Annotated in this window: 112 protein-coding genes, 1 tRNA gene and 2 riboswitches (2 of these 115 only partly in view); of the genes, 57 read left to right on the forward strand and 56 right to left on the reverse strand. The window is 63.4% G+C overall.

Going from position 1 to position 110,607, the window contains the following annotated elements; translation table 11 throughout:
• A protein-coding gene (hisC, locus tag ACFHWW_RS12210) for a histidinol-phosphate transaminase (protein WP_275597127.1) crosses the window boundary here: on the reverse strand, positions 1–224 show its beginning. 832 nt of this gene lie to the left of the window's left edge; only the first 224 of its 1,056 coding nucleotides appear in the window; its start codon is at positions 222–224; its stop codon lies off the left edge, out of view.
• A 4-nt stretch (positions 225–228) separates the two neighbouring features.
• Complete coding sequence (locus ACFHWW_RS12215; protein WP_275597128.1) at positions 229–1,143, reverse strand: polyprenyl synthetase family protein; 915 nt, start codon at positions 1,141–1,143, stop codon at positions 229–231.
• Between the two features lie 191 nt (positions 1,144–1,334).
• Between ACFHWW_RS12215 and mtgA the strand changes: the two genes are divergently transcribed.
• The 3 genes from mtgA to rpmF all read left to right on the forward strand — a co-directional run bounded on the left by mtgA (position 1,335) and on the right by rpmF (position 3,149).
• The gene (gene mtgA / locus ACFHWW_RS12220; RefSeq protein ID WP_375341885.1) at positions 1,335–2,081 is read left to right on the forward strand and encodes a monofunctional biosynthetic peptidoglycan transglycosylase; all 747 of its coding nucleotides are present in this window, start codon (positions 1,335–1,337) and stop codon (positions 2,079–2,081) included.
• A 72-nt stretch (positions 2,082–2,153) separates the two neighbouring features.
• The gene (locus ACFHWW_RS12225; protein WP_127711437.1) at positions 2,154–2,801 is read left to right on the forward strand and encodes a glutathione S-transferase family protein; all 648 of its coding nucleotides are present in this window, start codon (positions 2,154–2,156) and stop codon (positions 2,799–2,801) included.
• Between the two features lie 162 nt (positions 2,802–2,963).
• Positions 2,964–3,149 (forward strand): 50S ribosomal protein L32, encoded by a 186-nt coding sequence (rpmF, locus tag ACFHWW_RS12230; protein ID WP_003535764.1) that lies wholly within the window; start codon positions 2,964–2,966, stop codon positions 3,147–3,149.
• A 177-nt stretch (positions 3,150–3,326) separates the two neighbouring features.
• Here rpmF and phaR read toward each other — a convergent pair whose 3' ends face one another.
• Positions 3,327–3,905 carry a polyhydroxyalkanoate synthesis repressor PhaR gene (gene phaR / locus ACFHWW_RS12235; protein ID WP_003535770.1) on the reverse strand — a complete coding sequence of 193 codons (579 nt, stop codon included), beginning with the start codon at positions 3,903–3,905 and terminating at the stop codon, positions 3,327–3,329.
• Between the two features lie 222 nt (positions 3,906–4,127).
• Here phaR and ACFHWW_RS12240 point away from each other — a divergent pair, with 222 nt between their 5' ends.
• The 7 genes from ACFHWW_RS12240 to ACFHWW_RS12270 all read left to right on the forward strand — a co-directional run bounded on the left by ACFHWW_RS12240 (position 4,128) and on the right by ACFHWW_RS12270 (position 13,318).
• The gene (locus ACFHWW_RS12240) at positions 4,128–5,309 is read left to right on the forward strand and encodes an acetyl-CoA C-acetyltransferase (RefSeq protein WP_018097421.1); all 1,182 of its coding nucleotides are present in this window, start codon (positions 4,128–4,130) and stop codon (positions 5,307–5,309) included.
• A 117-nt stretch (positions 5,310–5,426) separates the two neighbouring features.
• Entirely contained in the window at positions 5,427–6,152 is a 726-nt protein-coding gene (locus tag ACFHWW_RS12245; RefSeq protein ID WP_018097420.1) for a beta-ketoacyl-ACP reductase, read from the forward strand.
• Between the two features lie 742 nt (positions 6,153–6,894).
• Positions 6,895–9,900, forward strand: a complete 3,006-nt coding sequence (locus ACFHWW_RS12250; RefSeq protein WP_379938630.1) for a helicase-related protein — start codon at positions 6,895–6,897, stop codon at positions 9,898–9,900.
• A gap of 9 nt (positions 9,901–9,909) precedes the next feature.
• Complete coding sequence (locus ACFHWW_RS12255) at positions 9,910–10,323, forward strand: RNA-binding S4 domain-containing protein (protein ID WP_379938417.1); 414 nt, start codon at positions 9,910–9,912, stop codon at positions 10,321–10,323.
• Positions 10,324–10,707: 384 nt separating this feature from the next.
• The gene (gene fdxA, locus ACFHWW_RS12260) at positions 10,708–11,046 is read left to right on the forward strand and encodes a ferredoxin FdxA (RefSeq protein WP_003535779.1); all 339 of its coding nucleotides are present in this window, start codon (positions 10,708–10,710) and stop codon (positions 11,044–11,046) included.
• Positions 11,047–11,455: 409 nt separating this feature from the next.
• Positions 11,456–12,025, forward strand: a complete 570-nt coding sequence (locus tag ACFHWW_RS12265) for a CarD family transcriptional regulator (protein WP_003535785.1) — start codon at positions 11,456–11,458, stop codon at positions 12,023–12,025.
• 426 nt (positions 12,026–12,451) lie between these two features.
• Positions 12,452–13,318, forward strand: a complete 867-nt coding sequence (locus ACFHWW_RS12270; protein ID WP_379938421.1) for an RNA polymerase factor sigma-32 — start codon at positions 12,452–12,454, stop codon at positions 13,316–13,318.
• Positions 13,319–13,508: 190 nt separating this feature from the next.
• On the opposite strand, the gene ACFHWW_RS12275 is transcribed toward ACFHWW_RS12270, so the two are convergent.
• The 4 genes from ACFHWW_RS12275 to thiB form a co-directional block, all read right to left on the reverse strand.
• On the reverse strand, positions 13,509–15,002 hold the full coding sequence (locus ACFHWW_RS12275; RefSeq protein WP_275597131.1) for a M48 family metalloprotease: 1,494 nt from the start codon (positions 15,000–15,002) through the stop codon (positions 13,509–13,511).
• Between the two features lie 339 nt (positions 15,003–15,341).
• A complete protein-coding gene (gene thiQ, locus ACFHWW_RS12280) occupies positions 15,342–16,058 on the reverse strand; it encodes a thiamine ABC transporter ATP-binding protein (protein ID WP_100672687.1) in 717 nt (238 codons plus the stop codon).
• The gene (gene thiP, locus ACFHWW_RS12285) at positions 16,055–17,686 is read right to left on the reverse strand and encodes a thiamine/thiamine pyrophosphate ABC transporter permease ThiP (protein WP_338283707.1); all 1,632 of its coding nucleotides are present in this window, start codon (positions 17,684–17,686) and stop codon (positions 16,055–16,057) included. Before thiP ends, thiQ begins: the two co-directional genes overlap by 4 nt.
• A 7-nt stretch (positions 17,687–17,693) precedes the next feature.
• A complete protein-coding gene (gene thiB / locus ACFHWW_RS12290) occupies positions 17,694–18,722 on the reverse strand; it encodes a thiamine ABC transporter substrate binding subunit (protein WP_379938424.1) in 1,029 nt (342 codons plus the stop codon).
• A 48-nt stretch (positions 18,723–18,770) separates the two neighbouring features.
• Positions 18,771–18,885, reverse strand: a riboswitch (TPP riboswitch).
• A 133-nt stretch (positions 18,886–19,018) separates the two neighbouring features.
• Here thiB and ACFHWW_RS12295 point away from each other — a divergent pair.
• The 3 genes from ACFHWW_RS12295 to ACFHWW_RS12305 all read left to right on the forward strand — a co-directional run bounded on the left by ACFHWW_RS12295 (position 19,019) and on the right by ACFHWW_RS12305 (position 22,063).
• Positions 19,019–19,504, forward strand: coding sequence for a GNAT family N-acetyltransferase (locus ACFHWW_RS12295; protein ID WP_379938426.1), 486 nt, complete (start codon positions 19,019–19,021; stop codon positions 19,502–19,504).
• A gap of 77 nt (positions 19,505–19,581) precedes the next feature.
• On the forward strand, positions 19,582–20,232 hold the full coding sequence (locus ACFHWW_RS12300) for a thiamine diphosphokinase (RefSeq protein WP_324762521.1): 651 nt from the start codon (positions 19,582–19,584) through the stop codon (positions 20,230–20,232).
• A gap of 4 nt (positions 20,233–20,236) precedes the next feature.
• Entirely contained in the window at positions 20,237–22,063 is a 1,827-nt protein-coding gene (locus ACFHWW_RS12305; protein WP_379938428.1) for an ABC-F family ATP-binding cassette domain-containing protein, read from the forward strand.
• A 48-nt stretch (positions 22,064–22,111) separates the two neighbouring features.
• Here ACFHWW_RS12305 and ACFHWW_RS12310 read toward each other — a convergent pair whose 3' ends face one another.
• The 3 genes from ACFHWW_RS12310 to rplS form a co-directional block, all read right to left on the reverse strand.
• Positions 22,112–22,933, reverse strand: coding sequence for an amino acid ABC transporter permease (locus ACFHWW_RS12310; RefSeq protein WP_379938430.1), 822 nt, complete (start codon positions 22,931–22,933; stop codon positions 22,112–22,114).
• A 67-nt stretch (positions 22,934–23,000) separates the two neighbouring features.
• Positions 23,001–23,810 carry a basic amino acid ABC transporter substrate-binding protein gene (locus tag ACFHWW_RS12315; protein WP_379938432.1) on the reverse strand — a complete coding sequence of 270 codons (810 nt, stop codon included), beginning with the start codon at positions 23,808–23,810 and terminating at the stop codon, positions 23,001–23,003.
• Between the two features lie 126 nt (positions 23,811–23,936).
• Complete coding sequence (rplS, locus tag ACFHWW_RS12320; protein ID WP_003529750.1) at positions 23,937–24,470, reverse strand: 50S ribosomal protein L19; 534 nt, start codon at positions 24,468–24,470, stop codon at positions 23,937–23,939.
• Positions 24,471–24,756: 286 nt separating this feature from the next.
• On the opposite strand from rplS, the gene ACFHWW_RS12325 reads away from it, so the two are divergent.
• Entirely contained in the window at positions 24,757–25,503 is a 747-nt protein-coding gene (locus ACFHWW_RS12325; protein WP_379938435.1) for a sulfite exporter TauE/SafE family protein, read from the forward strand.
• Here the strand turns inward: ACFHWW_RS12325 and trmD are convergent.
• The 5 genes from trmD to ffh all read right to left on the reverse strand — a co-directional run bounded on the left by trmD (position 25,485) and on the right by ffh (position 29,202).
• Positions 25,485–26,189 (reverse strand): tRNA (guanosine(37)-N1)-methyltransferase TrmD, encoded by a 705-nt coding sequence (trmD, locus tag ACFHWW_RS12330; protein ID WP_018097409.1) that lies wholly within the window; start codon positions 26,187–26,189, stop codon positions 25,485–25,487. The genes ACFHWW_RS12325 and trmD overlap by 19 nt on opposite strands.
• A 10-nt stretch (positions 26,190–26,199) precedes the next feature.
• On the reverse strand, positions 26,200–26,763 hold the full coding sequence (gene rimM, locus ACFHWW_RS12335; RefSeq protein ID WP_018097408.1) for a ribosome maturation factor RimM: 564 nt from the start codon (positions 26,761–26,763) through the stop codon (positions 26,200–26,202).
• 136 nt (positions 26,764–26,899) lie between these two features.
• Positions 26,900–27,274: a 30S ribosomal protein S16 gene (gene rpsP / locus ACFHWW_RS12340; RefSeq protein WP_018097407.1), complete on the reverse strand. Its 375-nt coding sequence runs from the start codon at positions 27,272–27,274 to the stop codon at positions 26,900–26,902.
• A 38-nt stretch (positions 27,275–27,312) separates the two neighbouring features.
• The gene (locus tag ACFHWW_RS12345) at positions 27,313–27,648 is read right to left on the reverse strand and encodes a chorismate mutase (protein WP_003529740.1); all 336 of its coding nucleotides are present in this window, start codon (positions 27,646–27,648) and stop codon (positions 27,313–27,315) included.
• Positions 27,649–27,660: 12 nt separating this feature from the next.
• On the reverse strand, positions 27,661–29,202 hold the full coding sequence (gene ffh / locus ACFHWW_RS12350) for a signal recognition particle protein (RefSeq protein WP_018097406.1): 1,542 nt from the start codon (positions 29,200–29,202) through the stop codon (positions 27,661–27,663).
• Between the two features lie 406 nt (positions 29,203–29,608).
• On the opposite strand from ffh, the gene ACFHWW_RS12355 reads away from it, so the two are divergent.
• The 6 genes from ACFHWW_RS12355 to ACFHWW_RS12380 all read left to right on the forward strand — a co-directional run bounded on the left by ACFHWW_RS12355 (position 29,609) and on the right by ACFHWW_RS12380 (position 35,876).
• Complete coding sequence (locus ACFHWW_RS12355; RefSeq protein ID WP_379938438.1) at positions 29,609–30,625, forward strand: MBL fold metallo-hydrolase; 1,017 nt, start codon at positions 29,609–29,611, stop codon at positions 30,623–30,625.
• 93 nt (positions 30,626–30,718) lie between these two features.
• Positions 30,719–31,624 (forward strand): diaminopimelate epimerase, encoded by a 906-nt coding sequence (dapF, locus tag ACFHWW_RS12360; protein WP_379938440.1) that lies wholly within the window; start codon positions 30,719–30,721, stop codon positions 31,622–31,624.
• A complete protein-coding gene (gene mtaB / locus ACFHWW_RS12365) occupies positions 31,621–32,895 on the forward strand; it encodes a tRNA (N(6)-L-threonylcarbamoyladenosine(37)-C(2))-methylthiotransferase MtaB (RefSeq protein ID WP_379938442.1) in 1,275 nt (424 codons plus the stop codon). The genes dapF and mtaB overlap by 4 nt, the downstream gene beginning before the upstream one ends.
• Positions 32,896–32,909: 14 nt before the next feature.
• A complete protein-coding gene (ftsY, locus tag ACFHWW_RS12370; protein WP_379938444.1) occupies positions 32,910–34,562 on the forward strand; it encodes a signal recognition particle-docking protein FtsY in 1,653 nt (550 codons plus the stop codon).
• 94 nt (positions 34,563–34,656) lie between these two features.
• On the forward strand, positions 34,657–35,289 hold the full coding sequence (locus tag ACFHWW_RS12375; protein WP_010970512.1) for a septation protein A: 633 nt from the start codon (positions 34,657–34,659) through the stop codon (positions 35,287–35,289).
• Positions 35,286–35,876: a DUF2585 domain-containing protein gene (locus ACFHWW_RS12380; protein ID WP_275597154.1), complete on the forward strand. Its 591-nt coding sequence runs from the start codon at positions 35,286–35,288 to the stop codon at positions 35,874–35,876. Before ACFHWW_RS12375 ends, ACFHWW_RS12380 begins: the two co-directional genes overlap by 4 nt.
• Positions 35,877–35,981: 105 nt before the next feature.
• Here the strand turns inward: ACFHWW_RS12380 and ACFHWW_RS12385 are convergent, their stop codons facing one another.
• Genes ACFHWW_RS12385 through ccmA form a run of 5 tightly spaced genes read right to left on the reverse strand, consistent with a single transcriptional unit; the run spans position 35,982 to position 38,869 of the window.
• Positions 35,982–36,590, reverse strand: a complete 609-nt coding sequence (locus ACFHWW_RS12385) for a DsbE family thiol:disulfide interchange protein (protein WP_324762509.1) — start codon at positions 36,588–36,590, stop codon at positions 35,982–35,984.
• On the reverse strand, positions 36,587–36,763 hold the full coding sequence (ccmD, locus tag ACFHWW_RS12390; protein ID WP_018097399.1) for a heme exporter protein CcmD: 177 nt from the start codon (positions 36,761–36,763) through the stop codon (positions 36,587–36,589). The genes ACFHWW_RS12385 and ccmD overlap by 4 nt, the downstream gene beginning before the upstream one ends.
• Entirely contained in the window at positions 36,760–37,530 is a 771-nt protein-coding gene (locus ACFHWW_RS12395; protein ID WP_379938447.1) for a heme ABC transporter permease, read from the reverse strand. Before ACFHWW_RS12395 ends, ccmD begins: the two co-directional genes overlap by 4 nt.
• Positions 37,531–37,589: 59 nt before the next feature.
• On the reverse strand, positions 37,590–38,249 hold the full coding sequence (gene ccmB, locus ACFHWW_RS12400) for a heme exporter protein CcmB (RefSeq protein ID WP_338283715.1): 660 nt from the start codon (positions 38,247–38,249) through the stop codon (positions 37,590–37,592).
• On the reverse strand, positions 38,246–38,869 hold the full coding sequence (gene ccmA, locus ACFHWW_RS12405; protein WP_338283716.1) for a heme ABC exporter ATP-binding protein CcmA: 624 nt from the start codon (positions 38,867–38,869) through the stop codon (positions 38,246–38,248). Before ccmA ends, ccmB begins: the two co-directional genes overlap by 4 nt.
• Before the next feature lie 270 nt (positions 38,870–39,139).
• Between ccmA and acnA the strand changes: the two genes are divergently transcribed.
• The 6 genes from acnA (at position 39,140) to ACFHWW_RS12435 (ending at position 45,179) form a co-directional block, all read left to right on the forward strand.
• On the forward strand, positions 39,140–41,830 hold the full coding sequence (gene acnA, locus ACFHWW_RS12410) for an aconitate hydratase AcnA (protein ID WP_379938449.1): 2,691 nt from the start codon (positions 39,140–39,142) through the stop codon (positions 41,828–41,830).
• Positions 41,831–42,069: 239 nt separating this feature from the next.
• Complete coding sequence (locus ACFHWW_RS12415; protein WP_379938451.1) at positions 42,070–42,903, forward strand: DUF1223 domain-containing protein; 834 nt, start codon at positions 42,070–42,072, stop codon at positions 42,901–42,903.
• A gap of 326 nt (positions 42,904–43,229) precedes the next feature.
• Positions 43,230–43,640, forward strand: coding sequence for a DUF2794 domain-containing protein (locus ACFHWW_RS12420; RefSeq protein WP_018097393.1), 411 nt, complete (start codon positions 43,230–43,232; stop codon positions 43,638–43,640).
• A gap of 206 nt (positions 43,641–43,846) precedes the next feature.
• The gene (locus tag ACFHWW_RS12425; RefSeq protein WP_100672707.1) at positions 43,847–44,161 is read left to right on the forward strand and encodes a helix-turn-helix transcriptional regulator; all 315 of its coding nucleotides are present in this window, start codon (positions 43,847–43,849) and stop codon (positions 44,159–44,161) included.
• A complete protein-coding gene (locus tag ACFHWW_RS12430; protein WP_379938455.1) occupies positions 44,158–44,517 on the forward strand; it encodes an SRPBCC domain-containing protein in 360 nt (119 codons plus the stop codon). The genes ACFHWW_RS12425 and ACFHWW_RS12430 overlap by 4 nt, the downstream gene beginning before the upstream one ends.
• Positions 44,518–44,561: 44 nt before the next feature.
• Complete coding sequence (locus ACFHWW_RS12435) at positions 44,562–45,179, forward strand: ATP-dependent Clp protease proteolytic subunit (RefSeq protein WP_338283719.1); 618 nt, start codon at positions 44,562–44,564, stop codon at positions 45,177–45,179.
• Positions 45,180–45,196: 17 nt separating this feature from the next.
• Here ACFHWW_RS12435 and ACFHWW_RS12440 read toward each other — a convergent pair whose 3' ends face one another.
• The 4 genes from ACFHWW_RS12440 to ACFHWW_RS12455 form a co-directional block, all read right to left on the reverse strand.
• Complete coding sequence (locus tag ACFHWW_RS12440; protein WP_379938457.1) at positions 45,197–45,754, reverse strand: GNAT family N-acetyltransferase; 558 nt, start codon at positions 45,752–45,754, stop codon at positions 45,197–45,199.
• A 125-nt stretch (positions 45,755–45,879) separates the two neighbouring features.
• On the reverse strand, positions 45,880–46,617 hold the full coding sequence (locus tag ACFHWW_RS12445; RefSeq protein ID WP_100672711.1) for a Bax inhibitor-1/YccA family protein: 738 nt from the start codon (positions 46,615–46,617) through the stop codon (positions 45,880–45,882).
• Positions 46,618–46,863: 246 nt separating this feature from the next.
• Entirely contained in the window at positions 46,864–49,455 is a 2,592-nt protein-coding gene (locus tag ACFHWW_RS12450) for an ABC transporter permease (RefSeq protein ID WP_100672712.1), read from the reverse strand.
• Entirely contained in the window at positions 49,452–50,171 is a 720-nt protein-coding gene (locus tag ACFHWW_RS12455) for an ABC transporter ATP-binding protein (protein ID WP_018097386.1), read from the reverse strand. The genes ACFHWW_RS12450 and ACFHWW_RS12455 overlap by 4 nt, the downstream gene beginning before the upstream one ends.
• A 70-nt stretch (positions 50,172–50,241) precedes the next feature.
• On the opposite strand from ACFHWW_RS12455, the gene ACFHWW_RS12460 reads away from it, so the two are divergent.
• The 9 genes from ACFHWW_RS12460 to ACFHWW_RS12500 all read left to right on the forward strand — a co-directional run bounded on the left by ACFHWW_RS12460 (position 50,242) and on the right by ACFHWW_RS12500 (position 57,892).
• Positions 50,242–50,883, forward strand: a complete 642-nt coding sequence (locus ACFHWW_RS12460) for an arylesterase (protein WP_379938460.1) — start codon at positions 50,242–50,244, stop codon at positions 50,881–50,883.
• A gap of 114 nt (positions 50,884–50,997) precedes the next feature.
• Positions 50,998–51,585, forward strand: a complete 588-nt coding sequence (gene thpR / locus ACFHWW_RS12465; protein WP_018097384.1) for an RNA 2',3'-cyclic phosphodiesterase — start codon at positions 50,998–51,000, stop codon at positions 51,583–51,585.
• A 127-nt stretch (positions 51,586–51,712) separates the two neighbouring features.
• Positions 51,713–52,030, forward strand: coding sequence for a 4a-hydroxytetrahydrobiopterin dehydratase (locus tag ACFHWW_RS12470; RefSeq protein WP_028010554.1), 318 nt, complete (start codon positions 51,713–51,715; stop codon positions 52,028–52,030).
• A gap of 128 nt (positions 52,031–52,158) precedes the next feature.
• Positions 52,159–52,536: a YkvA family protein gene (locus ACFHWW_RS12475; RefSeq protein ID WP_100672715.1), complete on the forward strand. Its 378-nt coding sequence runs from the start codon at positions 52,159–52,161 to the stop codon at positions 52,534–52,536.
• A 329-nt stretch (positions 52,537–52,865) separates the two neighbouring features.
• Positions 52,866–53,369: an invasion associated locus B family protein gene (locus ACFHWW_RS12480; protein ID WP_100672716.1), complete on the forward strand. Its 504-nt coding sequence runs from the start codon at positions 52,866–52,868 to the stop codon at positions 53,367–53,369.
• Positions 53,370–53,627: 258 nt separating this feature from the next.
• A complete protein-coding gene (gene rlmN, locus ACFHWW_RS12485) occupies positions 53,628–54,863 on the forward strand; it encodes a 23S rRNA (adenine(2503)-C(2))-methyltransferase RlmN (RefSeq protein ID WP_379938463.1) in 1,236 nt (411 codons plus the stop codon).
• Positions 54,864–55,067: 204 nt separating this feature from the next.
• Complete coding sequence (locus ACFHWW_RS12490) at positions 55,068–56,021, forward strand: ABC transporter substrate-binding protein (RefSeq protein WP_018097379.1); 954 nt, start codon at positions 55,068–55,070, stop codon at positions 56,019–56,021.
• A 201-nt stretch (positions 56,022–56,222) separates the two neighbouring features.
• The gene (locus ACFHWW_RS12495) at positions 56,223–57,101 is read left to right on the forward strand and encodes an ABC transporter permease (RefSeq protein ID WP_100672717.1); all 879 of its coding nucleotides are present in this window, start codon (positions 56,223–56,225) and stop codon (positions 57,099–57,101) included.
• The gene (locus tag ACFHWW_RS12500) at positions 57,098–57,892 is read left to right on the forward strand and encodes an ABC transporter ATP-binding protein (RefSeq protein ID WP_100672718.1); all 795 of its coding nucleotides are present in this window, start codon (positions 57,098–57,100) and stop codon (positions 57,890–57,892) included. The genes ACFHWW_RS12495 and ACFHWW_RS12500 overlap by 4 nt, the downstream gene beginning before the upstream one ends.
• 226 nt (positions 57,893–58,118) lie before the next feature.
• Here ACFHWW_RS12500 and ACFHWW_RS12505 read toward each other — a convergent pair whose 3' ends face one another.
• Positions 58,119–58,760 carry a LysE family translocator gene (locus ACFHWW_RS12505; protein ID WP_379938466.1) on the reverse strand — a complete coding sequence of 214 codons (642 nt, stop codon included), beginning with the start codon at positions 58,758–58,760 and terminating at the stop codon, positions 58,119–58,121.
• Positions 58,761–59,010: 250 nt separating this feature from the next.
• Here ACFHWW_RS12505 and ACFHWW_RS12510 point away from each other — a divergent pair, with 250 nt between their 5' ends.
• Positions 59,011–60,228 carry an argininosuccinate synthase gene (locus ACFHWW_RS12510; RefSeq protein WP_379938468.1) on the forward strand — a complete coding sequence of 406 codons (1,218 nt, stop codon included), beginning with the start codon at positions 59,011–59,013 and terminating at the stop codon, positions 60,226–60,228.
• A gap of 63 nt (positions 60,229–60,291) precedes the next feature.
• Here the strand turns inward: ACFHWW_RS12510 and ACFHWW_RS12515 are convergent, their stop codons facing one another.
• Positions 60,292–61,530, reverse strand: a complete 1,239-nt coding sequence (locus ACFHWW_RS12515; protein ID WP_379938470.1) for a multidrug effflux MFS transporter — start codon at positions 61,528–61,530, stop codon at positions 60,292–60,294.
• Complete coding sequence (locus ACFHWW_RS12520) at positions 61,527–62,006, reverse strand: MarR family winged helix-turn-helix transcriptional regulator (RefSeq protein WP_100672807.1); 480 nt, start codon at positions 62,004–62,006, stop codon at positions 61,527–61,529. Before ACFHWW_RS12520 ends, ACFHWW_RS12515 begins: the two co-directional genes overlap by 4 nt.
• 331 nt (positions 62,007–62,337) lie before the next feature.
• Here ACFHWW_RS12520 and leuC point away from each other — a divergent pair, with 331 nt between their 5' ends.
• Both leuC and ACFHWW_RS12530 read left to right on the forward strand, forming a co-directional pair.
• Entirely contained in the window at positions 62,338–63,747 is a 1,410-nt protein-coding gene (leuC, locus tag ACFHWW_RS12525) for a 3-isopropylmalate dehydratase large subunit (protein ID WP_100672722.1), read from the forward strand.
• Positions 63,748–63,859: 112 nt separating this feature from the next.
• On the forward strand, positions 63,860–64,411 hold the full coding sequence (locus tag ACFHWW_RS12530; protein ID WP_379938473.1) for a SixA phosphatase family protein: 552 nt from the start codon (positions 63,860–63,862) through the stop codon (positions 64,409–64,411).
• 37 nt (positions 64,412–64,448) lie between these two features.
• Here ACFHWW_RS12530 and ACFHWW_RS12535 read toward each other — a convergent pair whose 3' ends face one another.
• Positions 64,449–64,997 (reverse strand): L,D-transpeptidase, encoded by a 549-nt coding sequence (locus tag ACFHWW_RS12535; protein WP_379938475.1) that lies wholly within the window; start codon positions 64,995–64,997, stop codon positions 64,449–64,451.
• A 245-nt stretch (positions 64,998–65,242) separates the two neighbouring features.
• Here ACFHWW_RS12535 and ACFHWW_RS12540 point away from each other — a divergent pair, with 245 nt between their 5' ends.
• Positions 65,243–65,926 carry a response regulator transcription factor gene (locus tag ACFHWW_RS12540; protein WP_100672725.1) on the forward strand — a complete coding sequence of 228 codons (684 nt, stop codon included), beginning with the start codon at positions 65,243–65,245 and terminating at the stop codon, positions 65,924–65,926.
• A 32-nt stretch (positions 65,927–65,958) separates the two neighbouring features.
• Positions 65,959–66,450 carry a cyclic nucleotide-binding domain-containing protein gene (locus ACFHWW_RS12545; RefSeq protein ID WP_379938477.1) on the forward strand — a complete coding sequence of 164 codons (492 nt, stop codon included), beginning with the start codon at positions 65,959–65,961 and terminating at the stop codon, positions 66,448–66,450.
• Here ACFHWW_RS12545 and ACFHWW_RS12550 read toward each other — a convergent pair.
• From ACFHWW_RS12550 to ACFHWW_RS12560, 3 genes are all read right to left on the reverse strand, one after another.
• On the reverse strand, positions 66,428–67,234 hold the full coding sequence (locus ACFHWW_RS12550; RefSeq protein ID WP_379938479.1) for an exodeoxyribonuclease III: 807 nt from the start codon (positions 67,232–67,234) through the stop codon (positions 66,428–66,430). The genes ACFHWW_RS12545 and ACFHWW_RS12550 overlap by 23 nt on opposite strands.
• Positions 67,235–67,421: 187 nt before the next feature.
• Positions 67,422–68,324 carry an ROK family protein gene (locus ACFHWW_RS12555; protein ID WP_379938481.1) on the reverse strand — a complete coding sequence of 301 codons (903 nt, stop codon included), beginning with the start codon at positions 68,322–68,324 and terminating at the stop codon, positions 67,422–67,424.
• Positions 68,325–68,335: 11 nt separating this feature from the next.
• Positions 68,336–69,592, reverse strand: coding sequence for an ROK family transcriptional regulator (locus tag ACFHWW_RS12560; protein WP_379938483.1), 1,257 nt, complete (start codon positions 69,590–69,592; stop codon positions 68,336–68,338).
• A gap of 111 nt (positions 69,593–69,703) precedes the next feature.
• On the opposite strand from ACFHWW_RS12560, the gene ACFHWW_RS12565 reads away from it, so the two are divergent.
• The 7 genes from ACFHWW_RS12565 (at position 69,704) to ACFHWW_RS12595 (ending at position 76,638) form a co-directional block, all read left to right on the forward strand.
• Complete coding sequence (locus ACFHWW_RS12565; RefSeq protein ID WP_324762493.1) at positions 69,704–70,447, forward strand: ATP-binding cassette domain-containing protein; 744 nt, start codon at positions 69,704–69,706, stop codon at positions 70,445–70,447.
• A 44-nt stretch (positions 70,448–70,491) separates the two neighbouring features.
• On the forward strand, positions 70,492–71,472 hold the full coding sequence (locus ACFHWW_RS12570) for an ABC transporter permease (protein ID WP_379938634.1): 981 nt from the start codon (positions 70,492–70,494) through the stop codon (positions 71,470–71,472).
• 37 nt (positions 71,473–71,509) lie between these two features.
• Positions 71,510–72,523 carry a sugar-binding protein gene (locus ACFHWW_RS12575; RefSeq protein WP_100672731.1) on the forward strand — a complete coding sequence of 338 codons (1,014 nt, stop codon included), beginning with the start codon at positions 71,510–71,512 and terminating at the stop codon, positions 72,521–72,523.
• Positions 72,524–72,644: 121 nt separating this feature from the next.
• Positions 72,645–73,778, forward strand: coding sequence for a Gfo/Idh/MocA family protein (locus ACFHWW_RS12580; RefSeq protein ID WP_379938486.1), 1,134 nt, complete (start codon positions 72,645–72,647; stop codon positions 73,776–73,778).
• Between the two features lie 147 nt (positions 73,779–73,925).
• Positions 73,926–75,002, forward strand: a complete 1,077-nt coding sequence (locus tag ACFHWW_RS12585; RefSeq protein WP_379938488.1) for a Gfo/Idh/MocA family protein — start codon at positions 73,926–73,928, stop codon at positions 75,000–75,002.
• Complete coding sequence (locus ACFHWW_RS12590) at positions 75,002–75,832, forward strand: sugar phosphate isomerase/epimerase family protein (RefSeq protein WP_379938490.1); 831 nt, start codon at positions 75,002–75,004, stop codon at positions 75,830–75,832. Before ACFHWW_RS12585 ends, ACFHWW_RS12590 begins: the two co-directional genes overlap by 1 nt.
• The gene (locus tag ACFHWW_RS12595) at positions 75,829–76,638 is read left to right on the forward strand and encodes an alpha/beta fold hydrolase (RefSeq protein ID WP_100672734.1); all 810 of its coding nucleotides are present in this window, start codon (positions 75,829–75,831) and stop codon (positions 76,636–76,638) included. Before ACFHWW_RS12590 ends, ACFHWW_RS12595 begins: the two co-directional genes overlap by 4 nt.
• Positions 76,639–76,816: 178 nt before the next feature.
• Here the strand turns inward: ACFHWW_RS12595 and ACFHWW_RS12600 are convergent, their stop codons facing one another.
• From ACFHWW_RS12600 to tesB, 5 genes are all read right to left on the reverse strand, one after another.
• On the reverse strand, positions 76,817–77,479 hold the full coding sequence (locus ACFHWW_RS12600; RefSeq protein WP_100672810.1) for an outer membrane lipoprotein carrier protein LolA: 663 nt from the start codon (positions 77,477–77,479) through the stop codon (positions 76,817–76,819).
• A gap of 135 nt (positions 77,480–77,614) precedes the next feature.
• Positions 77,615–80,263, reverse strand: a complete 2,649-nt coding sequence (locus ACFHWW_RS12605; protein ID WP_275597173.1) for a DNA translocase FtsK — start codon at positions 80,261–80,263, stop codon at positions 77,615–77,617.
• 326 nt (positions 80,264–80,589) lie between these two features.
• Positions 80,590–81,945, reverse strand: a complete 1,356-nt coding sequence (locus ACFHWW_RS12610) for an ammonium transporter (protein WP_018097363.1) — start codon at positions 81,943–81,945, stop codon at positions 80,590–80,592.
• 27 nt (positions 81,946–81,972) lie between these two features.
• Positions 81,973–82,311: a P-II family nitrogen regulator gene (locus ACFHWW_RS12615; protein WP_018097362.1), complete on the reverse strand. Its 339-nt coding sequence runs from the start codon at positions 82,309–82,311 to the stop codon at positions 81,973–81,975.
• A gap of 236 nt (positions 82,312–82,547) precedes the next feature.
• Entirely contained in the window at positions 82,548–83,432 is an 885-nt protein-coding gene (gene tesB, locus ACFHWW_RS12620) for an acyl-CoA thioesterase II (protein WP_379938494.1), read from the reverse strand.
• Positions 83,433–83,521: 89 nt separating this feature from the next.
• Between tesB and ACFHWW_RS12625 the strand changes: the two genes are divergently transcribed.
• Entirely contained in the window at positions 83,522–84,751 is a 1,230-nt protein-coding gene (locus tag ACFHWW_RS12625; protein WP_234841252.1) for a ubiquinone biosynthesis hydroxylase, read from the forward strand.
• 115 nt (positions 84,752–84,866) lie between these two features.
• On the opposite strand, the gene ACFHWW_RS12630 is transcribed toward ACFHWW_RS12625, so the two are convergent.
• From ACFHWW_RS12630 to ACFHWW_RS12645, 4 genes are all read right to left on the reverse strand, one after another.
• Entirely contained in the window at positions 84,867–85,055 is a 189-nt protein-coding gene (locus ACFHWW_RS12630; protein ID WP_003537577.1) for a Trm112 family protein, read from the reverse strand.
• An 8-nt stretch (positions 85,056–85,063) separates the two neighbouring features.
• On the reverse strand, positions 85,064–85,744 hold the full coding sequence (locus tag ACFHWW_RS12635) for an LON peptidase substrate-binding domain-containing protein (protein ID WP_018097359.1): 681 nt from the start codon (positions 85,742–85,744) through the stop codon (positions 85,064–85,066).
• A 144-nt stretch (positions 85,745–85,888) separates the two neighbouring features.
• A complete protein-coding gene (gene trxA / locus ACFHWW_RS12640) occupies positions 85,889–86,881 on the reverse strand; it encodes a thioredoxin (protein WP_018097358.1) in 993 nt (330 codons plus the stop codon).
• Between the two features lie 59 nt (positions 86,882–86,940).
• Complete coding sequence (locus ACFHWW_RS12645) at positions 86,941–87,450, reverse strand: prolyl-tRNA synthetase associated domain-containing protein (protein WP_018097357.1); 510 nt, start codon at positions 87,448–87,450, stop codon at positions 86,941–86,943.
• Between the two features lie 256 nt (positions 87,451–87,706).
• Here ACFHWW_RS12645 and ACFHWW_RS12650 point away from each other — a divergent pair.
• Together ACFHWW_RS12650 and ACFHWW_RS12655 are read left to right on the forward strand one after the other, a co-directional pair.
• A tRNA-Gly gene (locus ACFHWW_RS12650) sits at positions 87,707–87,781 on the forward strand.
• A 90-nt stretch (positions 87,782–87,871) separates the two neighbouring features.
• Entirely contained in the window at positions 87,872–88,132 is a 261-nt protein-coding gene (locus ACFHWW_RS12655) for an SDR family NAD(P)-dependent oxidoreductase (protein ID WP_379938498.1), read from the forward strand.
• 3 nt (positions 88,133–88,135) lie between these two features.
• Here ACFHWW_RS12655 and ACFHWW_RS12660 read toward each other — a convergent pair whose 3' ends face one another.
• The 6 genes from ACFHWW_RS12660 to ACFHWW_RS12685 form a co-directional block, all read right to left on the reverse strand.
• Positions 88,136–89,125, reverse strand: coding sequence for a CobW family GTP-binding protein (locus tag ACFHWW_RS12660; RefSeq protein WP_379938500.1), 990 nt, complete (start codon positions 89,123–89,125; stop codon positions 88,136–88,138).
• Between the two features lie 291 nt (positions 89,126–89,416).
• A complete protein-coding gene (locus tag ACFHWW_RS12665; RefSeq protein ID WP_275597176.1) occupies positions 89,417–90,433 on the reverse strand; it encodes an aldose epimerase family protein in 1,017 nt (338 codons plus the stop codon).
• Positions 90,434–90,513: 80 nt separating this feature from the next.
• A complete protein-coding gene (gene metA / locus ACFHWW_RS12670; RefSeq protein WP_379938502.1) occupies positions 90,514–91,440 on the reverse strand; it encodes a homoserine O-succinyltransferase in 927 nt (308 codons plus the stop codon).
• Between the two features lie 63 nt (positions 91,441–91,503).
• Positions 91,504–91,581, reverse strand: a riboswitch (SAM riboswitch).
• Positions 91,582–91,638: 57 nt separating this feature from the next.
• On the reverse strand, positions 91,639–92,019 hold the full coding sequence (locus tag ACFHWW_RS12675) for a RidA family protein (RefSeq protein WP_003531294.1): 381 nt from the start codon (positions 92,017–92,019) through the stop codon (positions 91,639–91,641).
• Between the two features lie 8 nt (positions 92,020–92,027).
• Positions 92,028–92,633 (reverse strand): 3-isopropylmalate dehydratase small subunit, encoded by a 606-nt coding sequence (leuD, locus tag ACFHWW_RS12680; protein ID WP_018097351.1) that lies wholly within the window; start codon positions 92,631–92,633, stop codon positions 92,028–92,030.
• A gap of 133 nt (positions 92,634–92,766) precedes the next feature.
• On the reverse strand, positions 92,767–93,018 hold the full coding sequence (locus ACFHWW_RS12685; protein ID WP_100672749.1) for a hypothetical protein: 252 nt from the start codon (positions 93,016–93,018) through the stop codon (positions 92,767–92,769).
• 121 nt (positions 93,019–93,139) lie between these two features.
• Here ACFHWW_RS12685 and ACFHWW_RS12690 point away from each other — a divergent pair, with 121 nt between their 5' ends.
• The gene (locus ACFHWW_RS12690; RefSeq protein ID WP_100672750.1) at positions 93,140–94,042 is read left to right on the forward strand and encodes a CoA ester lyase; all 903 of its coding nucleotides are present in this window, start codon (positions 93,140–93,142) and stop codon (positions 94,040–94,042) included.
• Positions 94,039–94,245 (forward strand): DUF1737 domain-containing protein, encoded by a 207-nt coding sequence (locus tag ACFHWW_RS12695; protein ID WP_003531285.1) that lies wholly within the window; start codon positions 94,039–94,041, stop codon positions 94,243–94,245. The genes ACFHWW_RS12690 and ACFHWW_RS12695 overlap by 4 nt, the downstream gene beginning before the upstream one ends.
• Positions 94,246–94,424: 179 nt before the next feature.
• On the opposite strand, the gene ACFHWW_RS12700 is transcribed toward ACFHWW_RS12695, so the two are convergent.
• Complete coding sequence (locus ACFHWW_RS12700; RefSeq protein ID WP_003531284.1) at positions 94,425–94,859, reverse strand: metallopeptidase family protein; 435 nt, start codon at positions 94,857–94,859, stop codon at positions 94,425–94,427.
• 142 nt (positions 94,860–95,001) lie between these two features.
• Here ACFHWW_RS12700 and ACFHWW_RS12705 point away from each other — a divergent pair, with 142 nt between their 5' ends.
• The 5 genes from ACFHWW_RS12705 to bfr all read left to right on the forward strand — a co-directional run bounded on the left by ACFHWW_RS12705 (position 95,002) and on the right by bfr (position 101,828).
• Entirely contained in the window at positions 95,002–95,982 is a 981-nt protein-coding gene (locus tag ACFHWW_RS12705) for a hypothetical protein (protein WP_338284000.1), read from the forward strand.
• Positions 95,882–97,438: a DUF6504 family protein gene (locus ACFHWW_RS12710; protein WP_379938507.1), complete on the forward strand. Its 1,557-nt coding sequence runs from the start codon at positions 95,882–95,884 to the stop codon at positions 97,436–97,438. The genes ACFHWW_RS12705 and ACFHWW_RS12710 overlap by 101 nt, the downstream gene beginning before the upstream one ends.
• Complete coding sequence (locus ACFHWW_RS12715; protein ID WP_379938509.1) at positions 97,435–100,785, forward strand: error-prone DNA polymerase; 3,351 nt, start codon at positions 97,435–97,437, stop codon at positions 100,783–100,785. Before ACFHWW_RS12710 ends, ACFHWW_RS12715 begins: the two co-directional genes overlap by 4 nt.
• Before the next feature lie 280 nt (positions 100,786–101,065).
• Positions 101,066–101,377 carry a (2Fe-2S)-binding protein gene (locus ACFHWW_RS12720; RefSeq protein ID WP_100672753.1) on the forward strand — a complete coding sequence of 104 codons (312 nt, stop codon included), beginning with the start codon at positions 101,066–101,068 and terminating at the stop codon, positions 101,375–101,377.
• A complete protein-coding gene (gene bfr, locus ACFHWW_RS12725) occupies positions 101,343–101,828 on the forward strand; it encodes a bacterioferritin (RefSeq protein WP_003531268.1) in 486 nt (161 codons plus the stop codon). Before ACFHWW_RS12720 ends, bfr begins: the two co-directional genes overlap by 35 nt.
• Positions 101,829–102,027: 199 nt before the next feature.
• Here the strand turns inward: bfr and ACFHWW_RS12730 are convergent, their stop codons facing one another.
• From ACFHWW_RS12730 to proB, 9 genes are all read right to left on the reverse strand, one after another.
• Positions 102,028–102,555, reverse strand: coding sequence for an RNA pyrophosphohydrolase (locus ACFHWW_RS12730; RefSeq protein ID WP_275597179.1), 528 nt, complete (start codon positions 102,553–102,555; stop codon positions 102,028–102,030).
• A 60-nt stretch (positions 102,556–102,615) separates the two neighbouring features.
• Complete coding sequence (locus ACFHWW_RS12735; protein ID WP_379938512.1) at positions 102,616–103,815, reverse strand: divergent polysaccharide deacetylase family protein; 1,200 nt, start codon at positions 103,813–103,815, stop codon at positions 102,616–102,618.
• Between the two features lie 180 nt (positions 103,816–103,995).
• Positions 103,996–105,318, reverse strand: coding sequence for a S41 family peptidase (locus ACFHWW_RS12740; RefSeq protein WP_100672756.1), 1,323 nt, complete (start codon positions 105,316–105,318; stop codon positions 103,996–103,998).
• Entirely contained in the window at positions 105,308–106,732 is a 1,425-nt protein-coding gene (locus ACFHWW_RS12745; protein WP_379938514.1) for a murein hydrolase activator EnvC family protein, read from the reverse strand. Before ACFHWW_RS12745 ends, ACFHWW_RS12740 begins: the two co-directional genes overlap by 11 nt.
• Before the next feature lie 141 nt (positions 106,733–106,873).
• Positions 106,874–107,356, reverse strand: a complete 483-nt coding sequence (gene rlmH, locus ACFHWW_RS12750; RefSeq protein WP_379938516.1) for a 23S rRNA (pseudouridine(1915)-N(3))-methyltransferase RlmH — start codon at positions 107,354–107,356, stop codon at positions 106,874–106,876.
• A 152-nt stretch (positions 107,357–107,508) separates the two neighbouring features.
• Positions 107,509–108,000: a ribosome silencing factor gene (gene rsfS / locus ACFHWW_RS12755; RefSeq protein WP_379938518.1), complete on the reverse strand. Its 492-nt coding sequence runs from the start codon at positions 107,998–108,000 to the stop codon at positions 107,509–107,511.
• A 44-nt stretch (positions 108,001–108,044) separates the two neighbouring features.
• Positions 108,045–108,632 carry a nicotinate-nucleotide adenylyltransferase gene (locus ACFHWW_RS12760; protein WP_379938520.1) on the reverse strand — a complete coding sequence of 196 codons (588 nt, stop codon included), beginning with the start codon at positions 108,630–108,632 and terminating at the stop codon, positions 108,045–108,047.
• 35 nt (positions 108,633–108,667) lie between these two features.
• Positions 108,668–109,951 (reverse strand): glutamate-5-semialdehyde dehydrogenase, encoded by a 1,284-nt coding sequence (locus tag ACFHWW_RS12765; RefSeq protein ID WP_338284004.1) that lies wholly within the window; start codon positions 109,949–109,951, stop codon positions 108,668–108,670.
• Positions 109,944–110,607: the 3' portion of a glutamate 5-kinase gene (gene proB, locus ACFHWW_RS12770; RefSeq protein WP_275597185.1), read on the reverse strand. Its footprint extends 518 nt past the window's final position; only the last 664 of its 1,182 coding nucleotides appear in the window; the start codon falls outside the window, past its right edge — the gene reads right to left on this strand; the stop codon is at positions 109,944–109,946. Before proB ends, ACFHWW_RS12765 begins: the two co-directional genes overlap by 8 nt.

Consider the following 110,607-nt stretch of genomic DNA (forward strand, 5'->3'; position numbering starts at 1 on the left):
ACCTTGTGGCGCGCGGCGATCGTCTCCCGCAGCCCGAGAGCGACGGGATCCGGATAGAGGCGGAGATCCGTGTCCGCCGCCGCCCGGATCGCCTCCAGCGCCTTTTCCGAGGGCCCATAGGGGCTCTCATTGGTGTTGAGCTTGACGAGATCGGCCATGCGCGGCTGTTCACCGGGAACGTAGGGTTTCAGCGCGGCCACGATCGGCGACCAGAATTTGCTCATGAGCTCAGTTCCTGCGATTGGCGATGAAGCGGGCGGTTTCGGCAAGGATCGCCGAGCTTGGCCCGTAGGGTTCGAGCAGGCCTTCCGCCTCGGCCACCAGGCTTTCGAGCCGGCGCTCGGCCCAGGGCTGGCCGTGCAGGGAGACAAGCGTACCCTTCCCCCGTGCCGCATCCTTGCCGGTCGCCTTGCCGACGATTGCTGCATCGGCGGTGAGGTCGAGAAGGTCGTCGGCGAGCTGAAAGGCGAGGCCGATCTTCTCTCCGAAGGCGCGCAGGCGTCGGCGGTCCTCTGCCGGCGCATCGGCGATGATTGCGCCCGCCTCGCAGGCGAAGCGGATGAGGGCCCCTGTCTTCATCGACTGCAAGAGGACGATGCCGGCTTCGTCGGGAGCACTCTTTTCGGCGGCAAGGTCGAGCGCCTGACCGCCGGCCATGCCGCCATGCCCGGCCGCGCGCGCGAGCGCCAGAACGAGCGTCGTCTTCTGGCGGTCGGAAAGCGCCGTTTCCGGCGCCGCGATGATGTCGAAGGCGAAGGTCAGCAGGCTGTCGCCCGCGAGGATCGCCGTCGCCTCGTCGAAGGCGACGTGCACCGTCGGCTTTCCGCGGCGCATGTCGTCGTCGTCCATGGCCGGGAGGTCGTCATGGACGAGCGAGTAGCAGTGGATGCATTCGAGCGCGGCGCCTGTTCTGAGCGCCGCTTCCGCATCGCCGCCAAGGAGTGCCGCGCTTTCGGCGACGAGAAAAGGCCGCAGCCGCTTGCCGCCGTTGAGCACGCCATGGCGCATGGCGCCGAGCAGGTTTTCCGGGCGGGCGATTTCGCCCGCGCCCGGGGCCGGGCCGAGCAACGTCTCGAGCAGCGCTTCGACTGCGGACGCGTTGGTCCTGAGGCGCGCCGGAAAGGATGATCTTTCGTCTGTCATAGAGGCTCTTTGACATGCGGCGGAGCGGCTTTCAACGGGGTTTTGCGTCGCGCGCACAGGGCCGGTCCGGGGACGACGGCGCTGCAGAGCCTTGCCTTTTGCGAGAAAGGCCGTTCAACTTTCGCTCGCCATCGCATATGAGAGGGTGAATGGGACAAGAGGCGGGCGGAAAAGAGGTGGACGGACGGGGCGTGGAGATCGTTTCGGAAGAACGCGAGGAGGCGGAGTTGCCCGCCGGTCGCCGGGCAGCCACGCGCAGGACGTGGCGCTCGCGGTGGCGTCGGCTCGTTCTCGTCGTCCTCTCCGTTCTCATCCTGCCTTATGCCTTGATCGTCCTCTATCTCCTGGAGTTCATTCACCCGGTCTCGACACTGATGCTGCGCGACCTCGTGCTGCTGCGGGGCTACGACCGGCAGTGGGTGGAATTCGACGACATCGCGCCGGTGCTCGTTCAGTCGGTGATGATGTCGGAGGACGGGCAGTTCTGCGCTCATGCCGGCATCGATTGGGCGCAGATGCGTGGCGTCGTCGAGGACGCGCTCGACGGCGAACAGACGCGTGGCGCCAGCACGATCCCGATGCAGACGGTCAAGAACCTGTTCCTCTGGAACGGCCGCTCCTTCGTGCGCAAGGCGATGGAACTGCCGCTGGCGATCGCAGCCGATTTCGCCTGGAGCAAGCGGCGCCTGATGGAGATCTACCTGAACGTCGCCGAATGGGGCGAGGGCATCTACGGGATCGAGGCCGCCGCCCGTCATCATTTCGGCGTTTCGGCGGCGAAGCTTTCGCGCCGGCAGGCCGCTCTCCTCGCCGTTTCGCTGCCCAACCCGATCGACCGCAATGCGGGAAAGCCCGGGCGCGGTCTCAGGCGCCTCGCCGGCGTGATCGAGCGCCGTGCCAGCCGCTCCGGCGGTTACATCACCTGCCTTTATGATTAAGATGAAACCAATTCATTGGTTTGTCCGGTGCCGATGTGGCAAGTCTGCCCTCGGTTTCAGCGGAGACAGATCATGACCAAGCTCGTCCTCTATGTCGGCAACAAGAACTATTCGTCCTGGTCGATGCGCCCCTGGCTCGCGCTCACGGCTTGCGGCATTCCGTTCGAGGATGTCGTTATTCCTTTCGATTTCGCGGCCGGCAATCCGCGGTTCCGCGAAATCTCGCCGACAGGGCGCGTTCCGGTGCTCCACCATGGCGAAAACCGCGTTTGGGAGTCGCTCGCGATCATCGAATACGCGGCGGAGCTTTTCCCGGATGCAGGTCTCTGGCCGGAGGAGCGCGCGGATCGTGCCCGTGCGCGCAGCTACTCGATGGAGATGCTCTCCGGCTTCCGGGCGCTGCGCGGCGCCTGCCCGATGAATATCCGCCGGCCGAGAAAGTCGATCGCTCTGCCGGATGGCGTCAGCGAGGATGTGGCGCGGATCGAGACGATCTGGCGGGAGTCGGTCGAGCGATCAGGGGGTCCGTTCCTTTTCGGCCGGTTCACCGCGGCCGACGCGATGTTCGCTCCGGTCGTCAACCGTTTCGAGACCTATGAGCTCGTGACGGACCCGGCGACGCTCGCCTATATGGATGCCGTCAAGGCGCATCCGGCCTTCCGCAGGTGGGAGGAGGCCGCAAGAGCCGAACCCTGGATCGTGCCGGAGGACGAGGCCTGAAGCGGATCGAGGCTTCCCGAAGGGAGTCGAAAATTTGCGCGCGGGGACTGGTCAAAGTGCGGTTCGACATGTATAAGCGCGCGAAATTCCGAGATCGACATCTGTTTGACCCGGCCATTTTCGGCTGCTGAACAGTGTTTTGCCCGATAAGTGGAGAATGAAATGGCTGTACCGAAAAGAAAAACGAGCCCGTCCAAGCGTGGCATGCGCCGTTCCGCTGACGCCCTCAAGGCTCCGACCTACATCGAAGACAAGAACTCCGGCGAACTGCGCCGCCCGCATCATATCGACCTGAAGACCGGCATGTATCGCGGCCGCCAGGTTCTGACGCCGAAGGAAAACGCATAAGCGTTTCCGCCTGCGGATGAAGTTCGAAGGGTCGGCATTGCCGGCCCTTTTTCTTTTGGTGCGAATGTCTGATGGCTTGGACGAGCGCGCCTCTCATCCGGCCTGCCGCCCACCTTCTCCCTGCAAGCGGGGTGAGGGGCTGGAGCCCCTGCCATCACGGAGAAGCATCGCTGAAGTTCAGCCCAGATTGTCCAGTTTCGTCTGAAGGGCGCGAAGCTGTTCCTTCAGTTCGTCGATGTCCTTCGCCTCGGCCTTCCTGGTTTCCTTGGCCGGCGGGGCGGCCATGAAGGGCGAAAACATCTGCATGGCCTGATGGAACATTTCGGTGTTGCGCCGGACCTGTTCCTCGACGAGCTGCAGCGGCACCTTCAGGTTCTTGCCGATCGGCGTGTCGCCGAAGGCCTTGGTGATCTGCTCGCGCATCTGCGCCTGCTGTTCGGTGAAGGCCTGCATCGAGTGCTCGAGATAGCTCGGTACGACCATCTGCATCTGGTCGCCATAAAAGGAGATCAACTGGCGGAGAAAGGAAATCGGCAGAAGCGTGTTGCCGGTCTTCGACTCCTGCTCGAAGATGATCTGCGTCAGCACGGAATGGGTTATGTCTTCGCCGGACTTGGCATCCTGCACGATGAAGTCCTCGCCCCTCTTCACCATGACAGCCAGGTCGTCGAGGGTCACGTAAGTGCTCGTACCGGTATTGTAGAGGCGCCGGTTCGCATATTTCTTGATGACGATCTGGCCTTCGTTTTTCCCCATCAGGGTCTCCTCTTACCCATGGTCCCGTCTTTATTGTATTTTTCAGAGTATCCGCAAAAGAGCGCCACTGACAATCTCTTTGTGCAATGCGGCGACGCAGCTGCGAACAAGCGCCGACAAGCCACCGTGAAGCTTTTGCGGCAGTGCAACTAGCCGTTTGACTCGCGCTCCTCCCTTTGCCAGTCTGCCTCCATCAGGCAAAGCAAATATGAGGAACGTCCCATGAGCAATCCCTCGATCGTCATCGCCAGCGCGGCCCGCACGGCCGTCGGCTCCTTCAATGGCGCCTTCGGCAACACTCCCGCGCACGAACTGGGCGCGGCCGCCATCAAGGCGGTGCTCGAGCGGGCGGGCGTCGAAGCGGGCGAGGTGGACGAGGTGATCCTCGGCCAGGTGCTGCCGGCGGGCGAGGGGCAGAATCCTGCACGGCAAGCGGCGATGAAGGCGGGCCTCCCGCAGGAAAAGACCGCCTGGGGCATGAACCAGCTTTGCGGCTCGGGCCTGCGCGCCGTGGCGCTCGGCATGCAGCAGATCGCAACCGGTGACGCGAAGGTCATCGTTGCCGGCGGCATGGAGTCGATGTCCATGGCGCCGCATTGCGCGCACCTGCGCGGCGGCGTGAAGATGGGCGACTACAAGATGATCGACACGATGATCAAGGACGGCCTGACGGATGCCTTCTACGGCTACCACATGGGCATCACCGCCGAGAACGTTGCGCGGAAATGGCAGCTGACGCGCGAGGAACAGGACGAATTCGCGCTTGCCTCCCAGAACAAGGCGGAAGCGGCCCAGAAGGCCGGGCGTTTTGCCGACGAGATCGTGCCTTTCGTCGTGAAGACGCGCAAGGGCGACGTAACCGTGGATCAGGACGAGTACATCCGCCACGGTGCCACGCTCGATTCGATCGCAAAGCTCCGCCCGGCCTTCGACAAGGAAGGTACCGTGACCGCGGGCAATGCTTCGGGTCTCAACGACGGCGCCGCCGCGGCGCTCTTGATGACCGAGGCCGAGGCGGCCCGGCGCGGCATCCAGCCGCTTGCCCGCATCGTCTCCTGGGCCACGGCAGGCGTCGACCCGCAGATCATGGGCACCGGCCCCATCCCCGCATCGCGCAAGGCCCTCGAAAAGGCCGGCTGGTCGGTCGCCGACATCGAGCTCGTGGAAGCGAACGAGGCTTTCGCGGCTCAGGCCTGCGCCGTCAACAAGGACCTCGGCTGGGATCCTTCGATCGTCAACGTCAATGGCGGAGCGATCGCCATCGGCCATCCGATCGGTGCCTCCGGTGCCCGCGTGCTGAACACGCTTCTTTTCGAAATGAAGCGGCGCGGCGTCTCCAAGGGGCTTGCCACCCTGTGCATCGGCGGCGGCATGGGCGTCGCCATGTGCGTGGAACGCCTGTAACCGGCCGCCTGCAATGCGGGCAAGTTTCGGATCAGACGATGGAGATCAGCGGCCCGGGCTCGCCGGGCTGCAGGGGTGTGCTTTTGCGAATTTGAATCAACCGAGCGGGAGGCGAGTATGAGCAGGGTAGCACTGGTAACGGGCGGATCCCGCGGCATTGGCGCCGCAATTTGCGTGGCGTTGAAGGCTGCGGGCTACAAGGTGGCCGCAAACTATGCCGGAAATGACGAGAGGGCCAAGGCCTTCGAGCAGGAAAGCGGCATTCCCGTCTATAAATGGGACGTATCGAGTTATCAGGCCTGCGTCGACGGCATCGCCAGGGTCGAGGCGGACCTCGGACCGGTCGACATCCTCGTCAACAATGCCGGCATCACCCGTGACGCCATGTTCCACAAGATGACGCCGGAACAGTGGGGCGAAGTGATCGGCACCAATCTCACCGGCGTGTTCAACATGACGCATCCGGTCTGGTCGGGCATGCGCGACCGCGGTTTCGGGCGCATCGTCAACATCTCGTCGATCAACGGCCAGAAGGGGCAGATGGGCCAGGTGAACTATTCCGCCGCCAAGGCCGGCGATCTCGGCCTGACCAAGGCCCTGGCCCAGGAAGGGGCGGCGAAGGGGATCACCGTCAACGCGATTTGCCCCGGCTATATCGGCACCGAGATGGTGCGCGCCGTTCCGGAAAAGGTGCTCAACGAGCGGATCATTCCACAGATACCGGTGGGACGCCTGGGCGAGCCGGAGGAAGTGGCACGCTGCGTCGTGTTTCTCGCTTCAGACGACGCGGGCTTCATCACCGGCTCGACGATTTCGGCCAATGGGGGCCAGTACTTCGCCTGAGGCGTAATGCCGGCGGCTTTTTTTTCGGCGCCCTTCGGGGCGCCGGATTCGTTTTGGTCTTCGATCTCGCATCCGTGTCCATCCTGAAGCCTGCCCCCGATGTCTATAGGTGCCACTAGATATTGTGGCGAACGAAAGGGGAAAACGTTCCTCCGGGCGAGTCGGTGCCGCTCTGCCCATGCGGGAGCGGGTGCCTGTGAAGCGATTCCTATTTCCGGACTCGGCCGATCGGCGGCGAATCCCGTTAAAATTTTTCAATCTTTCCAGACTCTTGGATTCGGAATCCTTTGCGTAGTCAACGGCTGCGATGACGACAATGGAAGCCGATCGGCAGCTTCCGAGGGGTGATCCTCCCTTGGATTCAGCATCTGGTGCGTAACTAGATGTTGAAATCTATATATAGCCGTGAACATAAAGTGAATCAGCGGGAGTCAGCGATTCGTCTCTGATTCGTTCCGTCGCTGTTCCAGAATCCAGAACTGCAGTTGAAAGGGGAGCCGCAAGATATGGTTGGCCGCTTGGTGCATTTATTCCCCGTGAACCCTTGCGTTTGGCATGTCGCATAGGCATCTGTTTCCCGCCGGAGCGTGAACGCGCGCCGGCTCACCATACGTGTTCCTTAAATCGGAGCCGTTTTAAGGATAATACATACGCCAAATCAGCACTGCAGCGAGCTTTGCGCGACCAAGGAAGCGCGGTGCTGTAGAGACTGTCCGGGATCGAGACCTTGTCTTTTCAATCCATGATCCTGAGCGGCCGCGGCGTGACCGCGGTGCTCGGACCCACCAATACCGGCAAGACCCATTATGCGATCGAGCGCATGATCGCGCATGACAGCGGCGTCATAGGGCTGCCGCTGAGATTGCTCGCACGCGAGGTCTATACGCGTCTCGTGGAGAAGGTCGGCCACCACAATGTCGCGCTGATCACGGGCGAGGAAAAGATCGCCCCGCATCGCGCCCGCTTTTCGGTCTGCACGGTGGAAGCGATGCCGCGCGAGACCACGGCCTCCTTCGTGGCGATCGATGAGGTTCAGCTCGCGGGCGATCTCGAACGCGGCCATATCTTCACAGACCGGATACTGCACCTGCGCGGCCGCGGCGAGACGCTGCTGCTCGGCGCCGCGACGATGCGGCCGATCCTCGAATATCTGCTGCCCGGCATCACCGTCGTCGAGCGGCCGCGCATGTCGCAGCTTCTCTATGCCGGCTCCAAGAAAATCACCCGCCTGCCGAACCGCTCGGCAATCGTCGCCTTTTCGGCCGACGAGGTCTATGCGATCGCGGAGCTCATCCGGCGCCAGCGCGGCGGCGCGGCCGTCGTACTGGGCGCGCTTTCGCCGCGAACCCGCAATGCCCAGGTGGCGCTCTATCAGGAGGGCGACGTCGACTACCTCGTGGCGACCGACGCGATCGGCATGGGGCTGAACCTCGACGTCGACCATGTCGCCTTCGCTCAGGACAGGAAGTTCGACGGCTACCAGTACCGTAACCTCAATCCGGCGGAGCTCGCCCAGGTCGCGGGGCGCGCGGGCAGGCACGTACGGGACGGGACCTTCGGCGTGACCGGACGCGTCGATCCGTTCGACGAGGAGCTGGTGCATCGCATCGAATCGCACGAGTTCGACCCGGTCCGCGTGCTGCAATGGCGCTCCAAGGCGCTCGACTTTTCTTCGCTGAAGGCACTGAAAAAGAGCCTCGAGGCCGCACCGGCGGTATCCGGCCTGGCCCGGGCGCTCCCGGCCGTCGATCAGCAGGCTCTCGAGCATCTGACCCGCTACCCGGAGATCGTCGACGTCGCCACGGCGTCCGAGCGCGTCGAGAAGCTCTGGGAAGCCTGCGCGCTCCCGGATTATCGCCGCATCACGCCGGCTCAGCATGCGGACCTGATCTCGACCATCTATGCGGACCTCGTTCGCCATGGCACGGTCAACGAAGATTTCATGGCCGAACAGGTCCGGCGCGCCGATCATACGGACGGCGAAATCGACACACTTTCGGCGCGAATTGCGCAGATCAGGACCTGGACCTATGTATCCAACCGGCCCGGGTGGCTTGCCGATCCGACACACTGGCAAGAAAAGACGCGGGAAATCGAAGATCGATTGTCCGACGCGCTACATGAAAGGTTGACGAAACGCTTTGTTGATCGCAGGACATCTGTGCTCATGAAGCGCCTGAGAGAGAATGCGATGCTGGAAGCAGAAATCAGTGTGAATGGTGATGTCTTCGTCGAGGGACACCATGTGGGTCAGCTAGCCGGTTTCCGGTTCACGCTCGCCGCGGGCAGCGAGGGAACGGACGCGAAGGCCGTTCAGGGTGCCGCCCATAAGGCGCTCGCGCTGGAATTCGAAGCGCGCGCCGCTCGTCTCCATGCGGCCGGCAATGGCGACCTTGCTCTGTCGTCGGACGGTCTTGTCCGTTGGCTCGGCGATCCGGTCGCGCGGCTCACGGCGAGCGACCACGTCATGCGTCCCCGCGTCATCCTGCTTGCCGACGACCAGCTTCAGGCTAATGCCCGCGAACATGTCCTGGCGCGGATCGAGCGTTTCGTGAACCATCACATCAGCACGGTGCTGAAGCCTCTGGACGACATTTCGCGCGCCGAGGATCTGGAGGGTCTCGCCAAGGGTCTCGCCTTCCAGATCGTCGAGAATCTCGGCGTGCTCTTCCGTCGCGACGTCGCCGAAGACGTAAAGTCGCTCGATCAGGAGAGCCGCGCATCGATTCGCAGATACGGTGTACGCTTCGGCGCCTATCACATCTTCCTCCCCGCGCTTCTGAAGCCGGCTCCGGCGGAGCTGATCACGCTTCTCTGGGCACTGAAGAATGACGGGCTGGACAAGCCCGGTTACGGCGAGCTCATCCCGATGCTTGCCGCCGGCCGTACCTCGGTCGTCACCGATCCGTCTTTCGAGCGGACCTTCTACAAGCTCGCGGGCTTCCGGTTCCTCGGCAAGCGCGCGGTGCGGATCGATATCCTCGAGCGGCTTGCCGATCTCATCCGTCCGCTCCTGCAGTGGAAGCCGGGGACGTCGCCGCGTCCGGAAGGCGCCTATGACGGCCGCCGTTTCGTCGCGACGACGTCGATGTTGTCCATTCTCGGGGCGACGCCGGATGACATGGAGGAAATCCTCAAGGGTCTCGGCTATCGCGCCGACGCCGTGCCGGCCGAAGAGGCGGCAGCTTTCCTGGCAAGCCAGAATGGGGACACGGCGCCTGCCGAAGAGGCCGGTGCGAGCGTAGCGGATGCGGGCGTTGAGGCGGAGGCCGCGGATGCGCCTGCCGCAGAGACGGAAGCCGCCGCCGATACCGCAGCTGCAACGACGCCGGCGGCGCCGGCAAGCGACGATGCAGCGGCACCGGCTGAGCCGGAAGCCCCGGTTGAAGCCAAGCCGGTGCTCCTGTGGCGTCCGGGCACCCGTCAGGACAATCAGCGACAGGGCGGTCGCCAGGGCGAACAGCGCCGAGGGGGCCAGCGCCATGGCCAGACCGAAGGCCGCGAGGGCGGCCGCAGGCAGGCTCCTCATGGCAAGTCGCAGGGCAAGCCCTGGGAAGGCAAGCCGCAGGAAGGCAAGGGGTCCGAAGGAAGGCCGGGCGGTCAGCGAAAGGACCGCGGCGACCGGCACGATCGAAACAAGTCGTCTCCCTCCAAGTTCGAAGGGCGCCCGCCCCGCAAGGAAAAGCCGATCGATCCGGATTCGCCTTTCGCCAAACTCGCTGCTCTGAAGGAGCAGATGAAGAAGTAGGTCAAGCTCATGGAAAAACAGCCGCCGTCCGCCCCTGCAATGCGCCAGCGGCTCGACAAGTGGCTGTTCTTCGCCCGGCTGATCAAATCGCGTTCGCTCGCCCAGAAGGCGATCGAGGCGGGCCATGTGGCCGTCAACGGCAGGCGTGAGACGCAATCGTCCGCCCAGATCAGGGCCGGCGACATGCTCGAGGTGTCGCTGGGGCGGCGCGATCTCGTCGTGCGCGTGCTGCTGCCCGGGTCCCGCCGCGGTCCCTATGAGGAAGCGCGCCTCCTCTACGAGGATCTGACCCCCGCCGTACCCGCCGTCAGACCCACGCTTTTCGAGCAGGCGACGCGCGACCGCGGCGCGGGGCGGCCGACAAAGCGGGAGCGCCGCGAGACGGACCGCTTGCGGCCGGGGCCGGACCCCGAAGACGACTGATTTTCAGACTTTGAACCCGGCGCCGTACACTGTCGCAGGCGGCCTGCAACCGATTTCGGCACGCCCGTCCCGAGGCTGGAAAACTGTGCCCCCACAGGGGCAAATCGCGCATGGATAATTCTTGCAAAGGCCAGTCAAAGCCTTTACGTGACAAGCAACGCTACAGTGCCGAACGTCCAGTTCGAGGGGCGAAGGTTGGTGTAGCAGCTTGAACCGATGTGTGGTTTCACCGGATCGATTCCGATTCACGAAGCCATGCTGAGGATGGCATTCGGGTCTGCATCGGCAGCTATGCGTGCCGGACATGCCTAGCATGCGCGGGCGATCGAGTATCACCGTTGATTGCCGTCTGCCATCAAATGTGAGCATTGGCTGGAGTACCTCATGACGTATGTCGTGACCGATAACTGCATTCGCTGCAAGTACACGGACTGCGTTGAAGTCTGCCCGGTGGATTGTTTCTATGAGGGGGAGAACTTCCTCGTCATCCATCCGGATGAATGCATCGACTGCGGCGTATGCGAGCCGGAATGTCCCGCGGGTGCAATCAAGCCGGATACCGAGCCGGGGCTCGATATGTGGTTGAAACTGAACGCGGAATTTTCCACGCAGTGGCCGAACATCACCGTTAAGCGCGACCCGCTGCCGGAGGCCAAGGAGATGGATGGGGTAGAAGAAAAATACGAGAAGTATTTTTCTTCCGAACCGGGACAGGGCGACTGAGACGGGCTTCGGCCGCTCGGTTCGTCGATGCTGACGGACGACAGATGGCGAGGCCGGAAAGCTGGGGAAATCCTGCCGGCACTTCGCGCTTGCGAGCGCGGCGACTTGATCGTTGCCGTGCAGCAAATTATTGATTTCCGCTCTTTTTTGTGATAGTTTTCACGCACTGATCCACAGAGGGTGCTTTTGCGCGCCCGAAAACCAGCACGAAAGCAAACGATCTCCACCGCGCGGCACTTTTGAGATATGCAACGGCCCGTTGCTTGTGACTGCGCCCTAAGAGCTTGTTTGCGTTTCGTTGGAGGACCAGGTGGACCCACCCGGCGGTACCCCCGTCTATCCCGGGCCTGACTGACCCGGCCCCGGCCCCTGTGAAGGCCGGGTGCGCACTAGGGAGTGTTTGAAACGAATGACCACCCAGCAGAAGAAATCTTCAACGCGCCAAGGCTTCAAGACCGGTGAATCGATCGTTTACCCGGCCCATGGCGTTGGCCAGATCGTCGCGATTGAGGAGCAGGAAGTCGCGGGCATGAAGCTCGAACTCTTTGTCATCGACTTCGAGAAGGACAAGATGCGTCTCAAGGTGCCGGTGGCGAAGGCCGTGGGCATCGGCATGCGCAAGCTGTCCGAAACCGATTTCGTCGACCGCGCGTTGAAGGTCGTGCAGGGCAAGGCGCGCGTGAAGCGGACCATGTGGTCGCGCCGCGCTCAGGAATACGATGCCAAGATCAATTCCGGCGATCTTATTTCCATCGCGGAAGTCGTACGCGACCTCTATCGCGCCGAGAACCAGCCGGAACAGTCCTATTCCGAGCGCCAGCTCTATGAAGCCGCGCTTGACCGGATGGCGCGCGAAATCGCTGCCGTGAACAGGATGTCGGAAACGGAGGCCGTTCGCCTCGTCGAGGCCAATCTCAACAAGGGCCCGAAGCGCGGCAAGGCTATCGAAGAAGACGACGCACAGGACGAAGCCGCTTAAGCGCTCCTTGCGTCAATCAACCAGACAGGCCCGGCCTTCACAAAGGCCGGGCTTTTTTGTTGCCGTATATTCCCTGATGCTGAGCGCTGGATTGCGCAAGAAGGCGGGAGCCGGGGCGCGGCGAAGCCGCGCTACAATCGTTGGGGCGTACAGCGGCGGTATCCACAATCAAAAATCGCTGTCGCCCGCGGAACTTTTCGCGCCCGCGCACGTTTAACACTCCCGGCAGAGAGGTCTTCGCCTGTGCTGCCGAGCGATCTTGGCCCCGTGATTTCCTCACGCCTCAGGTTCGTATTCTTCCATCTAGGGCGCCCTGTCATTTCGTCAACCAGCGCCATCCGTCCCGTTGCCGAACGCAGCAAGAGAGCGCTCGGCGTTTGGAGTTCAATCGTGAAATGGCGCTCGCCGCCAGCTACGGAGCAATCGATGAAGACCCTCACAGCAGACAGGCGTATGATCAAGATTGCCATGGAAGCGCCCTATCTCGAGCGGGACGAGGAACATGCGCTCGCACAGGCCTGGCGGAACGATAACGATCAGGAGGCGCGCAACAAGATTGCAATGTCGCACATGCGTCTGGTGATTTCGATGGCGGCGAAGTTCCGCAGTTTCGGGCTGCCCATGGGAGATCTCGTGCAGGAGGGGCATATAGGGCTCCTGGAGGCCGCAGCGCGTTTCGAGCCGAGCCGGGAGGTGCGTTTCTCGACCTATGCGACCTGGTGGATCCGCGCATCGATGCAGGATTACGTGCTGCGCAACTGGTCGATCGTACGCGGCGGCACCAGTTCGGCGCAGAAGGCGCTGTTTTTCAATCTGCGCCGGTTGCGCGCGAGGCTCGCCCAGGGGGACAGACAATTGACCTCTCAGGCGGTGCACGAGGAGATAGCCGCGGCGCTCGGTGTCAGCCTTGCCGACGTGCAGACGATGGATGCGCGCCTTTCCGGAAACGACGCGTCGCTGCAGGCGCCGATCGGCGGCGGCGACCCGGATGCCGGCGCCCGGCTGGATTTCCTGGCGAGCGAAGCACCTCTGCCCGACGAACAGGTGAGCGATCTGATCGACGGCGAGCGCGCCCGCCGATGGCTGCAGATCGCGCTCGGAGAACTCAGCGAACGTGAAATGAAGATCATTCGCGCCCGCCGCCTGACGGAGGATGGCGCCACGCTGGAGGAACTCGGCGTCGCGCTTGGAATATCGAAGGAACGGGTGCGGCAGATCGAAACGCGCGCGCTCGAAAAGCTTCGTGCGGCGCTCACCGCCAAGGCGCCCGCACTGACGGCGGCGATGCATTGAAGCGCGATGCTTCGAAACGCCATTTGCCCCTCATCCGCCTGCCGGCGCCTTCCCCCCGCAGGCGGGCCCGGGGGACGAGCCTCGGCCTCGCCAATGCTCAATTGAGCGACTGAGAGGCGAAACGGCGGCGTGAGTCCTCTTCTCCCCGCGAGCGGGGAGAAGGCCGCGGCTGCGGCGCCGTTACGCCGCCTCACTCCGAAATGATCTTCACCTTGTCGCCGGGTCTGACCGTCGATGTGATCTGCATCGCATTGATCAGCCGGAAAAGGTCGAGCTTGCGGTCCGTACCCATCATGCGGGCCGCAAGGGTCGCGATCGTATCGCCGGACCTGACCGTGACCACCCGGACGCGCAGCGGCTTCAATGACTGGACCTCGCCGGACGTCATGCGGCGGAAGGAGGTTCGCAACTGGTTTGCCGTCGGCTCGAGTGCGCTCGAGCCTTTCGGAACGGCCGTCAGGAAGCGGTAGATGCGCTCGCCGAACCTGATCACCGTGACGTCGAAATCCCAGCGGTCGGCCGATGCGCGCGCCGTTGCGGCCTCGAGGCCGTTGACGGTGATAGGGCGGATCGTATCGGGCTTGAGGCCCGTTACCCACCCGCTGGCAATGTAGTCGGTGAGGCTGCGCCGGCTCGTGTCGGCGATGCCGTCGAAACGAATGGCGACCTCGCCCGGGCCGGTGGCAAGCACCGCCTCGGCCTTGTTGTCGATCTGGAAGCCGGTGGGCACGTCGAAGCGTATGCCGAGCTGGCCGTGCAGGAAGGTCTGTCCGCGGACATAGCCCTCCTGCGGGCTGTCGCCATAGAGGATACCGTCGATGCCAGCGAGGTAATAGTCGCGCCCGCGATCGCCGCTCGTCCCCTCGGGGCCGAAGGCACGGGCATGCCGGCGCGCGAGATCGACGCGTTGCGGCGCGTTGGGGTGGCTCGACAGGAAGTCGAGGCTCTGGTCCGCCTCCGGATCGACCGCGCTGAAGCGGCTATAGGCGGCCATGGAATCGAGGAAGCGCGCCGCCGAATAGGGGTCGTATCCCGCCTCGCCCAGCATGCGGACGCCGATCACGTCGGCCTGCAGTTCCTGATTGCGCGAGAAGGCGGCAAGGCGCAGCTTGCCGCGGGCAAGCGCCTGCTTGCCGGCAAGATCGGAGGAGAGCACCTCGGAGACGACGCGGCTGGCGATCACCTCCGCCTCCTCGCGCTGCTGCCGCTGGATGCCGTGATTGGCCGTCACATGCGCCATCTCGTGCGAGAGCACGGCGGCCACTTCCGCGGCGTCGTTGGCGAGCGCCAGCAGACCGCGCGTCACGTAGAGATAGCCGCCCGGAAGCGCGAAAGCGTTGATTGCCGGCGAGTTGAGAATGGTGATGCGGTAGGATTGCTGCGGGTTTTCCGAAACCGCCGTCAGGGCGCCGGTGATCCGGGCGACCAGCCGCTCGGTCTTGGCGTCGCGGTATTCTCCGCCGTAGCTCGCCACGATGCGCGGATGCTCGCGCGCACCGAGCTGGGCCCGCGGGTCGTTCTTCTGCACTTCCTCGACGATCTGCGGATTCGAAGATGGCGAAACGGTGGGCTCGTAGGTCTGCTCGATGACGGATTGGCAGCCAGCCATCAGCGTCGTGGCACCCAATGCGACCAGCGCTCGTGCGCGCACGGCTCCATGCCGCCGCGGAAACCAGCCATTCATGACTGCCTGCCTTATCATGCCTCAGCCCGTCCCCATCCGCCGGCGCGACCCGCGGCTCGAAGCCATTCATCGCAGTCGGCGAAAAGTCCTACTTTTTCAGCCGGATGCGGCGCACCGGCGCGGGTGTTTCAGCCAGGATTCTGCTGTATCCGATTTCAGCGCCGCCTGCCTAGCCGACCCCAGTAGAAATAGTTGCCCCGTGGTATCGCAGCAACGGATGCGCGAATTTTGCGAGATACCCGCTGGTGTCTCCCGCGCCTCGCACGGCGCGGCGGTCAAATTGTGGCGTCCGGCGAATTTAGTTCGTCCGGCGTCGGATCGGTCGCCGCGAACAGGTCGTCATCCCTCCTTGCCGAGGAACCGGTTGATGGCCGTGATGTCGCGGCGCCCGAGAAACCGATCGACCTCATCATGGGCGACAATCCGGCCCCGGTCGAGGAAAAGAACGCTGTCGGCGAGCGCCCTCACGTCATCGGGATGATGCGTGATCATCAGTATCGTGTTGCCTTCCTCCTCGTGCAGATCGCTGATGAGTGTCCGCATCTCGGCGCGCATGCCGGGGTCGAGCGCAGCGAAAGGCTCGTCGAGCAGGAGGATCGGGCGGTGCCGCACGAAGGCGCGCGCGAGCGCGACCCTCTGGCGTTCGCCGCCTGAAAGCGTCGGCGGCAGCCGCTTGCCAAAACCGGCGAGCCCGACACGGGCCAGTGCGTCCTCCACTTTCATGCGGTCGGCCGCGTCCAGTCGCAGCGCCGGGCTGATGCCGAAGCCGACATTGGTTGCGGCGTCGAGATGTGCGAAGAGGTTATGTTCCTGAAATATGATCGATACCGGCCGTTCCGCCGGCGGGCGACCGGTCATTTCCTCGCCGAAGATGCGGACTTCCCCGCGCTCCGGTTGCTCGAAGCCGGCGATGACGTTGAAGAGCGTCGACTTGCCCGAGCCGGAGGCGCCGGCCACGGCGACGATCCGCTCCGCGGGAACCGTGCAGTCGAAGGCGAGCGTCGTTGTTTCGAAGCTTATCTCGATGCCCTTTACGGCGAGAGCGGTGGAACTCATGTGTATTTACCCTCCGGCCGCCTCTCCTCTCCCGCCGTGCCGAGCACCGTCAGGACAAGGCAGAGAAGGCCGAGAACCAGCGCCAGTCCGGCCGCATCCGCGGTGCGATAGCTGCCCATCCGGCTATAGAGCAGATAAGGGAGGGTTACCATGTCCTCGGAGCCGAAAAGAGCGACGGCTCCCAGATCGCCGAGCGAGAGGGCCATGGCAAAGGAAAAGGCGACGAAGAGAGGTTTGCGCAGACCCGGCCAGTCGATCCACAGCAGGCGGTGGAAGCCCCCGATGCCGAGGCTCGCGGCAAGGCGCGCGGTGCGAGCGGCATGCGTCGCCATGGCCGGCGCCAGCACCCGGTGAACGAAGGGAAGCGCCATCAGCGCATTGATGGCGACGACGACGGCCGGCGCGAAACGGGCGACGTCCCCGAACGGCCTCAGGAGCAGGAACCATCCGGCGCCGAGCACGACGGGAGGCACGAGCAGTATGAAGGAGGTGCTTGCGCCGATCCCTCCGGCAAAGAGGCGAGCCGCCGGCCCCGGGCGCCGGCGCGCCAGCGCGAGGCGTTCGGTACGGATCATCAGCGCCGCGATGATTACCGAAATCGCGGCGGAGACAAGGGCGATCGTCGCGCTCATGGCGAGCGCCCGATGGAATGCCGGCTCGCTCACGAGACGGACGAGGTCGGCCTTCGATCCGCTATAGGCGATGGCCGCAAAGGGCAGGCCGATGAGGATGACGGCGAGTACCAGCCAGATACGGTCGGCAAGCCGCGACAGACCGCTCGCGCCGTCGAAACGCCGGATGGCCCTGCCGCTCGTCTCTCCCTCCAGCGGCGCCGGCGCGATCAATTTCAAGACGAGAAGCAGCGCTCCGGTAAGGGCGACCTGAAGTGCCGAAAGGGCGATCGCCCGCGGCGGATCGAAGTCGAAGCGCAGCGCCTGGTAGATCGCCACTTCGAGCGTGCTCGCGGCCGGCCCCCCGCCAAGCGTCAGCACGAGCGTGAAGCTGGTGGCGCAGAGCATGAAGATGAGCCCGGCGATGCCGGGAAGCAATCCACGGATCACCGGCCACTCGATGAAGCGAAAGGTGGCGAAGGAACCCATGCCGAGATTGGCGCAGCTGCGCCAGTATTCGGCCGGAATGCGCTCGATGCCGGCAAGCATCAAGCGTGCGGCGAGCGGCATGTTGAAGAAGACATGGGCAATGAGAATGCCGGAGAGGCCATAGATGCTGACCGGCTGCTCCAACCCGCCTGCCGAAAGCACCCTGTTCAAGAGCCCCTGCCGGCCCCAGATTTCGATCAGCCCGAGTGCGGCGACGATCGCCGGCAGGCCGAGTGGCAGCGCCAGAAGCCGCAGCACCCAGATGCGGCCGGGGAACGAAGCCTGGCGGGCAAGTGCCCGGGCCACGGGTATGGCGAAAAGGATGGCAAGAAGCGTCGAGAGGCTGGCCTGCAGCAGCGTGAAGCGTGTGATGCGCCAGATATAGGCATCGAAAAGCGGACCGGCGCCGGCGCTGCCGGCCGACTGGGCAAGCAGTGCCGCGCCGGCGAGGCCGACGAAAAGCAGGATGCCGCCGAAGGCGAAGGCCCCGGCGGCGATTGTCATCTTGCTTTCCTTCGTGCCGGACAATCCGGCCTCAGTTCCGGCTCATGGCGGCCAGCCATTCGTCGACCCAGGCCTTGCGGTTGGCGGCGACCTCCTCGGAGGGAATGAGGAGCGTCTTTTGCGGGTCGACGAGCTTGCTGAAGGCTTCCGGCAGTGGCTCCTTGGTTGCGGTCACCGGCATCATCCAGTTGGTCGTCGGGATGATCGACTGGAATTCCGGACCGATCATGAAGGTCAGGAAGTTTCGGGCGAGTTCCGGGTCCTTCGCGTTCTTCGTCAATGCGGCGACTTCGATCTGGATATAGTGGCCTTCGGCGAAGGGGGCCGCCTGGTAGCGCTCGGTGTTTTCCGCGACCATGTGATAGGCGGGCGAGGTGGTGTAGGAGAGAACCATCGGGGCCTCGCCCTTCGTGAAGAGGCCATAGGCTTCCGACCAGCCCGGCGTGACCGTCAGCACGCGGTCCTTGAGCTTCGCCCAGGCCTGGCCGGCCTGGTCGCCATAGACCGACTTCACCCACAGCAGGAGGCCGAGGCCGGGGGTTGAGGTCCGCGGGTCCTCGATGACGATCTTCTGCGACGGATCGCCCTCGACCAGGTCCTTGAGGCTCTTCGGTGGACCCTTCAGCGTCTCGGTGTCGTAGACAACGGCGAAATGGCCGTAGTCATACGGTATGAAGGTGTCGTCGGAGAAGCCGCCCGGGACCTTGACGGAAGCGGTATCGGCGCCGTGCGGCGCGAAGAAGCCGGTCGCCTTCGCCTCCGCCACCAGATTGGTGTCGAGACCGAGTACGATGTCGGCCTTGGATCCCTGACCTTCGAGCTTCAGCCGCGTCAGGAGTTCGACCCCGTCGGCAACCCCTACATAATCGACCTTGCAGTCGCAGGTCTTCTCGAACGCTTCCGCCACCTTGGCGCCCGGCCCCCATTCGGTGATGAAGCTCTCATAGGTATAGACCGTCAGGGTTTTTTCCGCGGCCGCCGCGCTCACGGAAAATACCGCGATCGAAGCTGCGGCGATCGCAAGCCGGCCAAGGATTTTTCGATGGAGTGAACTGGACATTCTGGCACCTCTCCCTTTGTTGTTGCTGCAATGGGAAAAGCGCGTATCGGTCCGATCGCTTCTAATCCCTCCGCCGGTATGAGCCGGATCAGGTTCCGCGGGTTGGCTCGAAGCCTCTCAGCCACGGTCGCAAAAGCCGACCAGGGCACCCCGTTAGAGCAGCAAGAGATTTAGCTTCCGGCGACGGCTTAGGCAAGCTGAGTTTCAGCAGGGGCGTTTGCCGTCCGCGTCAGCCGCGCTATTAAAAGTCAAACAATTGCCGGCGTCGTTTGTTCGCCGAAAGCGGAGACAATTTCATGCCAGACATGCTCGTCCGCCTCTATGCCTTGCCCGAGGGCCGCCCATCGCGTCTCGACCCCGACATCCGCATCCGCCGGGCGCTTGCGGCCGAGCGGCGGGCCGTCATTCCCTGGATCGAGGAGCGCTTCGGGGCCGGGTGGGCCGGCGAGGCCGAAACCGCCTTCTCCTCGACGCCGACGCGCATCCATATCGCTCACCATCGGGACCGGATCGTGGGCTTTGCCTGCCATGACGTAACCGCGCTCGGCTTCTTCGGTCCGACCGGAGTCGACGCGACCATGCGCGGCAAGGGCATCGGCGAGGCCCTGCTTGTCGAAAGCCTGCTGTCCATGCGCGCCGCCGGCTATGCCTATGCGATCATCGGCGGCGTCGGCCCTGCCGAATTCTATGCCCGTGCGGTGGGTGCGGTGGAGATCGCCGGGTCGACGCCCGGTATCTACGACGGCATGCTTTTTCCCGGGGATCCGGCGTCCGGAACCTGATCCGCGCAGCATGCGTTCGCAAAACAGCAGCCGGAGCCCTTTTCCTTCGCCGCTGCTTTGCGCTATGGGCTTCTGCCATGACCCGATCACCCTTCACCATCCTGCTCGGCGGCGCGCTGACGCCGACAGACCGGCTCGCTCGACAGCTCGAAGGCAGTCGCTTCGTCGCCGCCGACGGCGGCATGCGTCATGCAAGGACGCTGGGGATCGTTCCCGATCTCTGGGTCGGCGATTTCGATTCCACGGATGAGGCGCTTCTGGCGGAGTTTGCCGGCGTCCCGCGTGAACGCCATCCAGCTGCCAAGAACGCGACCGACGGGGAGATCGCCGTCGAGGCAGCCCTCGAGCGTGGCGCGACCTCGCTCGTCTTCGCGGGCGGACTCGGCGGCGCGCGCAGCGATCATGCTTTCCTGCATCTCCTCGGTACCGTCGCGCTTGCCCAGAGCGGCGTTGCGGTGATGATGACCTCCGGCGAGGAGGAGGCCTATCCGCTGCTGCCCGGCTCGCAGGAGATCGAGCTGCCGAAAGGCAGCCTCTTCTCGATCCTCGGCTTTGCGGACCTTGACGGTCTTTCGATCGAGAACGTGCGCTATCCGCTGAAGGATTTTCATTTGCCCTTCGGCTCGTCGCGCACCATTTCGAACATCGCGGATGGCACGATCCGCTTGACCCTGAAATCCGGCCGGGCCGTCGTTCTCGCCCGCCCCTATGATCTTTCCGGAGCCTGATGCCTTGGCGCCTCCCATCCTGAAGCTTGACGACATTCTACTGACCTTCGGCGGCACGCCGCTGCTTGCGGGTGCGGGCCTGCAGGTCGAGCCCGGCGATCGCATCTGCCTCGTAGGCCGCAATGGTTCGGGCAAATCGACGCTGATGAAGATCGCCGACGGGCTTGCAGAACCCCAGTCGGGCGAGATCTTCAGGCATCCATCGGTGACGATCCGCTACCTGCACCAGGCGCCCGATTTCGACGGCTTCGATACGGTTCAGGCCTATGCCGAAGCCGGACTTGGGCCAGGCGACGATCCCTACCGGGTCGCCTACCTGCTGCAGCATCTGGGGCTGACCGGGGAGGAAGAGCCGACGCGCCTTTCCGGCGGCGAGGCGCGTCGTGCCGCCCTTGCCCGTGTGCTTGCTCCGGAACCCGACATTCTGCTTCTCGACGAGCCGACGAACCATCTCGATCTGCCGACGATCGAGTGGCTGGAAGACGAGCTCGTCCGCAGCCGTTCGGCGCTGGTGCTGATCTCGCACGACCGGCGCTTTCTCGAAAAGGTGTCGACGGCGACCGTCTGGCTGGACCGCGGCCAATCGCGCCGCCTCGATCGCGGCTTCGCGCATTTCGAGGCCTGGCGCGACGAGGTGCTGGAGGCGGAAGAGCTCGAGCAGCACAAGCTCGGTAAGGCGATCGAGCGCGAAGAGCACTGGCTGCGCTACGGCGTGACCGCCAGGCGCAAGCGCAACATGCGTCGGCTCGGGGAGCTGCAGGACATGCGGGCCCGCCATCGCGGGCACAAGGGGCCGCAGGGTACGGTCCAGGCCACCGTTGCCGACGCCAGGGAATCGGGCAAGCTCGTCATCGAGGCGGAAAAGATCACCAAGGCCTATGGCGATCGCCCGATCGTCGCGCCGTTCTCGATCCGTGTCCACCGCGGCGACCGCATCGGCCTCGTCGGGCCGAACGGCGCCGGCAAGACGACGCTGCTGAAGCTCCTGACCGGTCAGCTCGCGCCGGACACGGGCAGCGTCAAGCTGGGCACCAATTTGGAGATCGCCACGCTCGACCAGAAACGCGAGGAACTGAACCTCGACGAGACGCTGGCGCATTATCTGACCGACGGGCGCGGCGAGACCCTCCTCGTCAATGGCGAGCAACGCCATGTCACCGGCTACATGAAGGAATTCCTCTTCCAGCCGGAGCAGGCGCGAACGCCCATCCGCAATCTGTCGGGCGGCGAACGCGCGCGTCTCATGCTCGCCCGCATCCTGGCACGCCCGACCAACCTCCTGATCCTCGACGAACCGACCAACGATCTCGATATAGAGACGCTGGATCTGCTGCAGGAGATCGTTGCCGGATTTTCCGGAACGGTGATCCTGGTCAGCCACGACCGCGATTTCCTCGACCGTACCGTGACCTCGACCATCGCGCCGGCCAACCCGGAGGCGCCCGATGGTCGCTGGATCGAATATGCCGGCGGCTATTCCGACATGATGGCGCAGCGCCGCGGCGCAGTCGAGGAAAGGCGCCGGAGCGAAAAAGCCGAAAAGGCCAGATCGAGCGGCGCCCCACCCTTGCCGAGCGAACCTCAGAAGGCGAAGGCCAAGCTCTCCTTCAAGCAGAAATTCGCACTCGAGAACCTGCCGAAGGAGATTGCCAGATCGGAGGCGGAGATCGCGAAGCGAGAAGAGAGGATGGCGGATCCCGACCTATTCTCGCGCGACCCGAACGGCTTTGCCAGGCTCGCCGCCGAGCTCGAGAAGCTCAGGACGGACCTCACGCGCATGGAAGAGGAATGGCTCGAACTGGAAATGCTGCGCGAGGAAATCGAGGGCTGAGCGGGCGGAACTGTGACGGCAGCGTCGGAGGTGCAGTACCCCCTCTGCCTACCGGACTTGCGACCGCCTCAACCGCCGCTCGACCGCCCGAAGGGCCAGCGACAGTCCTATCGTCAGCACGAGATAGACATAGGCGACGATGGAATAGGTCTCGAAGAAGCGGAAGGAGCCCGAGGCATAGACCTTGCCCATCTGGGTGATGTCGGCGACGCCGAGCACCGAGACGAGGGAGGAATCCTTGACCATCGCCACGAAGTCGTTGCCGAGCGGCGGCAGGATGACGCGTATCGCCTGCGGAAAGACGACGAGGCGAAAGCGCTGGTAGCGGGAGAGCCCGAGCGCCTTTGCCGCCTCCACCTGGCCCTTGTCGACCGACTGGATGCCGGCGCGGAAGACTTCGGCGATGAAGGCCGAATAGCCGATCATCAGCGCCATGATTGCCCGCCACATCAGCGACACGTCGCGAACGACGAACGGCTCGATCCAGCCCGCCGAAATCAGCGGCGCCGACAGGAAATTCGCGATCGTCACCAGGGCAGGCGCGCCGACGAAGGCGATATAGAACAGCAGCACGAGGATCGGTACGCCGCGGATGACTTCCGTATAGAAGCGCGCGATCTGACGCAGGACCACGTGCTCGGAAAGCGCCATCAGGGCCACGCCGAGGCCGAGCACCGTTGCGAGCACGAATCCGACGAGAGTGACGAAAATGGTGACGCCCAAACCCTTCAGGACGACGGTGAACACCTGCGTGAAGATATCATTGGCGGCGATGACCACGGCCAGTGCCGCAGCGATCACGAGAAGGGCGATAAGCCACCAAGGATAATCGCCCTTCCCGGAAGTGTCGGATGATTGGATCGGCGTCATTGCAATTCCAATAAGGGGAAGCGGGACATGGGCGGAAAGCCGCCCATGTGTTTATCCCGTTCCGCGGTCAGCCGCCCATCTTGTAGTCGAGGAACCACTTCTTGTTGAGCGCGTCGAAGGTGCCGTCCTCCTTGAGCGCCTTTATAGCGGCATTGACCGGCGCCACGAGTTCCGATCCCTTCGGGAAGATGAAGCCGAAATCCTCGGTGCCGAGCGGCTCGCCGACCACCTTGAGCTGGCCCTCGGAGGAGTCGACATAACCCTTGGCCGCGACACTGTCGGTCAAGACCAGATCGACGTCGCCGGCCTTCAGCGCCTGCACCGTCGCACCGAAGGTTTCGAACAGCTTGATGCGCGGGTTCTGCTCGTTGCCGTCGAGAACCTCGTAGACGGCCGTGTAGAAAGGCGAAGTGCCGGGCTGGGCGCCGACCAGACCGCTTTCGAGCGCTGCGAAGCTCTTGGCGTCGTCGAACCGGGTCTCGTCGCCGCGCACCAGCATGAACTGCTGCGAGCGCATATAGGGATCCGAAAAATCGACCTTCTCCTTGCGGTCGTCCTTGATGGTGATTCCGGTCATGCCGATCTGGTATTGGCTGTCGGAAACCGCCTGGATCATCGCGTCCCAGCTCGTGTTCTGATACTCGACCTTGAAATTCAAGCGCTTGGCGATTTCGTTCATCGCGTCATATTCCCAACCGATGGCCTGGCCGGATTTCGGATCGACGAACTGCAGCGGCGGATAGGCGTTCTCCGTCACCACGACGACCGTCTTGCCACCGAGGTCGGGCAGGTCGCTGGCGAAAACGGGCGCCGGGACTGCGAAGGGAACGGCAAGAACTGCGGCAATGCCCGCAAGCACGCGGCGAAGAATTGTCATTGAGGAACTCCCAGATTGTGGCGACAGAAAATGTCATAAAATCTATGGGGAACACAAGCGGCCGATAACCAAAAAGAAAGGCGGCCCGAGGGCCGCCTTTCCGCACAACTCTGAAGAGTTGAAAACTTATTCTGCTGCAGCTTCCGCAGCCTTTGCTTCTTCCGCCGCCTTTGCCTCAGCGGCTTCGGCTGCTGCCTTCTCGGCGGCCAGAGCCTGGGCGGCTGCGACCTTTTCAGCCTCGATGCGTGCCTTCTCCTCGACAACGGCCTGACGCTCGGCGTCGTTCAGCTTGCGGGCGCGGGTGCCGGTGTTCTCGACGATACGAGCCGACTTGCCGCGGCGGTCGCGCAGATAGTAGAGCTTGGCGCGGCGGACCTTACCGCGGCGAACCACGTCGACGCTCTCGACGAGCGGGGAGTAGACGGGGAATACGCGTTCGACGCCTTCACCGTAGGAAATCTTGCGAACGGTGAAGCTCTCGTTGATGCCGCCGCCGGAGCGGGCGATGCAGACGCCTTCGTAAGCCTGTACGCGGGTGCGGTTGCCTTCGACAACGCGGACATTGACGCGGACGGTGTCGCCCGGGGAGAATTCGGGAAGGGTGCGCTTTGCGGCGATCTTGGCGGCCTGTTCGGCTTCCAGCTGCTGGATGATGTTCATCGGTCTAACCTTTGCGTTTTTCTGAAACAGCCAGAGCGCTCTTTATCGGCCTGTCGGACTTTCCTTCAGGCCTTGCCGCATTTGCGGCAGGAGCGTATTCGCCATTCTTTGTTGACGGTCGACGGGCAAGGAACCCGAACCGGGCCGGCACATACACCATATGACCGGCCTTGTCATCCCCGAAAGCGGATTTTGTCGCGCTCCCGCCTCAAGAATGCCCCTCCCCACGGACTTGCGGTCGACCGCGCCACCGGCTATCCCGATTCACGCGTTTCGGGAGAAAGCCATGACGTTGCTCCAGGCCTTTTTGCTCTTCGTCGCCGGCTTCCTGTCCGGCGTCGTCAATGCCATTGCCGGTGGCGGCACCTTTCTGACTTTCGGAGCGATGACGCTTGGCGGGCTCCCGCCGATCGTCGCCAACGCGACCTCGTCCATCATCCAGTTCCCCGGCTATGTCACGTCGACGCTTGCCTATGCCAAGGAGATCCGCGCCGACCGGAAGAACGCCATCGTCCTTGGCATCATTTCGGCGATCGGCGGGCTCGCCGGCGCCCTCCTGCTTCTGTCGCTCTCCAATCCGGCCTTCCGTGCGATGGTGCCCTGGTTGCTGATCGCGGCAACGGCGATCTTCGCCGCCGGCCCCCTCCTGAAGCCGAAGGCGCGCAGTGACGAGCATCGCATCGGACCGCTGGGCGTTGCGAGTCAGCTGGCGACCTCCGTCTATGGCGGCTTTTTCGGCGCCGGCATGGGCATCATGATGCTCGCCGTGCTCGGACTTGCCACCGGCGGCGGCTATCACCGGCTGAATGCACTCAAGAACTTCATCTCCATCGTCATCGCCGCAATCGCCATCGTGGTTTTCGCTGCGGGCGGCGTCGTCTCCTGGCTGCACGCGGCAATCATGGTGCCGGGCGCAGCGCTTGGCGGCTACATGGGCGTCTGGGCGGCACGACGCGTCCCGCAGGCGGTCATCCGAGCCGTGGTGGTGGCGGTGGGTCTGTTGCTCGCGGCCTATTATTTCTTCACGGGCTGAGCCGGATCACGCTCCAGAAGATCCGGCCGGCGTTCCGCCGTCAGCCGGCGCGCCGCCGCTTCCCGCCATTGCGCAATGGCCGCGTGGTTGCCGGAGGTGAGGACGGCCGGGATTTCGTGACCTTCGAAGATCTGGGGACGCGTGTAGTGGGGGTGTTCGAGGAGCCCTCCCTCGAAGCTCTCGTGGACGCCTGACAGCTGATTGCCCATCACGCCCGGCAGGATACGCACCACGGCGTCGAGCAGAACGAGCGCTGCCGGCTCGCCGCCGGAAAGAATGTAGTCGCCGATCGAGACTTCCTCGAGTCCACGCGTGTCGATGACCCGCTGGTCGACGCCCTCGAAACGTCCGCAAACGATGACAGCGCCGGGACAGGCGGCCAGCGCCCGCACCCGTTCCTGTGTCAGCGGCCGTCCGCGCGGGCTCATCAGAAGCCGCGGCCGCCCGTCGTCTGCAGCGACATGATCGATGGCGCGGGCAAGAACGTCGGGCTTCAATACCATTCCGGCACCGCCGCCCGCCGGCGTATCGTCGACGGTGCGGTGCTTGTCACCGGCAAAGTCGCGAATCTGCACGGCCTCCATCGACCAGTCTCCGCGCTCCAGCGCCTTTCCGGCGAGCGAAACGCCGAGGTGCCCCGGAAACATCTCCGGGTAGAGCGTCAGGACGGTCGCGCGATAGGGCATTGCCGTGGGCTCACTTGCGCTTGGTCGGAAAGGGCTTGCCAGGCCCGCTCTTCTCGTCGTCGACGAGCCCGGCGGCGGTCGGGTCGATGACGAGCTTGCCCGCTTCGAGATCGATTTCGAGTACCGACCATTCCGTGAAGGGAATAAGCACCGGCCTGAGGCCCGGGCCTTTCAGTTCGAGGAGATCGCCAGCGCCGAAATCGAAGACGCCGGTCACCGAACCATAGCTCTTTCCGGTGCGATCGACCGCTTCCAGGCCCTCGAGGTCTGCGTAGAAGAATTCGTCCTCGTCGAGATCGTCGTCGGGGAGATTGTCGCGCTCGATGAAGAGTTCGAGACCGTTGAGCGCTTCGGCAGCAGTCCGATCGTTGATGCCCCGAAACCGCACGACGACGACGTTCTTGGCCTCGCGGATTTCAAGCACCTCGAAGACGCGGCCGTCCTCGCTGTGGAGCTTGCCATAGTCGCCGAGTGCGGCCGGATCGTCGGTGAAGGACTTGACCCGCACCTCGCCGCGCAGCCCTTGCGCCGCGCCGATCGTCGCCATCAGGACAGGGTTCTTCAGCTGTGTCATCGTCGGGGATCCAGGGTGAACTTGCTGCATGTTTCCCGAACCACATCGGGATGAGAACATGCGATTTTCCGGTGCACATAAAGCAAAACGGGCGGCATGGAAATGCCGCCCGTTCTCAATGCCATTCCGCCGGAAATTATTCCGCGGCAGCTTCCGCAGCCGCGGCGGCTGCTTCTTCCGCCTTCTGCTTGGCTTCAGCGGCACGTTCCTGTGCCTTCTTGCCGGGCAGCGCCTTGGTCGGGTTGTTGCGGGCCGGACGCTTTGCAAGGCCGGCCTGGTCGAGGAAGCGCATGACGCGGTCGGTCGGCTGGGCGCCCTGGGCGATCCAGTGCTGAACGCGCTCGGCGTTCAGTTCGATGCGCTTTTCGTCATCCTTGGCAAGCATCGGGTTCCAGGAGCCGAGCTTTTCGAGGAAGCGGCCGTCACGCGGGCTGCGCGCGTCGGCAACGACGATCTGGTAATAGGGACGCTTCTTGGAACCGCCGCGGGCGAGACGAATTTTCAGTGCCATTTCAATTTACTCCTTGCAGGCTTTCTTGACCGCTTGACTCAAGCGGAATGGGTGGTGCCGGCGCTGCCCGCGTTCTGCGAGCAATCGGCGGCGATGGCTTCATGATGCCGGATGACTTCCTTGATGATGAAGTTCAGGAACTTCTCGGCGAAATCCGGATCCAGATTGGCGTCTTTCGCCAGGTGGCGGAGGCGTTCTATCTGGTATTCTTCGCGCGCCGGATCGGCCGGCGGCAGCTGGTGCTTGGCCTTGAGCACGCCAACCGCCTTGGTGCAGCGGAAGCGTTCGGCCAGCATGTGGACGAGCGCGGCATCGATATTGTCGATCGACTGCCGGTAGCTCGCCAATTCCTCTTTGATCTCGGGATCAAGCATTCGTCGCGATCCTCACTTCTTCTTCGGTAGGCCGGGGAGGCCGGGAAAACCGCCGCCCAGACCGGGCAAACCACCGCCAAGGCCAGGCAGGCCGCCGCCAGGCTTGCCGAGACCGGCGGCTTGGGCCTGCTTCTGCAGGGCCTCGAGCTGCTTCGGATCCATTTTCGAAAGATCGGGCATTCCGCCGCCCAGGCCGCCGAGGCCCATCTTGCCGGCGAGGCCGCCCATCATCTGCTTCATCATGCCGCCTTTGCCCTTGCCGCCCATCATCTTCATCATGTCCGCCATCTGGCGGTGCATTTTCAGAAGCTTGTTGATGTCGGAGGCATCGGTGCCGGAGCCGCTGGCGATGCGCTTCTTGCGCGAATGCTTGAGAATATCCGGATTGGCGCGCTCCGCCCTGGTCATCGAGGAGATGATCGCGAGCTGGCGCTTGAAGAGCGAGTCATCCAGGCCGGCGGCGGACATCTTGTCCTTCATGCCGGCCATGCCGGGCATCAGACCCATGATGCCGCCCATGCCGCCCATCTTCTGCATCTGCTGCAGCTGATCGGCGAGGTCGTTGAGGTCGAACTTGCCCTTGGCCATCTTGGCGGCCATGGCGGCCGCCTTTTCGGCGTCGATGTTCTCCGCCGCCTTTTCGACGAGCGAGACGATGTCGCCCATGCCGAGGATGCGGTCGGCGACGCGGCGCGGATGGAACTCCTCGAGTTCGTCCATCTTCTCGCCGACGCCGATGAGCTTGATCGGCTTGCCCGTGACGGCGCGCATGGAGAGCGCCGCACCGCCGCGGCCGTCGCCGTCCATGCGAGTGAGCACCAGGCCGGTGATGCCGACGCGTTCGTCGAAGTTGCGGGCGAGGTTGACGGCGTCCTGTCCGGTCAGCGCATCGGCGACCAGCAGGATCTCATGCGGGTTGGATTTCCGCTTGATCTCCGCCATCTCGATCATCAGCGGCTCGTCGATATGGGTGCGGCCTGCGGTGTCGAGGATGACGATGTCGTGGCCGCCGAGCTTGGCCGCCTGCACGGCGCGCGCAGCGATATCGGTCGGCGACTGGCCGGCGATGATCGGCAGTGTGTCGACGCCGGTCTGCACGCCGAGCTGGCGCAACTGTTCCTGCGCGGCCGGGCGGCGGGTATCGAGCGAGGCCATCAGGACCTTCTTCTTGTCCCGCGCGGTCAGCCGCTTGGCGATCTTGCCGGTCGTCGTCGTCTTGCCCGAGCCCTGCAGGCCGACCATCATGATGACGACCGGAGCCGCCGCATTGAGATCGATCGTGACGCCCTCGGAGCCGAGCATCGCTATGAGCTCGTCATGAACGATCTTGACGACCATTTGGCCGGGCTTGATCGACTTTACGATTTCGGCGCCGACCGCCTTTTCGCGAACCTTCTCTGTGAAGGACCGCACCACATCGAGCGCCACGTCCGCTTCGAGCAGCGCACGGCGAACCTCCCGAAGCGCTGCGGAAACATCGGCTTCCGACAGGGCGCCGCGGCCGGTCAGTCCATTCAATATGGAACCAAGACGGTCCTGGAGGCTCTCGAACATATTCTCTTCCTTCTTGTCTCCGGATTGCGATAGATCGGCTCGTCCGGAAACGTGGGTCCCTTCGCGCGGAAAACAAGGCGCAAAGCCAAAAACCACCCGAGGGCGCAGCGCGCTGTCGGGTGTTGACCTCCGGGCTCTCTTTATACCTTTGCGGGGCCCGGTCGGTGGCTTCGGAAGTCATCACTTGCGAAGGAATTCGCCGCGATAAACAGGAAACCGGGAGAAAAGTCAAGGATCGACCGCGGAGACGCTGCGCTCGGGCTCCACCTATACTCCCACACGCGAGCAGGACCACACCTCCGTCCGGTCGCATCATCAGGAAATTGTCGGCCGCTCCTGCCCGAGCCCTGTGATCCGGCGGCAAATGCGCCTATTTCTCTGCAGGTGTCCCTCAACCGAGGCAGTGATGAAGAAAAGCGGCAATCCCTACTATAGCGGGCCCGTTTCGGACCACTTCGACGGCATTCGCTTCTACAATCCGGGCGGCACACCGCCGCGCGGCTTCGCCGACCTCCTGCGCTGGCAGTCCGGCGGTGGACGCGAGCAATGGCCGCGCCACTATGACAGCCCCTTTCCGCAGGCGAGGCCGGATATCAGTGTCGACGGCGAGCGGCTGCGCGTCACCATGGTGGGTCACGCAACGCTGCTGATCCAGGTCGCGGGCCTCAACATCCTGACCGACCCGGTCTGGTCGCATCGCGCCAGCCCCTTTACGTTTGCCGGACCCCGCCGCCGCAACCCGCCAGGCATTCTCATGGACGACCTGCCGCGGATCGATATCGTGCTCGTCACCCATAACCACTACGACCACCTCGATCTCGCCACGCTCGGCTCGCTCCACACCAAGCACGCGCCGCATCTCGTAACGCCGCTCGGCAACGACACGATCATTCGCCGCGCCGTCGCGGGTGCCGAGATTTCCGTCGTCGACTGGGGCGACCGGCTCGACCTCGGTGATGGCGTCGTCATCCATGCGGAGCCATGCCACCATTGGTCGGCTCGCCGCTCGAACGACCGGCGCATGGCGCTCTGGGCCGCCTTCGTCATCGAGACGCCGGCCGGCAAGATCTATCATGTCGGCGACACAGGTTTTCACGACGGCATCAATTATCGTGCGGCGCGCGAAAAACACGGATGCTTCCGCCTCGCCAACCTGCCCTTCGGCAGCTACGAGCCACGCTGGTTCATGGCCTCTCAGCACCAGAATCCGGAAGAGGCGGTCCTAGGCATGGTCGCATGCGGCGCCGAATACGCGGCGGGTCACCATTGGGGCACCTTCCGGTTGACCAACGAGGGGGTCGAGGAGCCGCTCCGGGCGCTGGAGACTGCGCTCGCCAAGCACGGTATCGATCGAAACCGTTTCCGGGCGCTGCGACCGGGGGAAGTCTTCGACGTCCCGCTCCCGCCGACGGCACGGGAATGACGCCGGCACTGGTAATTTCCGGGCTTTTCCGCCATATACAGCCCGAATGAAGGGCGCCTCCGAAGCGGGGGCCAGGGTTTGGACAGTCGCGACATGGCCGATCAGGTGCAATTTGCCAGGATGAACGGGCTTGGAAACAAGATCCTGGTGGTCGACATGCGCGGGCGCAAGGACCGCGTGACGCCGCAGGCGGCGATCGCGCTCAATGCCGACCCGGCGACCGAGTTCGACCAGATCATGGCAATTCACGACCCGAAGTCTGCCGGGACCGATGCCTGGATCGACATCGTCAATTCCGACGGGTCGATGGCCCAGGCCTGCGGCAACGGCACCCGCTGCGTCGTCCAGGCGCTTGCGGCCGAGACCGGCAGGAAAGCCTTCCTCTTCCATACGGTCGCGGGCCTTCTCGAAGCCAAGGAACACGACGACGGCACGATCTCGGTCGATATGGGCAAGCCCCGTTTCGGCTGGGACCAGATCCCGCTCGCGGAGGAATTCCACGACACGCGGCGCATCGAGCTGCAGATCGGGCCGATCGATGCGCCCGTGCTGCACTCTCCCTCGGTCGCATCCATGGGCAATCCGCATGCGATCTTCTGGGTCGAGAACGATGTGTGGAGCTACGAGCTCGACCGGTTCGGACCACTCCTCGAGAACCATCCGATCTTCCCCGAGCGCGCCAATATCTCCATCGCGCGCATCCGCTCCCGCCAGGAGATGGACCTGCGGACCTGGGAGCGCGGGGCCGGCCTGACGCTTGCCTGCGGCTCGGCCGCCTGTGCCGCCGCCGTCAGCGGTACGAGAACCGGCCGGACGGAGCGGATGGTTACCGTGAACGTGCCCGGCGGTCCGCTCAAGATCGAATGGCGCGAGCGCGACGACCACGTCATCATGACGGGGCCGGCCGAATGGGAATGGTCCGGCACCGTCGATCCCGTCACCGGCATCTTTGCACGCAATGAGCCGGAGAGCGGCGACAACGGAGCGAGAGCCCTTTGAGCGGGGTCGAGGTCATAACCTTCGGCTGCCGGCTAAACACCTATGAGTCGGAAGTGATGCGGGCGGAGGCCGAAAAGGCGGGGCTGAACAACGCCATCCTCGTCAATACCTGCGCCGTCACCGCCGAGGCCGTGCGCCAGGCCCGACAGGCGATCCGCCGCGCGCGCCGCGAAAATCCGCACGCCCGGATCATCGTCACCGGCTGCGCCGCCCAGACCGAGAAGGAAGCCTTCGCCGAAATGGCAGAGGTGGACGCGGTGCTCGGCAACGAGGAGAAGCTCGCCAGCGCCTCCTATCGCTCGCTGCCGGATTTCGGCGTCTCGGCCGAAGAGAAACTCCGTGTCAACGACATCATGAGCGTGCGCGCCACCGCGCCGCAGATGGTGAAGCACATAGACGGGCACGTGCGCGCCTTCATCCAGGTGCAGAACGGCTGCGACCACCGCTGCACCTTCTGCATCATTCCCTATGGCCGCGGCAATTCGCGCTCCGTGCCGATGGGCGCCGTCGTCGACCAGGCGAGACGCCTTGCCGAAAGCGGCTATCGCGAGATCGTTCTGACCGGGGTCGACGCCACGAGCTACGGCGCCGATCTGCCCGGAACGCCGACCCTCGGGCTTCTCGGGAAGACCCTGCTGAAACAGGTGCCGGAAATCCTCCGCCTGCGGCTTTCCTCCATCGACAGCATCGAGGCGGACGGCCACCTCCTCGACCTCATCGCCGAGGAGCCGCGCTTCATGCCGCATCTGCATCTTTCGCTGCAGCACGGCGACGACCTGATCCTGAAGCGCATGAAGCGGCGGCATTCGAGCGCCGATGCGCGCGCCTTCTGCGACGAGGTCCGGCGCCTGCGCCCCGCGATCAGCTTAGGTGCGGACATGATCGCCGGATTTCCGACCGAGACCGAGCCGATGTTCGAGAACGCCATGCGGCTCGCCGAGGATTGCGGCATTGCGCATCTTCACGTCTTCCCCTATAGCCCGCGCCCCGGCACCCCGGCCGCCCGCATGCCGCAACTCGACCGCGCGCTTGTCAAGGAGCGTGCCGCGCGCCTGCGTGCGAAGGGGGCGGAGCTTCATGCGGGCCACCTCCAGGGCATGATCGGCAGCAGCCAGACGATCCTTGTGGAAATGAACGGTCTGGCCCATACGGAAAACTTCACGCTCGTGGATGCGGCCGGCCTTGAGCCGCGGTCGCTTGTGGCGGTCGGAATCACCGGCCACAATGGCAAGCATCTGACGATCGAGCGCAAACAGATGGCTGCGGCCTGACAGCGGACATTCCCATGGCGATTGGTTTCATCAAGAAGATCTTCTCCTTCGGCAAGGATGCCGTCGAAGAGAAACCGGCGCCGCCGCAGGAGACGGCCGCTGTCGATGAGGTCGCGGTAAACCCCCCTGTCCCTTCGGGAGAACAGGGCGGGACCCAGGCACCGGTCGAGGAAGATCGTAGTGCAGCCGCCGCAACGGAAGCTAGCACGGACGATCGCGATGTTTCCTTCGCGCCAGACACGCCAACGACCGAAACCACGCGTGAGGAAGAGCCAGTAAGCACTGCTGCCACCGCAGATGAAAACACTGTGGAGCAGGGCGAGAGCGTCCCGCATCCGATCTCCCCCCTTGCGGGGGAGGTGCCCGGCAGGGCAGAGGAGGGTGAGCCGCCTTCCGAACACCCAACGACTGTCGACGAGCTCTCGGCACCCGCCTCTGTCCCTTCGGGACATCTCCCCCGCAAGGGTGGAGAGCAGGAGGAGCGCGAAGCCGCCGCCGCCGCCGACGTCGAAGAGGCGGAGATTGACGCAGAAGACCGTGCGGAAGGCGCAGGCTCTTCGGCAGATGAAACGGCAGCGTCGGAGGACGAGAGCGTGCCTCTCCCAATCCTCCCCCTCGAGGGGGAGATGCCGGGGAGGGCAGAGGGGGGTGAGCCTCCATCCGAGCCCCTCGCACCCAGCCTTCCCAAAGGCTTTGCCGCCGCCGAGAGGCGCCCCAGGGAAGAAGCGCCCGCCCCGCCAGCCAAGCTCAACTGGTACCAGCGCCTTCGCCTGGGCCTTGCGCGCACCTCGTCGCAACTCACCGGCCAGATCGCCAGCCTCTTCACCAAGCGCAAGCTCGACGAGGCGACGCTGCAGGACCTCGAGGACCTGCTGATCCAGGCGGACCTCGGCGTCGAAACGGCGATGCGCGTCACCGACACGCTCGCCTCGGAGCGCTATGGCAAGGATGTGTCCGGCGAGGACGTTTCGCGCATCATGGCCGGCGAGATCACCAAGGTGCTGGCGCCCGTCGCCAAGCCGCTGGAACTCGATCTCAGCCACAAGCCGCACGTGATCCTCGTCGTCGGCGTCAACGGAACCGGCAAGACGACGACGATCGGCAAGCTTGCGGCAAAGCTTTCCGGCGCGGGACTTAAGGTCATGCTGGCCGCCGGCGATACTTTCCGGGCGGCGGCGATCGAGCAGCTGAAGATCTGGGCCGAACGGACGAAATCCGAAATCGTCTCCTCGAAGCTCGGCGCCGATGCGGCCGGGCTTGCCTACGAGGCGTTCCAGCGTGCCCGCGAGCAGAAGGCGGACGTGCTGATCATCGACACCGCCGGACGGCTGCAGAACAAGGCCGAACTGATGGCGGAGCTCGAAAAGATCGTGCGCGTTCTCGGAAAACTCGATCCGGACGCGCCGCATACGGTGCTGCAGACGCTCGACGCGACGACAGGGCAGAACGCCCTGCAGCAGGTCGAAATATTCCGCAACGTCGCCGGCGTCAGCGGCTTGATCATGACCAAGCTCGACGGCACCGCACGCGGCGGCATTCTGGTGGCGATCTCCGCCAAGCACAAGCTGCCGGTTTACTTCATCGGCGTCGGCGAAGGGATCGACGACCTCGAACCGTTCGAAGCCAAGGACTTCGCCGAGGCGATCGCCGGCGTTGCTGCTCCTTGACCAAGCGGAGGTTTGCGCCAAAACCGCGGTTGATATGGTTTTGCCGCAATCCTGATGCTATGAGCGGCAGAAGATGACAGAACAGGATCCGCACATGTCGACGATCGAGGCCGCCAAGCCGAAGACAGAGGTAAGCCCGCTGCTCAAGCTCGTGCTGGAACTCGGCCCCCTGATGGTCTTCTTCTTCGCCAATTCGCGGGGCGAGTGGCTGGCTGGCCGTTTTCCCGCGCTGGCCGAGCTCGGCGGGCCGATCTTCATCGCGACCGGCCTGTTCATGGCGGCAACGGCGGCGGCGCTGATTGCTTCCTGGATCATGACCCGCACGCTGCCGATGATGCCGCTCGTCTCCGGCATCGTCGTCTTCGTCTTCGGCGCGCTGACGCTCTGGCTGCAGAACGACACCTTCATCAAGATGAAGCCGACCATCGTCAACACGCTCTTCGGCGCGATCCTGCTCGGCGGCCTCCTCTTCGGCAAATCGCTGCTCGGCTACGTCTTCCACGCCGCCTTCAAGCTGGACGAGGAGGGATGGCGGAAGCTGACGATCCGCTGGGGCGTGTTCTTCCTGTTTCTCGCCGTGCTCAACGAGGTGATCTGGCGCTCCTTCTCGACGGACTTCTGGGTGGCTTTCAAGGTCTGGGGCACCATGCCGATCACCATCCTCTTCACGCTCGCCCAGATGCCGCTGATCATGAAGCATTCGCTCGAACAGGATAGCGCGGAGTGACGATCGCGGCCGCCTCGCAGGACCAGCAGCGACGAGCGGCGCTCTGGTTGCTTGCCTGCCTCGGCGTGCTGGCAATCCAGGTCCTCGTGCAGCACCTGATGGGGCGGTTATGGATCTGCGAATGCGGCTACATCAAGCTCTGGGAAGGCGTGGTCAAATCCAGCGGCAACTCCCAGCACCTTTCCGACTGGTACACGCCGTCCCATGTCATCCACGGCTTCCTCTTCTACGGCCTCGGTCACCTTCTCATGCGCGGCAAACCCTGGAGCGCCCGCCTGCTTCTCGCGACCGTGATCGAGTCCGCCTGGGAGATCGTCGAGAACACGCCGGTGGTGATCAACCGTTACCGGGCCGCGACGATCTCGCTCGATTATTTCGGCGACAGCATCCTGAATTCGGCCATGGATACGCTCGCCATGGCTGTCGGCTTTCTCATCGCCTTGCGGCTGCCGGTCGCAGCCACGGTCGCGATCGCCATCGTTTTCGAACTCTTCACCGGCTATATGGTGCGCGACAACCTGACGCTCAACGTGCTGATGCTGGTCTGGCCGCTCGATGCGGTGAAGGCTTGGCAGGCGGGGGTTTAGCCGCTCCTTCGAAGGGAAGTGATGGTTCAGGAGGCGCCGCGTGTCTCCTTCGCCCCGCTTGCGTGGAGAAGGTGGCCGGCAGGCCGGATGAGGGGCAGTCGCGGCCTACGAGCCCGCAAGCGCCTTCTCGATCGCCGGCAGCAGCCCTTCCCTGAGGCTCTTTTCGTCGAAGGGGCCGGCACGCTTGTAGAGGATCGTGCCGTCGGCGGCGACGAGGAAGGATTCCGGGATGCCGTAGACGCCCCAGTCTATCGCCGCCTTTCCGTTCGGATCGACGCCGATTGCAGAGAAAGGGTTGCCGAGTTCGCCGAGGAAGCGCAGCGCGTTTTCATTCCGGTCCTTGTAGTTGATGCCGACGACGGTGAGGCGCGGGTCTTTCGACAGCTCAAGAATGATCGGATGCTCCTGCCGACAGGGCACGCACCAGGAGGCCCAGACATTGACGAGCGTGAGCTTGCCCTTGACCGCCGTGTCGTCGAGAGCCGGCATGGGTTCGCCCGATGGCGTTGCAGCCCCTTCGAGCGGCGGCATGGCGAGCATCGGCGCCTTGGTGCCGATCAGCGCCGAGGGGATTTCGCTGACGTCCCTGCCGGAGTTCAACTGGCTCCAGAAGATGAGTGCGAGCACCGCGAAGATGAGGAGCGGAAGCGCCGCCATGAGATAGCGGAGGGCTCCGGGCCTGCGCTCGTCCTGCGGCGTCTCAGCGTTCGTCATTTGCCCCCTCCGGCCGGCAGTTCCGCGGAGCGGCGGCGGATCCCGGCGGCCTCGAGCTGCTGCAATTCGCGCCTGCGGGCGCGGCCGTCGGTGAGGACCCAGAGGATGAGTCCGGCTACGGTGGCGGCGGCAACCGCGTAGCTGGCAATGACATAGGCGGCATGACTCATCATGGCGTAAGCTGCTCCCGGCCGGCATTGCGCGCCGCCTGGCGTCTGAGCGAGGCCACGCGACGGCGCCAGATCTCGTTGCGCATGGCGGCGATATGCAGGGTGAAGAACAGGAGCGTGAAGGCGATCGCCATGACGATGAGCGGCCGCAGGAACTCCGGATCGATCGTCGGCCCGTCGAGGCGCATGACGCTTGCAGGCTGATGCAGCGTGTTCCACCATTCGACCGAGAACTTGATGATCGGGATGTTGACGAAACCGACGAGGATAAGCACGGCCGAGACGCGCGCCGATCGGCTCGGCTCATCCATGGCGCGGTTCAGCGCGATCAGCCCTAGATACATGAGGAAGAGCACGAAGACCGAGGTCAGCCGCGCATCCCAGACCCACCAGGTGCCCCACATCGGCTTGCCCCAGAGCGAGCCGGTGACGAGAGCCAGAAAGGTGAAGCAGGCGCCGATCGGCGCTGCGGCTCTTGCCGAGACGTCGGCGAGCGGATGACGCCAGACGAGCGTGCCGAGAGCGGAGATCGCCATGACCGTGTAGCACATCATGGAAAGCCAGGCCGAAGGCACATGCACATACATGATGCGCACCGTCTCGCCCTGCTGGTAGTCGCCCTCGGTGGTGAAGGAGAGCCAGAGCCCGGCCGCAAAGACGAGCAGCGTGAGAGCAGCAAGCCAGGGCAGCACGCGATCCGTCAGCGCCAGGAACCGGGTAGGGTTGGCGAGATCGCTGAATTTCCGTATGGCCAGGCTGTTTTCACTCATGACGGTTCTTTAACGCGGAAGGCCGGCTTCCGCAATTCATCCTAAGGTGCCGGGTCTCCTCAGTCGGCCGAGTGCCTGAGTGCCGCCGCGGCCGCCACTGGTCCGATCACCGCGAAGAACAGGGTTATCGCCATCAATATCATGAAAGGCGGCAGAAACGGGGCCGGATCCTCGATCGCCGCATAGACCGCGCTGACGCCGAAGATGAGCACCGGTATGGCAAGCGGCAAGACGAGGATCGAGACGAGCAGCCCGCCGCGCGGCAGCGCCACCGCGACAGCAGCGCCGACCGCGCCGATGAAGGTTATCGCCGGCGTCCCCGCGAGCAGGGTGACCATGGTGGCTCCGATGGCGCCTTCGTCCATGTTCATGAACAGTCCGAGAAAGGGCGAGGCGATCACCAGCGGCAGGCCGGTGGCGGTCCAATGAGCGGCGCACTTGACGAGAACGGCCAGGAGCAAGGGCGTCTCCTGCATCATGATGAGGTCGAGCGAACCGTCCTCGCGCTCCGCCTGAAAGAGCCTGTCGAGGCCGAGCAGCGACGCGAGCAGCGCGCCGATCCAGAGGATCGCCGGGCCGATGCGGGCGAGCAGGTTCAGATCGGGGCCGACGCCGAAGGGGATGACCGCGACGACCGTCATGAAGAAAAGCACGCCGATCATCGCGCCGCCGCCGGCGCGCACCGAAAGCTTGAGATCCCGGAAGTAGAGCGCGATCAATGGACGAATCCCGTCATTTCAAGGCTTTTCGCCCCCGCGAATCCAAGCGGCTGGTGGGTGGCCGCGACGACGACGCCGCCGCGGGCGAGATGGGCGGCGACCAGTCCGGCAAAAAGCCTGTCGGCGCTGACGTCGAGCGCCGCCGTCGGCTCGTCGAGAAGCCAGATGGGCCGGAAGGCGACAATGAGCTTCGCCATGGCCATGCGCCGCTGCTGGCCGGCGGAAAGATAGCCGAAGGGCAGATGAATGATGTCGGCGAGCCCCACTGCCTCCGCCGCTTCGACGAGGCCGATGCCGGAGCCGCCCGGCGAATCGCCAAGGAAGCGTTGCCAGAAGGTGAGGTTTTCCTCCACCGTCAGCTCGCGCTTCATCGCGTTGCGGTGGCCGAGATAGTGGCTGAGTTCGCGCGGATGTTCGTATCCCGATGGGCCGTCCTCCAGCCGGACGCGGCCCGATTCCGGCTCGAGGAGCCCCGCCAGGACGCGCAGGAGGGTCGACTTGCCGGCACCGTTCGGACCCGTTACCACAAGCGCCTCGCCGGCAGCCAGCGCGAACGAAATATCGTTGAAAATCAGGTCCTCGCCGCGCCTCGCACTCAAACCTTCAGCCATGAGGCGCATGAATTTCCAGCTTCCCTTGACGTGTCTTTTCGCGGAGCAAAAAAAGTTCCGATTGAACCTTGGTTGGTCTGGCACGATTTGGAGAAATTATCTATAAGGCGGCCAACACGCCAGCGGTCGGCGTGAATTTCATCCTAGCGCCGAACATGGAACGAGCTTCCACGTACGGACAGCGGAAATGACCGTACCCGCATCCCACTTCGCGCCTCACAGGTGCTCGGGCGTTCGTACGTCAGTTTTTGGCGATCAGACGGAACGGGGTATCATCCAGTGTCCAAATCCCTAGACAGCTTCAATTGTCGCTCCACGCTCACGGTCAACGGCGTGGACTATGTCTACTACAGCCTGCCGAAGGCGGAGGCGAACGGCCTCGCCGGCATCTCGAAGCTTCCCTATTCGATGAAGGTTCTGCTGGAAAACCTGTTGCGCAATGAAGATGGACGCTTGGTCACCAAGAAGGACATCGAAAACATCGCCGCATGGCTCGGCGACAAGGGCACGGCCGAGAACGAGATCGCCTATCGCCCGGCGCGCGTGCTGATGCAGGACTTCACCGGCGTTCCGGCCGTCGTCGACCTCGCGGCAATGCGCGACGCGATGGTTTCGCTCGGCGGCGACCCGGAAAAGATCAATCCGCTCGTTCCCGTCGATCTCGTCATCGACCACTCGGTGATCGTCGACGAATTCGGCACGCCGACCGCCTTTGCCCGCAATGTCGAGCTTGAATACCAGCGCAACGGCGAGCGCTACCGCTTCCTCAAATGGGGCCAGCAGGCCTTCAAGAACTTCCGCGTCGTGCCGCCCGGCACCGGCATCTGTCACCAGGTCAATCTCGAATATCTGGGCCAGGCCGTCTGGACCAGGGAAGAGGACGGCGAAGTCACCGCCTATCCGGATACCTGCGTCGGCACGGACAGCCACACGACGATGATCAATGGGCTGGGCGTGCTCGGCTGGGGCGTTGGCGGCATCGAAGCCGAAGCGGCGATGCTCGGCCAGCCGGTTTCCATGCTCCTGCCGGAAGTCATCGGCTTCAAGCTCACCGGCAGGCTCAAGGAAGGCGTGACCGCGACCGACCTCGTGCTTACCGTCGTGCAGATGCTGCGCAAGAAGGGCGTCGTCTCCAAGTTCGTCGAATTCTTCGGCTCCGGCCTCGACAACATGACGCTCGCGGATCGCGCGACGATCGGCAATATGGGCCCGGAATACGGCGCCACCTGCGGCTTCTTCCCGGTCGATGCCGAAACGATCAACTATCTCACCATCTCGGGTCGTGAAGAGAGCCGCATCGCGCTGGTCGAAGCCTATTCCAAGGCCCAAGGCATGTGGCGGGAAGGGGATGGTTCCGAGCTCGTCTTCACCGACACGCTGGAACTCGACCTCGGCGACGTCGTGCCGTCGATGGCCGGCCCCAAGCGCCCCGAGGGCCGCATCGCGCTCGAGAACATCGCCTCCGGCTTCGCGGCGGCGCTCGACAACGACTACAAGAAGCCCGGCCAGCTCGCCAACCGCTACGCGGTCGAGGGCACCGACTACGATCTCGGTCATGGCGACGTCGCGATCGCCGCGATAACCTCCTGCACCAATACCTCGAACCCCTCGGTGCTGATCGCCGCCGGCCTGCTTGCCCGCAAGGCGGTCGCCAAGGGCCTGAAGACGAAGCCCTGGGTCAAGACGTCGCTGGCGCCCGGATCGCAGGTCGTCGCCGAGTACCTGTCGAAATCCGGCCTCCAGACAGACCTCGACAAGCTCGGCTTCAATCTGGTCGGCTTCGGCTGCACAACCTGCATCGGCAATTCCGGCCCGCTGCCGACGGAGATCTCCAAGACGATCAACGACAAGGGTCTGATCGCCGCTGGCGTGCTTTCCGGCAACCGCAACTTCGAAGGCCGCATCTCGCCGGACGTACAGGCGAACTATCTCGCCTCGCCGCCGCTCGTCGTCGCCTATGCGCTGGCGGGTTCCGTCCAGAAGGACCTGACGAAGGAGCCGATCGGCGAAGACCAGAACGGGCAGCCCATCTACCTGAGGGACATCTGGCCGACTTCGCAGGAGATCCAGGACTTCATCTTCAAATACGTCACCCGGGAGCTCTACGCGACCAAATATGCGGACGTGTTCAAGGGCGACGCCAACTGGCAGGCCGTCCAGGTTCCGGCCGGCCAGACCTATGCCTGGGACGAGGGGTCCACCTACGTCCAGAACCCGCCCTATTTCGTCGGCATGGGCAAGAAGGGCGCCGGCATTTCCGACATCAAGAACGCCCGTGTCCTCGGTCTCTTCGGTGACAAGATCACCACCGACCACATTTCCCCGGCCGGTTCGATCAAGGCGGCCTCGCCTGCCGGCGCCTATCTGCTCGAGCACGGCGTCGGGATTGCCGACTTCAACCAGTACGGCACGCGCCGCGGTAATCATGAGGTGATGATGCGCGGCACCTTCGCCAATATCCGCATCCGCAACCACATGCTCGGCCCGAACGGCAAGGAAGGCGGTTATACGATCCACTATCCCTCCAAGGAGGAGATGTCGATCTATGACGCGGCCATGCAGTACAAGGAGGAGGGCGTTCCGCTCGTCATCTTCGCCGGCGTCGAATACGGCAACGGCTCTTCGCGTGACTGGGCGGCCAAGGGCACCAACCTCCTAGGCGTCAAGGCCGTGATTGCCCAGTCCTTCGAACGCATCCATCGTTCGAACCTGGTCGGCATGGGCGTCGTACCCTTCGTCTTCGAGGAAGGCACGACCTGGGAATCGCTGGCTCTCAAGGGCGACGAAGTCGTGACGATCGAGAATCTCGCCAACGTCCAGCCGCGCGAGAAGCGCGTGGCGAAGATCACCTATGGCGACGGCTCGGTGAAGGAGGTCCCGCTCATTTGCCGCATCGATACGCTCGACGAGGTCACCTACGTCAACAATGGCGGCATCCTGCAGACGGTTCTGCGCGATCTCGCCGCCTGATCGGCGACGTATGAACAGAAAGGCCGGGGCGTCCACATCGACGCCCCGGCTTTTTATTGTCCGGTCCACAGCGTTTTGCACGGCTTTGTGGCAGTCACTCCAACGTGACTTTTCGTTGAAGAATACCCGTCGTATGTAGGGGTCTCCCCGCGCGGCAAACGCGTTGAAGCGACGCACTTCCGGATGGAAACATTCCATATTTTCCCGGAAGTGCTCTAACGAGCACGAACAAAGACGCCATGATATCCGCCTGCACACCAACAATCCGACGTCTCGCCCTGGCGATCGGGCTGCTTGGTGCGTTCTGCGGAGCTTCCGCAGCGGATGACGGCAGGGCGGCCGAGAGCGGGCCGGTCAAGGATGGAGCGGTCAAGGATGGAGCGGTCAAGGACGGGGCGCTCAAGGGCGTCGTCGAACTCTTCACCAGCCAGGGCTGCTCCTCCTGTCCCCCGGCGGACGCGGCGCTCAAGAAGCTCGTCGATGAAGGCGAGGTCGTCGCGCTCGCCTATCATGTCGACTATTGGAACTATCTCGGATGGGCGGACACGCTCGCTTCCAAGGAAAATACCGAGCGGCAATATGCCTATGCGCGGATGCTCGGCCGCTACGGCGTCTATACGCCGCAGGCGATCCTGAACGGGCGCGACCACGCCAACGGCGCGGACCTGCCGGCCATCAGGAACCGGCTTGCCTTGATGGACGAGAAGGGCAAGGGCCTGTCGGTGCAGATCGCCGCCTCGATCGGCGGCGATGAAATCTCGATCAAGGTCGGTGCCGGCAAAGGCAGGGCGAATGTCGTCGTCGTCTATTTCGACCGGGCAAGGGTGGTCAAGGTCGAGAAGGGCGAGAACAGCGGCAAGGAGATCGCGTATTGGCATGCGGTGCGCGACATCCAGACCATCGGCATGTGGGAGGGCAAGCCCGCGGAGTTCACGCTGCCGGCCTCCGTCCTGTTCGAAGGCCAGGGCAATAGCGGTTGCGCGGTGCTGCTGCAATCGATGAAGGACAAGGAAACGCCGGGAGCCATCATCGGCGCCGCAACGGTTCTCGCGGGGCCGCAGGGAAAGCTCTGATGACAGGAAACGTTCCGCATCGCTTGCGGCGGAACAGGGGATGGTTCGGCCCGGCAGCATCGAGGGGCTGGGGCTGAGGGTTCGAAGTTACCGGACCGAACCAGCCATGTCTGCGTTCGAGAACCTCCCGCAGCATGACGGCTGGCCGGACATACGGTGGCAACGACTCTGTCCGGCAGCGGTCGGAGTGTTGCGGCGAATTGGGGCGGCGTTTTGACTGAATTGCGGCAGCCCCAAGAATTGCTGACATTGATCAACAGCTTCCGGCTTGCTTTTCCGATCGTGTGAGGCACACTGTCGTGGTCCTGTCACATTAGAAGGCCGAAATGCCGATGACTGATGAAACGGATTTGCCGCGAGGCGAAGCACGTCACTACGGCCAGACCACCTCCGACGTGGTCGTCGATCTTCACGAATACAAGCAAGCCAAGAACCCCCCGCCCGTCACCTTCCATCGCCGCGAACTCGACCTGATCCTCAAGGTCTACGGCCGTATGGTGGGCGAAGGGGAGTGGCGCGACTATGCGATCGACCACCTGAGGGACCGGGCCGTTTTTTCAGTGTTCAAGCGCGCCGGAGAAGTGCCTCTCTACCGCATCGAGAAAAACCCGAAGCTCGCCGCGAAACAGGGCGCCTTCAGCGTGCTCAACGCTCACGGGACGATATTGAAGCGGGGCCACGAGCTCGCCCAGGTGCTCAAGGCCTTCGACAAGGTGCTGAAGCTCGTCAAAACCTGACGACATATCACTCGGAGCTTCCCCTCATCCGCCTGCCGGCACCTTCTCCGCGCAGACGGGGCGAAAGGACAAGCGGCAGCGCTTCGCCTCGGTCCCCTCTCCCCGCATGCGGGTTTATCCCTGAATCGGTTGGCGGCGGCAAATCGCTTGCATCGAAGCGTGCCATCCGTGTTGCGAATCAGATAAGTGTATGCTTATCTGACGTCATGACTGAGAACGACATATTCAAAGCGCTCGCCGACCCGACACGCCGTGCAATCTTCGAGAAGCTGGCGAGCGGAAGCATGAACGCCAGTGCCTTGCGCGACGGAATGGACATCAGCCAGCCGGCCATGTCCCAACATCTCCACGTGTTGCGTAATGCAAAGCTGGTGCGGGAGGAGCGGCAGGGGCGCTTCGTGAACTACGAGGTCGACCCGGAGGGGCTGGCGCTCGTTGCCGGATGGCTGGCGAAATATCGCGCCTACTGGCCGGCGCGGATCGATGCGTTGAAGGTCTTGCTGAGGGATATGGATCAATGAACGATGTGGAGCTGAACGAGCAGGCAAGGAATCTGGTGCTCGAATACGAACTCGATGAATCGCCTGAAAAGGTGTGGCGGGCAATCAGCATGCCTGAGTTCCGTGAGCGATGGCTGCCCAGGCGCGAACTGACTGGGGCCGAGCCTGTCTCCACGGCGCCGGGCAAGGAAATCCGCTACAGAATGCGCGACGACGAACCTCCCTTTCTCGAAAGCCTCGTGGCGTTTCAGGTCAGGCCCAGCAATGACGGCGGCATGATTCTGAGAATTATCCATGGGCTGGAGGATGAGCGGCTGGCTCCGCGAACTCCGCCGGCGGCGAACAGCAACCGGCTTTGGCTGATGCGCGCCGCCTGACGTCTCACTCTACCAAAACAAACTCATCAGACAGGAGTTCGCCTATGCGCGAAGCGATGCAACTCGTCCCTATGGTCGTCGAGCAATCCAGCCGTGGCGAGCGCTCATTCGACATCTATTCCCGCCTGCTGCGGGAGCGAATAATCTTTCTGAACGGCGAGGTGAACGATGCAGTGTCTGCTCTCGTTTGCGCACAGTTGTTGTTCCTGGAAGCCGAAAGCCCCAGAAAACCGATCCAACTCTATATAAACTCGCCCGGCGGTGTCGTTACCAGCGGCTTCGCGATGTACGACACGATGCGTTACATCCGGGCGCCCGTGCATACGCTTTGCATGGGAACGGCCCGTTCGATGGGTTCGTTCCTGCTGATGGCAGGCCAAGCGGGCGAGCGCACCGCCCTGCCCAATGCAAACATTCTCGTCCATCAACCTTCGGGCGGCTTTCAGGGACAGGCCTCCGATATGCTCATCCATGCCGAGGAAATCAGGCGAACCAAACACCGCATGACGCGGCTTTATGCCGAGCATTGCGGGCGAACATATGAAGAATTCGAGCGCGCGATGGATCGCGACCGTTTCATGACGGCGGAAGAAGCTCTGGAGTGGGGTCTGATCGACCGCATCCTCACCGAACGGGAGCTCGGCGCTGAATTTGACGCTTGAAGCTCACCTGCGCAGGCTCAGCTCCTATAAAGCGTATCCGGATAGACGCCCTCGGCGGGCTTCATTGCGGTTCCTTGTCCGAGCGGCCGCTGCATCAAGGCCGTATCCAGCCACCGGCCATGCTTGAAGCCGGTTGCCTTCATCAGCCCCTGCAGTTCGAAGCCGAGCGCCCGGTGCAGGGCGATCGATGAGGGGTGCACCCCGCCGATTACCGCTATCATCTGGCGGAAGCCGAGAGCCGTACAGCGCCCGACCAGTTCGGAAAGCAGCGCCTTGCCGATGCCCTTGCCCCGTGCTTCCGGCGAAAGATAGATCGAATCCTCCACCAGGAACCGATAGGCGGTTCGGTTGCGGAAGGCGGAGGCATAGGCATAGCCGATAACCGCGCCACGCTCGTCCAGCGCGACCACATAGGGGTAGCCGTTGCCGGTGATCGTGGAGAAGCGGAGCGCCATCTCGGCTTCGGATGGCGGCGTCTCCTCATAGGTCGCGACCCCGTTCAAGACGGACTCGCGATAGATCTCGGTAATCGAGCGGAGGTCGGCGGCAACGGCGTCGCGGAGCGTGGCGGTCATGGAATTCTTCGCGCATTATGGCTGGAGATGTACTGTCTCGCATGGATGCGCCGGATCGATCAAGGCCGGCTCCGGCAAACAAAAAAGGCGGCCGAAGCCGCCTTTTCCGTCACACCGGTTCGCTACTACTCGTTCCTGTTGCCAAGGAACTGCAGCATGAACATGAACAGGTTGATGAAGTCGAGGTAGAGCGTCAGCGCACCCATGATGGCCTTGCGGCCGGCGACCAAGGCGTCATCGCCTTCGAAGTACATTTCCTTGAGCTTCTGCGTGTCGTAGGCGGTCAGGCCGGCGAAGATGAGCACGCCGATCACCGAGATCGCGAAGCCGAGTGCCGAAGAGGCAAGGAAGATGTTGACGACGGATGCGATGATCACGCCGAAGAGGCCCATGATCAGGAACGATCCGAGGCCCGAAAGGTCCTTCTTCGTCGTATAGCCGTAAAGCGACAGGGCGCCGAACGAAGCAGCCGTCACGAAGAACGTCTGCACGATGCTCTGGCCGGTGAAGACCAGGAAGATCGACGACAGGGACAGGCCCATCAGCGCCGCATAGACCCAGAAGGTCGTCTGCGCCGCGGAAACGCTCATGGAATTGATGCGGAAGCTCAGGAAGAACACCAGCGCAAGGGGCGCCAACATCACGACCCACTTCAGGGGGGAAGCGTAGATAAGCTGGGCGAATGCCGGATTAGAGGCGGCAAGCGCATAGGTTCCGTAAGCTGCCACGCCGGTGATCGCCAGGCCGAGGGCCATCAGGTTGTAGACCTTCAGCATATAAGCGCGAAGGCCTTCGTCGATCACGGCACCCGCCTGAGCGCCGGCGGGCGACATTCGGGTTTGGTAGTTTCTCAGATCAGCCATTGTTTCCTCATTTAAGCCCCGGTTGAAGTTACGGTGTCGGGCGGCGAACCTTGTCGTTCCTTTGCGCGCCCAGGCGCCGCTGCGGGGCTCCAGCATGCCTGTGGACAAATATGATGGTGAACGCCGTCATGCACAAGGGCGAAGCGCTTGGAATCGCACAAAGTCGGCCCGCCGGACCATCAAACTGGAGTGATTTACGGTTAACTCGGCCGTCATGGCCGAAATCGCGCGACAGGCATGGCAGGATCAGAGTTCCCGCAGCACCGGAGCGGCCTTTTGCCCGAGGACGCGCCAGGTTCCGGCGAGGCCGATCCCGACCGTCACGACCAGCGCAAGAACGATGGTCCCGACGGCAACGTCCGGCAGGAAGCTCGACGGCAGGGTCATGATGCGGCTGACGACGAACCAGGCCGAAACGCCGCCGGCGAAAAGCGCGAAGACGGCAGTCGCCAGGCCGAGAATGACGTATTCGTAGCTGAAGGCGCGGATCAGGGTCGCCCGCGTCGCGCCGAGCGTCTTCAGGACCACCGCATCGTGGATGCGGGCACGGTTGCCGGCGGCAAGTGCGCCGGCAAGCACGAGGATAGACGCGACAAGCGCGACCGCCGCGGCCGCGCGCACCGCAGTTGCAAGCTGCCCGAGCAGCGTATTGACGATGTCGAGCGCGTCCTTCACGCGCACGCTGGTGATCGTCGGGTAGGCATTCGTCACCCTCTTCAATACCGCCGCCTCCTCCTCGGCCGAAGCGTCGGGATCGATGATGGTCGCGAGCCAGGCATGCGGGGCGCCGGCGAAGGTGTTCGGCGAGAAGACCATGACGAAATTGATCGACAGCGACTCCCACTCGACCTCGCGGAAATTGGCGATCCGGGCCGTGATGTTGCGGCCGAGCACGTTGACGGTCACCGTATCGCCGAGCTTCAGCCCGAGCTCGCGGGCCTCCTCCGCCGAGAAGGAGACGAGCGGCTCGCCGCCATAGTCCTCGGGCCACCAGCTGCCTTCGGTGAGTTTGGAATTTTCCGGCCTGTTCTTGGCATAGGTGATGCCGCGATCTCCGCGCAGCACCCATTGGCCGCCGGGGGGAACGTTGCGGCTGTTCACATCCTCGCCGTTGAGCGCGACGATGCGCCCGCGCAGCATCGGCACTTCGATGATCTTGCCCTCCGGCATAGCTCCCGCGAGCACGGAGCGGAAGCCTTCGATCTCGCTGCCCTGGATGTCGACGAAGAAGAAGTTGGGCGCGCGCTCGGCCATGTCGCCGGTGAGCTCGCGCCGCAGATTGCCGTCGATGAGCGCCAGCGTCACCAGAAGAGTGAGACCGAGGCCGAGCGACAGCACCACCGACGGCGTCAAGGCACCCGGCCGGTGAATGTTGCCGATGGCCAGTCTCAGCGCCGGCGAATTGACGCGCGGGCTGCGCCGCGCCAGCCAGGATATGAGGAGCGAAACCCCGCGCAGCACGATGAAGGCAAAGGCGATCGCGCCAAGAAAGATCAGCGAAATGGAACGGTCATAGGCGGCCCAGACCGCGAGCCCGGCAAGTCCTGCCAGGCAGATGAAGGCGCCGGCGAGATAGGGCAGGGCAGGCAAGCCCGCCGGCTCGAAACCCTGCTGCCGGAAAAGCGCAGTCGCCGGCACACGGCGCGCCCGCCCGAGCGGCAGGATGGCGAAGGTCAGCGCCGTCAGAAGGCCGAAAAGCGCCGCAAGACCCAGGGCCGAGGGATAGAGCACGAATGCGGTGGATACGGGCAGCAGGCCGGCAAGGAACTGCGCTGCCACGAAGGGGATGAGGGCGCCGAGCACGAGGCCGATCGCGATGCCGATGAGGGCGATCATCAGGATCTGCGCAAGGTAGATCATCGCGACCAGCGACGCCGGAGCGCCGAGACATTTGAAAGTCGCGATGACGCTGCGCTTGCCGTCGAGATAGGAGCGCACGGCGTTGGCAACCCCGACGCCTCCGACGATCAGCGCCGTGAGCCCGACGAGCGTCAGGAATTGCGAGAAACGCGTGATGTTTGCGTTGAGGGAGGGTGCGGCATTGCCGCTCGTCCGTATCGACCAGCCGGCGGAGGGAAAGCGCGTCTCGGCCTGCACGCGAATGAGCGGCACGTCTGCGGGATCCGGCAGGCGGACCTTGTAGGTGTGTTCGACAAGGCTGCCGGTCTGCACGAGCCCGGAAGCGACAAGCGCATCGGAGGAAATCATCAGCCGCGGCGCGAAACCGAAGCCGTCGGAAAGAGCGTCGGGTTCGCTGGCGAGTACCGCGCCGACCCGAATACGCGCATTGCCGATGAGAATTTCCGCGCCCGGCGAGATGCCGAGGCGCTCGAGAAGCAGCGGTGCGGCGACTGCGCCGAACACCTCGCCGTCCTTCGCCAGCAATTCAGGGAGCGGCTTTGCCGGCTCGCTTTCGAGCTTGCCGTAAAGCGGGTAGGCGCCGTCCACGGCCTTGAGCTCCACCAGCGCCTGGTTGGAGCCGTCCGGGAGCCGCGCCATGGAACGAAGACCGGCGGATACCGAAACCTCGCCGAGACCCTGGAGGAAGGCACGCTCGTCCGCGGTCGCCACCCGATTGTTGAGCTCGAACCGGATGTCGCCGGCGAGCAGTTCCTGCCCTTGCGAGGCGATCGTTTCGCTGATCGACTGGGACAGCGAGTTGACCCCGGCGATCGCGGCCGTACCGAGAGCGATGCAGGCGAGGAAAATATAGAAGCCCCTCAGCCCCCCGCGCATTTCCCGGAGTGCCAGACGAAGCGCGAACAGCGGGCGCAGCGCGAGCAGAGGGCGCAGGGAAATCGTGGGGAGCAGCCGCCGGACGGCAACCGTCCCGCTCATGCGGACACGGCTCCCTGCCGGGCCGAGGCGGAGAGCCGTTCAGCGTCGGGGACGATTTCACCGGAGCGGACGCGTATCTGTCTTTCGCAGCGTCCGGCGAGCGCCGCATCATGCGTGACGAGAACGAGCGTCATGCCACGCTCGCGCTGTTCGGCAAAGAGGAGGTCGGCGATCTGTCGGCCGGTCTCCGCGTCGAGGTTGCCCGTCGGCTCGTCGGCGATCAGCAGCTTCGGAGAGGGCGCGAGCGCCCGGGCGATCGCCACGCGCTGCTGTTCGCCGCCGGAAAGCTGCCCGGGGTAGTGCGTCAGGCGTTCGCCGAGCCCCACGGCGATCAGTTCCTTACGCGCTATGTCGAATGCATTGCGGACATTCGCGAGCTCGAGCGGCACCGCGACGTTCTCGAGCGCGGTCATGTTCGGGATGAGATGAAAGGACTGGAAAACGATGCCGACATTGCGGCCGCGGAAATCGGCGACTGCGTCCTCGCCGAGGCGGTGGAGCGCCGTGCCGTCAATGATGATTTCGCCGCCGTCGAGCCGCTCCAGCCCAGCCATGACCATGAGCAGAGTCGATTTGCCCGAGCCCGAGGGGCCGACGATGCCCACCGATTCGCCGGCATCGATCGCGAGGCTTACGCCCTTCAGCACATGCACGGACGCCGCAGCTTCGCCCAGCGTCAGATCCGCATTTTTCAACTCGATGATGGTTTTTGCCACGCGAAAGAGCCCTATATGAAAATTTGATACGGATCATCAAACAATTGTCCGCCGATTTAGGAACGAGCCTATGGCATTAAAAGACTTTCGGCCCATTTTATTCGGCCTGACAATGACAATCGTGTTATCGGCGGCGGCTCGCGCCGAGCCCGTCAGCCTCGTCGGCTTCGGCGACAGCCTGATGGCCGGCTACCAACTTCCCCCGGAAGATGCCTTCCCCGCCCGCCTCGAAAAGGCCCTTAAGGACAAGGGGCTCGCCGTCACGATCGCCAATGCCGGCGTATCCGGCGACACCACCTCCGGCGGTCTTGCCCGCATCGACTGGTCGATCCCCGACGGAACAGACGGCGTAATCCTGGAGCTCGGCGCCAACGACGCGCTGCGCGGCATCCCGCCGGAAGAGACGCGCAAGAATCTGCAGGCGATGGTCACACGGCTCAAGGAGCGCGGCATCGCCGTCCTGCTCGCAGGAATGATGGCGCCGCCGAACATGGGGCCGGATTATGCGGCGCGCTTCAATCCGATCTATCCCGACCTCGCAAAGGAACACAATCTCGTCTTCTACCCTTTCTTCCTCGACGGCGTCGTGACCGAGGTTGGCCTTAAGCTCGACGACGGCATGCATCCGAACGGCGGGGGTGTCGGCGTCATGGTAGAGCGCTTCCTGCCGACGGCGGAGCTTTTCGTCCGCTCACTTGCGAAAGGAGAATGACAGCGCATCCACAGTTAAGGGAAAGTAAACGTTCCGACGGGACAAATAATGGTTGCGTGCAGATGCGATGCGTGATTCGCTTCAAGCATCTGCAAGAGATTCGGGGAGCTCGCCATGCCGAGACTATTCACCGCCCTCGAAATTCCGCGCAATGCAGCAATGAGTCTTTCCTTGCTGCGCGGAGGTCTTCCCGGAGCTCGCTGGATCGATGTGGAGAATTACCACATCACGCTCCGCTTCATCGGCGACGTCGACTGGCGAACCGCCGACGAGATCATCGACAGGCTTGACCGCATCGAACGGCCCGAGTTTCAGCTGCAGCTGTCGGGCACCGGCGCCTTCGGCTCCAAGAAACCGCACTCCGTCTGGGCCGGCGTCAGCATGGCTTCCGAAATGTTCGCCCTTCAGGCTGAGATCGAGCGCATCTGCCAGCGCATAGGGCTTCCCTCGGATCCGCGAAAGTTCACCCCGCATGTGACGCTGGCGCGCCTGCGCTCCTCGCGCGTCGAGGATGTCGTCGAATATCTCTCCGGGCGCGGTAATTTCGTCACCGCTCCCTTTACCGTCTCCCGCTTCGTGCTCCTGTCGTCACGCGATTCGGTCGGCGGCGGTCCGTATCTCACGGAAGAGGTCTTCCCGCTTCACGAAGAGCGCTCGAACCTCGCGAGCAATGAGGAGCATCCTGCTTCGAGCGTCTGGTAAAGCGCCCGAAGGCCTCCGCCGGCTCCCGGATAGGGACCGGAACGTCCTCGTCGAGCGGCGGGCTTGCGCGTGAACATTGTCGCGGGCAAGCTCGTTGTTAAGGACGGGATGCACAAGGAGGAAGAGCATGCGGCCGGAAAAATTGGACGCGGCGGCCATCGCCGAGCATTTGCACAAGATGGAGGGCTGGGTCCTTGCGGAGGACGGCGGCTCTATATGGAAGACCTTCCGGTTCAAGACCTTCGCCGAGGCCTTCACCTTCATGACGCAATGCGCCTTCGCCGCCGAAAAGCTCAATCATCATCCGGAATGGTTCAACGTCTACAACAAGGTGGACGTGACGCTGTCGACTCACGACGCGGAAGGACTGACCGAACTCGATTTCAAATTGGCGGCAAAGATGGACCAGGCGGCCGAGGGTCGCATGCCCGACCACATGAAATAAGGGCCGCATGCCCGACCATAGCAAACAGGAGCCGCGTGCCCGGCCATTTGAAATAGCGGCCACCGTTCCCATATCAGGCTGCGGCACTACAATGCCGCGCAGTACCCTGAACGACCGGAATCGACGCGATGGACGATATCAAGATCGGTGAAATTCTCCTCCCCGGCGAGGAATCCGAGCAGGAGCGCAAGGAACACAAGGTGCGCCGCCGGTTCTGGCCGACCTTCCGGCGCGCGGCCCGGCAGATTCCCTTCAGCCGCGACCTCGTCGCCGCCTATTATTGCGCAGTCGATCCGGCGACGCCGACGCGCACGCGCGGCATTCTGCTCGCGGCGCTCGGCTATTTCGTCCTGCCGCTCGATTTCGTGCCTGACATGCTGGCCATGATCGGCTTCTCCGACGACATCGCCGTATTGACGGCCGCCTTTGCCGCAATCAGCGGCCAGATCAAGGAACGGCATTACCAAAAGGCCGATGAAGTGCTGCGAGACGGCGCCGGGCAGTGAGGTATTCCCGCTACTGCGGCGTTTGCGCGTCCGATCCCCCGGCGCCAGAGGCGCCTTGCCGCAATCCCGCCCGGAAAGTCAAACTCTTGCCCGATTCTTTGTGACATAGAGGGAGGCAAGGGGCGGCTCTCCAGTATCGACGTCGACCGGATCGGCAATCCGTGTGCGAATGGACCTCGAGGCGCATTCGGGCGCAAAAAGGGGCGTTTTCCCGAGTCGTTGACGGTTTGGTAACCCGGATTAAGTCAAAATAAACTTAAATCGTGACTATGCGTTGCCCATCCCACGCGGTATCGGGCGACCGTAAGCAAGACAAGCGGCAGGAACTCATGTTTGTAAGAAAGATCGCAACTGCACTCGCACTCGTAATGGCTGCATCCGGCGTGGCTTCCGCTCAATCTCCGACGCGAATCCAGCAGTTCAACGCCTGGGGTGCATATTCCTACCAGGCCGGCAACGGCAAGGTCTGCTATGTGCTGTCCGTGCCGAAGGAAAAGACCCCGGCCGGTGTCGATCACGGCGATATCTTCTTCCTCGTTTCGCAGCGTCCGGGACAGAACATCAGCTATGAGCCGCAGGCGATGATGGGATACCCGCTGCAGGACAATTCCAAGGTCAACGTGGTGGTCGACGGCCGCACCTTCGTCATGTTCACCAAGGGCAATTCCGCCTGGGTGGAAAACGCCGCCGAGGAACCGGCACTGGTCGCTGCGATGAAATCGGGCAAGGCCATGTCGGTCAACGCGAAATCGCGGCGCGGTACGGAGACCTCCTACTCCTATTCGCTCTCCGGCATTTCGGCCGCCCTGAAGCAGATCGAGGCCTGCAAGTAAGAGCCAAGCGCGCGTGACGATTGCAAGGGCCGGCCATGAGGCCGGCCTTTTTGCGTTGGGTGTTCAGGCGGATCAGGGGCAGACTAACGTCCCATGGTGACTCGCCGCCAAAAGAATGCTAAAGCGCCCCCAAATTCTGAGCCCCCGCACCCCCGTCGAGCGCGTGGCCGAGGCTCGCCAGATTTCAATTCGAGCATCGGAACAGGATCCGGAAACGTCTCCGGACGAGCCGTCGCTTTACGACAGGACCAGATGAGCATGGCAGTCACCGAGATTCTAAACAGGGCGGACATCGTCAAGGCGCCCCAGGTGCGGCTTGCGCCACAGCCGGAAAAGCCGTCGCTGATCGGCCTGTTGCGCGAAGACATCGCGAAGCTGCTCGTCGAAAAGGGCGTGCCGGAGCGGCAGGTGAAGATGCGCGTCAGCCAGCTCTGGCATTGGCTTTATGTTCGCGGCGTCTCGGATTTCGACGAAATGTCCAACGTCTCCAAGGACATGCGCGAGATGCTGAGGGAGCATTTCACCATCGCACGGCCGGAGATCGTCGAAGAGCAGGTTTCGGGCGACGGAACGCGCAAGTGGCTGCTGCGCTTTCCCGCACGCGGCGCCGGCCGTCCGGTAGAGATCGAGACGGTCTACATTCCCGAGGAGGGCCGCGGCACGCTTTGCATTTCGAGCCAGGTCGGCTGCACGCTCACCTGTTCCTTCTGCCACACCGGCACGCAGAAGCTGGTGCGCAATCTGACGGCGGAAGAGATCCTTGCGCAGCTTCTGCTCGCCCGCGACCGGCTCGGCGATTTCCCCGAGCGCGACACGCCGCAGGGTGCGATCGTGCCGGCGGAAGGCCGCAAGATCACCAATATCGTGATGATGGGGATGGGCGAGCCGCTCTACAATTTCGAAAACGTCAAGACGGCGCTGCTGATCGCGTCCGACGGCGACGGGCTGTCGCTGTCGAAGCGGCGCATCACCCTTTCGACCTCCGGCATCGTGCCGGAGATCTACCGCACCGGTGAGGAAATCGGGGTGATGCTCGCGATTTCGCTTCACGCCGTGCGCGACGATCTGCGCGACATGCTGGTGCCGATCAACAAGAAGTATCCGCTGAAGGAGCTGATGGAGGCCTGCCGCGCCTATCCGGGCCTGTCGAATGCCCGCCGCATCACCTTCGAATATGTGATGCTGAAGGACGTCAACGACAGCCTGGAAGACGCCAAGGAACTGGTGAAGCTCCTGAAGGGCATTCCGGCCAAGATCAACCTGATCCCCTTCAATCCCTGGCCGGGCACCAATTATCAGTGCTCGGACTGGGAGCAGATCGAGAAGTTCGCCGACTTCATCAACCAGGCCGGCTATGCCTCGCCGATCCGCACCCCGCGCGGCCGCGACATTCTTGCCGCCTGCGGACAGCTCAAGTCGGAATCGGAACGCATGCGCAAGGTCGACCGCCTCGCCTTCGAGGCGATGATGATCGCCAATCACGGCGAGGACTGAGGCGGCTCATCGTCCTTCCAGCAGTTTCGGGCGTGCCGCACGATCACCGCGATCGATGAAGAAGTTTGATGGATGAAGCTGTTTACGCCGATTGATTTCGGGCCCTTGCTTTCCTAAGAAAGCGGCGGAATTATTCTGAAGCGATGCGGGAGGGACGTTAGCCGGCCTTCGCGGAAATCGCCAACCAAAAACCGGAGGACACCCATGCGTTCGCTTCTTATCGCGCTTGCCGCCACGGTCGCGCTTTCTCTACCGGCACGCGCCGACGAAGTCACGGTTGCCGTCACGGCAATCGTCGAACATCCCGCGCTCGATGCCGCACGCGACGGCGTCAAGGATGCGCTGGCCGCCGCCGGCTACAAGGAAGGCGAGAACCTCAAGTTCATTTACGAGTCGGCGCAGGGTAACCCGGCGACCGCAGCACAGATCGCCCGCCAGTTCGCGGGCGAGGCCCCGAGCGTAATCGTGCCGATCTCCACCCCGTCGGCCCAGGCCGTGGTCTCCTCCACCCGCGATATTCCCGTTGTCTTCACCGCCGTTTCCGATCCGCTGGGCGCGCAGCTCGTCAAGGACATGGAGAAGCCCGGCGGCAACGTCACCGGTCTTTCCGACCTGTCCCCGGTTGCCGAGCACGTGGCGCTGATCAAGGAGATCCTGCCGAACGTCAAGACCATCGGCTATCTCTACAATTCGGGCGAAGCGAACTCCGTCTCGCTGCTGGCGGTCCTCAAGGAAGAGGCTGAAAAGGCCGGCCTGACGGTGATCGAATCCGCCGCGACGAAGTCGGCCGAAGTCCAGGGTGCGGCTCGTGCGCTCGTCGGCCGCGCCGACGCGATCTATGTCCCGACGGACAACACCATCATCTCCGCCCTCGAAGGTGCCGTCGCCGTCGCAGAGGAAAGCAAGCTGCCGCTCTTCACCGCCGACACCGATTCCGTCTCCCGCGGCGCACTGGCGGCTCTCGGTTTCAATTACTATGACGTCGGCAAGCAGACGGGCGAGGTCGTCGTTCGCGTCCTCAAGGGCGAAAACCCCGGCGATATCGCCGTCAAGGTCGCCGCCGGAACCGATCTCGTGATCAACAAGGGCGCCGCCACCCGTATGGGCGTCACACTGCCGGAGAGCGTCGTCGGGCGGGCGACCCGGACGATCGAGTAACGATCCCCCTCTCCGGACGATCCCCTTTCCGGGCGATCCCCTTTCCGGGCGATCATTGTCTTTTTGCCGCCCCCGTTCCATACGGGGGCGGTTCGCTTATCGAGCGGGATACGGAAATGGTGCGCATCCCGCTTCAACTTCAGAATACGTGCTCCGCAGCGCCCTACGCCTGCGGAGCATCCGAGAAGAGGACTACCGGCGTTGAGTCAAATCGCTTTCTGGGGAGCCGTGGAGCTGGGGCTTGTCTATGCCTTCGTCGCCGTCGGCGTCTTTCTCGCCTTCCGGGTGCTCGACTTTCCGGATCTGACCGTTGACGGCTCCTTTCCGCTTGGCGCCGCAGTCACCGCGGTCCTGATCATCGCCGGCGTCAATCCTTGGCTTGCCGCAGCGGTGGCGATGGTCGCCGGTGCTGCCGCAGGGATGGTAACGGCGCTCCTGAACGTGCGGTTCAAGATTCTGAACCTGCTCGCCTCGATCCTGACGATGATTGCGCTCTTCTCGGTCAATCTCCGCATCATGGGCAAGCCCAACGTCGCATTGATCAATGCCGACACGATGCTTTCGCCCTTCTATGGCCTCGGTCTGCGGGACTTCTATGTGCGCCCGCTTTTCGTCGGCATTCTCGTCGCCCTTGCCGTCGTTCTCGTCTGGCGCTTTCTTGAAAGCGATGCGGGCCTTGGGATGCGGGCGACCGGCGCCAATTCCCGCATGGCACGGGCGCAAGGGGTCGACACCAGCCGGCAGATCTATCTCGGCATGGCGATCTCCAACGCACTCGTCGCCCTGGGCGGTGCACTGTTTGCCCAGACCAACGGCTTTGCCGACGTGACCTCGGGTGTCGGGACGATCGTCGTGGGGCTTGCCGCCGTGATCATCGGCGAGACGTTGCTCGGCGCCCGCGGCATTCTGATCGCGCTCATCGGCTGCGTGCTCGGGTCGATCCTCTACCGCATCGCCATCCAGGTGGCGCTTTCGACCGATACGCTCGGTCTGCAGGCTTCCGATCTCAATTTCGTGACCGCGCTGCTGGTGACGATAGCGCTCATCCTGCCCCGCCTGCGCCGCGGAGGTGCCGCATGATCAACGTCGAAAACATCCAGGTCGTCTTCGGCAAGGGCACGCCGCTCCAGAAGCAGGCGCTGAACGGCGTCAGCCTCACCATCGAGGAAGGCTCCTTCGTCACGGTCATCGGCTCCAACGGTGCCGGCAAGTCGACGCTTCTCGGGGTTCTCGCAGGCGACGTGCTGCCGAGCGGCGGCCGCGTCACGATCGGTACGACCGACGTGACGCGCAAGGGCACGGCGGCCCGCGCAGGGCTCGTCGCGCGTGTCTTCCAGGATCCGCTCGCCGGCAGTTGCGGCGCTCTCTCGATCGAGGAAAACCTGGCGCTGGCCGCCAGGCGCGGCGAGAGCCGCGGCCTGACGCCGGCGCTCGGCTCGCGGCGGCGCGAGCATTTCCGCGAGCGTATCGCCGAACTTAATCTGGGTCTCGAAAACCGCATGCGCGACCGCATGGACCTGCTTTCGGGCGGCCAGCGCCAGGCGGTGTCGCTGGTGATGGCGACGCTTGCGGGCTCCGAGGTGCTGCTGCTCGACGAGCACACGGCGGCACTCGACCCGGGAATGGCCGAGTTCATCATGAACCTCACCCAGAAGATCGTCTCGGACCGCAAGCTGACGACGCTGATGGTCACGCATTCGATGCGCCAGGCGCTCGATTTCGGCCACCGCACCGTCATGCTCCACGGCGGCGAGATCGTGCTCGATGTTGCGGGCGACAGCCGCAAGACGCTTCAGGTCGAGGACCTCATCGCCATGTTCCGCCGCATTCGCGGGCAGACGTTGGACGACGATGCGCTGCTGATCGGGTGACGAAGTTTGGGCGGGTGTGGCCCCTCATCTGCCTGCCGGCATCTTCTTCCCGCAGGACGGGGAGAAGAGGGCACGCCGCGATCTCGGCGCTCGATCCGCAACCTTGAATATCGACTCGAAATTTGGGTAGCGGATCTTGCCGCTTGTCTCTTCTCCCCGTCAGGACGGGGAGAAGATGCCGGCAGGCAGATGAGGGGCAAATAACCGCAAACGCCCGGAGATAATCTCAGCGCGCCTGCGTCAGGAAAATCTTCACGGCAAAAATCGAGAAGACTCCGGCGAAGCTGTAGTCGATCGCCCGCATGACGCGCCTGTTGCGCTGCAGCCAGGCGGCAAGCCAATCGGCGGCGAGCACGACCATCGCATTGACCGGCATGCCGATGACGATGAAGAAAAAGCCGAGGAACAGGAGCTTGCCCGTGACGGCGGGATCTCCGGCGCTGACGAACTGCGGCAGGAAGGTCATGAAGAATATCACGACTTTCGGGTTCAGAATGTTCACCGAAAAGCCGGTCGCGACGTTCGAAAGCGCAGTTCCCTTCGCCTCCGTCACCTTCGTCACCGACAGGCTGGATCCGTAGCGGATCGCCTGGATCGCAAGCCAGAGGAGATAGGCTGCACCGCCGGTCTTCAGAACCAGGAAGGCGGACGGAGATGCCGTGATCAGTGCCGAAATGCCGAAGGCGACGAGCAGCGTATGGACGACGATGCCAAGTCCGGTGCCGAGCACGACGAAAAGCGCGGCCTTCTTCCCCTGCGCCAGTGCCCGGCTGATCGAAAGCGTCATGTCCGGACCCGGTGTCGCGGCGAGGAGGAGACTTGCTGCGGCGAAAGCGATGAGTGTCGGCAGGTTGGGAACGAAATCCATGACGCATTCCTCGAACGACGATCCTTGCTGATACCTCCGGCCTGAGGCTTTTGCCAGTGGATTCACGCGATCTGGCGACCGCCTTGCATTTTCTTCCCGCCTGTCCTCCGCGCTCAAACGCGGCACAGTTTTGGGCGACATGCAGTAGTTCCGCTTGTATCCCCTCAAGTTCTGGCTAAAGTGCCGCAGATTTTCGATGCGGCAGCGCCGCGCCCGAGAGCCTGACAAAACGAGCAGACGGACAAAAACCATGGCATCGCATAAAGACGTCAAGAAGGTCGTTCTCGCCTATTCCGGCGGTCTCGACACCTCGATCATCCTCAAATGGCTGCAGACTGAACTGGGCGCCGAAGTGGTGACCTTCACCGCCGACCTCGGCCAGGGCGAAGAACTGGAGCCGGCTCGCAAGAAGGCCGAGATGCTCGGCATCAAGGAGATCTATATCGAGGACGTCCGCGAGGAATTCGTGAGGGACTTCGTGTTCCCGATGTTCCGCGCCAATGCCGTCTATGAAGGCGTCTACCTGCTCGGCACCTCGATCGCCCGTCCGCTGATCTCCAAACACCTCATCGATATAGCCAGGAAGACCGGCGCCGATGCGATCGCCCATGGCGCGACCGGCAAGGGCAACGACCAGGTCCGATTCGAGCTTTCTGCTTACGCGCTCAATCCGGACATCAAGATCATCGCCCCCTGGCGAGACTGGTCGTTCAAGAGCCGCACCGATCTGCTCGAATTCGCCGAAAAGCACCAGATCCCGGTCGCCAAGGACAAGAAGGGCGAGGCGCCTTTCTCCGTCGACGCCAACCTCCTGCACTCCTCCTCGGAAGGAAAAGTGCTGGAGGACCCGGCCCAGGAAGCTCCCGAATATGTGCATATGCGCACCATTTCGCCGGAAGCGGCACCCGACAAGGCGACCATCATCAAGGTCGGCTTCGAACGTGGCGATGCCGTGTCGATCGACGGCGTGCGCATGTCGCCGGCAACGCTTCTTGCGAAGCTCAACGAATACGGCCGCGACAACGGCATCGGCCGCCTCGACCTCGTGGAGAACCGTTTCGTCGGCATGAAGTCGCGCGGCGTCTACGAGACTCCCGGCGGCACGATCCTGCTTGCGGCCCATCGTGCGATCGAGAGCATCACGCTCGACCGCGGCGCGGCGCATCTGAAGGACGAGCTGATGCCGCGCTATGCCGAGCTCATCTATTACGGCTTCTGGTTCTCTCCGGAGCGCGACATGCTGCAGGCGGCGATCGACAAGAGCCAGGAGCATGTGGAAGGCGAAGTGACGCTGAAGCTCTACAAGGGCAATGTCATGGTCATCGGCCGCGAGAGCGGCAAGTCGCTCTATTCCGACAAGCTCGTCACCTTCGAGGACGATCAGGGCGCCTACGACCAGAAGGATGCCGCCGGCTTCATCAAGCTCAACGCGCTGCGCCTGCGCACGCTGGCAGCGCGCAACCGCTAAGCTCTGAAGGATTGCAGGTTGGGAGCCGCGGTGGATCGCTCCGCCGCGGTTTTTTATCTTTGCTCACTCCGCCGCTTCGCTCAGCGGCGTCTCCGCAGCCGCCGGTGCGACCAGCGGCCTTAGGCGAACGGACCTGCGGTACCAGAAATAGCTTGCAAGCGAGAGAAGGCCGAAGCTCGGAATGATCGTTCCGAGTGCTGTGGCCGGCACCCCGACGAGAGCTGCAAGCGCGCCGCCGAGGAGTCCGGCGCTCATCTGGATGAAGCCCATCATCGCCGAAGCCGTGCCGGCGATATGCGGGAAGGGGGCCATCGCCGCGGTCATCATATAGGGCATGACGAAGGCGATGCCGAAGGCATAGATCCCGATCGGCGTCATCACCGAGAGGAAAGTCGGTTCCAGCGCATGCATGGTGAAGGCGAGGGCGAGGCTCGCCGCGCCGATGAAGAAGAGACCGGCCGGCACGAGCGCCTGCGGCGTGAAGCGACGCATCATGAGACGCATCGTGACCGTGCCCGAAAAGAACAGGCCCGATTGCATGAGCATGCCGATGCCGAACTCGGTCGGGCTAAGCCCGACCTGGCTGATCAGCACGAAGGGCAGCATGGTCGCCCATGCATAGAGCGCGCCGACCGCGCCGGCGATCACCAATGTCGATGACACGAAGCGAGCGTCCCTTATAAGCTCGCCATAGGCTGCGAGAATGGGCCGGAAATGCCCCTTGTTGCGATCCGGCGTCGTCGTCTCCGCCATGAAGAGCTGAACGATGAAGCACGCCATCAGCGCGAAGCCGACCATCAGCAGGAAGATCGACTGCCAGCCGAACAGGCCAAGCGCGATACCGCCGAGGGTCGGTGAGACCGCCGGCCCGAGCGCCAGCATCATGCCGATCATGTTCATGATGCGCGCCGCCGTTGTGCCGGTGAACTGGTCGCGAACGATGGCGCGCGCCACGGTCATTCCGACGGAGGCGCCGATTCCCTGCACGAGGCGCCCCGCGAGCAGCACCGGGACGGAGGGCGCGAAGGCCGCCATCAGGCTGCCGGCGAGATAGATCGCCATGAAGATCAGCGTTGTTCGCCGCCGGCCGATGACGTCGGAAAGCGTGCCCGAGGCGAGCTGGGCAAGGGCGAAGCCGCCGAAATAGAGAGACAGCGTCATCTTGATCGCCGCTTCGGTGGAGGCGAAGGCACGCACGAGCTCCGGCATTGCCGGCGTGTAGAGCGCCATCGAGATGGGGCCGAGCGCCACTAGGAAGGCGCCGATGATGCTCGTGCGCCGCTCGCTCATCCTGAGCGTCATTCGGCCGCCCCCTTCTCCTTGCCGGCGAGACACGGGTCGAGGCGGCGGAGACTGTCCCGCAGGATCCTCAGGTTTGCGCGCAGGACCTCCCGTCCGTCGTCGCCCAGGTCCTCGGTATAAGCATTCATCATTTCACGCAGGCCCGACATCAGCTCGGTGATGAGCGGGTCGGCCTTGTCGGTCACGACGACGTTCTTGGCGCGCCGGTCCGCCGGATCCGGGATGCGCGCGACGAGGCCCATCGCTTCCAGGCGGTCGAGATAGGCGGAGAGGGTCATGGGCTCGATCCCCATTCGGGTCGCGATCTCCGCCTGCTTGATGCCCTCGGTGACGGCCACCTGGACCAATGTGCGCGCCTCGCCGGGCGTGATCCCGAGGTCCATCGCATTGACCTTGCGATCGAAGGCACCGCGCAACAGGCGGGAGACATCGGTGAGGAGCATCCCGATCGTATCGGACTCGAGTTTGCTGGGCATTTGATCGATCGCGTTGAATAATAAGTTTTGCTTATCATATCCGTTCCGCCCATTCAACGCGAGCACGCTCGTCATCGGGTTTCACTCCCCGCCTCGCCGATTGCCGAACTGTCAAAAAATTGATATGAGCACGGTCATGGAATCCAAATTCGGATGTCGCGAGCAGAAGATCGTCGTGCTGCAGGATCACAAGCGCCTGCCGGCACGCTTTTTTGCGCGCATTTCAGGGGCGCTCACCAGCCGCCTATCCTGATCGCACGATCAGCGTTACCGGCCGCATTGGCGCCGGCCCCCATTCCACATTCTTGAAAATACGATGGATACATACCCCATGAGCGCACCGCGTACTCTCTACGACAAGATCTGGGACGATCACCTGGTGGACAGCCAGGCCGACGGAACCTGTCTCCTCTACATCGATCGTCACCTCGTTCACGAGGTGACGAGCCCGCAGGCCTTCGAAGGACTGCGCATGGCCGGACGCAAGGTTCGCGCCCCGGAAAAGACGCTCGCCGTCGTCGACCATAACGTCCCGACTTCACCGGACCGCCATCTCGGCATCAAGAACGAGGAAAGCCGCATCCAGGTCGAGGCGCTTGCCAGGAACGCCGCGGATTTCGGCGTCGAATATTATTCGGAGAACGACAAGCGCCAGGGGATCGTTCACATCGTCGGTCCGGAGCAGGGCTTCACGCTGCCTGGCATGACGATCGTCTGCGGCGACAGCCACACTTCGACGCACGGCGCCTTCGGTGCGCTGGCGCACGGCATCGGCACGTCCGAGGTCGAGCATGTCCTGGCGACGCAGACGCTGATCCAGAAAAAGGCGAAGAACATGCTGGTGCGCGTCGACGGCCAATTGCCGCCGGGCGTCACCGCAAAGGACATCATCCTTGCGATCATCGGCGAGATCGGCACGGCAGGCGGCACCGGCCACGTTATCGAGTTTGCCGGTGAGGCGATCCGGTCGCTGTCGATGGAAGGCCGCATGACCGTCTGCAACATGACGATCGAAGGCGGCGCGCGCGCCGGGCTGATCGCACCGGACGAAACCACCTTCGAGTACATCAAGGACAAGCCGCGCGCCCCCAAGGGCGAGGCCTGGGACAGGGCGGTCGAATACTGGAAGACGCTGCACACGGACGAAGGCGCCCATTACGACCGCGTCGTCGTGCTCGATGCCGCCAATCTGCCGCCGATCGTTTCCTGGGGCTCCTCGCCGGAAGACGTCGTCTCCGTCCAGGGCGTCGTTCCCGACCCGGACGACATCCAGGACGAGACGAAGCGGACCTCCAAGTGGCGTGCGCTCGACTATATGGGCCTGAAGCCCGGCACGAAGATCACCGACATCGCCATCGACCGAGTGTTCATCGGCTCCTGCACCAATGGCCGCATCGAGGACCTGCGCGCCGTCGCACAGGTGGTTGAAGGCCGCAAGGTCGCCCCGACCGTTTCGGCGATGATCGTTCCGGGCTCCGGCCTCGTCAAGGAACAGGCGGAAGCGGAAGGCCTGGACAAGATCTTCAAGGAAGCGGGCTTCGACTGGCGCGAGCCCGGCTGCTCCATGTGCCTGGCGATGAACGACGACCGCCTGAAGCCCGGCGAACGTTGTGCCTCCACATCGAACCGCAACTTCGAAGGCCGCCAGGGCTTCAAGGGGCGCACGCATCTGCTTTCTCCGGCAATGGCAGCCGCGGCGGCGGTCGCTGGTCATTTTGTCGACATTCGCGAATGGAAATAGCCGGTTTTGAGCTTTTCCGGCGTTTGAGCCGCCCTTCGGGGCGGCTTTTTTTATGCGCATGATGATGCGACAATGCGCTGCCGCCCCCGGTTTTCTGCCCTGAGGAGCTTTCATGCCCGATGACGCCCGGCCCTCGACACGCCGACTCATGCTGCTCCGCCATGCGAAGTCCGCCTGGCCGGACGGCGTTGCCGACCATCGCCGGCCGCTTTCGGAGCGTGGACGCAAGGCGGCGCCCCTCGTCGGCGCCTTCATCGCCCGGCAAGGGCTTGCTCCGGACCTGGCGCTCGTTTCGACCGCGCGGCGCGCCCAGGAGACCTGGGAGCTCGTCGCCGGGGCGTTGCCGCACAAGATCCCCGAGCGCGATGCGGTCGGCATCTACGAGGTCGCCGCATCGGCCATTCTCGACGCCGTCCGCAGGGTCGAGCCGACGGTGCAGAAACTGCTCCTCGTCGGCCACAATCCGGGAATGGCCGATCTTTCGCTTCTGCTTGCCGGGCGCGGCGATGAAGCGGCGCTGGAGCGGCTGAGGGAGAAGTTTCCGACAGCCGGACTTGCCGTCATGGATTTCGACGTCGAGCGCTGGTCGGACATAGCGCCCGGCACCGGCCGCCTGGTTCGCTTCGTGACGCCGCGCATGCTTGAGGAGGAACGGTCGGGCTGATTCGGATTGCCCGTTCGGCTTTGCTGCGCGACCGAAGCTACACCACCTTCACGATCATCCCGCGGCGCATTTGCCGGATCAGTCGACGCATTGCCGGAAGGCTGACGGCCACGCAGCCCTCGGTCGGCTCGTAGCCCGGACGGATGAGGTGGAAGAAGATCGCCGAGCCGGCATTGCGCCTTCGGGAGGAAATGTTCCAATCCATGACGAGGCAGATGTCGTAGAGCCCGTCGTCGCGCATCATGCGTTCATGTCCGGCACGAAACGGCGCCCTGACGGGGCGATTGTAGCACGGGTGTTGCGGGGCATCGCACCAGAGCATGTCGCCCCGGACGGCCCGCATCGGCAGGCGCGTCGAGGGAAACGGGACGCGATCGCGCCTGACATAGCCGCCGATGAGCCGCATGACCGCGCGGGGCGTCGCCCCGTCGCCTTCGCGCTTGATGGCAGTGACGCCGCTGCGCCCGATCGCAGCCTGCTCGACCCGTCCGTCGAAAAGCACGAGGGCGCGCTTGCGGTCGCGCGGAGCGGTTCTGACGACGATGGTCCCTTTTCTCGATCCTGTTGTCGACGCCTTCTTGCGCATCGGTCTCACAAATTCTTGCTTTGCCGTGATCGCGCCGCGACCTTAAGCCGGTTTTCCTATATGACGATGCCTGCGGCGCCGTGCGTATCATCAGACGCGCAGACGTCGCTGCGGCCACTTTCAGTTGCGGCCTGTTTCTATCCTAAATAGGTTAGGATTTACGGAAACATGCGGCAGCGACTGCCGCGCTTGCCAAGAGCGGCATTTGAGTTAGTTTTGAACCAGGAAGCAACAGGAACTGTCCCATGGCGACTCGCACCATCCTCCTTGTCGACGACGACGATGATCTGCGTGAGACGTTGATAGAACAGCTCTCTCTCTACGAAGAGTTCGACCTTCTGCAGGAAGCGACCGCCGGGAAGGGCATTCAGATGGCGCGTGGCCGACAGGTCGACCTCCTGATCATGGATGTCGGTCTGCCCGACATGGACGGGCGCGAGGCGGTGAAGCTCTTGCGCAAGGGTGGCTTCAAGGCCCCGATCATCATGCTGACCGGTCACGACACCGATTCCGACACGATCCTCGGCCTCGAGGCCGGCGCCAACGATTATGTGACGAAGCCGTTCCGCTTCGCCGTGCTGCTGGCCCGCATTCGCGCCCAGCTCCGCCAGCATGAGCAGAGCGAGGACGCGACCTTCAATGTCGGCCCTTACACATTCAAGCCCAGCCAGAAGCTGCTTACCATGGAGAACGGCCAGAAGATCCGCCTGACGGAGAAGGAAGCCGCAATCATCCGCTATCTCTACCGCGCCGACCAGAAAGTGGTCACCCGCGACGTGCTGCTCGAGGAGGTCTGGGGCTATAATTCCGGCGTCACGACCCATACGCTCGAGACGCATGTCTACCGGCTGCGCCAGAAAATCGAGCGCGACCCTTCCAATGCCGAGATATTGGTGACAGAGAACGGCGGCTACAAGATCGTTCCCTAAGCCGGACGACATGACCGGGGGAGATTTGCCGCTTGGCGCTCAATGACGACATCGCACTCTTGTCCAACGTGTCGCTCTTCGCCGACATCGGCGAGGACAAGCTGAGGCTTATCGCCTTCGGCGCAGAGCGCCGCCGGGTGGCCAAGGGGCACGAACTCTTCCGGGAAGGCGCGCCGGCCGATTGCGCCTATGCCGTGGCGGCCGGCAGCTTCGCGCTTTCGAATGCGAATGCGCAAGGTCGCCAGCAGCAGGTGATGACCGTCGGCCGCGGCGCGCTCTTGTCCGAGCTCGCGCTCATCTCGATGGTCGAGCGCAAGTTCACCGCGACGGCGCAGGAGGACAGCGAAGTGATCCGGATCAACCGTCCGCTCTTCCGCCGGATGCTGGAGGAATATCCCGAGGTGACCGCCATGGTGGAAGCCCGCATCCGGGAAAACATCCAGGCGATGATCCGCCGCGTGGAGGCGCTTGCCGGGCGGTTTACGCAAGCGGACGGCGCCGTCAAAGCTCGAAATGGGCTATGACGGGCACATGGTCGGACGGGCGCTCCCAGCCGCGCGCTTCCTTGAGGATCTCGACGCGCACGAGCTGGCTCGCGAGATCGGCGGAGGACCAGATGTGGTCGAGCCGGCGTCCGCGGTCGGCGGCGGTCCAGTCCTTCGCCCTATAGCTCCACCAGGTGTAGAGTTTTTCCGGCGGCGGCGTGTGGAGGCGCATCAGGTCGACCCATGCACCTCCGGTCATCACCGAGACCAGGCCCTCGGTTTCGATCGGCGTATGGCTGACGATCTTGAGAAGCTGCTTGTGCGACCAGACGTCGTGCTCGAGCGGCGCGATGTTGAGGTCGCCGACGAGGATCGACGAGACGCCGGCCTCGGCCTCCGCGTGCAGGAGCTTCATCTCGTCGACGAAGTCGAGCTTGTGTCCGAACTTCAGATTGACCGTGCGGTCCGGCTCGTCGCCGCCGGCCGGTACATAGAAATTATGGAGGCGGATCGTCTTTCCACCGGCCGCGAAGACGACGGAGAGATGGCGTGCATCGCCGACGCCACAATAGTCGCGGCGGTCGGAGAGCTCATGAAGCGGCACGCGAGAGATAGTGGCGACGCCGTGATAGCCCTTCTGCCCGTGCATCTCGATGTGTTCGTAGCCGAGCTTCCTCAGCGGCGCCGAGGGGAACTGGTCGTTCCGACACTTGATTTCCTGCAGGCAGAGAATGTCCGGCTGCCATGTCTTGAGGAAATGTTCGACCAGCGGCATGCGCAGGCGAACGGAGTTGATGTTCCATGTGGCGATGGAAAGAGGCATTCCTCGTTCTCCCGGGAAATTGCCGGAAAAGGATCACGCGTCCGGCAACGGGAGCGTTTAAACAGGTTAGGCACCGATCGACAAGCTTGAAAAAATCGCCCGGTGCGGAGATCGCGCAAGGCTTCCTGTCGGCGCCGCTTTCGCAGCCGGCAGTCAAGACGCGTTCTCGCGCGGATCTGCCGGCGGATTAAGCCGCCATGTCGCCAAGACGAACGGCACCGAAAATGGCTGCCTGCCAGCCCAGTGTGGCCCAGCGTATGTCGATGCAGTGAATCGAGCCGGAATGCGGCAATGCGCCAACAATGCGCTGGGTGAGCGTGTTGCGCGGATAGCCGTCCATGTCGATGACGCCGCCGCCCAGCAGAACGATGCGTGGCGAAAACAACACCGTCGCTCTGGCAACGGTTATCGCCTGCTGCCACAATATGTCATCAAGAGCGTCGTACAATTCCGGCGACTGCGCAGCAGCCTGGAAGAGGTCCTTCACGGCGACGCCATGTGCAGATGCGAGGTCCACCAGAGTTGCACCAGAGGCGTACGCCTCGATCCGCTTGGGGAATTCCTGACGGTCACCCGGCTCGAGCACCGGCATGTGGCCGATTTCAAGCGCCCACCCGCCGCCACGAAAAATGCCGTTTTCGCCAAGGTAAGCGGCACCGATTCCGGTGCCGAAGTAGACAGCCAACACCTCGCATTCGTTTGCAATCGCGCCGCAGGCGCTCTCCCCGAGCAACTGCAGAACCACGTCCCGCTCCAACTGGACGGGAACCGAAAGCGTGGAAGCCAATTCGGAGGCCAGGTGAACGCCGTTTAGTTCGGGGACGTTTGCGGCATGGATGATCGTATCGCAGTCACGTCCGATGAACCCGGGGACAGTTGCCACGACCCGGTCGATGGTCAGGCCGGCATCGACGGACGCACATTGCAGGAGCCGGGCGAGTTGGGCCGCAGGAGCGCCTCGGCGAAGATTGCTCGTCGAAAAGGTGCGCGTGACTTCGAGCGGCACACCATGATCCGCAAAACCGATCTTGACCGAGGTTCCCCCGATTTCGGCAACGGCGATCGTTTCGGAGGCGGCTTTGAGCGTCATGAAAACTCCTGTCAACGAACTGCGACATCGCGCGTATGCGGGCGCGTATTGCCTGCAAGCATTGCCTGATGCAGAAGATAGGCAGCACCCAGGGCGGGGCCGTCATTGCCGGTGCTTGACGTTTCGACGCGGGGCATCGGATAGCCTTCGATGAGAGACGCGGCCAGCAAAGCCTCCGTTTGTTCGGCCACGAAGGGATAGATCGCGCTGACCGATCCGGCGAGGATGATGCGGCCCGGCTGCAGGACGCAGGCAAGGGTCGCCAGCCCCCGAACCAGCCAGCGAGCCCAGTCGCGGGCGCAGGCAAGCGCGGTCGGGTCACCCGACGACAGCACTGCGATAAACGCGTCAAGCGAACTAATGACGCCGCTGATATGTGCGTATCGGGCAAGGAGGGCGTCCTTGCCTATAAATGTTTCCCACCGACCAGGACGCACAGCGTCATAAACGAAGCCAGCCTCTCCGATCGGCATATGGCCGATCTCGCCAGCGCCGCCCAACTGACCGCGATGCAGCTTGCCATTGCTGACGATGCCGCCCCCAACGCCGTTCTCTATGAGAACGACGAGACTGTCATCGCCCTCGCCGTCCGGCGGAGCCGAACGATAGGTCTCAGCCACGGCCACCGCATTGGCGTCGTTTTCGAGGAGCACCGGGACACCAAGGCCGATGGACTCGGAAATCAGTTGCGCGAGGCTGACCCCATGCCAGCCCAAAATGGCGGCATGAAAGGTTTCGCCGTCCCCATCCAGGAAGCCCGGCAGCGCTACGTTGAGGCCATGGGGCCGTGCGCCGGGAGGCAACGTTCTGCGCACCTCGTCAACCAGTGCTACGATGAGTTTCAGCGCTTGAGCGGGCCTGCTTGCCGCACCCGAGAATGGGCGGGTGGCCTTCGCTCGGACTTTGCCCGACAGGTCGATGGCGATGACGTCGATCCGGTTCACGCCGATATAGGCGCCGAGAAAGAAGACACCGCTGCCGGCGATTTCAACGACGATCCCGGGGCGACCGACCTTGGCCCCTGCTTCGTTGCCCGTTGTCGATTCCCGTTCCCGTGCCAAACCAGCGTCGACAAGGCTTTGCACCAGAGTCCCCGTGGTCGAGCGGGTCAGATCGAGCTCACGGGCCAAGGATGCGCGAGTCAGTCCACCCGTGCGAAACAGTGCCGAAAGCGCGCGCGCTTCGTTCGGACGAAAAAGCAGTGTGTTTGACAATTTGAAGCCTATTTGTTCGATAAAATTACTAATACCGTCAGACAGCCCTGTCAATTGGGCCGATTCTTGATGCATTGCAGCATGGAAAAGGAGATATGCCGCTATTGACGGTCAAGGGAAACGGTGTTTTGTTCGGTTACGCTACAAAAATTCCGGTAGGGTGCAATGACGGTTTTGGCGCGACTTGAAAACATCGTGAAGGATTTCGGTGCCGTCCGCGCACTCGATGGCGTCACCCTCGAAATCAACCAGGGCGAGATTCTTGGCCTGATGGGGGACAACGGGGCCGGCAAGTCGACGTTGGTGAAAACCATCGCCGGAAACTTCCAGCCGTCTTCCGGTTCCTACACCCTGGAAGGTGAGCCCGTGGTCTTTTCCGGACCGGCGGAAGCTCGTCGCCATGGAATAGAGGTCGTCTATCAGGATCTGGCGATCTGCGACAACCTGACCGCGTCGGCGAACGTTTTCCTCGGCCGCGAATTGATGCGGCAGATCGGGCCGTTCAAGGTGCTCGATCACAAGCGCATGAACGCCCGCTCGGCCGAGATATTCCAGGAACTCAAATCCGAGACCCGCCCGGCCGATCTCGTGGTGCGCATGTCCGGCGGCCAGCGTCAAGCGGTGGCAATTGCTCGTACCCGGCTCGCCAGGTCGAAAATCGTCCTTATGGACGAACCTACGGCGGCAATCAGTGTCCGGCAGGTTGCCGAGGTGCTGGCCCTGATCCGCCGCATGAAGGCACAAGGCCTTTCCGTGATCCTGATCAGCCATCGCATGCCCGATGTCTTCGAGGTTTGCGACAGGGTCGTGGTGCTGCGTCGGGGTCGCAAGGTGGCCGACAAGATGATCGAGCAATCGAGCCCCGAAGAAGTGACCGGCCTGATAACCGGCGCGATCCAGACGGCCTGATCCCGGAGAAACAACGCATGAGTGCTCCCGAGGAAGTTCCCCACATGGATGTCGATCTCCTGAAGAGCTCCGACCGCCCTTTCTGGAGCCGCGTATTCCTTGCGCAGGAGACGTGGATAGCACTGGCTATCCTGGTGATAGGCCTGGTCGTATCGGTCATCTCGGCAAAGTTCGCGACTTCCGGAAACCTCCTCAACATTTTCCAGAATGCCTGCTTCATCGGGATCATGGCGCTCGGCATGACGCCGGTGCTCATCAGCGGCGGTATCGATATCTCCGTCGGATCGATCCTCGGCATGTGCGGGGTGACGCTCGGCATCGTGCTCAATTCGGACATGCCGCTCGCGGTCGGCATCCTCGCGACACTCGCCATGGGTGTCGTCTGCGGCATGGTCAACGGAGTCCTCATCTCCTACGTCAAGCTCCCGCCATTCATCGTCACGCTTGCTACCCTATCCATCGGACGCAGCCTCGCGCTGGTGCTCACGAACAACGAGGTGTTCTACGAATTCGGACAGGCCACCAACGGTATCATCGCGCTCGGCGGTGGCTATAGTTTCGGACTGCCCAATGTCGTCTATGCTCTCGTCGCCGGCGTGATCATCCTGCATTTCCTGCTGACCATGACGCGGTGGGGCCGCTACCTGTTCGCGATCGGCGGCAACGAGGCTGCGGCGCGAGTGGCGGGTATCCCTGTGGACCTCATCAAGGTCTCGGCCTACGCCTTCAACGGGCTGATGGTCGCCATAACGGCCGTGTTCCTGGTCGGCTGGCTTGGCGCCGTCACCAACGCGATCGGAACCGGATACGAGTTGCAGGTCATCGCGTCGACGGTCATTGGCGGAGCGTCGCTGACAGGCGGGTTCGGCACTGCGCTCGGCGCAGCCATCGGCGCGATCCTCGTAGAGGTTATCCGCAATGCCCTGCTCATCGCAGGGGTAAACCCGTTCTGGCAGGGAATGTTCGTGGGAAGTTTCATTCTAGCCGCGGTCCTGCTCGAAAGAATCCGCTCGCTGCGTCGGTGAGCGCGTCCGCATCAACAAGGAAAAGGGAGGAACTTCAATGCAACCAGTACACACTCTCACGGCAGCCCTTTCGGTGGCCTGCCTGGCCGTCGGCTTGACTGTGCCCCAGGCCAACGCTGCCGATCGCGAATTCGCCCTCGTCTTCAAGGTGCTCAACAACGCCTTCAGCCCGCCGATCCAGCAGGGGTGCGAGGCCGCCGCGAAGAAGCTGGGCGATGTCACCTGCACCTATCTCGGCCCGACCGAGTATGACGAAGCCAAGCAGGTCCAGCTTGCCCAGGATATGGTCACCCGCGGAGTGGCCGGCCTCGGCGTTTCGGCCGGCAACCCGAAGGCCATGGCTCGCATCATGAAAATGGCCCAGGATAAAGGCATTCCGGTCGTGACTTTCGACACGGACGTTCTGCCCGAAGATGCAGGCCTGCGCTCGACCTACATCGGAACCGACAATTATGAATTCGGCATCGCATTGGCGCAGAAGGTGCTGGAGACCAAGAAGGACGGCGGCACCGTCTGCATCCAGTCGGGTGCGCCTGCATCCGAGAACCTGAAAGCCCGCGTCCAAGGCATCCGCGACACTCTTGCGGGCGTCACGAAGGACAAGGGTGCGGAAACGCTGACCGGCCAGAACGGATGGATCGAGCCGGCAGGTTGCCCTGTCTATAATAATGACGACATCACGCTTGCCGCCCAGCAGGTGCGCGACGTGATGACAAACAACCCCGAGCTTAGCGCTTTCATCGCGGTCGGCGGCTGGGCCCAGTATGCTCCGCAGGCTTACAAGCAGGCCATGGAGCCGCTCAAGGCACGCCTCGACAGCAAGGACCTGGTTGTGGTGTTCGGCGACAATTTCGGCCCGCAGTTGCCCCTGCTGGCCGAAGGACTCAGCCACTACAACATCGGCCAGCGTCCCTATGACATGGGTTATGAAACCATCATGGCGCTGGACAAGCTGACCAAGGGCGAAAAAGTGGAGCCGTTCATCAAGACCGGTACCGAGGTTTGCACCCCGGAGGACGCGCTGACGACCTGCGGCAAGACTGCGAACTAGTCCTTTTCCATTCCCCATCCCGCCCCTGTTTCGGCCGGGATGGGGACTTGTACTCGGCAAACCGCCCGCCGGGCACAGGCTCTCCATCACTCAAGGGCCGATGGCCCTGACGGACTTTTGCATGGCTTCTCGACGTTTCAGACTGGGTATGGTGGGTGGCGGTCAGGGCGCCTTCTTCGGTGCAGTCCACCGCCGCGCGGCGGCGATGACGCATCGTTTCGAGTTTGTCGCCGGTGCGCTGTCGAGTGATCCGACGCGCGCCCTGGAAAGTGCCGACGCGCTGTATCTCGACCGCGATCGCAGCTACACCGACTTTGCCGCCATGGCGGCCGCCGAGGCCGGACGCGACGACGGCATCGACCTCGTGGCCGTCGTAACGCCCAACCACATCCACGCTCCCGCTTCTCTTGCCTTCCTGGCGTCGGGCATCAGCGTCATGTGCGACAAGCCGCTGACCGCGACGCTCCCCGAGGCTCTCGAAGTCGAGCAGGCGGCAAAGGCCGGCACAGCGCTTTTCGGCGTCAGCTACACGAATGCCGGCTTCGACATGGTTCGGGAAGCACGCGCTGTCGTCGAAAGCGGAGCCATCGGCGAAATCCGACTCGTGCGGGTTGAGTTTCCCCAGGAATGGCTCGCCTCAGCGACCGAGGCCGAGGGCAACAAACAGGCCGAATGGCGCACCGATCCGAAGCGAAGCGGCGCGGGTAGCCTCGGCGATATCGGAACGCATGCCTTCCACCTTGCCGAGTTTATCAGCGGGCTCCAGTGCATCACGGTGTCGGCCGAGGTCGACAGCTTTGTCCCCGGGCGACAGGTCGACGACAACGTTTCCGTTCAGCTTCGGTTCGAAAATGGCGCCAAGGGCAGCTTATGGGCAAGCCAGGTCGCGATAGGGAAGACCAATGGTCTTCGCATAGAGATTTATGGCGACAAAGCGTCGCTCGGCTGGGGTGTGGCAGACGCGAACGTTCTGCACTTCTGCCCGCTGGGCGGGCAGCGGATTACCATCGATCGCGCTTCACATGGCACTGTGGTCAAAGGACACATGCCGCCCGGACATCCACAAGGCTTCGTCGAGGCGCTTTCGCAACTTTACGCCGACATGGCGGACCAGCTCGAAGCTCGCCTTACCGGCGTGGCCGCGCCCTCGAAATCTCTCCTCTTGCCCGGCATAGACGCCGGGGTGCGAGGAATGAGGTTCATCGACGCGACGCTGCGCTCAGGCAGCGCCGAAGGAAGATGGATCACGCTCTAGATCACGATGTTTTCATGCCGGATGGACCTGAAACTTCGTGACCGGCTTCCGGGAGTTAGAGCGGGATGCGCGCGGAAAACCGTACACACCACTCACTTTGACGCCCGACGGGCTGCCGCTCTGTGAACAAACTTAAGGAACTCTAGAATGCCAGCAAAACAGGAACGCCGCCTTCGAGTGGGTGTGCTCGGTGCCGGGCAGATCGCCCAGGCCGCTCATTTCGAGGCCTGCACGAAGGCTGTCAATGCCGATCTCCATGCTATCTGCGATGTCGCCGATGACCTGCGCGAACGCATGGCGATTACCCACGGTGCAGCGAAGACCTACGACGACTACGACAGGATGCTTGCCGATCCCGATATCGAAGCCGTGATCATCGCGACCGCCGACGCCTTCCACGTCCCGGCCTCGCTGCGCGCACTCGAAGCCGGCAAGCATGTGCTCTGCGAAAAACCCGTCGGCGTGACGGTCGAGGAATGCCTCGATCTCAGAGAGGCCGTCGAAAAGTCCGGCAAGATATTTCAGGTCGGCCACATGAAGCGCTTTGATGCCGGTCTCCAGGCGGCAAAAGCCTTCATTGCCGACGAGATGGGCGAGATGATCGCCCTCAAGGCCTGGTATTGCGACAGCACGCACCGCTATGCGATGACGGATGCCGTCCAGCCGCTGATCGTTACCAGCGCCAATGCGAAAAAGCCTTACGCCAATCCGAAGGCGGATCTGCGCCGCTACTACATGCTGGCCCATGGCTGCCACCTGATCGACACGGCGCGTTACTTCGGCGGCGACATCGTCTCGGTGCAGGCGCGGCTTTCCGAACGGGCCGGCATCTGGTGCTGGTTCGTCGACGCCGAGTTCGCTTCCGGCACGCTCGGCCATCTCGATCTGACCGTGCAAGTCCGCATGGACTGGCACGAGGGTTTCCAGATTTACGGCGAGAAGGGCAGCGTTCTCGGCAAGACCTATAACCCCTGGTACTACAAGACGAGCGAGGTGGACATTTTCCGCGAGGCCGAGGGCGCGACGCATCGGGTGCTCGGTGCTGACGGTCATTTCTATCGCCGCCAGGTCGAAGGTTTTGCACGCACCATCCTCGATGGTGCGGCGATGGAAGGCGCCGGCATCGACGACGGCCTCGCCTCGGTGCGCGCCATGGTCGCCATCGCCCGTTCGGTGGCGAGCGGCAAGGCGGTTGCGCTTGCCGATGTCGAGGGTGGCGTCTGATGAAGCTCGGAATCTTCGCCAAGACCTTTGAAGGCACGCAACCGGGTGCGGTGCTCGATGCCGTCGCGGCTGCCGGGTTTGCCGCCGCGCAATACAACATGGCCTGCTCGGGCCTCGCCTCCATGCCTGAAGGCATCGACGAGCGGCAGGCGTGCGCCGTTGCCGATGCGGCGAAGAAGGCCGGTATCGAAATCGCGGCGGTCTCCGGCACCTACAATATGATCCATCCCGACCAGGCGATGCGCGAGGCCGGCCACCGCCGGCTGGCCGTTCTGGCGGAACGCAGCCACGCCATGTCCACCCGCCTCATCACGCTCTGCACCGGCACGCGTGATCCGCTCGACCAGTGGAGGGAGCACCCCGAAAACGACACGCCGGAAGCCTGGCGCGATCTGCTCCGGGCCATGGAGACGGCGATCGGCATTGCAGACCGCTGCGACGTCGATCTCGGCATCGAGCCGGAGCTTGCCAATGTCGTCAACTCGGCGGAAAAGGCCCGCCGGCTGATCGACGAGATGCGGAGCCCGCGTATCAAAATCGTGCTCGACCCCGCCAATCTCTTTGAAACGACAACGCTTGACGAGCAGCGGACGACCGTGTCCGCGGCAATCGATCTTCTCGCCGACCGCATCGTGATGGCGCATGCGAAGGACCGGAATCCGGACGGCAGTTTTGCGACCGCTGGAAAGGGGGTGCTCGACTACGCACATTACCTCGCTCGCCTGAAGGCCATCGGCTTTACCGGCAGCCTGATCGCTCATGGGCTTGCAGCAAGCGAGGCCAAAGACGTTGCCCGCTTCCTCTCCGAAAAGCTCGAGGCGGGGCCATGAGCATAAACTTCGAGACACGCGACGGCACGCGGCTGAATGTCGACACGGCGGGCGAGGGCACGCCGGTTGTCTTCCTGCACGGACTTTGCGGCGACGCGGGCCAGGCCTCCGAAGCGTTTCCTGGCGAATCCGGCTTCCGTCGCGTCACGATCGAGGCCCGCGGTCATGGTCGATCGCAGTCCGGCGGACTCGACAGGCTTTCGATCGAAACCTTCGCGAATGACGTTGCCGCCTATGTGGAGGCCAATCTGGGCGTGCCTGTCATCATCGGCGGCATTTCCATGGGCGCGGCGATTTCGCTTCGCCTGGCCGTAAAGCGTCCCGATCTCGTACGGGCCCTTGTCCTTGCCCGGCCCGCCTGGCTGACGGCATCGGCGCCGGAAAATATGATCCCGAATGCCGAAGTCGGCCACCTTTTGACCCGTCTGCCGCCGCCAGCGGCAAAGGCCGCTTTCCTTGAAGGTCCCATCGGGCAGCGTCTTGCGGCGGCCGCGCCGGACAATCTGGCCTCGCTCACCGGCTTTTTTGCGCGGGAACCCATCGAGGTCACCGCCGCGCTCCTCACCGCCGTTTCCAGCGACGGCCCGGGAGTCACGGAGGCTGATCTCGCCCGCATCGCCGTCCCGACGCTCGTCATCGGCCATGAACGCGATCTCGTTCATCCCATCGCCCACGCGCGTGCGCTGGCGGAGAAAATCCCCGCTGCACGCTTCGTCCAGATCACCCCCAAGGCGGAAGACAAGGCGCGATACGTCGCCGATTTCCACCACGCCATGCGCAGGTTCCTGAAGGATTTTCAGAGATGACCGTCGCCGCAAGCGGGCAAGCTTGTCGAGCGCATCGGTCAGCGCGGGATTTGTGTCGTCTCTGCGGCGCGAGCCCGCGCCGGGGATCCCGCACCTCAACAGGCTTAAGGCAAAGCACTTCCAGGAAGAATGTCTTCCGTTCTGAAGTGCCTGGTTTCAACGTCGGAGCATTTCGCGATCAGCCGCCGCGGCGCTTGTTGCGCACCTCGTCATAGGGGATGCGGAAGACCTTGTCGTCGAGCGCGATGCCGGTCCGGACGTTGAAGATCATCACCGAGGTGTCCTTCTTTTGCGCATCGGTGATCGTCCACTGCCGCAGATTGTAGCTCTTCGGATCGAACATCATCGTGATGGTCGAATCTCCGAAGATGGAGCGGTCGCCGAGTACGATGGTGATGAGGTCCGCTTCCACCCTCACGTCGCGTACCATCCTGCTGCTCAAGTCGATCCTTTCGCTGAGCAGCAGATTGAGCGGGGTCTTCGAGAGCGGATAGATATCCCAGGTCTTGAGCTTCATATTGCCGATGACGACGGACTTGCCGTCGGCGATGACCCGCATCGGCGAGGGTGCTTCGTAATTGAAGCGGATGCGACCCGGCCGGCGGATATAGAACTTGCCGCCCGTCTGTTCGCCGCGCGGGCCGAACTGGACGAATTCGCCGGCCATGGTCTTCACGGACGAGAAATGATCCGCGATCCTCTGGGCAACGGCGGACGCCTGAGCCGAAGCGTCGCCGGCGCCAAACGTCGTGGCGCCGAAGCCGGCGAGAGCCGCCAGGCCGCCAACGAAGACGCGCCGCGAGATTGCCCCGTTGCGGCCGTCGGTTTTGGTCTCCATCATCGCAGTCTCCTTCATTCGTGACCATTTGAAGGGCAAGTGGGGCGCCTTCAAGGCGTTGGAAAACCCCGAAAACACGACGCCTTCAAATGACCGTTACCGCCCGCCGCGCGCTGATCACGCCGCTGTGGCGCTGTCTTACCGGCCGGTGATCTCCGCTTCGGTCGGCACCAGTATTTCGCGCTTTCCGGCGTGGTTCGCGGGGCTGATGATGCCTTCCTGTTCCATCCGCTCGATCAGCGAGGCGGCCCTATTATAGCCGATACCGAGGCGGCGCTGCACGTAGGAGGTCGAAGCCTTGCCGTCGCGCAGCACGATCGCCACCGCCTGGTCGTAGGGGTCCTCGGAATCGGCGAGGTTGGAGGTGCCGGCCGGCCCGCCGCCGTCACTCTCGTCCTCGTCGTCCTCGGTGATCGCGTCGAGATATTGCGGCACGCCTTGCGTCTTCAGATAGGCAACCACCTCTTCGACCTCGGTGTCCGAGACGAAGGGTCCGTGCACGCGCTGGATACGGCCGCCGCCGGCCATGTAGAGCATGTCGCCCATGCCCAGGAGCTGTTCGGCTCCCTGTTCGCCGAGGATGGTGCGGCTGTCGATCTTGGAGGTCACCTGGAAGGAGATGCGGGTCGGGAAGTTCGCCTTGATCGTGCCGGTGATGACGTCGACCGAGGGGCGCTGTGTCGCCATGATGACGTGGATGCCGGCAGCACGCGCCATCTGCGCAAGCCGCTGAACGGCGCCTTCGATATCCTTGCCGGCGACCATCATCAGGTCGGCCATCTCGTCGATGATGACGACGATATAGGGCATCGGCGAAAGATCGAATTCCTCCGTCTCGTAGACGGCCTCGCCGGTCTGTCGGTCGAAGCCGGTCTGGACGGTGCGCGTGATCGCCTCGCCCTTGGCCAGCGCCTGCTCGACGCGGCTGTTGAAGCCGTCGATGTTGCGCACGCCGATCTTCGACATCTTCTTGTAGCGCTCTTCCATCTCGCGCACGGTCCATTTCAGCGCCACGACCGCCTTCTTGGGGTCCGTCACGACCGGCGAGAGAAGGTGCGGGATGCCGTCATAGACGGAGAGCTCGAGCATCTTCGGATCGATCATGATGAGACGGCACTGATCGGGTCTCAGCCGGTAGAGCAGCGACAGGATCATGGTGTTGATCGCCACCGACTTGCCCGAGCCGGTGGTGCCGGCGACGAGCAGATGCGGCATCTTGGCGAGATCGGCAACGACGGATTCGCCGCCGATCGTCTTGCCGAGCGCCATGGCGAGCTTCGTCTTGGTCGTCTCGAAGTCGCGGGAGCCGATCAGTTCGCGCAGATAGACCATCTCGCGCCGCTGGTTCGGCAGCTCGATGCCGATGGCGTTGCGGCCGGGTACGACGGCGACGCGTGCGGCGATCGCGCTCATGGAACGGGCGATGTCGTCGGCGAGACCGATGACCCGCGACGATTTGATCCCGGGCGCGGGTTCCAGCTCATAGAGGGTGACGACGGGGCCGGGGCGGACATGGATGATCTCGCCCTTGACGCCGAAATCCTCGAGAACGCCTTCGAGCATGCGGGCGTTCTGCTCGAGCGCATCGGCCGAAAGCGAGGCGTCGCGGGCGACATTCTTCGGCTCGGCGAGGAAATGGATCGGCGGAAGCGTGAAATCGCCGTCTTCATCGACGAACGAGCGCTGCGCCTCGCGCTCGACGCGCTGCCCGGCTTTCGGCCGCGGCGGCGGCGGGGCGACGCGCGAACCCACCATTGCCACAGCCGGCTTCGGCGGTGCAGGCCGCGGAGCCCAGTCTGCGGCCACGTCGTCTTCGTCGTCCGGCAGGATGCCGGCGGGCCGTCGCTCATCGATATCGAAGGGCGGGTCGTCTTCGTCGCCCGTGATCGGCGGCGGAGTGACGATGCGGCGCTCGGTGCGATCGAGCGAGGGCTCGATACGACCGGCCTGCGCCTTCGGCCGGACCGGCTCGTTCAATGTGCCGAATTCGTCGTTGTTGAAGTCGTAGGGCTCGTCATACTGCCGCTTCGCCGGCTTTGCTCCCATGCCGAAGGCACGGCGAAGCCTGGCCTGCGCCGTGTAGCGCATATGGGCGAGCGAGCCCATCAGCACCGTAAGGGGGCCTTCTTCGTCTTCCTCTTCGAGTTCGTCGCGTATGGTGCGCGCCTTGCTGGGTGCAGGCTCCGGTGCCGGTTCTGCTTCTTCATCCTCGCTGACGCCGATGAGGCCGGCGCTGTAGACGAGGCACCAGGCGGCCGGTGCGGTAAAGAGGCAGGCGAGTACGGTCGCGAAGGTGCCCGTCGGGAAGGTTCCGGTGAAGAGCGCGGGAAAACGAAGGATCATGTCGCCGAACACGCCTCCGAGGCCGTTCGGCAGCGGCCAGGTGATCGGCGCCGGAACGCAGCTCAAGGCCGCGCTCGCCAGCACCGAGCCGGCGAACCACAGGCCGAGCCGCTTGAGCACCTTGTCGAAATGCGTGCCGCGGATGAGAACGAGAGACCAGGCGACAGCCGGCAGCAGCGCCACGACGCTAGCCAGGCCGAAGAACTGCATGAAGATGTCCGCGAAGACGGCGCCGCCATAGCCGAGCAGGTTGGTCGGCTCGTTCGACGTTGCATAGGAAAAGCTAGGATCCGCGACGTTCCATGTCGAAAGGGCGGCAATGGCGAGCGCCAGCGCACCTACGAGAACGAACCCCGCCAGCGAGGCGATCTGCCGCCAGACGAAGTGGGTCAGCACGAACCGGTTGGAACGGCTGTCAAGCGTTGCGGTATTGCTTCTGCTCATGTTGCCTGCTTTGCCCGTTTCGATCCGCCGGAACGAGAGCGCGCGAAAAGGCCGCCCGTGAATATTCCAGCCCTTTTGGTGAGGAGCAGCCTTCTCACCCTCAATCAGGGCGAAAAGCGGGATGCTCCGAGCACATTGCGTGCCCATGGAATCAACCTAAGCGAAGTAGGGTTAATGTGACATTAACCATGCGCGTGTGCCGGCAAAATTGCCGCTGGGACGCGTATGCAGCAAAAAAAGGCCCGGATCGCGAGATCCGGGCCAAGGGCGATCCGCAGACTGCGGACCGCGACGGGACTTTTGGCGGCGTCGTTTGCCGACGCTGCTCAGCTCGCGTGATAGGCGGCTTCGCCATGCGAGGAGAGGTCGAGCCCTTCCCGCTCCGCTTCCATCGATACGCGAAGGCCGACAAGCGCATCGACCACCTTGTAGAGGATGGCGGATACGATACCGCACCAGACGATCGTGATGGCGACGGCCGTGATCTGGGTCATCAACTGGCTTCCCATGGTCACGCCGTCGGCATAGCCGATGCCGCCGAGCGAGGAGGAGGCGAAGACGCCGGTCGCGATCGCGCCGAAGAAGCCGCCGACGCCGTGTACGCCGAAGACATCTGCCGTGTCGTCATAGTGGAACTTGTTCTTGATCACCGAGACGAAGAAGTAGCAGAGCGGCGAGACGATCAGGCCCATGATGATCGCGCCCATCGGACCGGCGATACCGGCCGCCGGCGTGACGGCGACGAGCCCGGCGATCATGCCCGATGCGGCACCGAGCATCGAAGCCTTGCCGCGCGTAAGCGTCTCGACGAGTGACCACGAAAGGACTGCGGCAGCCGTTGCGAGGAAGGTGTTGACGGTGGCGAGAACCGCACCGCCGGAGGCTTCGAGATTGGAGCCGGCGTTGAAGCCGAACCATCCGAACCACAGCATGGCAGCGCCGACGAGCGTCAGGGTCATGGAATGCGGGGCCATCATGTCCCGGCCGTAGCCGGTGCGCTTGCCGACCATGAATGCACCGACGAGGCCGGCGACGCCGGCATTGATGTGGACCACGGTGCCGCCGGCGAAATCGAGCGCGCCCATGCCGAAGAGCAGGCCGTTGGCGTCCCAGACCATGTGCGCAATCGGGAAATAGACGAATGTCGCCCAGAGGATGGCGAAGAGGATCGCGGCCGAGAACTTGATGCGCTCGGCAAAGGCGCCGACGATGAGCGCCGGGGTGATCGCGGCGAAGGTCATCTGGAACAGCATGAAAAGATATTCCGGAATGACGACGCCATCGGAGAAGGTCGCCGCGGTGCTGTCGACGGTCACGCCCGCGAGGAAGAGCTTGGCGAAGCCGCCGAAATAGGCGCTCGTCGAGCCGCCGAAGGCAAATGAATAACCGTAGACGACCCAGACGATCATCATGACGGCGCCGATGACCGTGCACTGCATCAGCACCGACAGCATGTTCTTGGCGCGCACGAGGCCGCCGTAGAATAGGGCGAGGCCCGGAATCAGCATGAACAGGACGAGAAGGGTCGAAAGGAACATGAAGGTGGTATCGGCCTTGTCCGGCACCGGCGTTGCGGCCGCGGCGGGCGCCGCTTCCTGGGCAAACGCGACGACCGGCGCGAGCATCGCGGCAGCAGTCGCTCCCACGCGTCGAAGAGAGGTGGAAAGGGTGAATGACGACATCGAAAATAGCTCCCTGAACGGCGTGGTTTACAACGCTTCTGAGTCGGTCTCGCCGGTGCGGATGCGCACGGCATGGTCAATCGAGTAGACGAAGATCTTGCCGTCGCCGATCTGGCCGGTCTTGGCGGCCGAAGCGATGGCTTCGACGGCCTTGTCGACGATCTCCGTCGCGACCGCGATCTCGACCTTCAGCTTAGGCAGAAAGCTCACGGCATATTCGGTGCCGCGGTAAATCTCGGTGTGCCCCTTCTGGCGGCCGTAGCCCTTCACTTCGGTCACGGTCAAACCCTGGATGCCAACGGCAGTGAGGGCTTCGCGAACCTCATCGAGCTTGAACGGCTTGATAATGGCCATCACAATTTTCATCGAGTTCCCATCCTTGTCTGCCTCCAGCGGAGGCCGTCTCTCCTTGCTGCTTGAGCGCCTGACGCGCTGGCAACCGGATAGCTACATTCAAGGGGCGTGCCAGATTCGATGAGGCAGAACAAACCACTGAAATCTAATGGAAAAAACACGTTCGGCGAGGGGGCTTCCGCGGAGCGCTGAAAATAGGCCAGTCGGAATGATTAAAATATGAGCAGAATCTGAAAAATGGCAAAAATTTACGCAATTGCCTTTTTGCGGATCAATCCTTCCTGGGCGACAGAGGCGATCAGAACGCCGGAGCGGTCGAAAAGACTGCCGCGGGTCATTCCGCGGGCACCATGCGCGCTGGGACTGTCCTGGGTATAGAGCAGCCAATCGTCCATTTTCGAGGGCCGGTGGAACCACATGGCGTGGTCGAGGCTGGCGACCTGGAGGCTGCGGTCGAAGACCGATGTGCCGTGTGCGTAAAGCGACGTGTCGAGGAGCGTCATGTCGGAGAGATAGGCGAGGACCGCGGCCTGGAGATGGCGCTCGTCAGGCACCGTCCCGACCGCCTTCACCCATACGTCCTGCTTCGGGGACGCCTTCGCGCGCGAGAAATAGTGTTCGAGCGAGACGGGCCGGATCTCGATCGGCCGCGGCCGCTCCCAATAGCGGCGGATCGCCTCCGGCGCGTGGACGAGAAACTTCTCCTTGAGTTCCTGCTCGCCCGGCAGCGTCTCCGGCATCGGCACCTCCGGCATGTCGAACTGGTGCTCGAATCCATCCTCGTCGTACTGGAAGGAGGCGGACATGGCGAAGATGGCCCTGCCGTGCTGGATCGCCACCACGCGCCGCGTCGCGAAGCTCGAGCCGTCGCGGATCCGGTCGACCTCGTAGATGATCGGAACGGAAGGGTCGCCCGGACGCATGAAATAGGCGTGCAGCGAGTGAACGTAGCGTCCCCCGTCGACCGTGCGCTGGGCGGCGACCAGCGCCTGGCCGATCACCTGGCCGCCGAAGACCCGCTGCCAGCCGACCTGCGGGCTCAAGCCCCGGAACAGGTTTTCCTCGAGCTTCTCGAGGTCGAGTATTGCAAGGAGCGCATCCATGGGCGTGGCGGTCTCGGTAGGGCGCGACATTTTCGGCGGTCTCCGATGGTAGGAACGGCGTTGGCATTGATCTATATAGGCACGAGATGATGCTTCAAGTGCGACGGGAGACGAGACGGATGATCGACGTTCTGATTGCCGGGGGCGGCTATGTCGGCCTCTCGCTTGCCGTATCGCTGAAAAAGGCGGCCCCCCATCTCGACGTCATGGTCGTCGATGCCGCGCCGGAAGGCGTGTGGAAGAAGGACGAACGGGCATCGGCCGTCGCCGCCGCTGCCGAGCGGATGCTCGACGTCCTGGGCGTCTGGCAGGCGATCGCACCCGAGGCCGAACCGATCCGCAGGATGGTGATCACCGATTCGAAGACGGCCGATCCGGTCCGACCGGTATTCCTTACATTCGAAGGCGGGGGCGAGGGCGAGGACAATGGCGACGGCCGCCCCTTCGCTCATATGGTGCCGAATACGGCGCTCGTCGGTGCGCTGCGCCGCGCCTGCGACGAACTTGGCGCCCCGATCCGGCAGTCGACCGTGGTGGAGAGTTTCCGGAGCGGAGATCATTCCGTCGCCGTCACTCTGGCGGGCGGCGAGACGATCGAGGCGCGGCTGCTGGTCGCCTGCGACGGTGTTCGTTCGAGGCTGCGCGAGGCGGCGGGCATCAAGGTCGTGGAGTTCGATTACGGCCAGTCGGGCATCGTCACCACCGTCGAGCACGAGCGCCCGCACGGCGGGACGGCGGAGGAGCATTTCCTGCCTGCCGGTCCCTTCGCGACGCTGCCGCTCAAGAATAACCGCTCCTCGCTCGTCTGGACCGAGAGCACCTATGATGCCGAGCGTCTGGTGAAGGAGGACGATTTCATCTTCGAGGAGGAACTGGAGCGCCGTTTCGGCCATAAGCTCGGCCGTCTCAAGGTGGTCGGCGGCCGGCGTGCCTTCCCGCTCGGCCTCACGCTTGCCCGCGACTTCGTCGCGCCGCGTTTCGCGCTCGCCGGGGATGCCGCGCACGGCATCCACCCGATTTCCGGCCAGGGGCTCAATCTCGGCTTCAAGGATGTCGCGGCCCTCGCCGAAACGATCGTCGAGGCGGACCGCCTGGGCCTCGATATCGGCTCGCTCGCGGTTCTGGAGCGCTACCAGACGTGGCGACGCTTCGATACCTTCCGGATGGGCGTTACGACCGATGTCCTCAACCGGCTCTTCTCCAACGACATCATGCCCGTGCGGGTCGTGCGCGATCTCGGCCTCGGCCTCGTCGATCGCCTGCCGTCGCTCAAGAAGTTCTTCATCCGCCAAGCGGCGGGCACTCCCGGCAGAGCCGATCCGCGGCTGCTCGCCGGCGAGCCGATTTGAACGCCACCGTTTGCGCCTGTGTCGGCCCGGGGAGAAGGGCCAGTTTCGGGTCAAACCCGCGGAGAGGGGCAAACCACACGGCAGATCAGGCAGCCTGACCGCCGCACATCGGTTTTCAATCCTCGATCTTGCGCGCCTCGGAAACCAGCATGATCGGCACGCCGTCGCGGATCGGATAGGCAAGGCGGGCCTTTTCGGACACCAGTTCGTTGGCTTCCGGATCGTAGCTGAGGCGGCCCTTGGTCAGAGGGCAGACGAGCAGTTCCAGGAGTTTCGGATCGACCTTGCTGGCGTTGATGTCCATCGCTCGTTTCATTGCAGAATATTGTCGAGGTCGCCGAAATTGCGGGCGAGCACGATCTCGGTGATGGCGATCAGCGTTTCGGCCCGCGTCTTCAGGTCGGGGGCCTCCAGCAATGCCTGTTTTTCCGCCGGTCCATAGGGCGACATCATTGCCATGGAGTTGACGAGGGTTCGGTTGCTTGCGCGTTCCACGCTTTCCCAGTCGGCTTCGAGCTTGTTGGCGTCGAGATAGGCCCGAAAGGCTGCGAGAAGCGCCTCCCGGTCGACGAGGCTCTCGTCGTCCGGATTTTCGAGATCGCTCCCGAAGGGGCCGATGCGGAACCGGCGGTAGCCGCGACAGCCGGCCACCTCCGCGAAAAGCCGGAAGCGGCACACGCCGGTGAGAGAGGTGATGTAGCGGCCGTCGCCGGTCTCGGCGAAAGAGGTGATCCGGCCGATGCAGCCCACCTGGCAAAGCGCCGGCACCGACGAGGCGTCGATCTCGTTGCGGCCTTCCGCGAAGGAGGGCTGAACGATGCCGATCAGCCGGTTGCCGGCGAGCGCATCGTCGAACATGGCGAGATAGCGCGGCTCGAAGATGTTGAGCGGAAGCTGTGCGCCGGGCAGCAGCAGCGCGCCCGTCAAGGGAAACACCGGAAGAATCTCCGGTAAGTCCTTCGGACCGAGATAGCGCGCATTTCCGACATGCATTCCGACAGACCCTGCAGATAGCGGCCGCGCCTCATCGAGGCGCGGTGCCGTAGGACCAAAAAATGGTGCGGCTCTTCGAAATCTCAAGGGAGAAATACACGGGAATCGATCGGGTGGAGCTGAAAAATTCGACGCGGAGGCCGCTTACGAAAAGAGAATCGACGACAGCTTGCGCCGCGCCGCGATCGTTGCGGGGTCCTTCGGTCCCCATACCTCGAAGAACGACAGCAGTTCGCGCCGGGCGCCGTCGTCCTCGAAGCTGCGGTCGCGCTTCATGATCGTGAGGAGATGTTCGGCGGCGGCGGTGCGGTCGCCCTCGACATTGCGGAGCTTGGCGAGCTTGAGCCGTGCCGCGTGGTCGTCCGGGTCGAGCGCGAGCTGGCGCTCCAGCGCGGCCGGGTCGCCGAGCTTGCGGGCCTCCTCGATCTGGTCGAGCTTTTTCGAGACGGCGGCGACGGCCGCTTCCGCGGCGAGTGCTTCCGGCAGGCCCGAAAGCGCCTGGCGCGCCTCGGCGACCTGCCCGAGGGCAATCATGCATTCGATCATGCCGGCGACAGCCGCGGCGTTTTCCGGGTCGGCCTGGAGAACGGCACCGTAAAGTCCGGCGGCGTTCTGCGCGTCGCCTGCATCGATCAGCGCCTTGGCATCGGCAAGCACGCTCTCGATCTCTGCCTTGCCGTCGTCTGCGGCGGGACCGGCGATCCGATCGATGAACTCTTTGATCTGGCTTTCGGGCACGGCGCCCATGAAACCATCGACCGGGCGTCCATCGATGAAGGCGATCACCGCGGGAATGGACTGAATGCCGAGCTGGCCGGCGATCGATGGATGGTCGTCGATGTTCATCTTGACGAGCTTCACCCGGCCGGCGGCCTCCCTCACCACCTTCTCGATGATGGGGGTCAGTTGTTTGCAGGGCCCGCACCAGGGCGCCCAGAAGTCGACGAGCACCGGCTGCTGGCGCGATGCCTCGAGCACGTCGCGGGTAAAGGCGGCGGTGGTCGTCTCCCTGATCAGGTCGTCCGGGATCGGGCCGTTCGGGGCGCTCGAAGTGCTTGCCGGCTGTCCGCCGAAAGAGGCCGAGCCCGTCATCTGGGTGCCGAAGGAACCTTGATAGGGATTGTCGCTACCGCTCATTCTTCTCTCCTCGCGGACTTGGGCGTCCGGCTTCATGCATTCGCGCCAAAGATCGTATGTCAGGCCGTCACTTTCAAGACAAGCGGCTCGTGCCCGGTTGCCTCCATGAAGCGCAGCATGTCCTTCGACGCGATCGAGGTCGTCTGGTCGTTGGAGAGCGGATGGCAGTTGACCGTCTCGAACTCCATCAGGGTCTCGTCGAGAATGATCTTCACCTTGCCCTCGGTGTCGTTGATCGCGCCGAAGGCGGTGACGGCGCCCGGTATCACGCCCAGATATTCCATCAGCTTCTCCGGCTTGCCGAAGGAGACCTTGCTTGCAGCGCCGATGATCTGATGAACGGTCTTCAGGTCCACCGTCGCGTGTTCCTCGACGGTCAGAAGGAAATAATTGTCCTTTTTGTCCTTCAGGAACAGGTTTTTTGTATGTCCGCCGGGGATTTCATCGCGTAGCGCCACCGATTCGGCCACCGTGAAGACCGGCGCGTGCCGTTTCGTCCTGTGTTCGATCCCGAGTTCGTCGAGAAAGCGGAAGAGGTCTTCCGCAGTCTTCGGCTCAGCCTTGCTCATGCTCCATCCTTCCTGCGGTCGCGATTTTCTCTCGGCCTGCTTTAAAGAGGAGCGAGAGGTTCCGCAATCTCATGCGCGGCGCAGCGCGGCCGGAAACGCGGCGTTCCCGGCCTTCGAATGCGCTCGCGAAAAAATTCTTGGCATTCGCGTCATTTCCCTGTTGCATTTGAAAAGGGCTTGGGCCATATAGCGCCCGTCGCCGCAAGACGGGCGACACCCCTGGTCCATCGACTACCCCCGGGCCTGGGTCTTATGAGCGGGTGTAGCTCAGGGGTAGAGCACAACCTTGCCAAGGTTGGGGTCGGGCGTTCGAATCGCCTCACCCGCTCCAAATTCCTCGGACAATTCAGCAGATTGATGAGCCTTCGGGCATTCTCGTTGGCACCGCCGTGCTACAGCGGGAGCGATGCGGCGTTTTTCCGTGACGCGTGTGCTGGCACAGGAAGTGGGTGCCGACGGGATCACCGCCAACTGCGTGTGCCCCGGGATCATCCTCACCGATATGGGGCGGGTCAATCTCGACGATCCCGCGGTCAGGAGGACGTGGCAGGACAAAACCGCCATGCGTCGCATCGGCGATCCCGAGGGTGTTGTCGGTGCGGTGGCCTTCTTTGCTTCGGACGATGCGGCTTTCGTGACCGGCCAGACGCTGAATGTCGACGGCGGCATCGTGCTGAGCTGACGCCTATCCGACGTCGGCCGAACTCGTGCAGCATGCCATGAAGCCGTCGGCGATGATGTCCTTCGGAAGGTTGCGGCCGATGAAGACCAGGCGCGAGACGCGCTCTTCGCCCTCCTTCCAGGGGCGCTGGTGGTCGCCTTCCACCAGCATGTGGACGCCTTGGACGACATAGCGGTCGGTGTCGCCGGCAAAGGCGATGATGCCCTTCATCCGCAGCATGTCCGTGCCGAAGGCCCGGGCGGTCGTCTGGAGCCAGCGGAAGAATTTTTCCGGGTCGACGGGTCGGCGTTCGACCAGAGAGAAACTCGTGACATGGTCGTCATGCTCATGACCGTGGTCCGCTTCGAGAAAGTCGGGCTCGACCTCGAGAATGCGGTCGAGATCGAAGGCATTGCGATCGAGCAGGCTGGCGATCTCGAGATTGCAGCGCTGCGTCCTCAGGATGCCGGCCGTCGGGTTGATGCGGCGGATGCGATCCTCCACGGCCTGCAGCCCTTGGGGCGATACGAGATCGGTCTTGTTGAGGATGATCGTGTCGGCGAAGGCCAATTGCTCCTGCGCTTCATGTGCGCGGTCGATCTCGCCGAGAAGGTGCCTGGCATCGACAACGGTAATGATGGAGTCGAGCCGTGTCTTGGAGCGGACATCCTCGTCGACGAAGAAAGTTTGGGCGACCGGCGCGGGGTCGGCGAGGCCCGTCGTCTCTATCAGAATGCCGTCGAACCGCTCACGCCTGCGCATCAGCGCCTCGATGATGCGGATCAGGTCCCCACGCACCGTGCAGCAGATGCAGCCATTGTTCATTTCGAACACCTCCTCGTCGGCATCGACGATGAGATCGTTATCGATCCCGACCTCGCCGAACTCGTTGACGATGACCGCGAACTTCTTGCCATGCGGCTCGGAGAGGATGCGGTTGAGAAGCGTGGTCTTTCCTGCTCCGAGATAGCCGGTGAGGACGGTGACGGGGGTGGGGACAAGCTGATCGGGCATTGACGAGAACCTCACTGTCGCATGGACGGCCGGAGGCAATGCTCCGGCTTCGTGGATACGTTATTACATTTCGTTTTCTTGAATGTAATAACGTAACGTCGCCGGGGGTTGTCAAGTCCGATTCTGACACTGAAACGCTGGGGCTCTCTTCTTTCCTCGCCGCAGCCGAATTCGTTACCGGTCTCACGCTGCCGGTGGATGGCGGTTATCGCGTCGGATAGGAGCGACAGGAAGCGTTTCACTGTTCGATGAAACGGTGAAACTGAAAGTGCTCTAACGGCCTGCGCTGCCTCAGCTTTTCGTAAAAACGTAATCCGTTTCCTGCCGGAGCGTTTCGCCGGGTCTCAGCACCGCCTTCGGGAAACCTTCGTGGTTCACCGCATCGGGCCAGATCTGGGTTTCCAGGCAGAGGCCGGCGAAGGGGCCGTAACGGCGGCCGTCGAGGCCGGGAACCGGTACGTCGAGCTTTTCTCCGGTATAGAGCTGCACGCCGGGCTCCGTCGTCAGCACTTCCAGCGACACACCGGAATTGATGCTGCGTACGAGCGCCACGGAGCGTTTCTGCGTCCGTTCCGGCGAGAGGCAGAAGTTGTGGTCGTAAGCGATTCCGTCGCCGTCCAGCTGCCTTCTCAGCGGGGTCATTTCGCGAAGATCGAAGGCGGTGCCGGCGACGGGGCGGATCTCGCCCGTCGGAATCTGCCGTTCATCGGTGGGCAGGTAGTGGTCTGCCGCAATCATGATGTCGTGGCCGAATGCGTCCGCGCCGCCGTCGAGGTTGAAATAGCTGTGCTGGCAGACATTGGCGAGGGTCGGCGCGTCGGTCTCAGTTTCGTAGACGACGTTGAGCGCGCCGCCCGGTTTCAGCGTATAGGTGCAGGTGATCGTGCAATTGCCCGGGTAGCCGGCGCGGCCGTCCGGATCGGTGATCTCGAGCGTTACGCTGTCTTCGGCCCGCCTGAGGATCGACCAGTTGCGCTTGGCGATATTGTCGCTGCCGCCGTGGAGATGCGTGGCGCCCTTCTCATTGAGCTCGAGTTGATAGGCCTTGCCTTCGAGCACGAAGCGGCCACCGCCGATGCGGTTGGCGTTGCGCCCGGGCGTGGCCCCGAAATAGGAGGAATGGACCGGATAGCTTTCGAAATCCTCGAAGCCGAGCACGAGCGGGGCTGCATGTCCTTCGAGCCGAAGATCCTGGATGACCGAGCCCCATGTGATCACCGACGCCGTCAGCCCGCCGCCCTGAAGCGTCACGCGCTGTACGGGCTCGCCGGAGGGCAGGTGCCCGAAGATTTCCGTGTCTGTTCCCATGCATCTCCCCATTTCCGCGAGTCGGCGTCAACCTGCTGCATTTCCGCCGAGGCGGCAACCGGAAAGTCATACTTTTTACGTCAACGCGCTTCGGTTCCGATCTTCGCCAGCTCGTAGGGCGTCGTCTGGTAAATCTCGTTGATCCAGTTGCCGAAGAAGAGATGTGCATGGCTTCGCCAGCGGTTCTGCGGCGGAAGTGCGGAGTCATTGTGCGGGAAATAGTCGTGCGGCAGCTTGATCGGCACGCCGGCATCGACGTCGCGGAAATATTCCTCCGACAGGGACGTCGAATCATATTCGACGTGATTGAACATGTAGAGCCGGTTGCCTTTCTTCTCGTGCACGAGGCAGACGCCCACTTCCTTTGATTCCATCAGGATTTCGAGATCCGGCACCCGGTCGATATCGGCGCGGCGCACCTCGGTCCAGCGCGAAACGGGCACGGCGAAATCGTCGGAAAAGCCGTTCAGATAGACCGAAGAGGGCTGCAAGTTCTGGTGGCGGTAGACGCCGAAGGCTTTTTCCTTCAGCGGATATTTCGGAACACCGTGGAAATGGTAGACCGCAGCCATCCCGCCCCAGCAGACGTTCAGCGTCGAATGGACGTTGGTCGTCGTCCAATCGAAGATGCGCTGCAGCTCCTTCCAGTAGGTGACCTCTTCGTATTCGAGCGTCTCGATCGGCGCGCCGGTGATGATGAAGCCATCGAACTTACGGGCCTCCACTTCCTCGAAGGTCTCGTAAAAGGCGAGCAGATGTTCTTCGGGCGTGTTCTTCGGCCGGTGGCCGTTGACGCGGACCAGCGTCAATTCGACCTGAAGCGGCGTGGCGCCGATCAGCCGCGCCATCTGGATCTCGGTCTTGATCTTGTTGGGCATCAGGTTCAAGAGCCCGATCTGCAGCGGCCGGATGTCCTGGCGGACCGCCTCGGTCTCGGTCATCAGCCGCACACCCTCGTGAACGAGAGTTTCGAAGGCGGGCAGCGTATCGGGTATCTTGATGGGCATGGGCGTCCACTCGATCAATACAAAAAAACCGGCGGCGAAACGATCGCGACCGGTCCTCGGAAATCCATTGTTCCCTCGGCCCTTTAGCGACTTCTTTAACGTGGCTGCAAGCCGGCCGGCCAAATCACCACGGATCGTAGATAGCGCGAGGAGGGCCGCGCGGTCAATGAAAAAGGATTCGCCGGCGTCGGGGCGGCCTTATCCCCGAAATGCCGTAACCTCGATCTCGATCAGCATTTCCGGGCGGATGAGGTCGCAGACGATCATCGTCGCGGCCGGGCGGATCTCGCCGAAGGTCTCGCCGAAGATCGGGAATACGCGGTCGGCAAAGCTGGCATCGGTGACGTAGTAGTGGTTGCGAACGACGTCCGACAGCGAGAAGCCGGCTTCCTTCAGGGCGCCTTCGATCGTCTTCAGGCAGTTGCGGGCCTGTTCCTCCACCGTTTCCGGCATGGTCATGGTGGCGTAGTCGTAGCCGGTCGTGCCGGAGACGAAGCACCAGTCGCCCTTCGCGACGGCACGCGAATAACCTGCCGTCTTTTCGAAGGGCGAACCGGACGAGATGAGCTTGCGCGTCATCCGACAGCTCATGCCCAGGGGCGGGAAGCGGCGGTCGCCTTCTCGTAATTGTCGATGGAGCGGCCTTTTTCGAGCGTGAGGCCGATATCGTCGAGGCCGTTCAGCAGGCAGTGGCGCTTGAAGGCATCGACCTCGAACTTGATCGAGCCGCCGTCCGGACCGGTGATCTCCTGCGCTTCGAGATCGACCGTGAGAATGGCATTGGAGCCGCGGCTGGCGTCATCCATCAGCTTGTCGAGGTCTTCCTGGCTAACGACGATGGGCAGGATGCCGTTCTTGAAACAGTTGTTGTAGAAGATGTCGGCGAAGGAGGTCGAGATGACGCAGCGGATGCCGAAATCGAGGAGCGCCCAAGGTGCATGCTCGCGCGAGGAGCCGCAGCCGAAATTGTCGCCGGCGACGAGAATCTTGGCGTTCTGATAGGCAGGCTTGTTGAGAACGAAGTCCGGGTTGGGGGTGCCGTCCTCGTTGTAGCGCGCCTCGGCGAAAAGCCCGGTGCCGAGACCGGTGCGCTTGATCGTCTTCAGGTAATCCTTCGGAATGATCATGTCCGTGTCGATGTTGACGACGGGCAGGGGAGCGGCAACGCCGGTGAGCTTGACGAACTTGTCCATGACTTGGCCTTCGATTTCAGCGGAAATGTTCGAGAAGCGTTTAGATCAGTTTTGCGCCGAAATGAAGGAGAATCTGCTTTCATGAAGCGGGATGCGGGCGAAAACCGCTTCTCCCGCTTCCGGCAATCCGATTCTAAAGATCGATGATCGTCCCGCGCCCGTCGTTCCACACCCGCATCTCGCGCTGAGTGCTTCCCGGATTGGCGCGTGCCCCCGCTCGAACATGCACGGGCCGTCCGTTGAGCTTGGCGGCGATCGCGCTGCCGACGGCAATAATGGCGGCGATCCCAGCGAGCGCCAGGGCGAGCGAGGCGGTGAACACGAAGGCCACCAGCGTGATGGTGATGGCGGCGGCCGTGAAGAGAACAGAGCGGATGCTTTGCATGATTGTCACCTTTCTGCTCGGCATGTGGGTGCTGGCCACGCCGCTTGCAAGAGGGGCCGCCCGTCTCGTCTTGCGCAAAGGTTGAAAGGCAGGCACAACGAACGGCATGACAGGGAACGGCATGAGAGCGATCGACCACCATCCCGTGCGGCTGCGCCGCTCGGTGCTTTCGGTTCCGGCCGACAATCAGCGCGCGCTCGCCAAGGCTCGTGAATTGGCTGCGGACGCCGTGATCTTCGACCTCGAGGATTCCGTCTTGCCGGACCGCAAGGCTGCGGCGCGCGATGCGCTCGTCCGGCATCTTGCCGGCAACCGGCCGCAGGGCGAAACGGTCATCCGCGTCAATGCGGCGGGCTCCGGCTTCGGCGAGGCCGATCTCGCAGCGGCTCTTGCCGCGCGGCCCGATGCTATCCTCCTGCCCAAGGTCGAAAGCCCCGCCGATATTCAGGGCGCGCTCGATTGGCTTGCGGAAAGGGACGCGCCGGATGAGCTGAGGCTCTGGGCGATGATCGAGACGCCGCGCGGGGTCGTGAACGGGCCGGCGATCGCCGAGACCGGCCGCACCTCCGGCGGCCGGCTGGACTGCTTCGTCGTCGGGCTGAACGATCTTCGCAAGGAGACGGGCGTGCCCGCCTTTCCGGGCCGGACCTATCTCGTTCCGTGGCTGATGCAGATCCTTCTTGCCGCGCGCGGCAGCGGGCTCGACGTCATCGACGCGGTCTTCAACGATTTCCGCGATCCGGAAGGCTTCGAGGCGGAGTGCCGGCAGGGGCGCGACATGGGTTATGACGGCAAGATGCTGATCCATCCGGCGCAGATCGATGCGGCCAATCGGCATTTCGGCCTGGACGAGGCTGCGGTCGAGGAGGCGCGCGCGATCATCGAGGCCTTTGCCTTGCCGGACAATGCCGGAAAGGGCGTCATCAACCTTCATGGGCGGATGGTCGAGCGTCTCCATCTCGAACAGGCGATGAGGATCGCCGCCAAGGCGGACATCATCGAAAAACGAAAGGCAAACTCTTGAAACTTTATCGCTTTCTCACCGGCCCCGACGATGCCTCCTTCTGCCACAAGGTGACGGCGGCATTGAACCAGGGGTGGACGCTGCACGGTCCGCCGACCTACGCCTTCAATGCCGACACCCAGCATATGCAATGCGGACAGGCGGTGGTGAAGGAAGTGGAGGGGAAGGATTATCATCCCGACATGAAGCTGTCGGAGCAGTAGGGACTGCAATCTCTCCTCGCCTCACCCCTGTGCTCGTCACAGGGATGAGAGCGGCGCCGCGTCTGCGGCGCGGGAAACGTTCTTTCAGCCCAAGGACTTGGTCTGGCTGGATTCCTGTGACGAGCACAGGAATGAGGAAATCAAACAAGCGCGGCGGGTATCCCGAATCTCGGCAGGCCTCAGCCGCCCACGTGTTCCACGCTTTCCTCGATCCGCTCCATATCGTCGTCCGACAGGCCGAAATGGTGGCCGATCTCGTGGATCAGCACATGGGTAATGATATCGCCGAGCGTTTCCTCGTTTTCGGCCCAGTAGTCGATGATCGGGCGGCGGTAAAGGGTGATGCGGTTCGGGAACTCCCCGGTTTCCATGGTGAAGCGTTCGCCGAGGCCGCGGCCTTCGAACAGGCCCAGCAGATCGAACGGCGTTTCGAGCGCCATGTCTTCGAAGACATCGTCGCTTGGAAAGTCGGCGATTTCGATCGTGAGATCCGTCGTCAGCTTGCGGAATTCCTCAGGCAGATGGCTGTAGGCTTCAAACGCGAGCTGCTCGAATACGGTAAGCGACGGTGCGTGGCGTTCCCGCCAATCATCGGTTTGGTCAATGCGGGCCATGGGCACTCCTTGTTGCCCCTCATATAGCGATTTTGCCTTTGTTTTTCGAGTGATGAATTCTACCCCGGAAAGAAGGAGGAATATATTCTCAATATTGGTTGTTGACTCTTGAGGGCAGCTCTGGAATCCATAAGAACATAACATGAACATGCAGATGGAGCTGACCGTCATGGCCGGAAACGCCGTGCAACGGCAAACCGTTCTTTCCCTTCGCGAGACCATTGCGCGGATTGAAGATCGCGGGGTGCCGGGATGCGTCCGGCCGGCCAAGGCGGCCGATCCCGCCGGCTTTCGCCGCGACAAGGAGGAGGCGCCCCGCCGCAAGGTCCTGCCGCTCGGCGTCCCGCAATTCGATGAGGCCCTCCAGGGCGGGTTGCCGCTCGAGGGCATGATGGAAATCCGCAATGCCGAGACCCGGGATGCGGGCGCGGCCGCCGGCTTCGTGGCGGCGCTTGCGGTGCTCTATCAGCGGCAGAAGAAGGAGAATGGCCGTCTGGCCCCGGTCCTTTGGATCAGCCAGACGCTTGCTGCCTGTGAGGCGGGTCAGCCTTATGCGCCGGGCCTCAAGGCCTATGGACTCGACGCCGAGCGCTTCCTCTTGGTTTCGGCACGCACGGTGAAGGATGCGCTGTGGATCGCCGAGACGGCGCTTTCGGTACCGGTCTTCGCCGTGGTCGTTCTGGAAATCCGCGGCAACCCTGCCTGTCTCGCCCTGAGCGAGAGCCGGCGTCTGCATGTGAGGGCCCGGGCGGGCGGCGTGCCTCTTCTCGTCTTGCGTCAGGCGGGCGAGGAGGAGGCGAGCAGCGCCTTCTTCCGGATCCAGGTCAAGCCGGCACCGGCCGGCGAACGTCCTCTTCCCGATGGTTCGGTGCTTTGCGGCAGCATCGGCCATTCCGCCTTTCACCTCCTTGTCGAAAAAAGCAGGCGCCAAGCCTCTGACGACATCTTTCTCGAATGGAACGCCCATGACCGCCGCTTCTACTCACTCGATGAGCGCCGGAGCGCCGCTCTTCAGACAAACGATGAGCCAACGGATCCTGTCGATCCACTTTCCGCATCTGCCGGCCGATCGCGTCGCGCGCAGCCGGTGGGGCGCCTCCTGGCTTTCGCGCGGGCGTCCTGACCATCCGCCCGTCGTCTTCGCCGCCAAGATCGACAATGCCATGCGGCTCGTTGCGCTCGATACTTTTGCAGAGCGTATCGGCCTGAAGCGCGGCCAGGGGGCGGCGGAAGCCCGCGCCATGTGTCCCTCGCTCGACGTGATTGCCGCCGATCCGGCCGCCGACCAGGCCTTTCTGGAGGCGCTTGCCGACTGGTGCGACCGCTATACGCCGCTCGTGGCACTCGACGGCACGGATGGCCTGTTTCTCGACATCACCGGCTGCGCCCATCTTCAAGGCGGCGAGAAGGCGCTCATCAGCGATGTCCTGTCGCGTCTTTTCTCTCTCGGCGTCGAGGCGCGGGCGACCGTCTCCTCCGCAGCCGGGCTTTCCTGGGCTGTCGCCCGTTACGGCGATGCCGACGTCATTGCGCCCGAGGACGGGGACCCGGTGCTTGCACCCTTGCCGGTCGCCGCGCTGCGACTGCCGGCGGACACCGCGGCCGCACTCGAACGGGTCGGGCTGAAACAGATCGGCGATCTTCTCGAAGCGCCGCGGGCGCCGCTCGCCCGCCGCTTCGGCTCCTCCCTTCTCCTCAGACTCGATCAGGCGAGAGGCTTCGAGGACGAGCCGCTTTCGCCCCGGCTGCCCGTGCCGAGCTTCTCCGCCGAGCGCCGGCTCGCCGAGCCGGTGCAGGACGAGGAATACATTCTCGAGCTGACCCGTCACCTCGCCAGGGATGTCCGCTCCTCGCTGGAGCGGCATGGCGAAGGCGGGCGGCTCTTCGAGCTCCTCCTGTTCCGCGTCGACGGCCGGGTATTCCGCGTCCGAGCCCATGCGGCCGTGCCCTTGAACGATGCCGCCCGCATAGCCGCCCTCTTTCGCGAGCGGCTGCAGGCGGTTCATGACGATCTCGATGCCGGATATGGTTTCGAAATCGTCCGGCTTTCGGTCCTCGGAAGCGAAAGGCTCGATCCGGCGCAGCAGGATTTTTCCGGCGCCCCCGACGAAAGCCAGCCGCTCGCGGCCTTCGTCGACAAGGTCTCCGCCCGTTTCGGGCCCGGGTGTCTGATGCAGGCGACCCTTGCCGAAAGCCATCTGCCGGAACGGGCGGGCGGATTTGCCGCCGTGACGGACGTGGCGGCGGTCCTTAGGCCGCCTGCCCTTGAAGAGAAGGCTTTCCCCGAAAACCGTCCGCTTCGGATTTTCGCGCATCCCGAACCGGTGGAGGCGACGGCGGAAGTGCCCGAGGGCGCTCCGCGAAGCTTCAACTGGCGCAAGACCCGCTACCGCGTCGCCCGTGCCGAGGGGCCGGAGCGCATCGCCGCCGAATGGTGGATCGACGGGGAGAATCATCCGACGCGCGATTATTTCCGGATAGAGGATCAGGAGGGCCGCCGCTTCTGGCTGTTTCGCGAAGGCCTTTACGGAAGGGAGACCGCCTCACCCCGCTGGTTCATGCACGGAGTTTTCGCATGAGCGCGGATACTGCCTTCTGCGAGCTCGGTGCGCGCACGAATTTCTCCTTCCTCGAAGGGGCGGCGCCGGCCGAAGAGATGGTCGTCTTCGCCAAGAAGGCGGGGCTTGCCGGTCTCGGCATTGCCGACCGCAACAGCGTCGCCGGCGTCGTCAGGGCCCATGCCAAGGCGAAGGTGGAGGGCTACCCCTTCCAGCCGGGCGCCCGCCTGGTTTTTGCCGACGGCACGCCGGACATTCTCGCCTATCCGAAAAACAGGCGGGGCTGGGGGCATCTCTGCCGCCTGCTCAGCGCCGGGAACCTGCGCTCGAAGAAGGGCGACTGCACGCTCCATCTCGCCGACTTGCTCGAATGGCAGGAGGAGCTTCTTCTGATCGTCATGCAAAGCGAAGGACGGCCGGAGGCGGAGAGCCTGGAGGTGCTGCTCGGGACATTACAGGAGCATGCGGGCAACCGGCTCTATCTCGGCCTGGCGCCGCATTATGACGGTTTCGACCGGCATGATTTTGCCGTCCTGGCAGCCCTTGCCCGAAAAACCGGCATCGGGTTGCTCGCCACCAATGACGCGCTCTATCACGATCCGCATTACAGGCCGCTCGCGGATGTCGTCACCGCCATCCGGGAGCATGTGCCGATCGCCGGCGCCGGCTTCCTTCTGCAGAAGAATGCCGAAAGGCACCTGAAGGGCCCAAGGGAAATGGCCAGGCTTTTCAGCGACTACCCCGAGGCGCTTGCCAATACGCGGAAATTTTTCAGCGAGCTCACCTTCAGCCTCGACGAGCTCAGCCATCAATATCCGGATGAAAACGCCGATGGCGAGACGCCGGCCGAAAGCTTGCGGAGGCTCGTCGCGGAAGGTGCGGCCGAGCGCTATCGCGAAGGCGTGCCGGAAAAGGTGATGCGTCAGATAGACTATGAGCTCGAGCTCATCCACGACAAGAAATACGAGCCTTATTTCCTGACCGTGCACAAGCTCGTGAAATTTGCCCGCAGCGTGAATATTCTCTGCCAGGGGCGGGGATCGGCGGCCAATTCCTCGGTCTGCTTCTGCCTCGGCATCACCGATGTCGATCCGCAGAAATTCACCCTGCTGTTCGACCGTTTCCTGTCGAAGGATCGCGACGAGCCGCCCGATATCGATGTCGACTTCGAGCACGAGCGGCGCGAAGAGGTGATCCAGTATATCTACAGGACTTACGGCAAGGAGCATGCGGGCCTGACCGCCGCGGTGATCAGCTATCGCTCGCGCTCCGCCGGGCGCGAGGTCGCCAAGGCCTTCGGCCTTTCGGAAGACGTTCAATCGGCTCTCGTCAGTTCGATCTGGGGCTGGGGCACCTCGCCTTTCACCGAGGAGCAGGCGAAAGGGGCGGGGCTCGATGCGGCGGACCCTCTCACCAGGCGCGTGCTTGCCTATGCCAGTCTGCTCATGAATTTTCCGCGCCACCTCTCGCAGCATGTGGGCGGCTTCGTGATTACCCGCGACAGGCTCGACGAGGTCGTGCCGATCATGAACACGGCCATGCCCGACCGCTACATGATCGAATGGGACAAGGACGATCTCGACGAGCTGAAGATCCTGAAGGTCGACGTGCTGGCGCTCGGCATGCTGACCTGCCTTGCCAAGGGCTTCAAGCTGCTCGAGGCGCATTACGGCAAGCCGATAACGCTGGCCGAAATCTACCAGGATCATCGCGAAGCGGTTTACGACATGATCTGCCGCGCCGATACGGTCGGCGTCTTCCAGATCGAAAGCCGGGCGCAGATGAGCATGCTGCCGCGCCTGCAGCCGCGCGAAATGTACGATCTGGTGATCGAGGTAGCGATCGTTCGCCCCGGTCCCATCCAGGGCAATATGGTGCATCCCTATCTGAAACGGCGCGAAGCCCAGCGCAACGGCGAGGCGGTCGTGTATCCCAGCCCGGAATTGAAGGCGGTCCTTGAAAGGACGCTGGGCGTGCCGCTGTTCCAGGAGCAGGCGATGCAGATCGCGATCACCGCCGCCGGTTTTTCACCCAGCGAGGCCGACCGCCTGCGCCGCGCCATGGCCACCTTCAAGCGGACCGGAACGATCCACACCTTCGAGCGGAAGATGGTGGAGGGCATGGTTGCGAATAACTACGAGAGGGAATTCGCCGAGCGCTGCTTCAACCAGATCAAGGGATTCGGCGAATATGGCTTCCCCGAAAGCCATGCTGCCTCCTTCGCCTCTCTCGTCTATGCCTCGGCCTGGCTCAAGACCTATTATCCGGACATCTTCTGCGCCGCGCTCCTGAACGCGCAGCCGATGGGTTTCTATGCGCCGGCGCAACTGGTGCGCGATGCCCGCGAACACGGGGTCAGAATGCTGCCGGTCGACATCAACCATTCGGATTGGGACGCCCTGCTCGAAGGCGAGGGTTCCTTCGACAAGAATGCTGTCCACCCGCGCCACGCCAGCATGCGGGAGGTGATCAAAACCCGGAAGGCCGTGCGGCTGGGCTTCCGGTTGGTCAAGGGCCTGAAGCAGACGGATATGGAAGCGCTGGTCGCGCGCCGGGGGGAGGGATACCGCTCCGTTCATGACCTGTGGCTTCGGTCCGGGCTTTCCCGCGCCGTTCTGGAGCGCCTTGCGGATGCCGATGCCTTCCGGTCGGTAGGTCTCGACCGGCGAGCGGCCCTTTGGGCGGTAAAGGCGCTCGACGAGCAGTCGGCGGTGGAGCGGTTGCCGCTTTTCGAAGGGGCGGGTTCCGACGATCTGCAGATCGAGCCCAAGGTCGCTCTTCCCGAAATGCCGGCAGGCGAACAGGTCATTCATGACTATCGCACCCTGACGCTCTCCCTGAAGGCGCACCCCGTGTCCTTCATGCGGGAGGATTTTTCGCGAATGGGTATCCTGCGCAGCCGGGATCTGGCCGCAACCGCGACTGGGAGATGGGTGACGGTGGCGGGCCTTGTACTGGTCAGGCAGCGGCCGGGCTCTGCCAATGGCGTCATCTTCATGACGATCGAGGACGAAACAGGCATCGCCAATATCATCGTCTGGGAAAAGACGTTCCAGAAATACCGGCGGCAGGTCATGGGATCGCGGCTTGTGAAAGTCCGCGGCCGCTTGCAGAACCAGAGCGGCGTCATTCACGTGGTCGCCGATCATCTGGAGGATATAACGCCGATGCTTGGCCTGCTGCGCCGGGAGGCGCGGCGTTTCGGCGTCAACGACCGCGCGGACGAGGTTTTGCGGCCGAGCGCGGACGCCCGCGAAAAGAAAAAACTGCGGCAATTGCGCCTGGGCCTGACCGCTCGCGCAGCACCGGAGGGCGAGGCGGCCGCCCAGGTAGCGGAGGTCATGCCGAAGGGGCGCAATTTTCATTGAGCCCCGTCATTACTCGCATCGAAGTCGTCGCCTTGCGATTGAGGCCCCAAGGCGACCTGTGTAAAAATGTCGCAGGCACCGTTGCCGGAATTACAAGTCATGGAGGAAAAATCCCCTCCTTAGAATCGCCTAATGTAATGAAAATGCGACGATTTCCATCAAGTTTAGAATCGCTCTAATGCGCCCTTCAACCATATGGAGAAGAGTTTTTAGTTGACGGCAAATGTCCTCTTTTGCTTTATCGCAAAATCAGAGCGTTGCGTATGATGGACACGACGAAATGCTGGTTTGCAGTTGCAACTTCATCACCGAGAAAGACATCGAGGACACGATCGTCGGCCTCCTCGACGAGGACTGTTGGCAGTTGATCGTGCCGGCGAAAGTCTATCATGCGATGGAAAAACGCGGCCGTTGCTGCGGCTGTTTTCCCAATGTCGTCGACATCATCATCCGCACCACCGAGCAATATCACGCCCGCCGCGACTCGACGGACGCCGATATATTTGATTTCATGAACCGCCTCAGACAATTCCATGAAGAAAACCGGAGGGCGGATCTTGAAAGGCGACGCAAAGGTCATCGAGCAGCTTAACGAAGCGCTCTATCTCGAACTCGGTGCCGTAAACCAGTACTGGCTGCATTACCGCCTTCTCGAAGATTGGGGATACACGCTGCTCGCCAAGAAGGAGCGCGCCGAATCGATCGAGGAAATGCACCACGCCGACAAGCTCGTCTCCCGCATCATCTTTCTCGAAGGCCATCCAAATCTGCAGACGGTCGCGCCGCTGCGCATCGGCCAGAACGTCAAGGAAGTCCTGGAAGCCGACCTTGCCGGCGAGTACGACGCGCGCACCGCCTACAAGAACTCCCGCGACATCTGTCACGCGGCCGGCGATTACGTCTCGATGAAGCTCTTCGAGGAACTGCTCGCCGACGAGGAGGGCCACATAGACTTCCTCGAAACGCAGCTCGATCTGCTCCGCAAGATCGGTGAGGAAAAATACGGCCAGCTCAACGCCGCTTCCGCCGACGAAGCCGAGTAAATCCCAGCCCCCTCAAGCCCCTCATCCGGCCTGCCGGCCACCTTCTCCCCGCTTGCGGGGCGAAGGGGACAGGCGGCAAACGCCAGGCGTCTTCCGCCGTCGAATGCAGGGCAAGGCGGAGCCGCGTGTCCCTTCTCCCCGCAAGCGGGGAGAAGGTGGCGGCAGCCGGATGAGGGGCTAATTCCGGTAGCCCTTTCGCTCATCGCACCAGATGCGAAAATGCCGCGACGACCTCTTCATAGGCCTTGCGCTTGAAGGGCACGATCAAACCCGGAAGTTCGTGCATGGGCTTCCATTCCCAGGCGTCGAATTCCGGCTCGTGGTCGCCGGGCGGCGGGTTGATCGCGATTTCGCTCTCCTCGCCCTCGAAGCGGAAGGCGTACCAGCGTTGCCTCTGGCCGCGGTACTTGCCCTTGAGACCGATCCCGATCAGGTGCGACGGGAGGTCGTAATTGATCCAATCCGGCGCCTCCGCCAGGAGCGAGACCGAGCGGATGCCGGTCTCCTCGTAGAGTTCGCGATAGGCGGCCGCGAGCGGGTCCTCGCCATCGTCGATGCCGCCTTGCGGCATCTGCCAGAGCTGCGGCGAACCGTCGTATTCGGAATTGCCGACGGCGAGCCGGTGCCCGGCCCAGACGAGTCCCTGCCGGTTGAGAACCATGACGCCGACACATGGCCGATAGGGCAGATCCTCAGCCGTCATGACGCGCCCCTTATCCTTCCCCATATCGTCCTTCCTTTGCATGTTGCCGCGAGCCGTATGACTCGATGGTCCACTGCGCTTAAATCAGTTTTGTTTCGGATCTTTGACGAGTGCGGCCACGCCGACCACCTCGATGCCCCGCCCGCCGGCTTCCTCGATCCATTCGGCAATGGCCGCCACGCTTTCGTCGAAGGCGGAAGCGACCCCGATCGCGGTGCCGTTCCTCCGCGCGATGCGCTCCAGCTCGTCGAGTCTGCGCAGGATGCCATTGCGGCTGAGCTCGCCATCGAGCACGAGATCGGCGAAACCGTGCGGCACGTCGAAGGCGCCGGCGAGCGTGCCCGAGAGCGATTGCGCCGACGTCCCGTCGTCCAGGAACAGGAGGCCCCGCTTGCCGAGATCGCGCATCACGGGCTCGAGCGCATCCGTATCGGAGAGAAACCGGCCTCCGAGATAGTTCATGACGCCAGTGTAATTGGTGATCTGTCCCATGCTTCGATGCAGTTCCGCAAGGTTCTTCCCGGCATCGGAGGAAACGCGCAGCGCGTGTGGGCCGGGATCGTTGTTCGGGTAATCGAACGGTTCCATCGGCACCTGCAGCAGGATCTCGTGGCCGTTACGCCTCGCCTCCTGCATCCAGCGCTGCAGGCTGTTTCCGGCCGCGGCGAAGGCAAGCGTCACTTCCGGCGGCAGTGCGCGGAGGGCGCGCTGCGTCCCCGTCTGGCTGAGGCCGAGGCCGCCGACGACGATGGCGATCCGCGTTCCGCGGGCGCCGGACCAGGGGCGCGCATATTGCTCCATTGGCCTCAGCCCGTCCGGGCCGATGACCGGCAGGCGGCCTTCGGGGCGGTCTTCCAGCAGGCTTTCATTTGGAAGGGCTGCCATGCGAGGGTCCTGCCCTCGCGTGGGCTCGACACCGATCAGCGCGGGGCCGCCGGTTTCGCGCGCACGGGGCGTGTATTTCCTGACCGTCGCGCCATCATCGGTTAGAACGGCCTCGACATGCGCGCCGGCGAGAGCGCCGCTCCGGTGGAGCGCCTCGGGCCTGGCTTTTTTGCCCTCCGAGGGTGGCGCCGGTTCGGTAGCGAGGGTCGCGGTCGCTGCGGCCATTGCAGGCGAACGGGTCTGGTGGCCGGGAGAAAGGGCGCTCCATGCGGAAAGCCCGATGACAGCAAGGGCTCCGAGGCTGAGGCCGCAGTAACGCAGGACGCGGCGGAGATCGCGCTTGCGTGCCGGTCTCTCCTTGCGGTTCTGGCCCAGCGGGGCGTTGAGGTCAGTTGCCAAACGGGGCCTCGGTCGAGCTTCGATCCTGGCGCGAATCGCCGCTGGCCATGACGATGGACTTGAAGGAGGCCAGAATCATCGCACATGCGACTGCATGCCGATGGATAATATAAAGGCGCCGGGTTGAACAGCCCGGCGCCTCCTTGATTCCTCTCACCTGGAACTCTGCAGGTGGGGGGCTTATTCCTTCAGCTGCGCCTGTTCCGGGTTGGCCGGGAAGGCCGGATCCGTCTTCTTGCCGCGCAACAGGTCGAACGCATAGTTCAGCTGAATGTCGTCCTTGGTTTCCGGCGGCACGTAAGCGACCGAGCCGGAGCCCTCTTCGGTCTCTTCCTGGCCCGGAATGTGACCGCGCAGATCGGATTCGCCCTGCGCTTCCACCTTGCCCAGAAGCTCGGGCGGCAGCGGCTGCTCCACCTTGATGTCGGGCGTGATGCCGGTGCCCTGGATCGACTTGCCAGACGGCGTGTAATAGAGCGCCGTCGTCAGACGCAGCGCTCCGGCGTCGCCGAGCGGGATGATCGTCTGTACCGAGCCCTTGCCGAAGGAGCGCGTGCCGAGAACGGTGGCGCGCTTCAGGTCCTGGAGAGCACCGGCCACGATTTCCGACGCGGATGCCGAGCCGCCGTTGACGAGCACGACGACAGGCTTGCCGCCGGCCAGGTCGCCCGGGGTCGCATTGAAGCGGCGGGTTTCATCCGGATTGCGGCCGCGGGTCGAAACGACCTCGCCACGCTCCAGGAACGCGTCCGAGACATTGATCGCCTGGTCGAGCAGGCCGCCCGGATTGAGGCGCAGGTCGAGGACATAGCCCTTGAGCTTGTCCGCGGGAACTTCCGCCTGGATCTTCTCGATGCCCTTCTTCAGGTCCTCGAAGGTCTTTTCCGTAAACGAGATGACCCTCAGATAGCCGACATCCCCTTCGACACGGACCTTCACCGCGCGGACCGCGATCACGTCGCGTACGATCGTCAGTTCGATCGGCTTTTCGGCTCCCTTGCGCAGGATCGTCAGCTTGATCGGCGTGCCGACGGCGCCGCGCATCTTGTCGACCGCTTCCTCCAGCTTGAGGCCGCGGACGTCCTGACCGTCGATCTTCGAGATGAAATCGCCTGCGAGCACACCGGCGCGCGCGGCGGGCGTGTCGTCGATCGGACTCGTCACCTTGACGAGATCTTCTTCCATGGTGACCTCGATGCCGAGGCCGCCGAACTCGCCGCGCGTCTGGGTACGCATATCTTCGGCGTCGGTCGAGTTCATGTAGCTCGAATGCGGGTCTAGAGACGAGAGCATGCCGTTGATGGCGTTCTCGATCAACTTGTCATCCTGCGGCGGCGTCACGTATTGCGCGCGCACGCGCTCGAACACGTCGCCGAAGATCGCCAGTTCGCGGTATGTCGACGAATTTGCGGCCACGGCCGGCATGGTTGCCGAGTAGACGACGCCCATCGCCGTCGCGCCCATCAGCGCCCCGACCAGGACAAGTGAAGCTCTACGTATCATTTCGCGCCCTTCCAACCTCTGCTGCGGTCCACCACGGTCGGGAATCAACCGGCTTCCCGTCTTTTCTGAATTCAATGTAAAGCGTTGGCCTGTCGGTTTCCAGCGCCAAGGCCGCCGCACTCGCCACTCTTTTTGCACCCATCGCCGCCACCGGCTCCCCGGCCACGACGAATTGCCCCGGCCGGACACTGACGTTTTCCATGCCGGCGAGCACGATATGATACCCGTCACCGGCATTGAGAATGATCATCTGCCCGTAGCTGCGGAAACTCCCGGCATAGACGATCCACCCGTCCGCCGGCGTAGTCACCAGCGCGCCTGCATTGGTTTCGAGCATGATCCCCTGCAGCGAATGCCCCGTTCCGTCCGCGTCGCCAAAACGGCGCACAAGCGAACCCGCAACGGGATAAGTCAGCCGCTCCCGCAGCTCGGAAAAGACATATGCCGGCGCAATGCGGTTTTTGTCAGGCACGGCACTCCTGGCGAGCTCCCGCGCAGCCTCGCGCTCGGCCTCGCTCATGCGGCGGCGTTCCTCCTCCTCGGCGCGGGCGGCGGCGGCGGCTTCGCGCACGGAGGAGATCTCGTTTTCGAGCGATGAGATCAGGCCCGCGAGGTTCTCCGCCTGCAGGGCGAGTTCCTCGGCCTTGCGCTGTTCGACCGCCAGATCGGCCGCATTGCGTTGCCTCAGCTTCTCCTTTTCGGCAACGAGCATCGACATGCGCCGCTCTTCCTCGAGCCGGGCGGTCATTGCCGCGGTCAGTTCCTCGCGTTCCCGGGCGATGCCGCTGCGAATATCGGCGAGCGCCTGCAGGTCGGCGACGAGGCTGTCGGTCTGCTCGCGTATCTCAGGAACGACGGCGCCGAGCAGAATGGCGCTGCGTACGGAGCCGAGCGCATCCTCCGGGGTCACGAGGATTGCCGGCGGCGGATTGCGGCCCATGCGCTGGAGAGCGGCGAGCACCTCGGCCAAAAGGCCGCGACGGGCCCGCAGCGAACGCCGCACCACATCCTCCTTGACGCGCAGATCGCCGAGCTTCCTTTCGCCGTCGGCGATCCGGCGTTCGAGCTCCTGCCGCTTGGCTGCCGAATCCACGAGGGCTTCGCGGAGGGTCTCGTTGCTCTTGTCGATCTCGGCGATCGTCTTTTCGAGTGCCTCGGAGCGATCCCGCGAGAGCGTGATCGTCTTCGACAGTGCCTCGAGCTCGCTCGCGGTACTGTCGCGCCGGACCGCCAGATCGGCAGCCGGATCCGGCGGCGCCGGCTTGGCGGCACCTGCATCGGCCGGCGCGGCGGCGGGCGCGTCCTGAGCCGCAGTCGGGCCGATCACCGACAGGAAAAGCGCCATGACCGCAGTACCGCAGCCGAACCGCCGGGCGCCCCGCTTCAAGCAGGCTCTATTCGTTGGAGGTCTCATCCCGTCTCATAAGTCCAAAAGTTAGGAGACCCTAATCTGATTTGGCTGGGCAAACCAATACATATTCGCGTTATCGTATCGGGAGGCGGACCGGGCCGGTTCTACGGAAAGAAAGCGCGGCAACGGGGTGCGGCAGCCGGATCAGGCCCGATGATAAGGATGCCCCGAAAGGATCGTCACGGAGCGATAAAGCTGCTCGGCGATGAGGATGCGCACGAGCTGGTGCGGCCAGGTCATCCTGCCGAGGTTGAGCACGGCGTCGGCGCGGGCGTGGAGCGCGGGATCGAGTCCGTCGGCACCGCCGATCGCTATCATCAGATCGCGCTTGCCGCTGTCTCTGAAGGTAGCGAGCAGGTGTGCGAAAGCTTCCGAGTCGAGCGCCTTGCCGCGCTCGTCGAGCAGCACGAGCAGGCTGCCCTCGGCGAGCGCTTTTTCAAGCTGTCCCGCTTCCTCGCGCTTGCGCGTCTCCGCATTGCCGGCGCGGCTTTCTACCGTCTCCACGACGCGGGCCAATTCGAGGCCGACGGCCGGACCCGCCTTGGCGAATCGGTCGAGATAGCGGCCCGCAAGGTCCTTTTCCGGCCCCCCCTTGAGGCGGCCGACTGCGAAAAGTCCGATACGCATGACCCGATCCGTCCCCGCCGGCGCCGATCGGTTGTTATCGACCGGCAAAATTCTTGCCGCCATCCGCCTTGTCGGCGATGGCAATCGCATGTCACGTTCGGCACCGGCCGCCGCTCCGTCCTGAGTCGATGGTCAGGATCGGGCGACGTGTCTCAGTGCAGGGTACCGTCTTCGATCTCGGGAGCCGCCCACATCTTTTCGATGTTGTAGAACGCCCGGATTTCCGGCCGGAAGATGTGAACGATCACATCGCCGGTGTCGATCAGTACCCAGTCGCCACCCTCGAGACCTTCGACGCGAGCCCTGCCGAGGCCGTCGTCCTTCAGGTCCGTGATCAAGTGGTCGGCAATGGCCATCACATGCCTGTTCGATCGCCCGGAGACGACGACCATGAAGTCTCCCAGCGCCGATTTTCCGGCAATGTCGATGGTAACGATATTTTCTGCCTTCGAGTCCTCTAGGCTTTCGAGGACCAGTTGAAGCGCACGGACAGCGGCTTCGTCGCTCGATTCCGTGCTGCGCGGGAATGCGGATGCCGCATATCCCTTGGCGTGTGCTGTTGTCAGGGTTTTTCCTTTCCAAATGAACAGAACAGGCACGTTCGATTCGAAATAATTTTTCGAACCGTACTTAAATGTAGGCATCAAACCCATACGGTTTCAAGACACGGGATCCGAATTACGGGAAATCACCCGAATTTGGCCGAACGAAGCGCCGTCGAACTCAAGCCCGAACGCGGGCCGTGAATGAAGGTCCAGGCGGGCGCGCGGCGGAAAGCGAGGGTTCCCGCATCCTCCTCGTCGACCCGGGCCTTGCTGAAAGCCCTCGCCATCGGCGAGGAAAGATAGGCAAGAGTCGATCCCGGCCGGTCGATAACGGCGATAGGGAAAGTGGTGACGATCTTGCGCCAGTCCTGCCAGTGGTGAAAGTTCTTGAGATTGTCCGCGCCCATGACCCAGACGAAACGGACGTCGCGGTTGCGGGCGCGGATCGCCTCCAGCGTGCGGGCCGTGTAGCTCTGGCCGAGCGCCTGCTCGAAAGCGGTCACCTTGATGCGCGGATTACGAGCGATCTTCTCGCTCATCGCGATGCGTTCGCCAAGAGGTGCGAGATGGTTGCGGTCCTTGAGCGGATTGCCGGGCGTCACCATCCACCAGAGCTGATCGAGCCCGAGCCGGCGCAAAGCGGTCTCGGCGACGAGCGCATGCCCGTCATGCGGCGGATTGAAGGATCCGCCGAACAGGCCGACGGCCATGCCGGACTCGACATGTGGCATGCTGAGATAGCGCGCATTCACTTCGCTCGGTGTCGTCAGGGCCGCACCTGTCCGGTGCCGCGCACGCGATACTTGAACGAGGTGAGCTGTTCGACGCCGACAGGCCCGCGGGCGTGCATCTTGCCGGTGGCGATGCCGATCTCGCCGCCCATGCCGAACTCGCCGCCGTCGGCGAATTGCGTCGAGGCATTGTGCAGGAGGATCGCCGAATCGATCTCGGAGAAGAACCGCTCCACCACGGCGGGATCCTCGGCGATCACGGCTTCCGTGTGGGCCGACGACCAGGTGTTGATGTGCTCGATCGCGCCGGAAATGCCGTCGACCAGTCTTACCGAGATGATCGCATCGAGATATTCGGTGGCCCAATCCTCGTCGGTCGCAGCTTTCAGGCCGGGCATGAGCCTTGCGAGGTCGTCGCAGACGCGCACCTCGCAGCCGGCATCGACGAGCGCCTCAAGGAGCGGCTTTGCGAATTTCTCGGCTGCGTTGCGATCTATCAGCAGCGTCTCAGCGGCGCCGCAGATGCCGGTACGGCGCATCTTCGCATTGACGACGATCTTCTTCGCCATATCGTGATCGGCCGACGCATCGACATAGATGTGGCAGAGACCCTCGAGATGGGCGAAGACCGGCACCCGCGCCTCTTTCTGAACACGGGCGACCAGGCTCTTTCCGCCGCGCGGCACGATCACGTCGATCGCGCCGTTCAGGCCGGTGAGCATGGCGCCGACGGCAGCGCGATCGGCGACCGGCACCATCTGGATCGCATCTTCCGGCAGGCCGGCGGCCTTCAATCCCTCGGTCAGGCAGGCATGGATCGCCCGCGACGAGTGAAAGCTGTCGGATCCGCCGCGCAGGATCACCGCATTGCCGGCCTTGAGGCAGAGCGCGCCGGCATCCGCCGTCACGTTCGGACGGCTTTCATAGATCACGCCGATCACGCCCAGGGGCGTCCGCACCCGTTCGATGTGGAGCCCGTTCGGACGGTCCCATTCGGAGATCACCTCGCCGACGGGGTCCCTGAGTCCGGCGATCGCGCGGATGCCGTCCGCCATGTCGCGGATGCGGCTTTCCGTCAGCGTCAGCCGGTCGATGAAGGCGGTGGCAACACCGCTTTCGCGCGCGTTTTCGAGGTCGAGCGCATTGGCGCCGAGGATCTCGGCGGTCCGCGCGACGATGACGTCTGCCATGGCGACGAGTGCCGCATGCTTGCGCTCGGCGCTTGCAGTCGCGAGCGGTCGGGCGGCCGCTTTGGCGCGGCGTCCGATCTCCAGCATCATCGCGTTGACGTCCTTGTCCTGTTCGACCGTCTCAAGCATGGAGCTTGCCCTTTCCCTCGTCGCTTTCCTCTGCAGGGCGCGCGCCCGATGGAGCCGTCATGACCAGATCGTCGCGGTGAACCATGGCGGTGCGGCCGGCATAGCCGAGGATAACAGCGATCTCGGCCGACTTCTTGCCGGCGATCTGGCGCGCCTCGTCGGCATCGTAGCCGGCAAGGCCGCGGGCGATCTCGCGGCCGGAATCGCCGATGATCGCAATCGTATCACCACGGCTGAAGCTTCCCGTCACCTGCCGGACACCGGCCGGCAGCAGGCTCTTGCCGGAACGCAGCGCCGCTTCCGCTCCGGCATCGATCGAGAGCGAACCGGCCGGCAGGAGCTGTCCGGCGATCCAGGTCTTGCGGGCGGTCACCGGAGAGCCTGACGGCGCGAACCAGGACGAGCGCGCGCCCGCCTCGATCGCGGCCAGCGGGTGATCCGGCTTGCCGGAGGCGATGATCATGGCGCAGCCGGCAGTGGTGGCGATCTTGCCGGCGTCGATCTTGGTACGCATGCCGCCGCGCGAAAGCTCGGAGGCAGCGCCGCCCGCCATTGCCTCGATCTCGGGTGTGATTTCGGCGACCGTTTCGAGGAAACGGGCGTTCGGATCGAGATGCGGCGGCGCGGTATAGAGCCCGTCGATATCCGAGAGCAGA

It is taken from the genome of Sinorhizobium sp. P24N7, from assembly GCF_042436655.1.
Lineage (GTDB): Bacteria > Pseudomonadota > Alphaproteobacteria > Rhizobiales > Rhizobiaceae > Sinorhizobium > Sinorhizobium meliloti_A.

Excerpts from the sequence above, each read along its gene's own strand:
- ACFHWW_RS12690 (WP_100672750.1), top strand. The coding sequence starts at position 93,140 with ATGAGAGCGATCGACCACCATCCCGTGCGGCTGCGCCGCTCGGTGCTT.
- ACFHWW_RS12325 (WP_379938435.1), top strand. The coding sequence starts at position 24,757 with ATGACGTTGCTCCAGGCCTTTTTGCTCTTCGTCGCCGGCTTCCTGTCC.
- rimM (WP_018097408.1), bottom strand. The coding sequence starts at position 26,763 with ATGACACAGCTGAAGAACCCTGTCCTGATGGCGACGATCGGCGCGGCG.
- ACFHWW_RS12585 (WP_379938488.1), top strand. The coding sequence starts at position 73,926 with ATGCCAGCAAAACAGGAACGCCGCCTTCGAGTGGGTGTGCTCGGTGCC.
- ACFHWW_RS12430 (WP_379938455.1), top strand. The coding sequence starts at position 44,158 with ATGAACGATGTGGAGCTGAACGAGCAGGCAAGGAATCTGGTGCTCGAA.
- ACFHWW_RS12730 (WP_275597179.1), bottom strand. The coding sequence starts at position 102,555 with ATGGGGAAGGATAAGGGGCGCGTCATGACGGCTGAGGATCTGCCCTAT.
- ACFHWW_RS12600 (WP_100672810.1), bottom strand. The coding sequence starts at position 77,479 with ATGATGGAGACCAAAACCGACGGCCGCAACGGGGCAATCTCGCGGCGC.
- rsfS (WP_379938518.1), bottom strand. The coding sequence starts at position 108,000 with ATGCCTACATTTAAGTACGGTTCGAAAAATTATTTCGAATCGAACGTG.
- ACFHWW_RS12375 (WP_010970512.1), top strand. The coding sequence starts at position 34,657 with ATGTCGACGATCGAGGCCGCCAAGCCGAAGACAGAGGTAAGCCCGCTG.
- ACFHWW_RS12385 (WP_324762509.1), bottom strand. The coding sequence starts at position 36,590 with ATGACGAACGCTGAGACGCCGCAGGACGAGCGCAGGCCCGGAGCCCTC.
- ACFHWW_RS12705 (WP_338284000.1), top strand. The coding sequence starts at position 95,002 with ATGAACATGCAGATGGAGCTGACCGTCATGGCCGGAAACGCCGTGCAA.
- ACFHWW_RS12645 (WP_018097357.1), bottom strand. The coding sequence starts at position 87,450 with ATGAGCAAGGCTGAGCCGAAGACTGCGGAAGACCTCTTCCGCTTTCTC.
- ftsY (WP_379938444.1), top strand. The coding sequence starts at position 32,910 with ATGGCGATTGGTTTCATCAAGAAGATCTTCTCCTTCGGCAAGGATGCC.
- ACFHWW_RS12240 (WP_018097421.1), top strand. The coding sequence starts at position 4,128 with ATGAGCAATCCCTCGATCGTCATCGCCAGCGCGGCCCGCACGGCCGTC.
- ACFHWW_RS12510 (WP_379938468.1), top strand. The coding sequence starts at position 59,011 with ATGGCATCGCATAAAGACGTCAAGAAGGTCGTTCTCGCCTATTCCGGC.
- leuD (WP_018097351.1), bottom strand. The coding sequence starts at position 92,633 with ATGGACAAGTTCGTCAAGCTCACCGGCGTTGCCGCTCCCCTGCCCGTC.
- metA (WP_379938502.1), bottom strand. The coding sequence starts at position 91,440 with ATGCCCATCAAGATACCCGATACGCTGCCCGCCTTCGAAACTCTCGTT.
- ACFHWW_RS12535 (WP_379938475.1), bottom strand. The coding sequence starts at position 64,997 with ATGCGCAAGAAGGCGTCGACAACAGGATCGAGAAAAGGGACCATCGTC.
- ACFHWW_RS12450 (WP_100672712.1), bottom strand. The coding sequence starts at position 49,455 with ATGAGCGGGACGGTTGCCGTCCGGCGGCTGCTCCCCACGATTTCCCTG.
- ccmA (WP_338283716.1), bottom strand. The coding sequence starts at position 38,869 with ATGCGCCTCATGGCTGAAGGTTTGAGTGCGAGGCGCGGCGAGGACCTG.
- ACFHWW_RS12515 (WP_379938470.1), bottom strand. The coding sequence starts at position 61,530 with ATGACGCTCAGGATGAGCGAGCGGCGCACGAGCATCATCGGCGCCTTC.
- ACFHWW_RS12490 (WP_018097379.1), top strand. The coding sequence starts at position 55,068 with ATGCGTTCGCTTCTTATCGCGCTTGCCGCCACGGTCGCGCTTTCTCTA.
- rlmN (WP_379938463.1), top strand. The coding sequence starts at position 53,628 with ATGGCAGTCACCGAGATTCTAAACAGGGCGGACATCGTCAAGGCGCCC.
- ACFHWW_RS12470 (WP_028010554.1), top strand. The coding sequence starts at position 51,713 with ATGCGGCCGGAAAAATTGGACGCGGCGGCCATCGCCGAGCATTTGCAC.
- rpsP (WP_018097407.1), bottom strand. The coding sequence starts at position 27,274 with ATGGCACTGAAAATTCGTCTCGCCCGCGGCGGTTCCAAGAAGCGTCCC.
- ACFHWW_RS12610 (WP_018097363.1), bottom strand. The coding sequence starts at position 81,945 with ATGTCGTCATTCACCCTTTCCACCTCTCTTCGACGCGTGGGAGCGACT.
- ACFHWW_RS12720 (WP_100672753.1), top strand. The coding sequence starts at position 101,066 with ATGCTGGTTTGCAGTTGCAACTTCATCACCGAGAAAGACATCGAGGAC.
- thiQ (WP_100672687.1), bottom strand. The coding sequence starts at position 16,058 with ATGAGTTCCACCGCTCTCGCCGTAAAGGGCATCGAGATAAGCTTCGAA.
- ACFHWW_RS12660 (WP_379938500.1), bottom strand. The coding sequence starts at position 89,125 with ATGCCCGATCAGCTTGTCCCCACCCCCGTCACCGTCCTCACCGGCTAT.
- ACFHWW_RS12605 (WP_275597173.1), bottom strand. The coding sequence starts at position 80,263 with ATGAGCAGAAGCAATACCGCAACGCTTGACAGCCGTTCCAACCGGTTC.
- ACFHWW_RS12255 (WP_379938417.1), top strand. The coding sequence starts at position 9,910 with ATGGAAAAACAGCCGCCGTCCGCCCCTGCAATGCGCCAGCGGCTCGAC.
- ACFHWW_RS12245 (WP_018097420.1), top strand. The coding sequence starts at position 5,427 with ATGAGCAGGGTAGCACTGGTAACGGGCGGATCCCGCGGCATTGGCGCC.
- tesB (WP_379938494.1), bottom strand. The coding sequence starts at position 83,432 with ATGTCGCGCCCTACCGAGACCGCCACGCCCATGGATGCGCTCCTTGCA.
- ACFHWW_RS12745 (WP_379938514.1), bottom strand. The coding sequence starts at position 106,732 with ATGAGACCTCCAACGAATAGAGCCTGCTTGAAGCGGGGCGCCCGGCGG.
- ACFHWW_RS12275 (WP_275597131.1), bottom strand. The coding sequence starts at position 15,002 with ATGAATGGCTGGTTTCCGCGGCGGCATGGAGCCGTGCGCGCACGAGCG.
- ffh (WP_018097406.1), bottom strand. The coding sequence starts at position 29,202 with ATGTTCGAGAGCCTCCAGGACCGTCTTGGTTCCATATTGAATGGACTG.
- rpmF (WP_003535764.1), top strand. The coding sequence starts at position 2,964 with ATGGCTGTACCGAAAAGAAAAACGAGCCCGTCCAAGCGTGGCATGCGC.
- thpR (WP_018097384.1), top strand. The coding sequence starts at position 50,998 with ATGCCGAGACTATTCACCGCCCTCGAAATTCCGCGCAATGCAGCAATG.
- ACFHWW_RS12710 (WP_379938507.1), top strand. The coding sequence starts at position 95,882 with ATGAGCCAACGGATCCTGTCGATCCACTTTCCGCATCTGCCGGCCGAT.
- ACFHWW_RS12310 (WP_379938430.1), bottom strand. The coding sequence starts at position 22,933 with ATGACGCCGATCCAATCATCCGACACTTCCGGGAAGGGCGATTATCCT.
- ACFHWW_RS12530 (WP_379938473.1), top strand. The coding sequence starts at position 63,860 with ATGCCCGATGACGCCCGGCCCTCGACACGCCGACTCATGCTGCTCCGC.
- ACFHWW_RS12415 (WP_379938451.1), top strand. The coding sequence starts at position 42,070 with ATGATATCCGCCTGCACACCAACAATCCGACGTCTCGCCCTGGCGATC.
- leuC (WP_100672722.1), top strand. The coding sequence starts at position 62,338 with ATGAGCGCACCGCGTACTCTCTACGACAAGATCTGGGACGATCACCTG.
- ACFHWW_RS12635 (WP_018097359.1), bottom strand. The coding sequence starts at position 85,744 with ATGCATGTCGGAAATGCGCGCTATCTCGGTCCGAAGGACTTACCGGAG.
- fdxA (WP_003535779.1), top strand. The coding sequence starts at position 10,708 with ATGACGTATGTCGTGACCGATAACTGCATTCGCTGCAAGTACACGGAC.
- ACFHWW_RS12595 (WP_100672734.1), top strand. The coding sequence starts at position 75,829 with ATGAGCATAAACTTCGAGACACGCGACGGCACGCGGCTGAATGTCGAC.
- rlmH (WP_379938516.1), bottom strand. The coding sequence starts at position 107,356 with ATGCGTATCGGACTTTTCGCAGTCGGCCGCCTCAAGGGGGGGCCGGAA.
- ACFHWW_RS12665 (WP_275597176.1), bottom strand. The coding sequence starts at position 90,433 with ATGGGAACAGACACGGAAATCTTCGGGCACCTGCCCTCCGGCGAGCCC.
- ACFHWW_RS12625 (WP_234841252.1), top strand. The coding sequence starts at position 83,522 with ATGATCGACGTTCTGATTGCCGGGGGCGGCTATGTCGGCCTCTCGCTT.
- rplS (WP_003529750.1), bottom strand. The coding sequence starts at position 24,470 with ATGAACATCATCCAGCAGCTGGAAGCCGAACAGGCCGCCAAGATCGCC.
- ACFHWW_RS12760 (WP_379938520.1), bottom strand. The coding sequence starts at position 108,632 with ATGCCACATGTCGAGTCCGGCATGGCCGTCGGCCTGTTCGGCGGATCC.
- ACFHWW_RS12215 (WP_275597128.1), bottom strand. The coding sequence starts at position 1,143 with ATGACAGACGAAAGATCATCCTTTCCGGCGCGCCTCAGGACCAACGCG.
- ACFHWW_RS12355 (WP_379938438.1), top strand. The coding sequence starts at position 29,609 with ATGAAGAAAAGCGGCAATCCCTACTATAGCGGGCCCGTTTCGGACCAC.
- ACFHWW_RS12570 (WP_379938634.1), top strand. The coding sequence starts at position 70,492 with ATGGATGTCGATCTCCTGAAGAGCTCCGACCGCCCTTTCTGGAGCCGC.
- trmD (WP_018097409.1), bottom strand. The coding sequence starts at position 26,189 with ATGCCCTATCGCGCGACCGTCCTGACGCTCTACCCGGAGATGTTTCCG.
- ACFHWW_RS12575 (WP_100672731.1), top strand. The coding sequence starts at position 71,510 with ATGCAACCAGTACACACTCTCACGGCAGCCCTTTCGGTGGCCTGCCTG.
- phaR (WP_003535770.1), bottom strand. The coding sequence starts at position 3,905 with ATGGGGAAAAACGAAGGCCAGATCGTCATCAAGAAATATGCGAACCGG.
- ACFHWW_RS12475 (WP_100672715.1), top strand. The coding sequence starts at position 52,159 with ATGGACGATATCAAGATCGGTGAAATTCTCCTCCCCGGCGAGGAATCC.
- ACFHWW_RS12395 (WP_379938447.1), bottom strand. The coding sequence starts at position 37,530 with ATGAGTGAAAACAGCCTGGCCATACGGAAATTCAGCGATCTCGCCAAC.
- ACFHWW_RS12740 (WP_100672756.1), bottom strand. The coding sequence starts at position 105,318 with ATGATACGTAGAGCTTCACTTGTCCTGGTCGGGGCGCTGATGGGCGCG.
- ACFHWW_RS12675 (WP_003531294.1), bottom strand. The coding sequence starts at position 92,019 with ATGACGCGCAAGCTCATCTCGTCCGGTTCGCCCTTCGAAAAGACGGCA.
- ACFHWW_RS12565 (WP_324762493.1), top strand. The coding sequence starts at position 69,704 with ATGACGGTTTTGGCGCGACTTGAAAACATCGTGAAGGATTTCGGTGCC.
- ACFHWW_RS12425 (WP_100672707.1), top strand. The coding sequence starts at position 43,847 with ATGACTGAGAACGACATATTCAAAGCGCTCGCCGACCCGACACGCCGT.
- ACFHWW_RS12520 (WP_100672807.1), bottom strand. The coding sequence starts at position 62,006 with ATGCCCAGCAAACTCGAGTCCGATACGATCGGGATGCTCCTCACCGAT.
- ACFHWW_RS12580 (WP_379938486.1), top strand. The coding sequence starts at position 72,645 with ATGGCTTCTCGACGTTTCAGACTGGGTATGGTGGGTGGCGGTCAGGGC.
- ACFHWW_RS12550 (WP_379938479.1), bottom strand. The coding sequence starts at position 67,234 with ATGCCTCTTTCCATCGCCACATGGAACATCAACTCCGTTCGCCTGCGC.
- ACFHWW_RS12300 (WP_324762521.1), top strand. The coding sequence starts at position 19,582 with ATGACCCGATCACCCTTCACCATCCTGCTCGGCGGCGCGCTGACGCCG.
- trxA (WP_018097358.1), bottom strand. The coding sequence starts at position 86,881 with ATGAGCGGTAGCGACAATCCCTATCAAGGTTCCTTCGGCACCCAGATG.
- ACFHWW_RS12270 (WP_379938421.1), top strand. The coding sequence starts at position 12,452 with ATGAAGACCCTCACAGCAGACAGGCGTATGATCAAGATTGCCATGGAA.
- ACFHWW_RS12250 (WP_379938630.1), top strand. The coding sequence starts at position 6,895 with ATGATCCTGAGCGGCCGCGGCGTGACCGCGGTGCTCGGACCCACCAAT.
- ACFHWW_RS12700 (WP_003531284.1), bottom strand. The coding sequence starts at position 94,859 with ATGGCCCGCATTGACCAAACCGATGATTGGCGGGAACGCCACGCACCG.
- ACFHWW_RS12765 (WP_338284004.1), bottom strand. The coding sequence starts at position 109,951 with ATGCTTGAGACGGTCGAACAGGACAAGGACGTCAACGCGATGATGCTG.
- ACFHWW_RS12590 (WP_379938490.1), top strand. The coding sequence starts at position 75,002 with ATGAAGCTCGGAATCTTCGCCAAGACCTTTGAAGGCACGCAACCGGGT.
- ACFHWW_RS12480 (WP_100672716.1), top strand. The coding sequence starts at position 52,866 with ATGTTTGTAAGAAAGATCGCAACTGCACTCGCACTCGTAATGGCTGCA.
- ACFHWW_RS12500 (WP_100672718.1), top strand. The coding sequence starts at position 57,098 with ATGATCAACGTCGAAAACATCCAGGTCGTCTTCGGCAAGGGCACGCCG.
- ACFHWW_RS12615 (WP_018097362.1), bottom strand. The coding sequence starts at position 82,311 with ATGAAAATTGTGATGGCCATTATCAAGCCGTTCAAGCTCGATGAGGTT.
- ACFHWW_RS12440 (WP_379938457.1), bottom strand. The coding sequence starts at position 45,754 with ATGACCGCCACGCTCCGCGACGCCGTTGCCGCCGACCTCCGCTCGATT.
- dapF (WP_379938440.1), top strand. The coding sequence starts at position 30,719 with ATGGCCGATCAGGTGCAATTTGCCAGGATGAACGGGCTTGGAAACAAG.
- ACFHWW_RS12685 (WP_100672749.1), bottom strand. The coding sequence starts at position 93,018 with ATGCAAAGCATCCGCTCTGTTCTCTTCACGGCCGCCGCCATCACCATC.
- thiB (WP_379938424.1), bottom strand. The coding sequence starts at position 18,722 with ATGTCCAGTTCACTCCATCGAAAAATCCTTGGCCGGCTTGCGATCGCC.
- ACFHWW_RS12555 (WP_379938481.1), bottom strand. The coding sequence starts at position 68,324 with ATGACGCTCAAAGCCGCCTCCGAAACGATCGCCGTTGCCGAAATCGGG.
- ccmD (WP_018097399.1), bottom strand. The coding sequence starts at position 36,763 with ATGATGAGTCATGCCGCCTATGTCATTGCCAGCTACGCGGTTGCCGCC.
- ACFHWW_RS12295 (WP_379938426.1), top strand. The coding sequence starts at position 19,019 with ATGCCAGACATGCTCGTCCGCCTCTATGCCTTGCCCGAGGGCCGCCCA.
- ACFHWW_RS12540 (WP_100672725.1), top strand. The coding sequence starts at position 65,243 with ATGGCGACTCGCACCATCCTCCTTGTCGACGACGACGATGATCTGCGT.
- ACFHWW_RS12445 (WP_100672711.1), bottom strand. The coding sequence starts at position 46,617 with ATGGCTGATCTGAGAAACTACCAAACCCGAATGTCGCCCGCCGGCGCT.
- ACFHWW_RS12315 (WP_379938432.1), bottom strand. The coding sequence starts at position 23,810 with ATGACAATTCTTCGCCGCGTGCTTGCGGGCATTGCCGCAGTTCTTGCC.
- ACFHWW_RS12225 (WP_127711437.1), top strand. The coding sequence starts at position 2,154 with ATGACCAAGCTCGTCCTCTATGTCGGCAACAAGAACTATTCGTCCTGG.
- ACFHWW_RS12715 (WP_379938509.1), top strand. The coding sequence starts at position 97,435 with ATGAGCGCGGATACTGCCTTCTGCGAGCTCGGTGCGCGCACGAATTTC.
- ACFHWW_RS12420 (WP_018097393.1), top strand. The coding sequence starts at position 43,230 with ATGCCGATGACTGATGAAACGGATTTGCCGCGAGGCGAAGCACGTCAC.
- ACFHWW_RS12460 (WP_379938460.1), top strand. The coding sequence starts at position 50,242 with ATGGCATTAAAAGACTTTCGGCCCATTTTATTCGGCCTGACAATGACA.
- ACFHWW_RS12435 (WP_338283719.1), top strand. The coding sequence starts at position 44,562 with ATGCGCGAAGCGATGCAACTCGTCCCTATGGTCGTCGAGCAATCCAGC.
- ACFHWW_RS12630 (WP_003537577.1), bottom strand. The coding sequence starts at position 85,055 with ATGGACATCAACGCCAGCAAGGTCGATCCGAAACTCCTGGAACTGCTC.
- ACFHWW_RS12505 (WP_379938466.1), bottom strand. The coding sequence starts at position 58,760 with ATGGATTTCGTTCCCAACCTGCCGACACTCATCGCTTTCGCCGCAGCA.
- ACFHWW_RS12265 (WP_003535785.1), top strand. The coding sequence starts at position 11,456 with ATGACCACCCAGCAGAAGAAATCTTCAACGCGCCAAGGCTTCAAGACC.
- ACFHWW_RS12345 (WP_003529740.1), bottom strand. The coding sequence starts at position 27,648 with ATGCTTGATCCCGAGATCAAAGAGGAATTGGCGAGCTACCGGCAGTCG.